Source organism: Microbacterium sp. HM-570 (genome assembly GCF_054165885.1).
In genome coordinates this window covers 2,340,300-2,453,386 of record NZ_CM135111.1, presented here as the reverse complement: position 1 = coordinate 2,453,386, position 113,087 = coordinate 2,340,300, and the positions used below count along the sequence as shown (strand labels likewise).

Genomic DNA, 113,087 nt, shown 5'->3' with positions numbered 1-113,087 from the left:
GCGTCGTCGTGGCGAGGACGTCGATCAGATCGTCGTGCAGCACCCAGTACTGCTCCGTGTTGAGCGTGAAATCCTCCAGCCCCGCCATGATGTCGTGCTCGCGACCGAGGTCGGTGAGCTCGATCGAGTGAGGCAGGAAGTTGTCGGTTTCATCCCCCACACACCGGTCGGGATGCTTCGACGGATGCGTGGCGAACTGTCCGCCGATCAGCTGCAGGTAGTCGGAGTTGTTCCGGTACGAGTCGGCGATGCCGCCGTGCCACCCGGCGAGTCCCGTGCCGCGTTCGACCGCGGCGCGGAGCCCGGCGAAAGCTTCGCGCGAGATCTCCGACATGGTGACCGACTGCACCACCAGGTCGACCTCGGCCATGACCGCCTCATCGGCGTAGACCTCGTTCGAGTCCTCGATGCGAACCGTGAAGCCGTGGCTCTCGAGGAAGGGGACGAACAGATCCGTCGCCTCCACCGGGCTGTGGCCCTCCCACCCCCCCGCGAACGATCAATGCCCTGCGCGCGCTCATGCGTTCTCTCCTTCGACAGGGACGTACATGCTCTGTTGGGCTGCGCTCCGCTCGACGGCGGCGAGAACGCGCTGCACGCGCGCCGCCTCGGCGAAGGTCGGCGCGACCTTTCCCTCGCCCGCGATGGCGCGTACGAGATCGACCACCTGGTGCGTGAAGAGATGCTCGTACCCGAGACCGTGACCCGCTGGCCACCAGGCGTCGGCGTACGGATGCTCCGGCTCATTGGCCTGGATCCGCCGGAAACCCTGCTCGCCCAGCGGGTCGCGGCCGTCGTAGAAGTCGAGCTCGTTCATCGAGCGGAAGTCGAAAGCGACCGACCCGCGGTCCCCGTTGATCTCGACGCGCTTCGAATTGCGGTGGCCGGTCGCCAGCCGGGTCGCCTCGAAAACGCCCAGCGCTCCCCCGGCGAACTCCGCGGTGAAGGCGGCCGCGTCATCGACCGTCACGGAACGGCGCTGTGCATCGGCGCGCGCCCGGCCGCCCAGTCCGACCTGCTCCTCCAGCACGGGACGTGTGGGAACGAAGGTGCGGAGCATGGCCGAAACACCGACGATGTCATCGCCCGTCAACCACTGCGCCGTGTCGATGCTGTGCGCCCCGATGTCGCCCAGCGTGCCAGAGCCCGCCCGGGACTTGTCGAGGCGCCAGGTGAAAGGCGCCTCGGAATCGCTCAGCCAGTCCTGCAGATACTGGGCCCGCACGTGTCGCACCTCGCCGATCCGCCCGTCCTCGACCAGTCGTCGGGCGAGCGCGAGCGCGGGGGTCCGTCGATAGCTGAACCCGCACATGCTGACCACACCGCGGGCGGTCGCGGCATCGGCGGCGGCCACCATGCGGTCGGCGTCGGCGACATCGTTCGCGAGGGGTTTCTCGCACATCACGTGTTTGCCCGCGGCGAGCGCGACGAGCGCGATCTCGGCGTGCGTGTCGCCCGGAGTGCAGATGTCGACGACGTCGATGTCATCGCGCTCGATCACACTCCGCCAGTCCGTCGCCGCTTCATCGAACCCCCAGCGCGACGCGGCCTGCGCGGTCCGGTCCGCATCCGTCCCCACGAGGACCCGCAAAGCAGGAGTCTGCGGCAGGTCGAAGAATCGATGGGCGCTCCGCCACGCATGGGCGTGCATCCGCCCCATGAAACCGGTGCCGATGACGGCGACGCGCAGGTGCTGGGTCACAGGTGTGGTCCTCTCGGTGGCGCATGCGGTCGCGCGCCGGGCTTGTCTGTCGCCATCCTTCCCGACGAGAGGGGGCGATCGTCGGCGCTCAGACGCGAGTCGGGTCGCCCACCGCCGCGGTCTGCACCCGGACGATCAGGCGGTCCTCCTTGCCGACGCGGTGATCTGGGCCGACGATGTCGACGACCGTCTCGGTCTCGCGCTCGGCGCACGATGCCCCGACCCAGACCTCGATCGTCCCTGCCTCGACGAGGCGATATCCCTCGCGACCGGTGAACGCGAGCCGCGAGGTCGGAACGGTGAAGGTGACGACGGCCGACTCCCCCGGCTCGAGCGCGATGCGCTGGAACGCGAGCAGTTGCGCGACCGGGCGGGTCACGCTGGCGTACACGTCGTGCGCGTAGAGCTGCACGACATCCGTCCCCGCGCGGGTACCGACGTTGGTCACACGGACGCTCGCCTCGAACTCCCCCTCGGCGGGCACAGCCGTCGGGGTGGTGAGCGCCGAACGCTCGAATCGTGTGTAGGTCAGGCCGTGCCCGAACGGCAGAACGGGAGCGTTGTCTGCGCTCGTGACGGGGCTCGGACCGCCGAGCATCGGATGCAGGTACGAGTACGGCTGCGCCCCCGCCGAACGCGGCAGCGATACGGGCAAGCGTCCCGAGGGCGCGACGCGGCCAGACAGGACACCGGCGAGCGCCGATCCGCCCTCTTCACCGGGGAAGAATGCCTGCACGACCGCGGCCGGCGCATCAGCATCTTCGACAGCCCACGCGAGGGCGTAGGGGCGACCCGTGAGAAGAGTCAGGATGACCGGGGTTCCTGTTGCGGCGACCGCCTCAACGAGCTCACGCTGCACGCCCGGCAGATCCAGCGACTCGACGTCGTTGCCCTCCCCCACCGTGCCACGCCCGAATAGCCCGGCGCGGTCGCCGACGACCACGATCGCAACGTCCGCCGACGCGGCCGCCTCGACCGCCGCCGCGAACCCCGAGCGGTCTTCTCCCTCGACCGCGCATCCGGGGGCGTGCACAATCGACGCATCCGCGAACTCCGTCCGCAGCCGATCGAGGACGCTCGGAATCTCGAACCCGAGAGGCACCCCGGGGTGATGCGCGAGCACGTGATTCGCGAACGAGTAGCACCCCATGAGGGCCTCGGGCGAGTCGGCGTTGGGACCGATGACCGCGATGCGCGACGGTGCCTGTAGGGGCAACGCACCGTCGTTGGTAAGCAGGACGATGGATTCTTCGGCCAGCTGCCGAGCGAGAGCCCGGTGGCGGGGCGAGTCGAGGTCGACGTTCGCGGGAGGCTCATCGAACGTCTCGTCGAGCAACCCGAGTTCGTCCTTTTGGGCCAGCACCCGCAAAACGGCACGGTCGACGAGTCCCTCGTCGGCAAGCCCCGCCCGGATGCGTTCGGCCAGCGGCGCCAGGAACGCGTGCCCGGTCGGGAGCTCGACGTCGATCCCGGCGGCGAGGGCGAGCTCCGCCGCCTGACCGAGATCGGCGGCGATCGCGTGCATCGTGTGCAGGAACGCGACCGAGAAGTAGTCCGAGACCACGACGCCGTCGAATCCCCACTCGTCGCGGAGGATCCCCGTCAGGTAGTCCGGCACTCCTCCGACGGGGAGGCCGTCGATCTCGGCGTACGAGTTCATCACCGATCGCACGCCGCCCTCGCGAACGGCCATTTCGAACGGCGGCAGCAGGACGTCCCGCACCTCGCGCGCCCCGGCGTGCACGGGTGCGTGGTTGCGTCCGGATCTCGACCCGGAATACCCGACGAAGTGCTTCAGCGTCGCGTGCACACCCGCGGACTGCAGGCCGCGCACGTAGGCGGTTCCGAGCAGTCCGACGACGTAGGGATCTTCGGCGATGCATTCATCGACCCGCCCCCACCGGGCGTCGCGGATGACGTCGAGCACGGGCGCGAGTCCCTGATGGATGCCGAGCTCGCGCATCGACCCACCGATCGCCCGACCGACTTCCTCCACGAGGTCCGGATCGAACGAGGCACCCCACGCCAACGGGGTCGGGTACGTGGCAGCCTTCCACGCCGCAAGTCCCGTCAGGCACTCCTCGTGCACGATCGCCGGGATGCCGAGGCGGGTGTTCTCACGCAGATACCGCTGCTGTTCCCACAGCCACTGTGCCCGCTCGACCGGGTCGACCGGGCGGGTGCCGTACACACGGGTGAGGTGGCCGATACCGTCCACGATCGCCTGCTCGTACTGCGCCGCGACCGACATCTCTCCGGCCATCGGCGCGACGGCCTCATCACCCTTGTCGACCCAGAACCCGACCAGTTGCGCGAGCTTCTCCTCGAGCGTCATGCGCGCGAGAAGCTCCCGTACCCGGGCGGAGGCTGCCGGCATATCAACCGTGCTCATCCCTTGACCGCTCCCGTCAGACCGCCGACGATGCGGCGCTCGAAAATGCTGAAGAACAGCAGGGCCGGCAGCATCGAGAGCGCCGTGAACGCCATGACCTTCGCCGTATCGACCGAGTACTGCGACGAGAAGCTCTGCACCCCGAGAGGCAGCGTGAACATCGCGTCGTTGTTCAAGATGAACAGGGGCAGCAGATAGGCGTTCCAACTGCCGATGAACGCCAGGATGCCGGTGGTGATCACGCCGGGCATCGACAGCCGAACGACCATCCGCCAGAAGAACCCCAGCCGGCTGCATCCGTCGATGAATGCGGCCTCCTGGATTTCGTCGGGGATCGCGCGCAGAAACGGCACGAGGATGATGATCGTCACCGGCAGGGCGAATGCGATCTGCGGCAGGATGATCCCCCCGAGCGAGTTCATCAGCCCGAGGCTTCTCACCATGATGTAGAGCGGGGTGATCGCGACGGTCAGCGGGAACATCAGTCCGGCAGCGAACAGGGCATAGAGCACCCCGCGGCCTCGGAATGTGTACCGCGCAAGCACGTAGCTGGCCATGAGCCCGAGCGTCACCGCGCCGACGCTGGTGGCGACCGCGACGATCGTCGAGTTGAGGACCTGCTGCCAGAACACCCCGCCCGCGAGCACATCGAGGTAGTTGTTGACGTTCCACACGGAGGGGAAGCCGGCCGGGTCGGTCGTGATCTCGGAGTTCGAGCGGAAACCGCCGATGATGATGTAGATCACGGGCCCGAGCATGAGTGCGATCACGACCAGCGCGACGAACCAGACGCCGGGGTTGCCGCGCGCTCGGTTGGCAGCGCCGCGGCCGCGTCCGGTTCGGGCGGTCGGACGGGAGACGGTCGGTGCAAGCGTGGCCATCATCGCTTCCCCTCGGTGATCGCACCGGCCGTGTCACGGCGCAGCACGAAGCGTTGATAGATCAGGGCGACGATCAGCGAGATCACGAACAGCACGACCGCCACGGCGTTGCCGTAGCCGAAGTTGCCGGCGTTGCGACCGGTCGCCACCATGTACGTCGCCATCGTCGAGGTGCCCGCGGTCGCAGCCACGTACTGGCCCCAGATGATGTAGACGAGGTCGAACAGCTGCAGAGCGCCGATGATCGACAGGAACGCCCAGATCCGGATGGTCGGGGCGAGCAAGGGAAGCGTGATCGTACGCTGCATCTGCCAGAAGCTGGCGCCGTCGAGCGCGGCCGCCTCGTACAACTCCTCGGGAATGCCCTGGAGCCCCGCGAGGAAGAGGATGACGGCGAACCCGATGTACTTCCAGGTGATGATCACCATCAGCGTCCAGATGGCGATGTCGGGATTCGACAGCCAGTCCTGCTGGAGCGCCCCGAGCCCGAGCTTCTCGAGCATGCCGTTCACGGCGCCGTTGGTCTGGAGCATGAGGCTCCAGCCGGTTCCGACGACGACCTCGGCGATCACATAGGGAACGAAGATCAGCACCCGGATGATCGACTGACCGCGCATCCGTCGGTTCAACAAGAGCGCCAGCAGGATCGCAACGGGTCCCTGCAGAATCAGGGAGAAGACGACGATGAAGCCGTTGTGACCGAGCGCCTCGATGAAGGCCGGGTCCGTCAGGATGTTGACGTAGTTGCGGAACCCGATGAAATCGGTCGCCGGTCCGTATCCGCCCCAGCTGAAGAAGCCGTAGTAGGCGGCCATCAGGACCGGGAAGATGACGAAAGCCAGGAAGACGATCAACGCCGGGCCGACGAGGATCAGGACTTCGAGTCGGCCCGCCCAGCCGAGTCCGCGCGGGCGGGCCCGGCGCGCCGGGGACGGCGGCGGCGTGTTACCGCCCCCGTCCCCGGCCGCGAGATCCGCCGTCGTGGTCTCCGCCTCGAGGGTGTTCTCGCGATGCGGCATGATGCTGAGCCTTAGGCCCGCGCTGCGGCGTCGTTGACGGCCTGAACGATGTCCTCGGGCGAACCGTTGCCCGCGAGCATGTCGACCACGGCGACGTTCAGCGCGTTGCCCACGTTCTGGCCGTAGCTCGTGTCGAGCCACTGCGGGGCGAACGGGGCGGCGTTGTACGCCTCGATGATCTGCTGCAGGTAGGGCTCCGTCACGGCTTCCTGTGCCACGGTGTTGACCGGCGGCGCGTTGAACGCCTTGTAGTAGTTGGTCTGCACCTCGGCGGTGCCCAGGTAGTTCAGGAAGTCAACGCAGGCATCGGGCGCGTCGACCGAGCAGGAGTAACCATCGACCCCGCCCATGATCGCACCGGGCTCACCAGCACCCCCGGGAACCTCGGGGAACGGGAACCAGGCGAGATCGGGCAGCGGCTGCTCGTCGGGCGTGAGGCCGGCGATGACTCCGGGGTTCCAAGCGCCCATGAGCTCCATGGCGGCCTGGCGGTTGGCGATGAGGCCCGCCGAGCTGCCCGCACCCTGCTGGGCCGAGGTGGTCAGGAAGCCCTGGTTGAAGGGCTCGAGCGCGGCGAGCTCCTGCAGGTCTTCGCCCGCCTTGATCCAGCAGTCGTCGCTGAAGTCGAGGTCGTCGGCGGCCGTCTGCAGCGTCTCGGTGCTGCACTCGCGCAGCGCGAACCAGTAGTACCAGTGCGCCGCGGGCCAGGCGTCCTTCGCCCCGAGTGCGATGGGTGCGATACCGGCATCCTGGAGCGCGCCGACCGCTTCGTACAGGTCCTCGATGGTCTCCGGGTTCTCGGTGATACCGGCCTCATCGAACAGGTCCTGGCTGTAGAACAGACCGCCCGGCAGAACCGCGACCGGGAGTGCGTAGATCTTGCCGTCGATCTTGCTCGCGTCGTAGGCGGTCTCGGGGATCTCGTCGACAGCGGCGCCCGAGAGGCCGTCCGTGAGATCCTTCAGCTGCCCGGCCTGCACCATCTCCGCCATCTTGCCGCCGCCACGCTGCAGGAAGATGTCGGGGGCGTCGCCCGAGTTGAGTGCCGTCTGGAGCTTGCCGTCGAGGTCCTCGTTCTGCACCGTCTGGATGTCGATCGTGACGCCGGGGTTGTCGGCCTCGAAATCGGCGGCCGTGGTCTCCCAGAACTCCTGCCCGGGGCCCGTCGTGCTGTTGTGCCAGAGCGTCATGGTGACGTCTCCGTCTTCACCGCCGGATCCGCCGCCGGCACAGCCGCTGAGTGCCAGCGCGCCGATGGCGAGTGCTGCTGATCCCACAAGGATCTTGGAACGCTTCATGTGATTCACCTGTTCTCTTCGTTGAGAGGCATCGACCACGCTGCGCGATGCCCGGATAACGGTTCACCGAGTGTCGCAAGGCGGAACCGAGTCGTCAAACGTTTTCGAAAACAGTTTCCATCTGCGCTACGGTGAGCCCGTGAGCAAGCGAACGACGATCCACGATGTCGCTCGGGCGGCCGGCGTTTCGGTCGCGACCGTGTCGAAGGCGGTCAACGGCCGCTACGGCGTGGCGAGCGCCACGGTCGAGCGCGTCAACGAGGTCGTGCGCGAACTCGGTTACGAATCGAGCCTGGTCGCGAGCAGTATGCGCGCACGCGCGACGGGGGTCGTCGGCGTGCTCGTCGCCGACTTCGAGCCCTTCAGCGCCGAGATCCTCAAGGGGGTGGGGCTCGCCCTGCGTGATTCCCGCTTCGACCTGCTCGCGTACAGCGGTTCCAAGCACGGACAGAGCGAGGGCTGGGAGCGCCGTTCGTTGTCGCGCCTGAGCGGCACGCTGATCGACGCGGCGATCATCGTCACGCCGACCGTCGTGGGCGCATCATCCGAGATCCCCCTCGTTGCTATCGATCCCCACACGGGTCGCGCCGACCTCCCTACGGTCGAGTCAGACAGCCTCGAGGGCGCGCGGATGGCGACGCGCTATCTCGTCGAACTCGGGCACACGCGCATCGGCTTTCTCGCCGGGCGCCCGGACCTGCGCTCCGCCGTGCTGCGCGAATCGGGTTACCGGCTCGCGCTCAGTGAGGCGGGCATCACGTACGACCCCGCCCTGACGCGTGTCGGCATGTACCACCCGCGCACCGCGCGCGACGCCGCGATGGCGCTGCTTCGCATCCCCCGCCCTCCGACGGCGATCTTCGCCGCAAACGACCTCTCGGCCATCGCCATCCTCGAGGTGGCGCATCAGATCGGGCTCGAGGTACCGCGCGATCTCTCGGTCATCGGTTTCGACGACATCCCCGAGGCATCGCAGTTCTCGTCCCCCCTCAGCACGATCCGACAGCCGATGCGCCGGCTGGGCGCCGAGGCCGCGAAGATGCTGGTGCTGCTCCTGAACGGGGATCCCTTGCCCGCCACTCACCTCGTGCTGCCAACCCGTCTCGTGCCGCGCGCGACGACCGCGCCACCCCGGACGGACTCGCCTCAGGCCGACTCGAGTCGCCGCCGGTAGTACGGCCGCAGGATCGGGCGCAGGATGACCCGCGACGGAATCCCGACCGCCCAGACGACCGCTCCCGCGACCGAGCGGTCTCGGGAACCGAGCGCCATGCGCCGCTCCCAGACATCCCGCAACCGTCCGCCGCGACGGAGGCGACCGGGCTTCTCGGGCAGCTCCCCCACACGACGAAGCTCGACCAGCTGAACGAGTTCCGTGACCCAGTCCTCGTCAGCGCAATCGTGGAAGTAGTTGCGGGCGAGCCATTCGTTGGGCGGCAGCCGAAAATCGCGCCGCACCACGTCGTCCTCGGACCCCAGCAGACCGCTCCCGACAAAAACAGTGTTGATCAGGGTGTCGTCGACGCCGAACGTGTCGAGCGCGATGACCGGGATGCCGCGGGCAACCGCCTCGATCGCGGCCGTGGAGCTGACGGTGACGAGACCTTCGGCTGCATCGAGTACCCGGGCCATCGACTCGGTCGAGACGACGAGGTTCGCCGGCAACGACCCCATCCGCCGCAGCAGATCGGGGTAGCTGTGCTTCTGGGCGTGCGTCTGATGCTCGCCCGCGGCGGCACGCTCCTTGACCACGACCCGCGTGTCGGGATTCGCGCGGGCGGTCTCGATCAGCAGCCGAGCAACACGCATCCGCTCGGTGCGCTCGCGCGGGACGATCGCCTGTGACGCGAAGACGAGGTCCGTGCCCCGGTTCACGGTCACTCGCCCGGCCCGCGCGAAGGGCAGCCCCGCCAGCGCGAAGCGTTGGGTCAGACCGCGCTGTCGCGCGAGGGCTGAGAACGCCGCTATTTCGCGCGTCGAATGCAGCACGAACAGATCGCACTGGGTGCGGTGCACCATGGCCGCGGTCGTGGCGGGAATCGAGATGCCGGGCAGGCCCGACACGATCACGGGACGGGGTTCGAGCGCGGCGACGAGGGCTGTGAGCACACGCACGACAGGCCCCCGCGCAGCGACCAGCACCGCATCCGGGGCGAGCTCACCGAGCGCGCTCGCGAGTTCGCCGTACACAATGCGTCGGACCCTCGACGGATCCAACCCACTCCCGTCGAGTGCCGCCGTCTGTTGCGCCGGGCTCACGACCAGCGCGGTCTCGACGATCAGCAGCCGGACATCCGTTCCGGCGGGCAGGGAGCCGAGCAGCGCCGCCGCCCACTTCACGTACGAATCGGTGTCAGCAAGCGCGACGACCCTCAGCGCGGCACCCGTCATGCGACGACGCTCACGTCAGGACGCGTCCCTCATGTCAGGACCCGCCGCAGCTTCGCCATGGGAGCCTCCTCGCCCGGGAAGACCCGCTTGACACCGTCGCCGAGCGCCTGCTCGATGATCCGGATGTCACGGACGAGATGCTGCAGCCCGGCCGGTTCGAGCGAGGCCGCGTGGTCGGATCCCCACATCGTGCGGTCCAGCGTGATGTGACGCTCGATCGCGACGGCGCCGAGCGCGACCGCGGCGACGGAGATCTGCAGCCCGCGTTCGTGGCCCGAATAACCGACCGGAACACCCGGGTAGCGATCGCGGAGGGTCGGGATGACGCGGAGGTTGGCTTCGTCCGGCTCCATCGGATACGTCGACGTGGCGTGCAGCAGCACGAGCCGGTCGGTGCCGAGCACCTCCAGTGCGGCATCGATCTGGGCGATCGTCGACATCCCGGTCGACAGGATGATCGGCTTGCCCGTGTCGCGCAGCGCCTGCAGGAGCGGGAGGTCGGTGAGGCACGCGGAGGCAACCTTGTGGGCGACGACGTTCAGGTCTTCGAGGAACGCGACGCTCGGCACATCCCACGGCGAAGCGAACCAGTCCAGCCCACGCAGCAATGCGTGGTCCGACACCTCGACGTATTGCTCGCGCGTGAACTCGACGCGGTAGCGGTAGTCGAGGTACGTCATCGTGCCCCAGGGCGTCTCGCGCAGCGTGTCGCGCATGTGCACCGGGGTGGAGATCTCGGGGGTGCGCTTCTGGAACTTCACCGCATCCACACCGGCGTCGGCCGCGACGTCGATGAGCTGCTTCGCGATCTCGACGTCGCCGTTGTGGTTCAGTCCGATTTCGGCGATGACGTAGGCGGGCCGTCCGCCGCCGATCACGCGCGATCCGATGCTTACCGTCATGTTCTCTGCCTTTCGGTGGGAATGAGTGATCGCAGAACGCGATCGGAGAGTTCGCGCACCGCGCCGTCTCCCCCCGCCCGCGTGAGCACGATTCGCGCCGCTGCGAGAACGAGCGGGTGCGCGTCGGGTACGGCCACGGGCCAGCCGACGAGGTCCAGGCAGGCCAGGTCGTTGATGTCGTTGCCGACGTAGGCGACCCTCGAGAGCGGCACACCGGTTTCGGCCGCCCACTGGGTCAGAGCCGCCGCCTTGTCGTCGACGCCCTGTCGCACGTCGACTCGGAGCTTCCGGGCACGCGCCGAGACGACCGGGTTCGTCTCGGTCGAGAGGATGAGCACCGGAATTCCGGCGCGTCGAAGCTCGGCGACACCCATGCCATCCGACCGGCTCACACGCACCGTTTCCCGGCCCTCGGCGTCGGTCGTGGCGGTGTCGTCGGTGTGCACACCGTCGAAGTCAGTCACCACGGCCAGAGCATCGATCGACTCGGGCTGACCGCCGATGTCGGGCCGGAGCGGAGCGATCGCGCTCGCCATTACCATCGCCAGGGCCAACTGCTCTTCCGTGTCGATCTCGATGGCAGAGCGCTCGGCGATCTCGACCACACCCACCCGCCCGAAGAACCGGTGGTGTGCCCCGCGGAATCCGAGCGAGCGCATGACGTAGAACGCACCGGTCTCGAGGTAGTGGGGCTCGCGGTCCTGGCGCCTGGGCCGCCGACTCGCGTCGTGGTTGATTCCGCGAGCGGTGCCGGATGCATCCGCCGACCACAAGAATCCGTAGGTCTCGATCGCCGAAAAAACGGAGTCGAAGGATCCGTCCCGCACGAGCCCGATGGCGCGCTCGAGATCCCGAGGATCGATGAAGGGCGACGTCGCCTGCAGGAAGACCAGGACGTCGGCCTCGACACCCGTTGCCGCGAGGGCGTCGAGGGTGTGCAGGAGGGCACTCTCGCTGCTGGCCGTGTCACCGGCGAGCTCGGCCGGGCGGGCGACGATCTGCGCGCCCCACTCCTCGGCCACGGCCGCGATCTCGGCATCGTCGGTCGAGACCACGACCCGATCGATGGATGCGGTCGCCCGGGCTGCGGCGACCGCTCGGCCGATGAGAGGCACTCCCCCGACACGACGCACGTTCTTGCGCGGCACACCCTTCGAGCCCCCGCGCGCCGGGATGATGGCGACGACCTCGCGCCTCGACCGGCTGACAAGCCCGCTCACGACGCCCCGCTCCGCAGCGCGAGAGTGCGGAGCGGGACACTGCGGACGGCGCAGTCCGGCCGCAGCACGAGGGGCAGGGTCGTTGTCGTCGAAGACGGCAACGTCACGATCTCGAGCCGCTCGATCGCGCCCGCCAGCACCATCTCGACGGGAAGCGACTGCCGGTCCAGATGCACCCCCGGAATGGCCGCGACGGCATCGAGCTGGCTTTCGGGTTCGCGTCGGTGCGGCAGGTAGGTGACGGGTGCTCGGGATGCCTCGACCCGAACCCACTCGAGATATTCCGCGAGCGGCATCCGTCCGTCCGTTGGGCGAGCGCTGCCGAGCAGGACGCGTCCGGCGGTCGTCGTGACGAAGGCACGCGCGGTGCGGCGCGTCCATTCGAAGGCGTGGCGAGCGACCCGGTAGCCGCGCTCCTCGAGTTCACGTGAGCGTGGCTCACCGAAGTCGAAGGCAGTGAAGAAGTCGACCTGCCCGGCTCGGGCGCGACCCGCGATCCGGTCGAGCGCGAACGGAGCGACCCGGGCGCCGAGGCCGCGTTCGGGAACACCGGGTCGAGCGAAGGGTCGTCGACCCACGAGCGTGTCGGCGAACGCGACGGCGTTGGCACCGTCATCGAGGAACGTGATGCGCTGCGGACGCAGCACGCTCGCGGCGAGGCGGAACTGACCCGAGAATCCGTCGCCGACGAGCCAGTGCTTGTGTCTCGCCAGCAGGTTCCAGGGGATGCCGAGGTAGGGCGAGCATTGCCCGAACAGGGCGCCCCGCGCGATCAGCTCATCAGCCGTCTCGGGCATCTGCCGCGTCAGGCGTCCCGCAATCGGCACACGGCGCCGATGTACCGCCGCCCATTCGGCTGCGCCGACCAGTTGCAGCGGGGATTCAACCCAGGCCACCACCGGCATCGGTTCCGGACTCATTCCCGCCTCCACTCCGTTGCGCGTTCGGACGGAGATTTCACGTTGCGGTGTCAACGTGAACGACGGGCACCACTCACATGAAGCGCATCGATCGCCGATGTGAACTCTCGGGACCGGCGGGTCACCGCACAGCAGATTCCGCTTTCGGATGTCGCGGGCCTCGTCGCGCGCGGGGAAGCGGTCGGCGGCGACGAGGCCGAACGCCTCGAGGCCGAGCGAATCGAAGCCGCGCGCCGCGCCTGAAGCGCGACCCGAGCCTCAGTTCGCCTTCGGCGGACGCCCAGCCCGCGGAGCCGGTGTTCTGCGGCTTGTTGCCGGCGCCGTCCACGGCGGAACTCACGCTGCTCATGCCACGTGGTTACGGACGCCGCCCGGCTCCCAATCCGTCACGATGACCGCGAAACCGTCGTATGAGCTATTCGCCCGAGGTGTCCTCGCGCTTCATGCGCTCGCGCGTGCCGCCCGCCACGGTCGTCCCGACGCTCGTCGGCTCGTGGATCGAGCCGGTCGTCGCGGGAACGGAATCGCCCTGGGCGGACTCGCTATCGATGATCTTCGCGGACACGCGCTTCGTCAGGTCGGGAGCCAGCCGATGCGAGACGCCCGCGCCGCGGGCTTTCCAGCCGACGGGCTGACGTTCGCGGGAATTCGCACAGGCCTGGACGATCGCGTCGACGACCTCTGCCGGGTCATCCATCGCGGCCATGCGAGCGGTGCGTCCGGTGTAGTTCGCGGCGTGGTCCCACCAGGGCGTGTCGATGGCCCACGGCATGACCGTACCGACCTCTATGGTGTCGGAGTGCCCCGCAAGGCGAAGCTCCTCGTTGAGCGAGCGGCTCAGGCTGAGCCCTGATCCACCGATGAAAGGGGTGTGGGGGCGGCGTGTTAATGCCGAAATGTCCTTCTGACGCGGGAAAATACTGGTGATTGAAGCCGTATTGACCCTGGCCGGAAGGACATCTCGTAGGTGAAAGCATCTCACAGGATCACGCCGGTGTTCGATGACCCGAATCTGGTGTCGCATGCCGGCTTGCTGCCGGTGCTCGCACTGGCCGAACGGGCCGGGCTGTCCGAGCTGCTGGCTGAGCACTGGACGGTGCCCTCGCCGAACCGGGTGATCAAGGCGCGGACCGTGATCGGCGGGATGCTGGCCGGGGCGGACAGCATCGACGATCTGAACGTGCTGCGCGCCGGGTCGATGGCCCGGCTGATCGGGCAGGTGCGGGCACCATCGACGATGGGCACCTTCCTGCGGAACTTCACCCACGGCCACGTCCTCCAGCTCGCCGCGGTGAACCGGCGGCTGCTGACCTCGCTGGCCGCCCTGGTCCCGGGGCTGGTCGGGTCGGGCGGGCCGGTGCTGGTGGACATGGACGACACCATCCGCGAGTTGCACGGGTATCAGCAGCAGGGCGCCGCGTTCGGGTACTCCAAGGTGAAGGGCCTGAACGCCCTCGCGGTCACGATCTCCACCGATTCCAGCGCACCGGTGGTCGGGGAGTTCTCACTGCGCCGCGGGAACGTCAAAAGCGGCGACAACGCCGCCTGGCACCTCGCCCGAGCGCTGGGCACCGTCGAATCTGTCGCACCGGGACGGGACGTGCTGGTCCGCGGCGATTCGGCGTTCTGCACGTTCGAGAACGTGCAGCAGACGATCCGCTCGGGAGCATGGTTCTCGTTCACGATCCCGCACTGGCCGACCGTGACCCGCGCGATCGCAAGCATCGCCGAGGACGCGTGGATACCGATCAGCTACCCGCACGCGATCCCGGACCCCGACACCGGAGAACTGATCAGCGACGCCGAAGTCGCCGAAGTCTCGTTCACCGCGTTCACCTCACGCCGCAAGGACGAGCAGGTCACCTGCCGGCTGATCGTCCGCCGCGTGAAACGGCTGAACCAGCACGCCCGGCATGGGCAGGACACCCTGTTCGACACCTGGCGGTATCACGCGTTCATCACCAACAGCACCCTGACCGCGGTCGACGCCGACGCCCGTCACCGCGGCCACGCGATCATCGAGCAGGTCATCGCCGAACTCAAAAACGGACCCCTCGCCCACCTGCCCTCCGGGAGCTTCCCCGCCAACGCGGCATGGCTCGGCTTCGCCGTCCTCGCGTTCAACATCTCCCGAGCCGCCGCCCACGCCGCCGGCACCAGCACCGCACGGATGAGCACCATCCTGCGAACCCTCACCGCGGTGCCCGGCAGGGTCGCATCCACCGGCAGGCGTCTGATCCTGCACCTCCCCAAGCGATGGCCCTGGCAGCAGGCATGGGCTCGGCTCTGGGAACTCGCGACGGGGACCTCCCCACCCGCGAACGCCTCCGCCTGACAACCCCAGCCCACCACGGGCGCGACCGGAACCCAAGTGGAACGAACGGGATCACGAGGCCCGCCACTCACACACGCCCCACGGCCACCAGCAGGCCAGGAATCCAGTCACACGCCGATACTCCACCCAATCGGTGGATCAGGGCTGAGAACGGCGGCCTTGGATGCCGCGTAGCTCGACTGGTACGCGAGCGGTACTTCGCTTTCCACCGACCCGATGTTGACGAGCACGCCGGCGCCGCGGTCGAGGAAGTGCCGGAGGGCCACATGCGCCCCGTTCATCAGGCCGGTGACGTTGACGTCGATGACGCGGGCGTGGTCCTCTATCGGGACGTCCCAGAAGAAGCCCAGCGCTCCGATACCGACGTTGTTGATCCACACGTCGAACCCGCCGAACCGCTCGATCGCGACGGCCGAGATGCGGCGGATGTCGTCGATCGAACTGACATCCGCTGCGACTGCGACCGCGGTGCCGCCGTTCGCCGTGATCTCGGTCACGAGTTCGTCGAGCACGTCGCCCCGTCGCGCGGCGACGACGACCCGAGCGCCGGATTCTGCCAGTCGCAGCGCCGTCCCCCTCCCGAGTCCGCTGGTGGCGCCGGTGACGACAATGGTCTTGCCGGCGATGTCTGCGTCACGCGAGCTCATGCAGCATTCCTTTCCCGGATTCCGCGCCGGACGATGACACATCGCGCCCAGCGCAGGGGTGGGAAGTCCTGCGGCATGTGACGGCCGACGGTGTACAGGCCACGCCAGATTCTGACGACGAACAGCCGGATGCTCCGGAAGGGTCGGATGGCGATAGTCATGTCGAGCCCGGGCTGATACCGGATACGGTGCTCCCGCCCCAGGTGGTACGCCAGATCAAAGTCGTCGTGCACACGCTGGTCGTGCCGATGGACCGAATCTCGCACTGCGCGCCATGCTTCCGCGCGCATCGCGAAGTTCGACCCGAAAAGGGCGGGATGCCCGAGCGCGGGCGCCGAGGCTGCCTGGTACGCGGCGAGGTACGACCAGGCCAAAGGACCTCGCAGCCAGGTCGGTCCATCCGCGAAGCGCGCTCCGCCGGTCACGGCATCGATATCCGGACGCCGGTGAAAGGTGTCGCGGATCTGCGCTGTCCACGACTCCGCGGGAATCCCATCGGCGTCGAGCCGCGCGATGATGTCCCCGCTGGCCGCGTCGTACCCGGCCGCACTCGCCGCGGGGATGCCCGGCTCGGCGCACCTCACAACCGTCGCGCCGTGTGCGGCCGCGATGACCGCGCTGTCGTCGTGCGAACCGTTGTCGACCACGATGATCTCGTCCGCGAGGTCGGTCTGCCGCGCGAGCGCGAACAGGCACGCATCGAGCTCGGCGGCATCGTCCTTGACGGGCACCACGACGCTCAGGGTCGGGCGCGGGAGAGCCTGGCGCGCGGGGGTTTGGCGCACAGGGATCGATCGCGCCTCGGAGTGCATGCTCCCGACGCTATGCGCCGGATGCGCCCCGCGCAGGGTCTTGACTACCAGGCGCCGGGCGCGTAGTCCTTCAAGAAAACACCGAACAGGTCCTCGCCCGCCTCGCCGCGGACGATCGGGTCGTACACGCGGGCCGCACCGTCGACCAGGTCGAGGGGTGCGTGGAACCCCTCTTCTGCGAGGCGCACCTTTGTCGGGTGCGGTCGCTCATCCGTGATCCATCCGGTGTCGACGCTCGTCATGAGGATCCCGTCCGTCTCGAACATCTCGCGGGCGCTGGTGCGCGTCAGCATGTTGACGGCGGCCTTGGCCATGTTGGTGTGCGGATGCCCGGGACCCTTGTACCCGCGGCCGAACACGCCCTCCATGGCGCTGACGTTCACGATGTAGGTGCGGGGCGACGGGCTCGCGGCGAGCGCGGGCCGCAGCCGCGAGACGAGCAGGAACGGGGCGGTCGTGTTGGCGAGCTGGACCTCGAGCATCTCGAGCGGGTCGACCTGGTCGACGCGCTGCGTCCACGAGTTGATGTGATCGAGGTCCGGCACGAGCCCGCCCGCATCGATCGCCGTGCCCGCCGCAAGACGGTCCAGCGAGCTGGACCCCGCGGCCATCGCCTGCTCGGTCAGCTCATCGGCACGCGAGGCCGCGGCGGCGAGGATCGGGTGCGCGGTCACCGAACGCTCGAGGGCTTGCGGGTGCGGGTCGTTCGTGTGCCCGAACGTGATCAGCTCGGGCAGCGGACCATCCGGCAGCGGCGCGAGCTCGGCGTCGACGAGCGGCTGGTACGCACCCGGCGAGCGCCGCACGGTTTGGGTGGCATTGTTGATCAGGATGTCGAGGGTGCCGGCCGCGGCCACGTCGTCCGCGAGCCCGATGACCTGGGCCGGATCACGCAGGTCGATGCCGACGATCTTCAGCCGATCGATCCACTCGGACGAGTCGGGCAGGCTGCTGAAGCGCCGCACGGCATCGCGGGGGAAGCGCGTCGTGATCGTCGTGTGGGCACCATCCCGCAGCAGGCGCAGGGCGATGTACATGCCGATCTTCGCGCGGCCGCCCGTGAGCAGGGCGCGCTTGCCGGTGAGGTCGGTGCGGGCGTCGCGCTTGGCGTGGCTCATGGCCGCGCAATCGGGGCAGAGCTGGTGGTAGAAGGCATCCACCAGCGTGTACGGCTGCTTGCAGATGTAGCAGCCGCGCGCCTTCAGCAGCGTGCCCGCCGTGGGTGCCATGGTCGCCGTGCTGATCGGGATGCCGCGGGTCTCGTCGTCGATCCGGTCGGGCGCGCCCGTCGCGGTGGCCGCGACGACCTCACGGTCGGCTTGAGCGATCGCATCGCGGATCTCGCGACGACGGACCTTCTTAACGGCCTTGAACATCGCCGCGGTCGCCTGGCGGACCGCCACGTAATCCGGATGTGTCTGATCGACGTCCGACATCCCGGCGAGAATCTTCAGCGTGATCGCGAGTTCTGCGGGGTCGATGCCGCTCGGCGTTTCGCCGACGCCGGGCAGCTCGGGCGTCGCAGGAGTCTCGTCGGGCACACGCGATTCTACGTCGCGGGGCCGGTATGGGACGATGCGACCGTGACCACCGAAGAGCCCGCAGCCCGCAGCATCCGGGTTTCGGCCGCTGTCATCGTCGACGCCGACGGACGGCTGCTCGTGGTCCGGAAGACGGGAACAACCGCGTACATGCAGCCCGGCGGCAAGCCCGAGCCGGACGAGAACGCCGCCGAGACGCTCTCCCGCGAATTGGCGGAAGAGGTCGGCATCCGCGTCGCACCGAGCGAACTGCGCCCGCTCGGCGAGTTCGCCGCCGCCGCCGCGAACGAGCCGGGGTTCACGGTCGTGGCGGATGTCTTCGCCGCCGATATCGGGGCGCAGATCCCGATCGCGGCGGCCGAGATCGCTGAACTGCGCTGGATCACCCGCGCCGACGCGGACACACTCGAGATCGCACCCCTCGCCCGCGAGTACTTCCTGCCCTCCTGATTCACTTGCCCGACGTGTAGCGTCAACCACACAGGGTCACCGCGGCTCTCGAAGGAGCACGCCCATGGGTGACAAGTCCGCGCGTAAAGAAACCGGCAAGACCGCAGCCTCCAAGACCCTCAAGGAGAAGCGCACCGCGAAGGCCGACAAGAAGGCCGCGAGCAGCCGGGTCGAGAACACCGACGCTGTGACGAGGGTCAAGAACCGCTAGCCGGAGACCGAGCTACGGCGCGAGCGGGTGATCGTGGACCGCTGAGCTCGCACTCGCGCCGTTCAGGTCGAGGTAGACCCGCCGTTCGGTGACCGACAGGGTCATCGTGTTGCGGCGGGCGAGCGCGGCGACGGCCGCGTCGATGAACCCCGAGTCGAAGCTGTGCAGCGTGATCGTGTCGGCGCGGTGGATCGGCTTACCGGCCAGCGCTGCAAGAACCTTCGCGGGATCACGGTGCGTGTAGACCGTGGTGCGGTCGGCGAGCTTGCTGCCATAGTGCAGACGGGCGGCATCCGGGGCACCGATCTCGATCCACGCGGTGATGTGTCCGGTCATGTCGCGCACGAGCACAGCGGGTTCATCCGTCGACGAGATTCCCTCGCTGAACACGATGCCCTCTTCGAACTCGAGCAGGTACGCCAACACGCGCGTCATCATGTAAGCGTCGGTCTCGGACGGATGCCTCGCTACCCGAAGCATCACCTCGTCGTACACACCGCGGTCGACGTCGGCAAGTTGCACCGCGAACGTGTGGATTACTGCGCCTGCGGCCATAGCGTCCGAGTCTACGTCCGAGATTTCACCCAACCTATGATCTCCCGTACGGACACCGAGATCAGCGCGTCGACGGCAGGTGCGTGACGTTCATCTCATCCGGATCCGGCAACGCCGCACTTAGGTCGACCGGGTTACGTGGCTCCCAGCCAGAGCGGCGACGACGTCTCCGTGACGGGTGAGCTCGAGGTAGCGCGCTACTGCATCGCGGCTCTTCGTCAGGCAGGCGAGTCGATCCTCGAGAACTTCGAGCTCGCCCGCGAGCTCCTCGGCGAGCGCAAGCGAGCACTCGGGAGGCGAGTCGAGTTCGCACTGGCGCTCGATATCGAGCACGACGCGCGCCATCCGTGTCGACAGGCCCGCCTGCACGAGCCCGCGCACACGGATTGCCCGTTGCACATCCGCATCGTCGTAGGCGCGATATCCGTTGTGCGAGCGCCCCGCTTCCAACAGCCCCTGCTGCTCGTAGTACCGCAGCATCCGTGACGGGATACCCGTCTGGGCAGACAGTTCGCCGATCTTCACAACGTCCTCCGCGACCCGAAGGTTGACATTGACATTGATGTCAGAGTTTAGCCTGAGGACATGAGCACCTCAACGGCCGCGGCCGCGGCCGCGACATCTGCGCCCGCCACCCGTTTCCCCCTCCGTGCACTTCTCCTGCTCAGTTTCGGCGTTCTCGTGACGGTCACCGCCGAGTCGTTGCCCGCGGGACTCATGCCGGAGCTCTCTGCCGATCTGAGGGTCTCGCCGGCTCAGATCGGATTACTGATCTCGGTCTGGGCGCTGACCGTCATCTTCACGAGCATCCCTCTCACCCGCGCGAGCGCCCGGTTCGACCGGCGTCTGGTGATCGCGGTGGCGTTGGCGGCTTTCGCACTCGCGAATCTCGCGACCGCCTTCGCGCCGGGATACGAGTTCGCCTTCGCGACGCGGATCCTCGCCGCCGTCGCGCACGGCGCCTTCTGGGCGGTCGTCATGGTCTACGCCACCGCCCTCCTGGCTCCCTCGCAGCTCGGTCGAGGCCTCGCGATCGTGACCGGCGGCGGGACCGCCGCGACCATCGTGGGGCTTCCTCTCGCGACCCTGGTCGCCCAGGGACTCGGATGGCGCGCGACGTTCATCGGACTCGGAGTCATCGCTCTTCTTCTCGGCGCCGTCGTGGTTCTGAAGATGCCCCCGCATCTTCCGAACGCTACGACCCACGGCGAGCGAGCGAGCGTGCTGCGCGACCCCTCCCTTCCCGCCTTGGCCGCATTCGGAGTCGTCGCCATTCTGATCGCGACGGCGCAGTTCGCGTCCTTCACCTACATCCGGCCGTACCTCGAGGTCTCGGCGTCCATCGAGGCGGGTTGGGCCGCCGGCCTGCTGTTCGTTTATGGCGCCGCGGGACTGTTCGGCGTGGTTGCGGCGGGTTTCGCAGCCGATCGGTTTCCGCGCGGATCGCTGATGGTTGTCCTGATTCTGCTCGTCGCGGCTTTCGTCACGCTGACGGTCGCCTCTCGCAGCCTGCCGACAGTCATCACCGCCCTCACGGTGTGGGGATTCGCTCTCGGCGCGATCTTCCCGCTCCTCCAGACGATCCTGATGCGCACCTCGACGCCGCTCACGCGAAACCTCGCGGGTGCCGGGATCGTTGTGTTGTTCAACCTCGGGATCGCCGCGGGGCCGGCCATCGGCGCGTTCGTCGGCGGCGAAGACTCGCCCACCTCGATCACGGCGGCATCGGCCGTCGCCATCGTGGTCGCCACGGGTTTTGCCCTCGCGGGTTTCGGCCTCTCTCGGCGACGCGACCGACGCACGCGCATTCAGTAGTCGACGCGGCACCCCGGACAGGCCAGGATGGGGCGAAAGCCACTCCCGGAAAGGGTGATATCCGTGGGCACGACCGTCTTCGAACGCCAGAAGCCCCCCGCATCCGTCATTCGGCACGCCCTCACCGGTACGCGGCAGAGTGCGTTCTGGCTGGATGACCTGCCCGCGAGACCCGCGTACCCGACCTTGGCGGGCGAGCACACCGCCGATCTGGTCGTCGTGGGTGGCGGGTACACCGGGCTCTGGACGGCGCTCCTCGCCCGCCGACGCAACCCCGGCGCGCGAATCGCCCTGCTGGAGGCACGGAAGATCGGATGGGCCGCCTCGGGCCGTAACGGCGGGTTCTGCGAGGCGAGCCTGACGCACGGCCGCGACAACGGACTCGCGCGCTGGCCCGACCAACTCGACGAACTCGAACGCCTGGGGCTCGCGAACCTCGATGCGATCGGATCCGACCTCGACGAATGGGGTGTCGATGCCGATTTCGAACGGGTCGGTTCGATGGGAGTCGCCGTCGAAGAGCACCAGCTCGACTGGCTGGACGACTGGGTCGTGGATGCGGCCTCGCGGGGCGAGGGTGAGCACGTCGTCCGCCTGAACGAGACACAGGTCCGCGCATCCGTGAACTCCCCCACGTACCTCGGTGGGGTGTGGGAGAAGCATTCGACGGCGCTGGTTCATCCGGGCAAGCTGGCGTCCGAACTCGCGCGCGTCGCGAGCGAACAGGGCGTGCAGATCTTCGATAACTCGCTGGTGAAGCGGATCGATGATGCGGATGCCGGCGGCAACGTCCGACTCGTCACCGCGTCCGGGGCGATCCGCGCACCCCGGATCGTGCTCGCGACGAACGTGTTTCCCGCGCTTCTGAAGCGCAATCGGCTGATGACGGTTCCGGTCTACGACTACGTGCTCATGACCGAGCCGCTTTCGACCGAGCAGCTCGCCGCGATCGGGTGGAACGACCGCCAAGGCCTCAGCGACCTCGCGAACCAGTTCCACTACTACCGGCTGAGCGCCGATAATCGCATCCTGTTCGGTGGCTACGACGCGGTGTACCACTACGGCCGCGCGGTTCGTCCCGCCTACGAGAACCGGCCGACCAGCTACGAGACGCTCGCGAGCCACTTCTTCACGACGTTCCCGCAGCTCGACGGCCTGAGGTTCAGCCACAAGTGGGCGGGCGCCATCGATACCTCGACGCAGTTCTGCGCGTTCTACGGAACGGCCCGCGAGGGACAGATCGCCTACGCGGCGGGGTTCACGGGGCTGGGGGTGGGGGCATCGCGCTTCGCCGGCGAAGTCATGCTGGACCTTCTCGAGGGCGCCGACACCGAACGGACGCGCCTCGACATGGTGCAGAAGCGCCCCCTGCCATTCCCGCCCGAGCCGGCAGCCGCGATCGGCATCAACATGACGCGCTGGTCGCTCGACCGCGCCGACCACAACGGCGGCCGGCGCAACGTGCTGCTGAAGACCCTCGACGCTCTCGGTCTGGGATTCGACTCGTGACGGCCATCCGGAGAAACGCATGACGAACATCACCGATCTCGAAGCCGATGCCCGGGTCCGCGCCGACGACCGCGGCCACGTCTTCCACTCCTGGAGCGCTCAGGCGCTCATCGACCCCGTTCCGGTGGCGGGCGGGTCGGGCGCCACGTTCTGGGACTACGCGGGCAACAGCTACCTGGACTTCTCGTCGCAGCTGGTCAACCTGAACCTGGGCCACCAGCATCCGGATCTCGTCACGGCGATCCAGCAGCAGGCCGGGCGCCTGGCCACCATCCAGCCCTCGATGGCGAACGACGTGCGCGGTGAGCTCGCGCGCCGGATCGCCGAGGTCGCACCCGACGGCATGAACAAGGTGTTCTTCACCAACGGCGGTGCCGATGCCAACGAGAATGCCGTGCGGATGGCGCGCCTGGTGACCGGCAAACGCAAGGTGCTCTCGATGTATCGCAGCTACCACGGCAACACCTCGACCGCGATCACGCTGACCGGCGACCCGCGCCGCTGGGCGAACGAACCCGCCGACGGTTCCGTGGCGCACTTCTTCGGCCCCTACGCCTACCGGTCTTCTTTCCACGCATCGTCGCTCGAGGAGGAGTCGCAGCGCGCCCTGGAGCATCTCGAGCAGGTCATCGTTCTCGAGGGCGCATCGACGATCGGGGCGATCATTCTCGAGACGGTCGTCGGCACCAACGGCGTGCTCATCCCACCCCCGGGGTACCTCGCGGGCGTGCGGGAACTCTGCGACCGGCACGGCATCGTCCTGATCGCCGACGAGGTGATGGTCGGCTTCGGCCGGATCGGCGAGTGGTTCGCCTTCCAGGCGTTCGATGTCGTGCCCGACCTGATCACGTTCGCCAAGGGGATCAACTCGGGGTACGTCCCGCTCGGCGGGGTGGTGATCTCGGACCGCATCGCGAAGCACTTCGACACCGTCGCGTTTCCCGGGGGCCTGACCTATTCGGGACATCCGCTCGCCTGCGCCGCGGGCGTCGCGACATTCGAGGTCTTCGAACGCGACGGCATCCTCGGGCGCGTGCGCGACCTCGGCGAACGCGTCGTCGGGCCGCGGCTCGGCGCGATCGCCGAGCGCCACCCGTCAGTGGGCGAGGTGCGCGGGCTCGGGTTGTTCTGGGCGATCGAGCTCGTGAAGGACCCTGCGACGCGCGAGCCCCTCGTGCCTTTCAACGCGAGCGGGCCGGATGCTGCACCGATGGGTGCCCTCGCCGCCGCGTGCAAGAGCGCGGGTCTCTGGCCGTTCACACACTTCAACCGCATGCACGTCGCGCCGCCCCTCGTGATCTCGGAGGAGGATCTGGTGCGCGGCCTCGACATCATCGACGAGGCGCTCGACGTGACCGACGAGTACGCGGCCTGACCGCGCGCGGGTCGCCGATCAGTCGCGCGCCTCGAACGGCGAGGGCCCGAGCTCTTCGAGGAGTTCGGCCATCTTGGCGTATGCCTTGTTGCGATAGGCGACCAGCTCGGCGATGCGCTCCGGCTCGATCTCGCGGAATCCGCCGCCGCTCTTGGTGCCGAGCTCGCCCCGCGCGACCCGGTCGCTGAGGATCTCGGGGGTCGCGAATCGTTCGGGGAATCCGGTCTGCAGGGATGCATAACAGAAGGCGTATACATCGAGCCCGGCCATGTCGGCGATCGCGAACGGACCGAAGAACGGCAGGCGGAAGCCGAACGTCGACCGCACCACGGCATCGATGTCTTCGACGCTCGCAACCCCTTCATCGACGAGTTGCGTCGCCTCGTGGAACAGCGCGTACTGAAGCCGGTTCAGAACGAAGCCGGTCGCATCGGTGATCCGTGCGGTGACCTTGCCCGAGCCTCCGACGATCTGCTCGGCGAACACGATCGTCTGCTCGTCGGTCGCCGCGTGCGGGATGATCTCGACACCCGGGATGAACGGCGCCGGGTTGGAGAAATGGATCCCGAGAAAGCGTCCGGGGTTCTCGACGGCTTCTGCGAGGGTGCCGATCGAGATGGTCGACGTGTTGCTGCCGATCACCGCTGTGGGGCTCGCGAGCGAGATCCGGCGGAGCGTGTCGTGCTTGATGTCGATCCGCTCGGGAACCGCCTCTTCGACGAACTCGGCCCCCGCAACCGCCTCTTCGATTGACGCCGCGGCCGAGATGTTCCGGTCGATCAGGTCGGTCGAACCGGGCCGGTACAGGCCCTGCTCTTCGAACTCCGCCGTCTCGCGCCGCACGCGCTCGAGATTCGCCGCGGCGATCTCGGCGGTCACGTCGGCCAGGACGACCTCGTGCCCGGCGAGGGCGAACACCTGGGCCATCCCGCCGCCCATGTAGCCGCTTCCGACGATCGCGATGCGTGTCATGAGAGGTCCTTTCGCGGGGCGTTGTCGTACGAATCGATCGCGGCGACCTTCTCGGCCGACGCCGAGGCGGGGTCGAAGCGATAGCCGAGCCACTCGGTCACGAGCCGCTTGGCGAGCTCGAGCCCGATAACGCGCTGACCCATCGTGAGCACCTGAGCGTCATTGCTCAGGACGCTCCGCTCGACCGAGTAGCTGTCGTGGGCCGTGACGGCGCGGATCCCGGGCACCTTGTTCGCCGAGATCGCGACGCCGAGCCCGGTGCCGCAGATCAGCAGGGCCCGGTCGGCGTCGCCCGCGGCGACCCGTCGCGCCGCCTCGACGGCGACGTGCGGGTACGCGGTGTGTTCGTCGCCGCCGACCCCGACGTCCTCGACCTGCTCGACCCGTTCATCCGCCTCGAGCAGCGCCTTCAGCGCGGACTTGTATTCGTATCCGGCGTCGTCGCTGCCGACGACGATCCGTAGGGGTCGGTTCATGAGGCGTCCTCTCGTTCGTGCTGGGCGCGTGAGCGCTCTGCCACGGTTTCGGCGATCAGGGCCAGCGAGGTGGCGCCGGCATCCGGATGTCCGATACTCCTCTCGGCGAGGGGGCGGGCCCGCCCGAGCGCGGGTCGCAGGGCTTTGGTCGCGACGGCAGCGTCGGTCGCGGCGCGTGCCGCTGTCTCGAGCGCCGCGGGGATCTCGGCGCCGGCAGAGATCTGCTCCTCGAGAACCCGAACGAAGGGCTCGAGGGCATCGACCATCGTCTTGTCCCCCACCGATGCGCCACCGCGCGCCGTGATCGTCTCGAGCGCGGCACGGGCACCCGCCGCCACCGCCTCTCGCGGTGTGGCGGACTCGTCGTCCATCCCCCGCCCCATCGCGCGCAGCGCCGCACCCCACAGCGCGCCCGAGGTGCCACCCGCCTTCTCGCTCCACGCGTCTCCCGCGTCGGCGAGCATCGTCGCAAGTCCGGCAGACGGGTCGGCGGCGGCGCACGCCGCCTCAATACCGGTGCGCATGCCGACCCCGTGGTCGCCGTCGCCGGCGATGGCGTCTATCCGTCCGAGTTCGCCCTCGTGCTCGACGAGGGTCAGGCGCACGGCCGACAGGTACGCGGCGGCACGGCGGGCAGCATCCTGAGACCATGCGGATGCCTCGGGCCGGGCTATGGCGGGTTCATCCTCGACCTCGTCCGCGACGTCCGCGACTCCGCCGGCTGCGGCAGCGGGAGCGAGGCCCACCGCACCCTTCCGATACGCGGCTGTATAGGCGGGCGCCGCCCACAGCGGCTCGAGCTCATCGTCCAGCCACAGCAGCGTGACCGAGACCCCCGCCATGTCGAGACTCGTGACGAGCTCGCCGACCTCGGGTTGCACGATCGTGACGCCCGCCTCGTCCAGGCGCGCGGCGACATCGCCGAACAGCACGAACAACTCCTCGTACTTGACCGTGCCGAGTCCGTTGACGATGACCGCGGCGCGATCGCCCCGAGCATCCGGAACGTCCGCGAGCAGCGCATCGACGAGCGTGCGCGCGAGCTCTGCGGACGAGGACACGGGCACGTCTTCTATGCCGGGCTCGCCGTGGATCCCGAGACCGATCGACATCATCCCGTCGGGAACCGTGAAGAGCGGCTCGGTCGCCCCGGGAAAGGTGCAGCCACCGAAGGCGACGCCGAGCGTTCGCGTGCGCTCGTTCGCGCGGCGCGCGAGTCGCTCCACGGAATCGAGGTCGTCGCCGCGTTCGGCGGCGGCGCCGGCGATCTTGAACACCGTGAAGTCGCCCGCGATTCCGCGCCGCTTCTCGAGCTGATCGACGGGTGCGCTGGCGATGTCGTCGGTGCACAGCACCGTGCGCGCATCGATGCCCTCGGCCCGTAGGCGCTCCTGCGCCTCGCCGAAGTGCAGCACGTCGCCCGCGTAGTTCCCGAAACTGAACAGCACGCCTCCGCCGCGGTGCGCGGCCTTGGCGACGCGGTACGCCTGCCCCGCCGACGGCGAGGTGAAGATGTTGCCGCAGACCGCCCCGCTGGCGAATCCCGGACCGACGACCCCGGCGAACGCCGGGTAGTGCCCCGAGCCTCCGCCCACGACGACGGCGACCGAGCCGGCTGGCCCAGGCGCGGCGCGCACCACCCCGCCGTCGACGGTGCGAATCAGATCCGGGTGCGCCGCGGCGAAGCCGGCGAGCGCCTCGGGCACGAACCGGGCGGGATCGTTCAGAATGCGCGTCACGGGCGGTCCTCCCATCCGGATGGCTGGCGCACAAGGCTCTTCGCCGGTTCGTACGGCCGCTTGGGCAAGACGTGCCGCCGCAGGTAGTCGCGGTTCTCGGCGCACACCGACAGGCCGTCCCCGCCGTAGTTCTCGACGCAGATCACGCCCTGGAAGCCGCTCTGCACCGCGACCCCGAACGCCCACCGGTAATCGATCAGTCCGTGCGCCATCGGCGCGGGCATGGCGCTGTAGTGGTCGCGCGAGACATCCTCGTCGCGTGCGTAGTTCTTGACGTGCCAGAAGTTGGCATAGGGCAGCGTCTTTTCGACGAGCTCGCGCCACGACTCGATAGGCCGGTGCAGGCGCACAAGGTTTCCGATGTCGGGATTGAGGCCGACGTTATCCATCCCGATGTCGGACACAAGCCGGACCGCCGAATCGGCGGTGCCGAGGAAAGTGTCCTCGTACATCTCGAGCGACACGATCAGGCCGATGTCCTGTGCGTGCCGGCCGAGTTCCCGCAGCCGTGCGACGGCCAGGTCCCAATCCGCCGGGTCATCGACGTGGCCGGTGACGGTCCAGAACCAGAGCTGCCGCTGCTGCTCAGGAGTCAGGGCTTGATGCAGCCCGAAAGAAACCGTCTCGATGCCGAGCCGCGCGGCCGCGTCGAGCGTGCGGTGGCTGTAGGCGAGGTTCTGCTCCCCGTTCGCGTGATCGATGACGCTGCGCCGGATGGCCGAGATCGAACTCGGCACGAGGCCCGCATCGTCCGCCGCGGCACTCAGCGCGTCGAGGCGCTCGGGCGACAGGTCGCCGACGCGCACCCACGAGTCCGTGATGTCGATGCGGTCGAATCCGGCGTCCGCGACCTCGACGAAGGTGTCGTGCCAGGCGGCAGGATCGGCGTCCGTCATCGACGTCCCGTCGGGCGCAACCCCCGGGAAAGGCAGTGCTGCGGCGGCGATCGGCCACGTCTGTGCGGACAGTCCGGTCATGGGGTCTCCCTGACGTCGATGGCGATTCCGGTCGTGAGCACGGGCTCGATCACTCGTCTGACGGGTCCCGTGATCGAGAAGGTGGCGGGGGCGGTCCGCTCGTCGACCGACAGCCCCGCCGCGAGCTCGATGACACCGGGCTCGACGATACGCCGGCGATCCAGCCCCGTGAAGGAGAACCGATCGGCGTGCAGGTCGAACGCGACGCGGGCCGTCGCTCCCGGCGCGAGGTCGAGCCGCGCGTAGCCGACGAGCTGACGAACTGGGCGGGTGACCTGCGCCACGGGGTCGGAGCTGTACAGCTGGACGACGGTCGCGCCCGAGCGCTCGCCCGTGTTCGTGACCTCGACGGATGCGATGAGGGTCCCGTCGTTCGGGATCTCGGAGCGGTCGAGCGAAACATCCGAGATCCGGAAGCGCGTGTACGACAGGCCATGCCCGAAGGGGAATGCTGCCGCGATCGACAGGTTGCTGATGCGGTCGCCGTCCTGGCCGAGGGGTGGCGCGAGGTAGGTGTGGGGCAGGGCAGCGCTCGTGCGCGGGATCTGCACGGGCAGGTGCCCGCTCGGGTTCACCTCGCCCGTGAGTACTCGGGCGATCGCACCGGCCCCCTCGATACCGGGCATGAAGGATTGCACGATGGCGGCGGCGCGCCCGACGTAGGCGCCGAGGGCGTAGGGACGCCCCGACACGACGAGCAGGATCGTCGGGGTTCCCGTCTCGATCAGGGCCTCGACCAACCGCCCCTGGTCGCCGGGCAGGTCGATCGATGGTGCGTCCGATCCCTCGCCCGATGTGCCCCGACCGAACATCCCGGCGCGGTCGCCGACGACAGCCACGACGATCTCGGCGTCGCGTGCGGCGCTCACGGCCCGCTCGATGTCCTCGGGCGCCGCCTGCTCGTCGAGGGGGCAGCCCCGCTCGATCGCGATCTGGGCACCCGGCAGAGCATTCACGATCGCGTCCGCAATGGAGACGACATCGACGCCCAATCCCCGCTCCGGATGCCGCGGCATCACGTGAATCGGGTACGAATACGCCCCCAGCAGCACCCGCGGGTCGTCAGCGCCCGGGCCGACGACGGCCACGCGTCGCACCCCGGACTCCAGAGGCAGGACCCCGCCTGTGTTCTCGAGGAGCACGATCGACTTCTCGGCGAGTTCGCGCGCGATGGCGCGGTTCGCGGCACCGTCGAGGTCGCGCTCGCTCGGTTCGCGCGGCGCCCACTCGGGGTCGAGCAGTCCGAGCTCGATCTTCTGTCGCAGCACGCGCCGCACCGCCGTGTCGATGTCCGCGCTCGTCCGCTCGGGATCAGGATCGTCCTGGTGCAGCAATCCGTAGCCCGCGGTGTCCGGCAGCTCGACGTCGAGGCCCGCGTGCAGGGCGAGCCTCCCGGCGTCGGCCATCGTCTCGGCGACCCCGTGCTTGGACTTCAAGAAGGCGATCGACCAATAGTCCGAGACGACGGTGCCCGCAAAGCCCCACTCCCCGCGCAGGACGTCCGTCAGCAGCCACCTGTCGGCGGCGGCCGGCACGCGATCGGTCTCGGTGTACGAATTCATGACGCTGCCCGCGCCGCCGCTGCGCACCGCCATCTCGAAGGGCGGCAGCACGAGATCGCGCAGGTCACGCTCGCCGATCGCCACGGGCGCATGATTCCGTCCGCCACGAGATGTGGCGTGCCCGGCGAAGTGCTTCAGCGTCGCGACGACGCCAGCGCGCTGCAACCCGCGCATGTAGGCGGTGCCGAGGGTGGCGACGACGTAAGGATCCTCGCCGAGCGTCTCTTCCACCCGCCCCCAGCGATAGTCGGTCACGACGTCCAGCACCGGGGAGAGTCCCTGGTGCACCCCCAGCGCGGACATGTCCGAGCCGATGGCGTGCGCCATCCGCTCGACTGCGTCCTCATCGAACGCCGCCGCCCAGGCCATCGCCGTGGGGTACACCGTCGCGCCGAACGTCGTGAAGCCGGTCAGGCACTCTTCGTGCACGATCGCCGGGATGCCGAGGCGCGTACGCTCCTCCAGGTGCCGCTGCGCCGTCCGCACCTTGTCCATGCCGACGGCCGGCGTCACCGGGGTCGTGCCGAAGACGCGCGTGAGATGGCCGATGCCATCCGTCACGACCTCATCGAAGGGCCGACGACCACGTGAGAGCACGTCCTGCATCGGCGCGATGATCTGCGTCGCATCCCGCTCATCGGCCCAGTAGCTGCCAAGCTGAGCCGCCTTCTCGGCGGGCGTCATCTCGGCCAGGAGCGCCTCGACCCGCGCGTCCGTGTCGAGCGAGGTGTCACGCCACGGCGACGACGTCATGCCGTCGGGCGCCCGCGCAGCGCGACGGCGGTCCACGAGACCGGCGGCAACGTGATGACGACCTTGCCGTCCTGGGCACGGATCGTGTCGTTCTCGCGCGGGGCGACACGTTCACGGTCGGCCAGGGTGTTCGCGGCGTGGACGTCGTCGTCGTGCAGCGACACCGCCGACACGATGTCGACACCTCCGAGCGCGCTCGTGTCGATCTCGAACGACGCCTCCTCGCTCATGCTCCGATTGACGACGAAGACCGCGACGTCGCCCGTTTCGGGGTCGCGCGTCGCCACGGCATCGATCAGGGCCGCCGTGCCGTACTCGTCGGTGTCATAGGTGGGCGAATCGAGTTTGAGTTCGAGCGCTACGCCGCGTGCCAGACGAGACGTGATCGAGAAGGGGAAGAACGTCGTCTGCCGCCACGCCGCCCCGCCGGGCTCGGTCATGATCGGGGCGATGACGTTGACCAGCTGTGCAAGGCTCGCGGCCGTCACCCGGTCGGCGTGGCGGATCAGCGAGATCAGCAGATTGCCGAACACGACGGCATCCATCACCGAGTACGAGTCCTCGAGCAACCGCGGCGCGACCGGCCAGCTCTGCACATCCGTGATCTTGTCGACCTCGTTGTAGCGCGACTGGTACCAGACGTTCCACTCGTCGAACGAGATGTACATCGTCTTGTCGCTGCGCTTGAGCGCCTTGACGTGGTCCGCCGTCGCCGCGACCTCTTCGATGAAGCGGTCCATATTGACGGCCGAGGCCAGAAAGCTGCCGAAGTCCTCGCCCTTGGGTTCGTAGTACGCGTGGCACGAGATGTAGTCGACGTCGTCGTACGTCGCCTCGAGCACGATGCGCTCCCATTCGCCGAACGTGGGCATCTGTGCGCCCGAGCTGCCGCAGACGACGAGCTCGAGGTCGGGATCGACCTGACGCAACGCGCTCGCGGTCTGCGCCGCGATCTGGCCGTACTCGTACGCCGGCCGGTGGCCGAGTTGCCACAGTCCGTCCATCTCGTTGCCCAGACACCACATGCGCACGTTGTGCGGCTCGGGGTGCCCGTTCGCGACGCGCCGGTCGGAGAGCTCCGTGCCCGAGCGGATGTTGGCGTATTCGAGCACGTCGAGCGCGTCGAGCACGCCGCGGGTGCCGAGGTTGACCGCATACATCAACTCGGCATCGACCTTGCCGAGCCAGGTGGCGAACTCGTCCAGTCCGATCTGATTGGTCTCGGTGGAGTGCCAGGCCAGGTCGAGGCGGCGCGGGCGTTGATCGCGCGGCCCGACCCCGTCTTCCCACCGGTATCCCGAGACGAAGTTGCCTCCCGGGTAGCGGACCGTCGACACTCCGAGTTCGCGCACGAGCTCGACCACGTCGCCCCGGAACCCGTCCTCGTCCGCGGTCGGGTGACCGGGCTCGTAGATCCCGTCGTAGACGCAGCGGCCCAGGTGCTCGACGAACGAGCCGAACAGGCGACGGTTGACGGACCCCACGGCGAAGTGGGGGTCGAGCGTGATGCGAGCGTCGATCATGATCCTCTTTCGATTTACAACGTTGTATATCTGTGTTGAAGAGGATACCGCGTGCCCGAACATCCGTGTCAACAGAAGCTGGATAGTGTTCTTCCACCGTGTGGGTGCGACGCCCGACGTCCCCGGCCAGGCCGACGACAGGAGCATCGATGGGTCCCACGATGCGCGATGTGGCGAGAGTGGCGGACGTCTCGATCAAGACCGTCTCGAACGTGATCAACGACTACCCCCACGTCCGAGCCGAAACGAAACAGCGCGTCCTCGACGCCATCGCCCTGCTCGGATATCGCCCCAACCTTTCTGCCCAGGGCTTGCGCTCCGGGCGCACCGGCGTCATCGGCCTCGCCGTTCCCGCGCTCCGCGAGAACTACTTCGCCGAACTGGCCGACGCCATCATCCGTGCCGCGGAGGAACGCGGTCTCGGCGTCATGGTCGAGCAGACCAACGGCGATCGGGATGCCGAGCTGCTCGCCGTGGCCGGAGGTCGTCGACGCTTCATGGACGGACTCCTGCTCAGCCCGGTCGGGCTCGGGCAGGACGACGCCGCGGCGCTCGATGTCGACCTGCCGCTGGTGCTGCTGGGAGAGCGGATCTTCGGCGGACCCACGGATCACGTGACGATGCACAACACCTCGTCGGCGCGCGCGGCCGTCGAGCATCTGCTGCAGATCGGCCGACGCCGCATCGCGGTGGTCGGCGCGGACGAGGGCTCCGCCGAGGGTGCGCGATCCGAGACGAGCTCGGCCACCCTTCGTTTGCAGGGCTATCGGCAGGCGCTCGAGGCGGCAGGCATCGAGCTCGCGCCCGAACTCATCCGTCCGACACCGCACTGGAGCCGTGCGACCGGCGCCGAAGCGACGCGGAGGCTGCTCGATGAGGGCATCGCGTTCGACGCCCTGTTCGCCCTGAACGACACCTTGGGTCTCGGCGCGCTGCGTGCACTGGGCGAGGCGGGCGTCGCTGTCCCCGCCGAGGTCGCGGTCATCGGCTTCGACAACATCGACGAGACACGGTTCTCCGTTCCCTCGCTGACGAGCGTCGATTCGGGGCGCGCCACCATCGCGACGCTGGCGGTCGACCTGCTGATCGAGCGCATCGCGGAGAAGGGGGAACGGATGCCGCCACGCACCCTCAAGCCCGACTTCCGGGTCATCGGGCGAGAATCGACGGGCTTCTCCGACGGCGGCGCCTGAGCTCAGCGCGAGGGCAGCCCGCGACGCTCCAAGGCGGAACGGATCTTTTCTCTGCCCCGCAGGGTCGTCGCCGAGCGGATGCGCCCGAGGATCGTGCCAATCCATCCGTGCGACATCCCCTGGCCCGCGTAGTACGTGCGCACGGCATCGTCATAGGCCACGATCGCGTCGTCGGGAGCGGGGCGATAGGTCTCGCGATGCCGGACGACGTCCTGCGGCAGGCGCGGCTTGACTCCGGCCCGATCCGTGGGGTCGGGATGTCCGAGAGCGAGCCCCATGACCGGGAACGCACCGGTCGGCAACTCCAGCAGACCCGCCAGCTCTTCGGGCCGATTGCGGACGGCGCCGACGTACACCGCGCCGAGGCCGAGCGACTCCGCGGCGATCGTGGCATTCTGCGCGGCGAGGGCGGCGTCGATGAAACCGACGAGCGTGCTCTCGATGTACTCGACACCCTCGGCCGTTTCTCCACGGTGCTCGGCGACGGCGCGGTGTCGTGCCCAGTCCGCGACGAAGATCAGGAAGACGGGCGCCGCTCGGATGAACGCCTGGTCGCCCGCGAGCCGAGAGACCGCGGCCTTGTGGTCGGGGTCCCGTACCTCGATCACCGACCAGGCCTGCATGTTCGAGCTCGTGGCGGCGGACTGGGCTGCGGACACGATGAGCGCGACGGTCTCGTCGTCGATGCCCTCGGCCGTGAAGCTGCGCACCGAACGGTGACGCTGCAGCAGCGCGATGACGTCGTTCGCGGGGGCGATGGATGCCGGTACGGCACCCCCGTACCGCTGGTGGAGCACGCTGTCCGTCATGCCGCTCAGCCCGCCGCCGCGAGTGCCTGCTCAAGGTCCGCGAGAAGATCGTCGCGGCTCTCGATACCGACCGAGAGCCGGACGATCTCTTCCGGGACGGCCAGTTCGGTGCCGCGAACGGATGCGTGGGTCATCGCGTCGGGGTAATTGAGCAGGGACTCGACTCCGCCGAGCGACTCGGCCAGCGTGAACAGGCGCGTGGATTCGGCGAAACGGCGGGCCGTGGCGGCATCCGGCAGCGCGAGGGAGACGATGCCGCCGAACGCGGACATCTGCCGCCCGGCGAGCTCGTGCCCGGGGTGGGATTCGAGCCCTGGGTAGTAGACGTGAGCGACGCCGGGGTGGGCATCGAGGAAGCGTGCGACGGCGTCACCGTTCTCGCTGTGCCGCTGCATCCGAACACCGAGGGTCTTGATTCCCCGGGTCGTGAGCCAGGCATCGAGCGGACCGGACACCGCACCGGCCGCGAACTGCAGGAAGCGCGCCTGCTCGGCGAGAGCGTCGTCGTTCATGACGAGCGCGCCACCCACGACATCCGAGTGGCCGCCGAGGTACTTCGTTGTGGAGTGCACGACCACGTCGGCACCGAGCGAGAGTGGCCGCTGCAGCGCGGGCGACGCGAACGTGTTGTCGACCACGACGACCGCGCCAGCGGCGTGTCCGAGGCGTGCGAGGCCGGCGATGTCGGTGATGCGCAGGAGTGGGTTGCTGGGGGTCTCTACCCACACCATCCGCGCGGGGCGTTCTTCGAGGGCGGCGGCGACCTGATCGAGGTCGCTCATGTCGACGACCCGCAGACCCACGCCCCACGGTGCGAGCACGCGGGCGATCAGGCGGTAGGTGCCGCCGTAGACGTCGTTGCCGAGAAGCACCTCGTCGCCGGGCTTCAGAACCGAGCGCAGCAGGGCGTCTTCTGCGGCGAGTCCGGACGCAAACGACAGACCGTGCCGTCCGCCCTCGATCGCGGCGAGCTGGGTCTCGAGCGCGGTGCGGGTGGGGTTGCCGCTGCGGCCGTACTCGTACCCGCCGCGGAGGCCGCCGATGCCGTCCTGTGCATAGGTGGTCGAGAAGTGCACGGGCGGGATGACGGCGCCCGTGGTGGGATCGAACTCTTGGCCGGCGTGGATGGCGAGGCTGTCGAAGCCCGCGAACTCGGACGTGCTCATCGGATGCCTCCTGCGGCATTGTCTGCGGTTTTCGTTTCGGATGTTGCGGATGCTTCGGGGCGATCGACAGGTGGCTCGACCGTGAAGCCGTTGTCGGTCATCCAGCCGTCGTCGAAGATCTTGCCGAGGTAGCCCCGGCCGTGATCGGGGAGCAGCACGACGACGACGTCGTCGGGTCCGAGTTCGCGGGCGGTGCGGAGTGCGCCGACGACCGCCATCCCGCTCGATCCGCCGACGAGCAGTCCTTCTTCCCGGGCAAGACGGCGGGTCATCGCGAACGATTCCGCGTCCGAGACGCGTTGCCATTCGTGCACGACGGAGGGGTCGAACGTTTCGGGCCAGAAATCTTCGCCCACGCCCTCGACCTTGTAACCGTGGACGTCGGAACTGGAGTAGATGGAGCCGATCGGGTCGACGCCGACGATCCGGGTCGTGCCGTCCGAGACCTCACGGAGGTAGCGGCCTGTGCCGGTGATCGTGCCGCCGGTGCCGACGCCCGCGACGAAGTGGGTGACGCGTCCGTCGGTGGCACTCCAGATCTCGGGTCCGGTCGTTTCGTAGTGTGCGCGGGGGCCGTTCTGGTTCGCGAACTGATTCGGTTTGAATGCGCCCGGGATCTCGCGGGCGAGGCGGTCGGAGACGCTGTAGTACGAGCGGGGGTCCTCCGGCGGAACACTCGTGTCGGTGACGACGACCTCGGCCCCGTAGGCCTCGAGGACGGCGACCTTGGGGCCTGCGAACTTGTCGGGAACGACGAAGATCATGCGGTAGCCGCGTTGCTGCGCGACGAGGGCCAGCCCGACGCCCGTATTGCCACTCGTGGGTTCGACGATCGTGCCGCCGGGGCCGATCAATCCGTCACGCTCGGCGGCATCGAGGATGTTGGCCGCGATGCGGTCTTTGGATGAGCCGCCGGGGTTGAAGTACTCGATCTTCGCCAGAACCGTGGCGGCGATGCCGTCGGTGACGTGATTCAGGCGAACGAGGGGTGTGTTTCCGATGAGGTCGGTGACGCTCTGCGCGTATCGCACGGGATGTGTCCAAGCTGCGGGGCCGCGATGTTGTCGCGGGGTGTTGTCAGGGGTCGTCGAGGCGAGTGCGAAGCACTCAGCGGCAACAACGACAGGACAGCACGCGGATAGTTTACATAGGCGAGCTGCGGGATGCCTAGGCGGGTCTGCACAGCGGGGCACTTCGACAAGCGCAGCGACCGTCGGCTCAGCGGCCCTGAGGTGCCGACGATCCCTGAGCCCGTCGAAGGGAGCAGCAGAGCCGCGCACGCCGGGCGGGCAGGGCGCAGCGGGTCACTTCGACAAGCTCAGTGGCCGGGGGCTCAGCGACCGCGGTGTCTCAGAACGGGGGTGGATCCGTGTTCGGGGTGAAGACGACCAACGCGGGCGGGGGTTTGTCGATGTAGACGTGGCCGCCCGGTGAGGTCCATTCCAGGATTCCGCCGCCGAGTTGTCGGACCGTCCACGCGGTCTCGCCCTTCAGGGTGTGGTGTCGTTTGCACAAGCAGGCCAGGTTGCAGCAGGCGGTTTCGCCGCCGAGCGCGTAGTCGAGGGTGTGGTCCCGGTCGCACCGGTGGGCGGGTTGTCGGCATCCGGGGAATCGGCAGTGCTGATCCCTCGCCCGCAGGAACCGTTTCATATCCGCGGACGGTGTGTAGCGGTCCACGGCGAGCACGCACCCGGTGATCGGGTCAGCCAGAACGCGATCCCATCCGGTCGCGTGTCCCGCGAGTTGCCGGGCCGTGGCCGGGTCGATCGGGCATCGGCCCACCAGTTCGGCGGGCTCGTCGGTCACGCCGGCCAGCGCCAGCGCGGGCACCGTGACGTTCACGATCCCGCGGATCGCCCCGAGACCCCCGAACCCGTCCGAGAACCCGGAACCCGTTTCAACGTTGGGGGTCGTTGTCAGCATCATGTCCGCGACGAGGTCCGCACGAATCTGATCGATCGTCCGCACATCCGTGGGGTCGGCGTTCTTGATCGCCTGGGCCTGCTGCGTGATCCGGTCGTGCATCGCATGCGCGAGCACAGCGGGCTGGATGGTGCTGAACTCCGCCATCCCATCCCCGATGTCCCGCACACACGCACCCCGCGACGCACGCGCCTCTTCGTGCCGTTCCGCGAGCGGTCGCGGCTGCAGCGACTCCGCAAGCCGCGCGAGGGATGACCCCAGCCGTCCCGGTGTGGTTTCTTCGGCACGCATCAGCGCTTCAGTCTCGAACAGGGCGCGTGCGTCCGAGTCGGTGATCGGGAGGCCGTGTTCCATGATCACCGCAACGTGCCCGGTACTCACCCGTCCCTCATCCCACGCCCGGAACGTTGCGGGAAACTTCTCGGTGAGGGTTGCGGCATCGCTCATCCGGCGCTGCACGGTCCGGTCAGACATTCTGGCCGCCGCACCCAACTCCGCCGCCAACGCACGCATCGGCAGTTCCGCCTCACGCGACGACGGTGAGTCGAGTTCGGCGACCCGCCGCATCCCGACCGCGGCTGCGCGTGCGAACACGCGAGCTTCTGCCGCCTGCGCTCGCGCGACCACTTCCCGTGCTTCATCGATGTCGAGCGCGAGTTCACGGAACTCGGCATCGAACCCACGAACTATCGAATGCATGTTCTAAACTCTACGGATCACCACCGACACCCACGCCCCGAAAAGCCCCCCAAATCACGCCGAATCCGAACCGAAAAGATGAGACTTCTCACATCTCCGCACGACCGCCGCCTACCCGAGCCGAACACGCCGCAAGAGCTCCCGACGGGAATGCCCGACGGCGCAGGCCGGTTGCCCACACCATGCGCGCCATCGTCTACTTCCAGACCGGAACGTCCGACGTCCTCCACGAGGTCGACACTCAGACCCCCGAGCCCGGCGAGGGCGAGGTTCGGGTTCGTGTGATCGTTTCGGGCGTCAATCCGACGGACTGGAAGAGCCGCGCGGGCGGGGCGCCGGTCCCGACGCGCTTCCCGGATCAGGTGCCCAACCAGGACGGCGCCGGCATCGTCGACGCCGTCGGCCCGGGTGTGGAGCAGCTCTCGCCCGGCGACCGGGTCTGGGTTTTTCTCGCAGCATTCGAGCGCCCCACCGGCACGGCTCAGGAGTACGCGGTCCTGCCCGCTCATCTCGTCGCGCCCCTTCCCGAAGGCGTCTCGTTCGACGTCGGCGCATCGCTGGGCGTGCCCGCCCTGACGGCGCATCGCGCGCTCACCGTGCACGACGGAGGGCCGTCGCGGCTCGCCCCCGGTGCACTCGCGGGCCGGACCGTGCTCGTCGCGGGCGGGGCGGGTGCCGTGGGGCACGCCGCCATTCAGCTCGCCCGCTGGGCCGGCGCTACCGTCATCACGACCGTCTCTTCCGACGCCAAGGCGGAGCTCGCCTTCGCGGCCGGGGCGCACACCGTCGTGAACTATCGCGAGCAGGACGCAGCCGCCGAGATCCGCGCCGCTGCCCCAGACGGAGTGGACATCGTCGTGGAGGTCTCCCCCGCGCGGAACGCAGAGCTGAACGCCGCGGTCCTGGCGAACCACGGCTCTGTCGCCGTCTACGCGACCGACGGTGGAGCCAAGATGAAGCTCGACATCCGCACGCACTTCGCGCTCAACATCCGGTACCAGTTTCTGCTGCTGTACACGATGGGGGCGGACGCGATCGCGGCGGCCGTCGAGGATGTCACGGCCGCGCTCCGCGACGGAGCACTCCCCGTCGGACACGAAGCCGGGTTGCCGATCACGCGGTTCGCTCTGGAGCAGACCGCCACAGCGCACGACGCGGTCGAGGCTGGACTCGTCGGCAAGGCGCTCATCGACGTAGCAACGAGCTGACCCGCCCGATCACCGTCCGGCGAGCGCGACCCCCAGCCATTCCGCAAGGTCGCGAATCTCGGCCTCGACCATCTCGCGCTCGTCGCCGTCGAAGGGCACGACTTCGTGCACGGCATGCACGACGAGCGTCTCCCTCTTCTTGTCGAGTTCGGCATCCAAGAGCCCCACGACCCGGTCGCCAACGAGAATCGGATGCGCGAAGTATCCGTACACCCGCTGCGCCTTCGGCTTGAACTGCTCGAGCACGTAGGTGAACTCGAAAAGCTCGGTCAGGCGCGGCCGGTCGAAGAGCATCCGGTCGTACGGGTTCAGGATCGCGGCGCGGCCACCGGGGTCGTCGTCGAGGGCGGCGATCGCCTCGGGGTCGACGCGCCACTTCCAGCTGCCGCCCTCGACTTCGGCGGGTTCGCCCACAGTTCCCACGGGTATCCAGGGCGAGTTCTGCTTCGCGATGCCGGCAGCCTGCAAACGCCGCCGCTGCAATATCACCTCCGCCTCGACCGGCTCGAACGTCGGCAGGTCGGCCGGGTAGACCCGCTCGGAAAGATCCCACAGGCGCTGCCGGCCAGCCCGCCCGGCGATCGCGACCTCGCCGACCCTCGCCAGGACCTCGAGCATCCGTGGCACTTCGTTCGGGCCGTACCAACCGCTCGAGCGGTCGCGTTGGACGACGCTCGTGTCGGTGAACTCGGATGCCGCGAGCGGGCCTCCGGCGCGCAACCGAGCAAGGATGCCTAGGCGAAAGGCGTCGTTCGCCTCGAGGTAGTCGACCTTCGCCTGTCGGCGCGGCCCGTGGCGCATGATCGACAGTGTCGGGGCGAGCAGGCTTCCTGCCCAGAAGCATCCGTCGTTCTCGAATAGCAGTCGGTCGGTCTCGACGGCTTTGCGGAGTTGGCCCGGTTCGTGGCCCCAGCCGATCCGGCTCCACGGTGCGGTCTGCTCGGCGGGGGCGATCGTGGCGGTGGGGTCGATCTTGATCGCGCCGATCTGCTCGGCGACCTCGACCACATCGCCCGGCCGACGGGCATCGAGCAACTGCGCGCGCACGGCGATACGGCGCGCCTCGTCGAGTGTCAGCCGATGCATGGGCCGAGGTTAGCGGGACGCCGGCCCCCTGTCAGAGCGATTGCGCTCCGATGACCGAGAGCAGGTTCAGCTTCTCGTAGCTCTCACTACCCGGCACAGCCGTGTAGACCATCAGCGAGTGCGCCTGCCCGGGATCGATCAGCCGCTGGCAATGCAGTTCGAGGGCGCCGACTTCCGCATGCACGAAGTGCTTCACCTCGTGCGGCCTCACCCCCACCTCGTGCTGTGCCCAGAGCCGACGAAACTCGTCGCTGCGTTCGAGCAGCATCTCGGCGAGCTCCGCGGCGCGGGAATCGGGCCCCCGGAGGGCGGTGATCTCGCGCAGACCCGATGCGTACATGCGGCTGAGGAACGTGTGCTCCTCGGGGGCGAAGAAGTCGCGCGACGCGAGGTCGGTGAACCACCGATATCCCAGACTCCGCTCCGGTCCCGTGAGACCGGACTTGTCGCCCATCAGCGCGACGCCCAGCCTGCTCTGCCGGAGCGTCTCGCCGAGTTCCGTGACGATCTCGGCGGGTGTGTCGTCCAGACGATCCAGGATGCGGAGCATTCCCGGGCTGATGTGGTCTCGGCTTGCGCCACGTGCGCGAGGGGTGTGCCCCGCGAGATGGAACAGGTGGTCGCGCTCCTCGAGCGAGAGATGCAGTCCCTGGGCGATGGCGGCCAACATCTGCTCGGATGGCTGCGGCCCGCGCTCGCGCTCGAGGCGCGAGTAGTAGTCGGTCGACATGTGACTGAGTGCCGCCACCTCCTCGCGCCGCAGACCGGCGGTCCTGCGCCGAGCACCTCGCGTCAGCCCCACGTCCTCGGGTTGAAGCGCCTGCCGGCGCGCCCGGAGAAACTCGGCCAGTCCCCTGCGGTCGATCACGGTCGTCCTTCGGTCCGATGGGTTGGGTTCATGTCTACCGCGCACACCCGACCGGAGCCACGGTCCGACGATCCCCCCTTCACATCGGGGGATCGTCGGGTCCTGGCTACGCGGGATGGCGCGGGCGAACGTGGAGGCACACGACATCGAACGACGACATCGGATTCCCTCGAGGAGCACAGCATGGCACGCACGAAGATCGACATCACCCTCCCGTCCCTCACCGACAAGCGAGCCCTGATCACGGGAGCCAGCGACGGCATGGGCCTGATCATGGCGCAGCGGCTGGCGGCGGCCGGCGCCGAGGTGATCATCCCGGTTCGCAATCGCCACAAAGGCGAGAATGCGCTTGCCACGATTCGCGCCACGGTGCCCACCGCACGGGTGTCGCTGCGCGATCTCGACCTGTCGTCGCTCGAGTCCGTGGCGGCCCTCGGTGAGACGCTTCGCGCCGAGGGCGAACCGATCCACCTGCTCATCAACAACGCCGGGGTCATGACCCCGCCGACCCGTCAGACGACGGTCGACGGTTTCGAGCTCCAGTTCGGAACCAACCATCTCGGCCACTTCGCGCTGGTCGGGCACCTGCTTCCGCTACTCCGGGCCGGTCGGGCGCGCGTGACCTCGCAGATCAGCATCGCGGCGCGTTCGAACGGCATCAACTGGGACGACCTCAACTGGACGCAGAATTACTCGGGCGGGAAGGCCTACAGCCAGTCCAAGATCGCGTTCGGCCTGTTCGGGCTCGAACTCGACCGCCGCAGCAAGGAACTGGGCTGGGGCATCACGAGCAATCTCGCGCACCCCGGCGTCGCACCGACGAGCCTGCTCGCGGCGCGTCCCGAGCTCGGCCGAGACGGAGACACGTCATCGATTCGCGTCATCCGCTGGCTTTCGGCGCGCGGCATCCTGGCCGGCACGGTCGAATCGGCGGGCTTGCCCGCTCTGCTCGCCGCCACCGGACCCGACTCGAAGGGCGGCCGGCTCTTCGGGCCGAACGGGGTGGGTCAGATCGGAGGACCGCCCGCCGAGCAGGGACTCTTCAGCCCGCTTCGAAGCGCCGACGACGCCCAGCGTGTCTGGGAATTCTCCGAAGAACTCACGAAAGTCTCCCTGCCGATTGCCTGAACGCGACCCGTCCGGGGAGGCTATCCCCGTGACCCCGAAAGAACTCCCCGGACGCCCGGCACGCGCCGTCATCGCTACGCTCGGCCTGCTCTATCTGTGCGCGGTGCTCTGGGTGACGCTCCGCCCCCTCCCCTGGGCGACCGAGGGCAACCAGGAGCCCTACGGCATCCTGAACCCGCGCGCCTGGATCGGGTCGTCGACCTGGCTGAGTGGCTCACCGCTCGAGGTCGCGGCCAATGTCGCGATGTTCCTGCCGCTCGGGCTCGTGGCGGGACTTCTGTTCCGGGGCGCCGCCCGTGTGATCATTCCTGTGGCCGTGACCGTCGCGATCGAGCTGGCGCAGATCCCGCTGGGCGACCGCATCTCGCACCCGCGCGACCTCGTCGCGAATGCGTCGGGCGCCGTGCTCGGCCTGATGATCGCCGTGCTGGTGGTCAGCCGAAGGTCAGCACGGGCTTGACGACCTCGCCCGACTCGCTGTCGGTGAACGCCTGGTCGATCTCGGCGAACGGGTACGACCGAACCAGCTTGTCGAAAGGGAACTCCCCCGCCAGATACAGCTCGATCATCTCGGGGATGAAGAGCTGAGGGATCACACCGCCCTCGACGACGGAGGTGATTCGGATGGCCCGGGCCACGGCCTGCGACAGGTTCACTTTCGACTCCGCTTCGGGGTTCGCCGCGGCGAGGAAGATGGCGTGCCCTCGGTGTCCGAGCGACTGCAGCATCCCTTCCACGACCGCCGCGTTCCCGGTCGTGTCGATCGCGTAGTCGACGCCGGACCCGCTGATCGAGGCGAGCTCTTCGACCGTGTCGGCCTCTCGCGCATTCACCGTGTGCGTTGCGCCCAGCTCGAGGGCGAGCTCGAGGCGCTCGGGAACGACATCGACCGCGACGATCGTCCGCACGCGCGCGACTCGAGCCGCCAGGATGGCCGACATGCCCACGGCACCGGTGCCAAAGACGACGAGGGTGCTGTCCATCCGCGGCTGGAGGACCTTCAGAACAGTGCCCGCACCGGTCTGGACCCCGCACCCGAGTGGCGCAAGCACCTCGAGAGGGACGTCCCCCCGAACCTTGACGACGCTGCGCGTCGGCACGTTCGCGTAGGTGGCGAATGCCGACTGACCGAAGAAGTGGGAGTTGACCTGCCCGCCCTCGTCATCGGCAAGCGAGGTCGATCCATCCGGTCGTCCGCCCGCGAAGTTCTGCTCGTACGAGTTCGCACAGAATGACGGGTTTCCGCTGAGGCAATCGACGCATGTGCCGCAGCTGGCGACCGTCAAGACGACATGGTCGCCGACCTCGAGGTGCGTCACGCCGTCGCCCACGCTCTCGATGACACCGGCTCCCTCGTGGCCGAGGACTATCGGGAACGTGGTCGGGATCCATCCGTCCCGAACGGCCATGTCGGTGTGGCACACGCCGGTGGCGACCATCCGAACCTGGACCTCGCCCGCGCGGGGCGCGTCGAGCGTCAACTGAGCCATCTCGAATTCGCCCTCGAGCGCGGGCATGACTGCTGCGGTGATCGTGGTGGAACTCATGGAGGATCCTCTCGTCAAGGCGACTCGTACGCCGCCGCGATCTGGTCGTCGATTGGGTTTCCAGTGTGTGCGGATGTGTCGCCGATGCCCGCCCCCTTCCGTTATCCGCTCACACGCTGTAAGGGGGTCGGCGCATCCAGCGTTCGCTCAGGAAGTCGGGGGTAGCGCCTCCTAGGCTGGACGCACCAAGGGGAGTACCCCGACACGGTCGGCTCGTCACTACGGATGCTTACAGCATCCCGGGTCGCCGGTCCTCGATCAGAGGATGGGGAAGACCTTGGCGTCGATTCGCTCACGCCACGGTTGGGAACCCCTTGAACATCACGCCGCTCATCTGGATCATCACGATCGCCGTCACGATCGCGTTCTTCGTCTACGAGTTCTTCGCGCACGTCCGCAAACCGCACGAGCCTTCCATCGGCGAATCCGCGCGGTGGTCGGCGTTCTACATCGGCCTCGCGCTGCTGTTCGGCGTCGGCATCGGAGTCGTGTCGGGCTGGACCTACGGCGGCGAGTACTTCGCCGGCTACCTGACCGAGAAGGCTTTGTCGATCGACAACCTTTTCGTGTTCCTGATCGTCATGACCGGCTTCGCCGTTCCGAAGATCTACCAGCAGAAGGTGCTGATGATCGGCATTGTGATCGCCCTGATCCTGCGTGGAATCTTCATCGCGGTCGGTGCGACGCTGATCGAGAACTTCTCGTGGATCTTCTACCTCTTCGGCGCCCTCTTGCTGTTCCTTGCCTACCGGCAGGCGTTCGCCCACGGCGACTCGAACCCGGCCGACGGCAAGTTCATGCGCTTCGTGCGCCGCCACCTCCCCGTGACGGACGAGTACCACGGCGACAAGCTGACCGTGCGGAAGGGCGGCCGACGCTGGGTCACGCCGATGTTCCTCACGATCATCGCGATCGGATTCGTCGACCTCATCTTCGCCGTCGACTCGATCCCTGCCATCTACGGGCTGACGAACGAGGCCTATATCGTCTTCACCGCCAACGCGTTCGCCCTGATGGGACTCCGCCAGCTGTTCTTCCTGATCGGCGGGCTGCTCGAGCGCCTGGTCTACCTGGCGCAGGGGCTAGCGGTGATCCTCGCCTTCATCGGTGTCAAGCTCGTGCTGCACGCCATGCACGTCAACGAGTTGCCCTTCATCAACGGCGGCGAGCCCATGCTGTGGGCACCCGAGATCCCGATCTGGTTCTCACTGCTCTTCATCGCGGCGACGATCGCCGTGGCGACGATCGCGAGCCTCATCAAGACGCGGAACGACGCCCGGCCCGTTGCCGAGCAGATGGAGGAGCAGCTGCCGGAGAAGGGTTCAGCTCTGTAGCTGACTCAGCAGCTCGACATGATCGGCGGTGCCCGTGAATTCGGTGATCCGTCCGTTCACGACGCGGTACATCCCGAACTCGGCGACATTCACGTGGCGCCGAGTCGGGGTGATCCCGCGAAACTCAGCGACATGGGTGCCACCCGCTCGCAGGTGCGCGGCAAGACGATCGTCTTCGACGACGAGTTGGATGCGTCGCCACCGCCAGTCGGGAAACGCCCGGAACAGATCCGCCAGGTCTTCGACCCAGGCATCCGCTCCGCTCGGCAGGTGCGCCCGGCGAACCGAAGGGTCAAGAAACGAGCGGATAGTGGCGAGGTCGTGCCGGTTGTAGGCGTCGAGGAAGTCGGCGTACCACTCGCGCATCTGCCACGGTTCCATCTGTCCATTCTCGCGTTCCCGCGACGAGGTCCGTGCTTGACCCGAAGCCGCAGCCTGGCTAGCGTTGCAAGGCTGTGCCGACGGCACGGCACTCAAAGGCAGGCCGAGGGGACGACGCGATGAACCCGCTGCGGGAGCTTCGCAATACGACGGTGCTGGTTCTGAAGAACCAGTTCCGCTACGAGTCGTGCCCTCCGGCGCCGGCCGTGTAGAAGCATCCGCTTTTCTCACGCCCCGCACCGCACAGGTTCGGGGCGTTTTCCTTTTCCGCGAGGCGGGGACGGATCGTCCGAATCACCTGGGCGGCCCGCCACCCCAACAAGAAGGAAAGGAATCATGGAAAGGCTCACGAACCGCCTGCTGTCGTGGGCGAGCCTGATCGACGAGAAGACCATCGACCAGGCCCGCACATCGTCGCGCATGCCGTTCATCTACCCACATCTGGCCCTCATGCCCGATGCACACCTCGGGCTCGGCGCGACGGTGGGATCGGTGATCCCGACACTCGGGGCCATCATGCCCGCGGCGGTCGGCGTCGATATCGGCTGCGGCATGATCGCGGTCAAGACCGCGTTCACCCGCTCGGATCTGTCCGGACGCGACCTCGTAGAGCTCCGCGAGCAGATCGAGCGCGCCATCCCGCTGTCTGCCGGCCGCGACAACCGCAAGATCGTCGCGACAGCAGAACCACGGGTTGCCGAGTTGGAAGACCTCGCCACGCAGGCCGGGTTCGATCCCGCCGCGTACGCGGGGCACTGGCGCAACCAGCTCGGGTCGCTCGGCAGCGGCAACCACTTCATCGAGATCTCGGTCGACGAGACCGACGCGGTGTGGATGTTCCTGCACTCCGGGTCACGGGGCGTCGGCAACAAGATCGCCCAGCACCACATCAAGGTCGCGCAGCGGCTCGCGAAGCAGTGGTGGATCGAGCTGCCGCACCCCGACCTGGCCTACCTGGTCGAGGGCACGCCGGAGTTCACGCGGTACATCAGCGAACTGCGGTGGGCTCAGCAATTCGCACTGCTGAACCGCGAAGAGATGATGGACCGCGTCGCGAACCAGCTCGGCCGCTTCCTCGGCACGGGCGTTGACGGCTCGGGTGTCGAGGAGCTCGAGCGGATCAACTGCCACCACAACTTCACCGAGTCCGAGATGCACTTCGGCAAGCGGGTGTGGGTCTCGCGAAAAGGAGCCATCATGGCGGATGCCGGTCGCCCCGGGCTGACTCCCGGGTCGATGGGCACGGCGTCGTACGTCGTGGAGGGCAAGGGCAACCCGCTCTCGCTCAACTCGTCTCCGCACGGTGCCGGGCGGGAGCACTCGCGCACGTCGGCCCGCAAGACGTTCACGCACGAGCAGCTGCGTGAGGCGATGGTGGGCATCGAATACCGGGACACCGATGCCTTTCTCGACGAGATTCCGCAGGCCTACAAGCCGATCGATCAGGTGATGGCGGATGCCGCCGATCTGGTCACGGTGCGGCACACCCTGCGGCAGATCGTCAACGTGAAGGGCGACTGAGCCGCGGCGAATGTCAGAGCAGGGGGTCGGGTGGCATCCGATCCCCTGCCCTCAGCGGAGTTCGAGAACCCTCCACATCCCGCTCGACGAGTCTCCGATGCCTAGGAGAACGACCCTGACGTCATTACGGTGGGGACATGAAGGTCATCGCCGTGTACAGCACCAAGGGCGGCGTGGGCAAGACGACCGCTGCCGTCAACCTCGCCTGGGAAGCCGCGAAAGAGTTTCGCGTGCTGCTCTGGGATCTCGATCCACAGGGGGCTGCGACCTTCTTGCTGCAGGTCAAACCCAAGGTCAAGGGCGGCGTCGCCGCGCTCGTCGCGGGCGACAGCAAGGTCAGCGGAGCCATCCGGTCCACCGCGTATGACAACCTCGATGTTCTCCCCGGCAACGCGAGCTATCGGGACCTCGATCTCGTCTTCGACAACGCGAAGAAGTCCGAGCAGAGGGTCGCGAAGATCCTCGAGCAGGTCGAGCGCGATTACGACGTCGTCATTCTCGACTGCCCGCCCGGCGCGTCGCTCGTGGCCGAGAACGCGGTGTTCTCGGCGGATGCTGTCGTCGTCCCGCTCGTGCCCTCGCCACTGTCGATGCGATCCCTCGAGCAGGTGGTCGAGTTCGTCGGAGCATCCGTATCGAAGGCCCGCGTCGTCGGATTCCTCTCGATGGTCGATCGGCGCAAGACCCTGCACCGGACGACCGTCGAGCAGCTCCCGCAGGCGCAGAAGGCGGTGACGGATGTGGTCGTCCCCGCGACGGTCCATGTCGAGCGCATGGGCACGGAGCGCGCGCCGATCGGAAGCTACGCACCCCACGCCGAGGCCGCGCAGGCCTACGGCGATCTGTGGAAGCAGATCCGCGCAGTCGTCAAGCCGAAGGCACGGGGCAAGAAAAGCTGAGGGAGCGCCCACAGCACGCGTGATGCGCCGCGGTCACGCCCTGCCGGCGAGCAGCGCCTTGGCTTCTTTCTCGATCAGCACAGGCACGAAGTCACGGACCTTCGCGCCGGAGAACGTCGCACGTGCATACTCGACGGCGTCCGTGACCGACTCGGGCGAAGCCGCCGGAAACTGCTCCCGCAATCGCTGCACGATCTCAGAGATCGCCTTGCTTTCGTCGACAACTTTGCCGTCTGACATCGTGCACTCCTCAGCAGCTTGGTGCGAATCGCCACCCTTTCGCTGACTTTACTCAATTCGCGTGAACCAGCGCCACGACGATCACTGAGCGCGCCATGGAGCGACTACTCGTCGGTGCTCTCACCCCTCCGGCTCTCATGTGCGGGGCTCACATCGGCCGGCAGGCTGTGCCAGATGTCGAGGTTCACCGACTCGGCCCCCTGCACGTCGCCCTCGGCAAGGCGCCCAATGAGCTGCTCGTGCCGCTCGACCGAGGCGCGCCCGTCGCCCGTGAATTGGAGCAACTCAGCGCGGCGGACGAGGGGACCGAATTGTTGGAGGACCGCCTCGAGAGCGCGATTTCTGAGAGCGGCGACGGGGATCATGTGAAGCTCGTCGTCCGCATCCAGGGCCGCCGACAGGTCATCGGCGTCGAGCGCCTGCGCGAAGCGGTGATTTGCGTCACGCATCCGGTCGATGTCGTCGGCGCTCAGCTTTCCCGCGGCCTCGCGCACGGCCAACCCGTGCATCGCGGCAATGACATCCCGGGCGTCACGGACCGCCTGCGGATCGATCGTGCTGACCGTCGTCGAGCGGCCGGGCACCGCAACCACTAGGCCGCTCGCTCCGAGACGCAGCAGAGCCTCGCGCACCGGGGTTCTGCTGACTCCGAGCCACTCCGCGAGATCTCCGTCGCGCAGCTGCTCCCCCGGCTCGAACGTGCCGTCCACGATGGCGTCGCGAAGACGGCGATACACGTCGTCACGAAGGAGGGAACGGTCTACGCCTGAGCGGCCAGCGGGAATCGGCATGCAATACATTGCGCACACGGCGGGGAGTGATGCAAATCTCAGGGCAGTTGCGCAGTCTTGATCAACTGTCCGTTTCGGCTCCGCGGCGCAGAACCCCTCGGCCCTAGGCCGAGACGGTCCGCCGGCGAGCTTGCCGGACCCGGAACCACAGGCTCAGCTCGCGCGTTGCGCGCAGCACGGCATCCGCGTCATTCACTTTCTCGAGGTCATCGAAGGTGCTACGGAATCCTGCCGGGAGCGGCGTGCGCGCCTCATCGACCGGCTCGTACCCCATCGTCCATTCGGTGAACTGTCGGGCTGGAGGTTTGGTGTCGACCAGTACCCGCGCATCCGTGTGACGGGTATCGACCCAGATGCGGGTGAGCAGAGCGCGCACCGCCTTTTCGGGTCCCTCGAGGTACTGGATGAACCGTCCGTTGCGATAGAGCAGCATCCCAGTGATGTCGGCTTGCTCGTTCGCCGCCCGGCTGTGCGCCAGCAAGGCTTCGAGCTCGGATTCGTCGAGGAGCGTCACCGCGAAGCTCGTGTAGACGAGCGAATACAGCTCGCCACCCGCGTCACCCGAGCTCTCTACGGTGTTCACGAGCCGCCCTCGTACGCGCTGGCCACGGCCTCCCGGGCATCAGCCAGGTGCGCGAAAGTACCGATCGGTTGCGTGTGCGTATCGAGGGCGAGAAAGCGTCCGTCGTCTTGCCGGTCGATGCACCCGAGAAAATGTCCGGGACGACTTGCGACATAGAAGCCGTCGTCCACGCGAGCCCACACGACATCGCGGCGTTCTGTTTCGGTCTGCACTGCTTTTCGATCCATCTCTGGCGCAGGAAAGACCCGAGCCTCATTGCTTGTGGATCCCACGCTAGCTGCGCTGGGCATATGGGCGACGGGTATTGCAGACTTACGCCGGAGTCGATAGTGCGAGCCTTGACGCTTTCTCATGGAAGAACGTCGACCCCCGTTTCGATACGTCGCGGGCGTCGAGACCGTGTGAGCGAGTGCGGCGCCTGCTGCTCGGACGCCTACTCCTCCGACGCGTGACCGTAGGGCTTGGGTACATGCACGGGTACGGGCACCTGCAGCGTGGCCGGCAGCGAGATCGCGGCGGGGTCGATGTCGTGCTCCGGTCCGGTCACGGTGCTCCCTGTCGTCGGCAAATGGCGGTGTCGTCTCGCGAGGCCAACCCACTGCCCTAAACATAGTGCTCGCTATCTTATTTGTCGACGGATTCCGCCGAACGGGCGCCCTATGCTCGGTGGACGGAGAGGAAGCCCACCGTGAAGCAGCAAAGAGCGATCGCGACACGCGAGGCGCTCGTCCTGTCCGCCTCGCGCGTCTTCGCCGCCGGTGGTTATCGTGCGGCCACCCTGAGCCAGATCTCCGCCGACGCCCAGGTGACACAGGGTGCGCTGTACTTCCACTTCCGTTCGAAGAAGGATCTTGCGGCAGAGGTCATCCGGCAACAGCATGAACTCTCGATCGCCGTCGGCCAATCCTGCCTCGAGAACTGCACCTCGGGCGTCGAGGGGATGGTTCTGCTCTCCGGAGCGCTCGCCGCACAGATACAGTCCAACCCGATTGTCCAGGCGGGGCTGCGGTTGAGCACGGAGTCGGCGTCGGATCTCGCGGATGCCTCGGTCGCACCCTACGTCGAATGGATCTCGACCTCGCGCCTGTTCTTCGAGAAGGCCGAGCTGCAGAACGAGTTGGTGCGCGATCTAGACGTCGGCATGGCCGCCGAGGTCGTGATCTCGTCCTTCTCCGGGACGCAGTTCGTATCGGTAGCGCTCGCCGGCGGAGTGGATCTGTTCGACCGACTCGCGCGGATGTGGACCGTACTCCTACCCGCCCTGGTCGGCGGCGATCGCGACGTGATCAGCCGGGTGCCGGAATTGCTCCGGTCGGGTTCGCAACTGATGGTCGAGTGAACAGTAACCGACGAGGACGGATGGGGATTGTGGCCGCGGATTCACAGCACGACGTGATCGTCGTCGGTGCAGGACTCGCCGGGTTGCGCGCGGCGATCAAACTCGGGCACGCGGGCCTCGGCGTGACGCTCGTCGAGGCGTCCGACTCGGTCGGCGGACGTCAACGCACGGACGCCGTCGACGGGTTCCTGCTCGACCGCGGGTTTCAGGTGCTCAACCCGGCGTACCCGGCCATCGGCAAATGGGTCGACGCGCAGGCGCTGCGCCTGCAGAACTTTCCGGCTGGCGTCCACGTGCGCCGCGAGCGCGGTCTGGTCTCCATCGCCGACCCCCTGCGGCACCCGTCGACCCTCGCGGCGTCCCTGCGCAGTGGCCTGATCACTCCGCGCGGAATCGTCGGACTCGCACGCTGGATCACGCCCGCGCTGGTCGCACCGCGCCGTGCCGTGCGGGGCCCCGCACGCGCGGGCCGGGCGGGCTGGGACGGGGCGGTCCGAGACGGATGGGACCGCGCTGGCCTCACCGGACCGCTCCGCGACGAGGTACTCGAGCCTTTCCTTGCGGGCGTCATAGCCGATGGCCGTTTCGACACATCCGACGCATTCGTGCGGATGCTCGTTCGCCTGTTCGCCGTCGGCTCACCGGGTCTGCCCGAGCGGGGCATCCAGGCGGTGCCCGCACAGCTCGCGGCCCTCGCTCGGACGCTGTCGGTCGACATCCGGCTGGGGCACGCCGCACGACGGGTGTCGGGTTCTGCGAGCGCCGTCGCGGTCGATGTCGCCGGTGCCGACACTCTCCGGGCGCGCGCGGTGGTGGTGGCGGTCGGGCCTGAGGCGACCGCCGGTCTGACGGGAATCGCGGAGCCCGCGACGCGCGGCTTGCAGACGTGGTGGTTTCAGACGGATACGCCGCCCACCGCATCCGGGATGCTGGCCGTCGACGGGCGCCGCCGTGTGCCCGTTGTGAACACGGCCGTCATCTCACACACCGTGCCCACCTACGCACCGGCGGGCCAACACCTCATCGAAGCGACATGCCTGCTCCCCGGAGGGGACGCCGCGGCACCCGACGAGCGCGACGTGCGGGCTCACCTGAGCGGGATCTGGGGCACGGATGTCGGTGCCTGGCAGTTGCTGCGTCGCGACGATATCCGTCACGCGTTGCCCACACAGAATCCGCCACTGCAGGCTCGGTCACCGCGGGTACGCGCCGGGGTGTACGTCGCGGGCGATCACTGCGACAGCGCCTCGATCGAGGGCGCTCTCGTGTCGGGCGACCGTGCGGCGAGAGCCGTGATCGCGGACCTGTGTGACTCGCGACGACGCTGAACATCCGGCGCCAGCACGGGGAACGCTCACGGCGCCCTCACCTTAGCTCAGCACGGCGTCCAACGCGTCCACAAAGAAGTCGGCAGCGGCCTCGTCGAAGCTGAGCGGCGGCTTGATCTTGAGCACGTTCATCGAGTTGCCCGTGGGCTGCGCGATGATTCCGCGCTGGGGCAGTCGTTCGCAGATCTCGGATGTCTCGGCCGCGGCCGGCTCGAGAGTGACGCGGTCGCGCGCCATCTCCACACCCAGATACAGGCCCTCGCCATGCACCGTCCCGATTAGCTCGTGCAGTTGCGCGAGCGCCTCGGGACGATCCTTCGGATACCGGTCCACGCGCTCGGCGTTCCCCGGAAGGTCCTCTTCGAGGATGACGTCCAGAACAGTGGTCCCGACCACGCACGCGACGGGGCTGCCACCCGTTGACGAGAAGAAGTACCCCTCGGCCGCATAGCTCGCCGCGATCTCCCTCGTCGTGACACCGGCACCCAGCGGATGCCCGTCACCGAAAGACTTGGCGAGCGAGACGATGTCGGGCACCACGCCCTGCTGCTCGAAGCCCCAGAAGCAGCTGTCCAGCCGGCCCAGCCCGACCTGCACCTCGTCCGCAATCGTCAGGCCACCAGCGCGACGCACCTCGGCATACACGGCCTGCAGGTACCCCTCCGGCAGTGTCACACCGCCGGCGCTGCCATAGACCGGCTCGCAGATGAACGCGGCCGGCGGCCGGCCCGAAGCGGCGAGCTCTCGGATCACCGCGGTCGCGTCCTCGGCGTACCAATGCGCCTCGCCACCCCGGTAGCCGCCGCTGAAGGCGTTCGGGACATCGACCGTATGCACCCAGTCGGGTCGGGACTCCAAGGCACGCAGATTGTCCGAGCTCGAGGTTGACACCGTATCCGCCAGGTACGTCCATCCGTGATAGCTCTCGCGCACCGAGACCAGATCTTCGCGCGCCGTGTGCACGCGCGCCAGGCGCAGAGCCAGTTCGACGGCCTCCGAGCCGGAGTTCACGAGGAATACCGTGTCGAGGCTCTCCGGAAGCAGCGCCGTGAGCTTCTCAGCGAGCGCGACGATCGACTCGTAGCGGAACCGAGAGTTCGAGTTGAAGGTGCGCCACTGCTCGGCGATCGCACGAGCGACCCGCGGATGGCTGTGGCCGAGCACCGTGACGTTGTTGACCATGTCGACGAACACGCGGCCATCGTCGGCGATCATGTGGTGCCTCCACCCGCGCTCGATGCGCGGAGGCTGCGCGTAGTAGTGCTCCAGCACATCGGCAAGCAACGCCTCGCGGCGCGCGAGCAGATCGTCGCTGCTCTCGGCGGATCGCGACGAAGTCTCGGACGGAGACTCATCCCCGAGCCTGAGCAGCGCCGAGGAGTTGCCGAGATACGGCACCCACCGGGCGGCGAAGTCCGGCAGAACGAAGGCGGGAACGTCCGCATCGAACGCGTTCGAGATCACGGTGAGGCGATACCGCCCACCCGCAGATAGCGTGCCGATCGACGCGCGACGACGGGACGCCCCATCCCGGCTGCTCAATCAGTCCGGCGACCCAGGGGGCGCCCATCCGGTTGGTCCGGTTGAACAGCGCGGGAAGGATCGAGTCGCGTGACAGCGCGAAGCTGTTGCGGTTGATCGCGTTGTGGAAGGCGAGCTGGCCGGCAAAGATGCTCGAGACGATCAGCACGAACATCACCGATACGCCCCAGTCACCCACGTACGTGCCCATCGCGATGAAGAAGAACGCGGCCGGGTCCTCGGCGATGACGCCCTGCACGGCCGCATCTCCGAATGCATGGATGACGAGCCACAGCGTCCCCGTGTAGAAGATGGCCAGGAATGCCACGGCGATGTACGTCGCCCGTGGGATCGAGCGCTCGGGGTCGCGGGTCTCGCTCCGGTACAGCACCGTCGACTCGAAGCCCATGAAGGCGGCGAAACCGAAACCGAGGATCGCGAACATGCTCGGGGTGAAGATGTTCTCCGGCGCGAATGTGCCGAACTCCAGTTGGCCGGCCCGCTGGCTCAGGATGGACACGGCGAGGATGACCAGCAGGACGATCTCGAGAACGAGAAGCACCCCCAGCACCTTGGCGCCTAGTCGACGCCGAGTGCTGCGAGGCCGAAGACGAGAACCGCACCGCTCACCGAGAGAATCCACCACTGCACGTCGAGGCCGAAAACCACGGAGAACATTCCCTGTGCCATGACACCGAAGAGACCCCAGAGCCCGATCTGCAGAAGGTTGTAAGAGATCCACGCGAGAAAGCCGGCCGCCAGACCGATGACCCGACCGAGCCCAACCGAGATGTAGGTGTAGAACCCACCCATCGGCTTGAGGTTTCGCGCCATGAAGAGGAAGCCGATGGCGAAGATGGCCAGCACCACACCGGCGACGCCATAGACGATCGGCGCAGAGACGCCTCCGATGAGTACGGCGAGAGGTCCGATACCGGCGAGCACGCTCAGCGGGGCTGCGGCCGATATGATCAGGAAGACGACTCCCCAGGTACCGAGGGCGGCCTTCTTGAGCTTTCCGGTTGGTTCATCTGTGAGGAACGACGAGTCGAGTGTCATGGCAGATCTTTCTGTCAGGTGATGAAGCTACGGGTGACGCTGCGGTTCATTGGGGGACAGTGTGCCGTACATATGACCCGGTGCACAATCGATTGTGCAATATTGATGTCTCACAGCGACCCTAGGATCGACCCGAGGAGGCTGACGATGTCATCCAGGCGAGTTTCGACTCTGCAAGACGTCGCCGACCTCGCAGGCGTTTCGCGTGGCACCGCGTCTCGGGCGCTCACCGGCGAGGGTCGCGTCTCGGAAGAGACGAGATCACGCGTACGCCAGGCTGCGGCAAGTCTCAGCTACGCCATCAACCGAGGTGCCCGCAACCTTCGACAGGCTCGAGCCGGTTCGATCGGACTGTGGATGCCTGGCGGCATGAACTTCATGGACTACTACATGAACTTCGCCGCCGGTGTCGTAGACAGCACCACAGACAAAGAACTGACCGTTTCTCTCGTTCCCGCAGACTTTCCGGCAGGCAAGGCACGGAGCCTCCACGTCGACGGATTCGTGATGGCAGACGTTGTGGATGGCGATGAATTGGCCCGAGCGATCCTCGAAACCGGGCGTCCCGTCGTTGTATCAGAGCTCGTTCCGCCGGGTATGCCGGAGCCCACCGCGATCGTGGCCGGCAACCATCAGTCAGCGATGAACACTCTCCTTGACCGCCTACGGCTCGGGGGGGCAACGTCGATCGCCCTGGTCAGACCGCCCGTCAGCCAGACGTGGGTGCGCATACCCGCCGAGGCAGCCACCGCCTGGGCGACCACGCACGGCCTCCCCCTGACATTCGTCGATCTCACCGGGGTGCCGTCCGCGGAGGATCTGCATCACATAGTTCAACAGCTTCGGTCGATCCGTCCAAAGGTCGACGCAATCGTCTGCCTCCCGCAAGGCCTCAGCGTCGGCATCCTCTCGACATTGCGCGAGTTCGGATTCTCCGTGCCCGACGATATCCAGCTCGTCTCCTACTCTGATAGCCCGACCCTTCAGATCGTGCAACCGCCGATCTCCGCTCTGGACCTGAGGGCGAAGGATGCGGGCCGGCGGGCCGGCGATCTTCTCATCGAGATCATCGAGGCCGGCGGGACCGCCGAGCAAACGGTCGAGACCTTCGATCTGATCTACCGCGAGCGGGCATCCACGTGTGCAGTGAGGATGTAGGACCGATTCCAGACCTCCCCCGACCCCCGCTCTCGAACGCGCTTCCGCCCGCCCGGACGTATCGGTCGAAATCGGCGGCCGATACAGCGCCCGAGCGGACGACGGCGAGCTGCTCTACATCCGCGCCTGAGGGGCGAGGAGCTACACGGCTCCTGCGAGCGCAGCGGCCTGCAGCCGTCGGGCGTTCTGAATGAGGTCCACTCCGTCCGGTCCCCACAGCAGACGCGCCAGACGGGCTTCGTTCTCGGGGCTTTGTAGCTCGCGGATGCCCTCCGCGTGCTGGGCGAGGATCTCGTCGGACGCATCAATCTGCGCCCGGCTCATTCCAGACGCCACCTGGAGCTTTTCCGGGAGGATCGCGTGCGTGACGTCGCTCCAATCCCCGCACACCTCGGCCAGGGCATCGGTGGCCAGCTTGTGCGAGGGATCCCAGTTCTGCTTCCCGACGGTCTCGTACTGGGCGATCATGTTCATCCCAGTCTCGAGATCAGCGAACACGCTCTCTCTGAGTCCGAAGTAGGGCAAGTACTTTTCGTATAGAGCGCCCAGTTCTGCCATGTTCGTGGGGATCTCGGACTCGTCAGTGCCGACGAGACGCAGGTAGGCACCGATTTCCAGCACGTACTGATCGCGCTCTTCCGGCGTCAGGGGCTGGGGCGGCTGGTCGCCGTTCCAGGCCAGATTTTCGTAGACGCACAGGATCGCGTGCATCTCGGTGAGCGCTGCCCACATCGCATCGCGCGGCTGGTCAGCCGCATAGCCGCCGAGCGAAGGATCTTCGGGATCGATGACCGGCCCCACCACGTGACCGTGGATGCGGTGCAGGTGAGCGGCCATGTTCTCTGCCGTTGCGGTGTCACCGAGCCACATCGGGGCGTGTATCCCGGCGTTGCGCTGGAAGCGCTCGAAGAAGTCGAACATCGTGAACGTCCCCTTGCGCGCTTTCCGCGAGATCGGGTCCAGGTCAGGGATGCCCGCGGTGACGGGCTTGTAGAGGAACTGCAGCGACGCCTGGGCTGCCGTCTCGAAGACGATCGTCGCGGGATGAAGGAGCACTCGCCAGGCGACCGAGCGAGGGCCGAACAGCCGTAGTCGGGCACGCCGTCACTGTCGAGCGACCCTCCCGCGGGAACGACCTCCCCGAACCTGCGCCAACGCGCGGTATCTCCGAGCATGAGCTCTTCGGTAACAATCGGGATGCCCGGCTTTCGGGCTTCGGCAGGTGCATCCATGAAAAGACCCCCTTGTCAATACGTACGCAATTCGTACGTAACAGGTCTATATCTACTCGCCTGTTACTGCAAGGACTTTCCGGCCCGCCGAAGGGGAGCCCGATAATGGAGGAACCCGACGATTGAGTGGTGGTAGCGGCAGTGGCAGATCAGAAACAGAAACAGAAACCGGCGGGACGACCCAGAGACCCGGAGATCCGGAAGCGGGTTCTCTTGGCCGCTCAACGCGTGTACGTGCGCGCCGGATCCAGCGGCTTCAGCTTCGAAGCCGTGGCCAGAGAGGCGGCCGTCGGGAAACCCGCGATCTATCGGCGCTGGGCCTCCTCCCAGGAGCTCATGCACGACGTGCTGTCCTCCCACGCACTGGTGCCGGACAGGTCATCGCAGGGCAATATCGGCACGGTGCTGCGAGCGGTCGCCATGTCTTCGCTGCGCCTCGTCCACTCCGAGGAGGGCGCGTTCATTCTGCGAATGAGCTCCGAACGCGGCCTGCACCCGGAGTTGTTCAATCAGTACTTCGAGCGCGTTGGCAACGTCATCCATTCTCAGAACCGGGCGCTCATCGTAGAGGCGATCAGTCGGAGTGAGCTCGCGGAGGACTGCAACCCAGACATCCTCATTCAAACGATCACGGGCTCGGCCCTCGTGAGCTCACTGATGGGCTTCTCCGTGCCGCCCGAACAGGATGAGGAAGCCGCTGTGCGGTATTGCGACGATCTCGTCTCGCAGCTCCTGCGGGGCGTGTCGAGCGACCCGTCGTCTGCGGCACGCACGGCGTAGCGTGACGCCGCCTGGCATCGGGTCAGCAGCGGTTCGGATCCCGAGCATCGCGATGCTCACGAGACGGGCGAAACCGCGTCGATCAGAGCGAGAAGAGCGTTCGGTCGCTGCTGGCATCTCCCGTACGTACCCCGCCACATCCCTCACGGGCGCGAAGTGCGCCGTGCGACGACAACATTGACTCCTTTGTCGCGGAGGCGGTCGATGTGGACGGGATCAGTACCCGTGTCTACGATCACGGCATCGAACTGGGCGAGGGGCAGCATCGCGTGCAGCGCACGGCGCTCGAACTTGGTGTGATCCGCCAGAAGGATGCGGCGGTGGGAGGACTCGAACATCGCGCGTTTGACGTCGACGGTTTCCTGCGTTTGATGAAACGCGACGTCGTCCGAAATGGCCGACGTCGACATGACGAGGAGGTCTGCCCGGAGGCTCCCAATCGTCGTCGTCGTGATGCGTCCCATGTACGCGCTGCACCAGTTGTAGTACTGACCTCCGAGCCCGAGCATCGTGATGCCGTTGGCCGAGCGCAGCTCCTCCATGATCGTCAACGTGTTGGTGATCACGGTGAGCGGCTTCTTGGGCGCGAGGTGCGGGAGCAGGTGCAGAGTCGTCGTCGAGTCATCGAGCATGATCGCCTGTCCCGTCTCGATGAAATCGAGTGCGGCATGGGCGATGGCCTCCTTCTCCGCGAGCTGCCTGCTGGCTCGGTAGACATCGCTCGACTCGACGAGAGCGGATGACAGCGCCGTCGCGACGCCCCTACTCTTCCGGAGCAGGCCGCGTCCTTCGAGTTCGTCGAGATCGCGATGCACGGTCATGACGCTGATATCGAACCGCGTCGCCAAGTCTTCGATGCGCACCGCGCCGGCCGCCATGACGGCCTCGGTGATCTCCCGCTGCCTCTGGGCCTGACGACCCTGCCGGGCGTCGCCGGCGACGGCCCGCTCCTCACGCATCGTCGTCATCTCAGACCTTCCGTTTTCACGTCCTCAGCCGCGCGGCTTCATCGACGGTGCGCGCGAAGTCCTCGGGGTCGTGGGCGAAGCGCCCCATGAAGAGGCCGTCCACGCTGCTACCGAGATTGCTCAGAGACCCCGATCGCGCACTCCCTCCGTAGATTACCCACGAGTCGGTGATGCGGGGGTCCCCATCAAGGATCTCGCGTAGAGCCGCGACCACGTCTCTGACGTGGCCGGCAGGTGCCGGTTGCGGTCGACCGATCGCCCATACCGGCTCATAAGCCACGATGACTTCGCCGCGAACGGCATCATCGAGTCCGGCGAGCGCGGCCGCAAGCTGGGCCGTGCTCGCCGCCACGGCATCCTCGACTGGCCTCTCGGTTTCCTCACCGATGCAGAGGATCGGCGTCAGACCGCTCCTCGTAGCTGCGGCCAGTTTTCGCGCGACCACTTCGTCTGTCTCGCCGAAAAGTCTCCTTCGCTCCGCGTGACCCACCTCGACGAACGTGCAGCCCGCATCGAGGAGATCGGCTCCGCTCACCGCTCCCGTGTAAGCCCCGCGCTCCGCCCAGTGAAGATCCTGAGCACCGACCGCGATGGGCGTCCCCTCGAACGCATCACGCACCGCGTGGAGAGCGGGCAACGACGGCAGCGCGAAGAGTCTCACTCTGCCATCGACGACGGCCGGATGCCCCCCGACTGCGGCCGCGACACCGTGCGCCCATGCCTGGCTGGCGGCATTGTCGAGGTAGAGCTTCAGGCTGACGCCGAGGAGCAGAGGCTTGGTGGCCGGGACGACACTCGGGGGCACTGCGTCACCCACAGCTACCCGTCTGCTCGTACGAGGTCATCTCGGCAACCTTCTCTGCCGACGCCGATGTCTCGTCGAACTCGTAGTCGAGCCATTCGCGGGCGAGACGGCGGGCCAGTTCGAGGCCGACGACACGCTGCCCGAAGGTCAGTACCTGCGCGTTGTTGCTCAACACGCTCCGCTCGACGCTGAAGCTGTCGTGCGCGGTGACCGCACGAATACCCGCGACCTTGTTCGCCGCAATCGCGACCCCGAGTCCTGTGCCACACACGAGCAGAGCCCGGTCCGACAGCCCGTCGCGCACGCGCTCGGCAGCAGCGACCGCGATGCGCGGGTAAGGCGTGTGCCCCGAATCGTCCACGCCCACATCGATGACCTCGGCGACGCGGTGGTCGCTGAGCAGATCGGCCTTGAGCGCCTCCTTGTACTCGAATCCTGCGTCATCCGATCCGACGACGATTCTCCACTGGCGCGTCATGACCGCTCCTCTCTTCTGGCCGCGAGCACGACGCCCACGGCAGTCATCGCGAGGGCGAACGAGGCGGCCCCCGGGTCGGGTGTGCCGAGACTCTTCGCCACGTGCGGACGTGCGCGCCCGAGCCTGGGCACAAGGTCACTCGTCGCTTCTGCTGCGGACGTCGCATCCGACGCCGCCGCCGTCCAGGCCTCGACAGTCGGCGTACCGCTGTCGGTGTAGCGGCGCAGACTCTCGACGAACGGCACGAGAGCGTCGACGAGCGTCTTGTCGCCCACTTCCGCCTTGCCGTAGCCCTGCACCATCGCCCGGGCGGCATCCACCGCAGCAGCAAGAGCGGGGCCGTCGGGGGCCGAGGTGTCGCCGATACTCTCACCCGCGGCCCGCAGTCCCGCACCCCAGAGGGCGCCGGAGGTTCCCCCGGCTCGAAGTGCCCACGCGTCTCCGGCGAGAGCCAGAACGGTGCCTGCACCCGCGCCCGCGGTATGCGCGCTGACAGCCGCGTCCGCGGCCGCACGCGCGCCGCGCTGCATGCCGATACCGTGGTCACCGTCGCCGGCGATCGCGTCGAGACGGCCGAGTTCGTCGGCGTTTCGGTCGATGACGTCTCGGATCGCCTCGACGATGGCGACGACGCTCGCCGCGGCGGCGGCGGACTCCTCGGATGCCTCCGGCAGGGCCGCGCTGGCATCTTCGGCGATCAGGTCACCCAGAAGGTCGCTGCCCGCAACGACGGCGCCCTTGCGGTAGGCCGGTGTGTAGGCGGGCGAGGCCCAGGCGGCCTCGAGCTCGTCGTCGAGCCAGTGCAGCGTCAACGAAACACCCGCCATCTCGAAGCTCGTGGCGTACTCGCCGACCTCGGGCTCGACGACGACGACACCCGCTCTTTCGAGCTCGCGCGCGACGGTCAGATAGATGACGAAGAGTTCTTCGGCTTTAACGGCGCCGAGGCCGTTGAGAATGACAGCGACGCGGGCCCCGGCTGTCGAGGCGATGCCGTCCGGTCTCTCGCTCAGCTGTGCCTCCACGAAGAGGCGACCCAACTCGTCGGCCGTCGCGAGCGGACGTACATCGATACCCGGTTCGCCGTGGATGCCCATCCCGACACCCATCTGTCCCGCAGGGATCGTGAAAAGGGGCTCGGATGCGCCGGGGAGCGTGCAGCCCGTGAACGCCACGCCGAACGATCGGGTGCGGTCGTTCGCACGCTCAGCGATCGTGGCGACGGCATCGAGGTCGAGGCCCTGTTCGGCTGCCCACGCCGCGGCGCGGAATACTGCCAGATCGCCCGCGACGCCGCGGCGCTTGGCGCGCTCATCGGGTCCGGCGCTGTAGATGTCGTCCGTGACGCGCACCGTCCGGCACGGAATGCCCTCGGCGTTGAGCCGCGCCTCCGCCTGATCGAAGTTGAGCACGTCGCCGGCGTAGTTGCCGTAGCTGAGGAGCACTCCCGCCTCCGTTGCGACGGACTTGGCAACCGCGTACACCTGCTGCGCACTGGGCGAGGCGAAGACGTTGCCCATCGCTGCACCGTGAGCGAGTCCCGCGCCAACCAGTCCGGCGAACGCCGGGTAGTGACCGGATCCGCCGCCGATCACGACCGCCACCTGGCCGGCGGGGGTCGCCGTCGAGCGGGCGACGCCGCCCGGCACGCGACGCACGAGGGACCGGTGCACGGCAACGAAGCCGTCGGCCGACTCGTCTGCGAAGTCCGCCGGATCGTTGAGGACGTAGCTCATGGGAGTTCTTTCCGAAGTCTGGGGTGGGACAGGGGCGGATGCCACGAGGCATCCGCCCCTGTCGTGGCGTCGCAGAACGACGCCGGTACTCGTTCAGTGGTCAGCCGGAGTAGGTAAACGGGCCGGTCATGTTGGCGACGTTCTCCTGGGTGATCAGGATGCAGTCGAAGGACTGCTTCTCCGTCTCGGGGGCGTTGCCCGTACGAATGAATTCGTCGGCGAGCACAACGGCCTCTTTCGCGAACACGGCGACAGGCTGCAGCACCGTGTACGCCATCTCTCCGGAAGTAACCGCGGCGACCGCATCAGGGTTGCCGTCGAAACCGCCCACAACGACGCCCTCGAGTTTGCCCGCTTCCTTCAGCGCCGCGATCGCGCCGAGCGCCATCTCGTCGTTGCCGGAGATCACACCGTTGATGTCGGGGTTCGCCTGCATGAGTGCCTGCGTCTTGTTGCGGCCCTCGGTGCGATCCCAGTTCGCAACTTCTTCGCCGACCTCCACCAGATCGGGGTACTGACTGATGACGGTTGAGAAGCCGTTTGAGCGGGTCTGGGCGTTGTTGTCGGAGGGCGCACCGAACAGCTCGATGTAGTTGCCCGCCTCGGCCATCCGCGTGACCCATTCCTGAGCGCCGATGGCCGCACCCTGCGCGTTGTTGGACACGAGCTGCGCCTTCGCGATTCCCGACTCGTTGATCTCGGCGTTGACCAAGAACACCGGGATACCGGCGGCGTCAGCCTTTTGCACGGCGGCGATCGAGCCGTCGGCGTTTGCGGGGTCGAGGATGATCGCCACGGAGTTGTTCGAGATGGCGGTGTCAATCAGGGTGTTCTCGGTGTTCGTGTCGCCCTTGTGGGCACCGACGACCGCTTCGTAGCCGAGTTCGATCGCGGCAGCCTCGGCGACGTCGCCCTCGGTCTTCCAGTAGGGGTTGGCCGGGTCGTTGACGATGATCGTGATGAGGCCGCCGGCCTCGCCACCGCCGCCTTCACTGCTCGCCGATTCGGATCCGCTCCCGGCGCCGCCGGCGCATGCGGTGAGAGCGAGTGCTAGTGCGCCGGTGGCCGCGAGGGCGGCCAGAGCCTTCTTTCGCATCATGTGATGTGTCCTTTTCTTGAGTGGTCGGCAGCGTTCTTTGATGCCGACTGTTCGCGGTCAGGCGGTGGCGGCCGGAGCCGCCGTATCCTGTCCCGACGTCTGGGTGGGCGCTCCGGCCTTCGGCGTAGGAGCGGAGGTAGTGGGCGCCTTTCGGCGGCGACCGTACTGCAGCGTGTTCAGCAGGACCGCCAAGATGATGACCGAGCCGATCAGCACCATCTGCCAGTACGACGACACCCCGACGATCACGAGGCCGTCACCGAGGAAGCCGATGACGAAGGCCCCGAGGAGAGTGCCACGCACGTTCCCGCGGCCACCGGTGAGTGCTGCGCCACCGATGACGACAGCGGCGATGGCGGTGAGTTCGTAGGTGTTGCCGGCCGTGGGGCTCGCACTGGTCAGGGTCGATGCCAGGATGAGCCCGGCAATGGAGGCACAGATGCCCGAGATGACATACACCCAGATCTTGACCTTGCGCACCGGCACCCCCGACAGTTCGGCGGCGCGCTCGTTGCCGCCCGAGGCGTAGAGCCAGCGACCGAACTTCGTCCGTCCGAGGACGAAGCCGAGGATCAGAGCGACGATTCCCATAATGATGACGCCGATGGGGATGCCGAGGATGCGGTTGAACCCGAGCCAGTCGAAGCCGGTGTTGCCGAGCTCCGGGTCTCCGGCGAGGTCGTTGACCGTGAGACCGTTGGTCATCAACAACGCAAGGCCGCGCACGACGTAGAGCATGCCGAGAGTTGCCACGAACGGCGCGACTTTGAACTTCGCGATCAGGATGCCGTTGACGAAGCCGACCGCAGCTCCGACGCCGCACGAGAGCAACACCACGACGGGAACGCTGGGGAACAGGATGATTCCGAAGAAGTTGATCGGTACACCCTGTAGGAGGAATCCCGCGATGACGGCTGAGAAGCCGAGTGTGGAGCCGACCGACAGGTCAATTCCGCCGTTGAGGATCACCATGAGCATGCCCAGGCCCAGCAGCGCGTAGATCGCGACGTGCGAGGCCATGATGAGCAGGTTCTCAACGGTCAGATAGTTGGGCGTCAGCAGTGAGAACACCACGATGATGAGGATGAGCGCAACGAACGCACGGCCTTCGAGAAGGAGCTTCGCGACGGAGAACTTCTTCTTGTTCTCGATGATGGTGTTGGTGGTCGTGGTCGTCATTGTCCGGTCCAATCTGGGTTCAGGCGGCCGCGGCCTCGCCCGAGGCGGCCATGATCATGTCTTTGGTGACGTCGGGTGTGAACTCGGCCGAGATCTGTCCGCGACGCATCACGATGATCCGGTGGGCGATGCTCAGGCATTCGCCGACCTCAGAGGTCGAGTAGACGACCGCAAGACCCTGGCGGGCTCGCTCGGCGAGAAGGCGGAAGACCTCGCCTTTGGCGCCGACGTCGATGCCTCGGCTGGGTTCATCCAGGAGCATGACGCGGGGGTTTGTCGCGATGATCTTCCCGATGACGACCTTCTGCTGGTTGCCACCGGACAGTGCGCCGATCGGGAGCTCAGGCCCGGGGGTCTTGACGGTGACCGCAGAGATGAGTTCCTTCGAACGGGACTTCTCGAGACGCCTCGAGATGACTCCGCGCACGAGGCTGTCGTCGAGACTCGCGAGCGTGAGGTTCGTGCCGACGTCGAACGTCTGAACCAGTCCGTCACGCTGTCGGTCCTCGGGCACAAGGCCGATTCCCGACGCGATCCGCTCGGCGATCGAATCGCCCAGAATCGATCGCCCCTCCAGGACGATGTCTCCTGATGCGATCCCCCCTTTTCCCGCGATCGACTCGAGGAGCTCGGTGCGCCCCGCACCCATCAACCCGTAGATACAGACGATCTCGCCGGCACGCACATCGAGGTTCAACCCGCTGACGATCGCACGTTCGGGGTTTTCCGGGTCGAGAACCGTCAGGCCTTGCACGCTGAGGGCGACCTCGCCGAACTCGTATCCCTCGGGAGGTGAACCGAGGTCGAAGTTGTCGCCCACCATGTTGCGGACGATCCATTCGAGGTCGATACCGCTGCGCTCCCCGCGCGCGGTCATCGTGCCATCTCGAAGGACAACCGCGTGGTCAGTGACTTCGAGTGCCTCTTCGAGGTGGTGGGAGATGTAGACGATCGCCACCCCGCGGGCGAGCAGGTCACGGATGACCCCGAACAGCACCTCGACCTCGGCGGCGGCCAAAGCAGAAGTCGGTTCGTCCATGATCAGGATCCGCGAGTTCGCCGACAACGCCCGGGCGATCTCGATAATCTGCTGCTGGCCGACCCGCAGGTCGGCAACCAGGGTGTCGGGATCGATGGGCATCTGCAGCTCAGCGAGCAGGGACCGCGCCTGCCGAGCCTCTTCCGCGAAATCGACACCGAAGGGACCTGTGAGCTCACGCCCCATGAAGATGTTGTCTCGCACGGAGAGGTTGGGCGCGAGGCTCAGTTCCTGATGGATGATCGAGATTCCGCGATCACGCGCGTCGTTCGTCGACCCGAAGACCACCGACTCGCTGTCTAGCACGATCTCGCCGGATGTCGGCTGCTCGACGCCGGAGAGAATCTTCATGAGCGTCGACTTACCCGCGCCGTTCTCGCCGAACAGGGTCGTGACGGTACCCTTGCGGATCTCGAAGTTCACGCCCTTGAGCGCCCGGGTTCCCCCGTAGTTCTTCACGATGTTTCGGGCCTCGAGCACCACCTCGTCGAAGCTCTCTCCGCCGCTCATCGGACCGACAGCTCCACGGGAGTCACGAGCCAGCCGGCGGGATTCACGAGCGTGAACGCTCCGGTGACCTCGATCGTCTGGCCTGCGAGGGCGGTGGTGTCGACGTCTGCGAGAACGAGCGTCTTGAGCTCGTCGTTGAGCGCCGCAGCGGCGTTCTGGTAGTCGATCTGATTCTTGAACTGGCCGAACTGGATCTCGCCGGTGGCATCGCGCAGCTCAGTACCGTTGATGGCAGGGCCGGTCTGCACACGAATGAGAAGGTCTTCGGGGATGCCTTCGACCTGCACGGGGTAGATGCCCGACTGGCCTTCGCCGACGACACCGCTGAAGGTGACACTGTAGACGGGACCGCCCGAGCTGGCGATGGCGTACTCGGCTGCCGCGGCATCGGTGTCTGCCGCGATTGCATCCGCGAGTGTCGCGGCGTCAACCGCGCGGTCGATGATCCCCTCCTGGACGGTGGGGAAGTTCTCGGCTCCGAAGGTAGCGGGGTCGAATTCGACGTTGCCCTGTGCGAGCGGGTCGTCGCTGGGGACGACCTTGGTACCAAGCACGATACCGAGAACGACGAGCGCGATCACGCCGATCCAGATGCCGCGCTTCGCGCCTTGCCCGAGCTTTTTGCGTCTGGAGTTCGTGTCTGTCGCCACGGTCACAGCAGCACCTTCGACTCGGCGTCGTTCGGGCGAATCTGGAGCTTCCGGCCTTCGCCGCGACGGAACATCTCCAGCGCCAGCTCGTAGTCATCGAGCGTGAAGGAGTGGCTGATCATGGCCTTCGCGTTGATCGCACCGGCTTCGAACAGTTCCACGGCACGACCGAACGAGTTGAGAACGGCCATCGTGCCCACGATGGAGATCTCGTCGCGGTAGACGCGGAAGGGCGAGAACTGTGCGGTGCGGTCGGCGGGAGCGACGCCGAAATCCTGGAAGAATCCGGCCGGCTTCACTCGAGTGAGACCGTCTTCGATGGCGCGGATGTTGCCGGTGCAGTCGATCACGACGTCCCACTTCTCGCGGGTGGCATCGTCGGCCGAGGTGTAGCGCAACGCGATGCCGCACTCTTCAGCTGTTTTGAGACGCTCAGCGTTGAGGTCGACGATCGTGACCGTCGACGCGCCCGCCTTCGAGGCGAGCTGCGCCATGAGCAGCCCCATCGTGCCGGCACCGTAGACGAGAACGTGGTCACCGAGGCGACGGGGTAGCACGTCCCATCCGCGGATGGCGCACGCGAGCGGCTCGATCAGCGCGGCCTCGTAGAGGTCGGTCTCGGGCTTGAGTTTGTAGACGTTGGCGGCCGGCGCCGTGAAGTACTGCTGTGACGCGCCGTCGGAGGCAACGACCCCGAGGCCGTTCCAGAAGCGGCAGAGGTTCGAGTGCCCGTTCAGGCAGAACTCGCACTCACCACATGTCGTGCTGGGGTTGACGGCGACATGGTCGCCGATGGCGAAGTCGAAGACCCCGCTGTTCACGCCCTCGCCGAGGGCGATGATCGTCCCGGTCGCCTCGTGGCCGGGAACGAGCGGGAAGATCGTTCCCTCGAACTCTCCGTCGAAAACGTGAGTGTCGGTGCCGCAGATACCCACGGCCGCAGTCTCGATCAGGATTTCCTTGTACCCCGGGACGGGGGTGGGCCGCTCTTCCAGGGCCAACTCACCCTCGGAGGTGAATACTACTGCGCGCATCATTGCATCCCTTCGCCGCCCTCGTCGGCGGCTACCCTCATGTTATCTTTATGTGATCTTGAACGATGATCACGTTAGAATCACCATAGGTACATGATGCGGCGATGTCAACAGGCACCCGTAGAGCTTCGAAGGAGAGGTGGACCCGGTGTCGGATTTGCGTTGGGACGAAATCGATCGGCGCGCGGTGGATACCGCCCGGATTCTTGCGGCGGATGCCGTGGAGAAGGTCGGCAATGGTCACCCGGGTACGGCGATGAGCCTCGCCCCGGTGGCCTACCTGCTCTATCAGCGAGTGCTGCAGCACGACCCGGCGGATGCGGATTGGCTGGGTCGCGACCGGTTCGTCCTGTCGGTCGGTCACTCATCACTCACGCAGTATGTGCAGCTGTACCTGGGCGGATTCGGGCTCGAGCTCGATGACCTGAAGGCGCTGCGCACGTGGGGGTCGCTCACTCCCGGTCATCCGGAGTTCGGGCACACGAAGGGCGTGGAGATCACGACCGGTCCCCTGGGCCAGGGTCTGGCTTCTGCCGTCGGATTCGCGTACGCGTCGCGCTACGAGCGAGGGCTTTTCGATCCGGATGCCGCGGCAGGCACGTCTCCATTCGATCACTTCGTGTACGCGATCGCAGGTGACGGCGATCTCCAAGAGGGAGTGACAGCGGAGGCATCGTCTCTTGCCGGTCACCAGGAGCTCGGCAACCTGATCGCGATCTACGACTCCAATCAGATCTCGATCGAGGACGACACGAACGTCGCGTTCACCGAGGACGTCGCCCAGCGCTACAGGTCCTACGGCTGGGACGTGCGGGTCGTGGACTGGAAGAAGACCGATGTGTACGTCGAGGACGTCGCCGACTTGAACGACGCGCTCGAGGCGGCGCGAGCGGAGACCTCGAAGCCGTCGCTGATCATCCTTCGCACCATCATCGGATGGCCCTCGCCGGGCAAGCAGAACACGGGCAAGATCCATGGCGCGGCGCTGGGTGGCGACGAACTGGCCGCGACGAAGAGAGTGCTCGGGTTCGACCCCGAGCGGTCGTTCTTCGTCGCCGACGACGTCATCGCCCACACGCGCGGGCTCGCGGCGCGCGCCGCCGACGCTCGCGAAGAATGGCAAGCGGGCTTCGACACGTGGGCATCTGCGAACCCGGAACGCAAGGCACTTCTGGATCGCCTCGAGGCTCAGTCACTCCCCCACGGGATCGACGAGGCGCTGCCATCTTTTGAGCCAGGAAAGGACCTGTCCACGCGAGCAGCATCCGGTGTCGTCATCAATGCGCTTGCCGAGGAAATGCCCGAACTGTGGGGAGGATCTGCCGACCTTGCCGAATCGAATCTCACCACGATCAAGAGCGCGAAGTCGTTCATCCCGACGCAGTGGTCCACTCACGAGTGGTCGGGGGACCCGTACGGACGGGTGCTCCATTTCGGCATCCGCGAGCACGCCATGGGCGCGATCATCAATGGCATAGTGCTGCACGGCCCGACGCGCGCTTTCGGCGGGACGTTCCTCATCTTCAGCGACTATATGCGCCCCGCCGTGCGGCTCGCAGCGCTCATGAACATTCCCTCGATCTTCGTCTGGACGCACGATTCCCTGGCCCTCGGCGAGGACGGACCGACGCATCAGCCGATCGAGCAGCTGGCGACCCTCCGCGCCATCCCGAACTTCACGGTACTGCGCCCGGCGGATGCGAATGAAACCGCGGCCGCCTGGCTCGAGATACTCCGCCGCCATGACGGACCGACCGGTATCGCGTTGACACGACAGAACGTTCCGGTCTTCCCCCGAGGCGATGCCGGGTTCGCGACCGTCGACGGTGTCGCGAAAGGTGCCTACACGCTCATCGACGCACCGAACGGTGCGCCCGATGTCATTCTCGTCGCGACGGGCTCCGAAGTGCAGCTCGCCGTCGCCGCTCGGGCGACCCTGGCCGACGAAGGAATCGGTGCGCGCGTCGTATCGGCACCGTCGCTCGAATGGTTCGCAGAACAGGATGCCGCCTACCGCGAGTCGGTGCTTCCTGCGGCCGTCAAGGCTCGTGTGTCGGTCGAGGCCGGCATCGCACTCCCCTGGCGGGACATCGTCGGCGATGCCGGACGGTCCGTGTCGGTCGAGCACTTCGGCGCTTCGGCCGACCACAAAACCCTGTTCCAGCGGTACGGCATCACAGTCGAAGCGGTCGTCGACGCCGCGCGCGAAACCCTCAGTGCGTCAACGGAGGATGTCGCGTGATCCCCCGGAAGATGAGAGCGAGTGTGCTCATGGCACCCGGCCGCATCGAGCTCGACGAGCGCCCGGTGCCGACTCCAGCACCCGATGGGGTGCTCGTGCAGGTGACGGCTGTCGGGGTATGCGGGTCGGACGTGCACTTCTACCGCGACGGTCACCTCGGCGACTGGATCGTCGACGAGCCCCTTGTGCTCGGCCACGAGTCGGGGGGCACGATCGTCGCAGTCGGGACAGCGGTCGATCGGAGTCGGCTCGGCGAGCGGGTTTCGATCGAGCCGCAGCATCCATCACCGGGCTCGCGTGAAACGTTGCGCGGGGACTACAACCTCGATCCGCACATGTCGTTCTATGCAGTGCCCGGCACCGACGGTGCGTTTCAAGAGTTCGTCACGATTCAAAGCCACTTCGCGCATGCGGTGCCCGATCGAGTGAGCGACCACGCCGCAGCCCTGATGGAGCCGTTGTCCGTCGCGATCGCCACGGCACGCAAAGCGGGGTTCGCCCCCGGCCAGCGCGTGCTCATCACGGGGGCGGGCCCAGTCGGGATCGCCATCGCGCAGGTCGCCCGGGCGTACGGCGTTGCCGAGATCATCGTGTCCGACGTCGCCGCAGCGCGACGGGACGCAGCCCTGACTTTCGGTGCGACCGCGGTGTTCGATCCGATCGCGGAAGGCGACCACGACATCACCGATGTCGATGCCTTCGTCGACGCCTCCGGCGCGGCCGCCGCCGTACGCACCGGTATCGGCGCGCTCCGCCCTGGCGGCCGGGCAGTGCTCGTGGGCATGGGTCTTCCTGAGATCCCCCTGCCGGTCACGACCATTCAGAACCGAGAGCTCGTCGTGACCGGAGTCTTCCGCTACGCGAACACGTGGCCGACCGCGATCACGCTTGTCACGAAGGGGCTTGTCGACCTTGATCGCATGGTGACAGGCACATTCGGGCTCGCCGACGTGCAGGCTGCCCTCGAATCGACGAGCGCCGCCACGACGCTAAAGTCGGTCGTCGAACCCGGACGCTGACCCGATCGGGAGCGCGCCGTCGTCGGCGATGCACTCCCGCACGATCTGAGACAGGTGGATGGCGCGATCGTCAACGCCGCCGGGCGTTGTCATCGGGGCGGGGATGTATCCGAAGGCGAGGTCATACATCGGATCGGCGAACGCCAACGCACCGCCGGCTCCGTCATGACCGAACGCCTGGTAGCTGCCGAACAGCATTCTGGGCTGAGGCTTCATGCAGACCACGCCGAAACTCATCTCGTCATCTACCACAACATCGTGGCCGCTCATCCGCAACTGGGCCATCCGCGCGAGAACTTCTCGGCTAACGAACGGTTCGCCGAGGTGACCGAGCGCCGCGGCGTACAGACGAGCGAGCCCGCGGGCCGAGCCGGTGCCGCCTGCCGCGGCCGGTCCCCCACGCCGAACGGCACGCGATCTCGGATCGGCCGCCGCTGGAAGTTGTTGCCCTCGGTCAGCTCGACCGGACCGGCGAGCGGCGCCGGAAATCGACCCGCAAGACGTCGGGCGTGTGCGCGCAGGTCGCGCTCATCGATGCAACAGATGGCTAGCCGCCGTCACCGATTTCGATGACGTGATCGCGGTTGGCCATTCGCGATAGGGCAGCCAGCGGCTCGCCCTTCGACCCGGTGCAGATCATCACGACCTGGTCGTCGGGGAGCTTCTCCAGCTTCTTCAAGTCCACGAGGATCCCGTCGGGGACCCGCAAGTAGCCGAGTTCGTTCGCGATGCCCATGTTGCGGACCATCGAGCGACCGACAAAAGCGACCTTACGCCCGTGCAACTCGGCCGCATCGAGGATTTGCTGGATCCGATGCACGTGGCTCGCGAAGCTGGAGACGATGATGCGACGCGGCGCCGTGCGAAAAACTTCGTCGATCGCGGGCATCAGGTCCCGCTCACCGGTCGTGAATCCGGGGACCTCGGCGTTGGTCGAGTCGACCATGAACAGGTCGACTCCTTCCCTGCCGAGCTGCGCGAAACCGGCCAGGTCGGTGATGCGACGGTCCAGGGGGAACTGGTCCATCTTGAAGTCGCCCGTGTGCAGCACCAGACCGGCGGTCGTGCGAATGGCGATCGCCAAGCCATCCGGAATGGAGTGGTTCACCGCGAAGAACTCGAGATCGAAGGGACCCGTCGGGTGGCGATCACCCTCGGCGACCTCGATCATCGGGGGCGAGAGACGGTGCTCCTTGAGTTTCGCGGCGACGAACGTGAGCGTCAGACGCGAGCCGATGATCGGGATGTCTCCGCGTTCGCGTAGAAGATACGGGAGTGCTCCGATGTGATCCTCGTGCCCGTGCGTCAGCACAATTGCCGTGATGTCGTGCAAGCGGTTTCGAATGGCGGTGAAGTCGGGAAGGATGACGTCGATATCCGGGTGCATGTCTTCGGGAAAAGCACACCGCAGTCGACGATGAGCAGGCGCCCGTTGTGGTCGAAGACGGTCATGTTGCGACCCACTTCTCAGAGGCCGTCGAGGGCAAAGATCCTGAGCCCGCCGTCGGCAAGCGGCGGCGGCGCGGGCAGGTCGAGTTGGTGCATGAGTTTTCCGTTCGTGTGGCGCGTGGTGCCCGATTGTTCGGAGCGACGGTGCGGGTCAGTGTCCGCCGCCGAGGCCACCGCTCAGGCGTCCGTGCATGAGCGATGTGGCTTCGTTCATGCCCTCGAGAATGACGCGCTTGCCCTGGTGCTCGTACTTCGTCACGATCGCGTCGAGTGCGGCGACGGTCGATGCGTCCCAGATGTGCGAGTTGGACATGTCGATGATGACACGCTCGGGGTCGTGCGTGTATTCGAACTGAGTCGTGAGGTCGTTGCTCGAGGCGAAGAAAAGTTCTCCGTCGACCGTGTAGCGCACCGTGGGGACGGATGCTTCCTTGTCGGTCTTGCGGGTCACCGAGACGAAGTGCGCAACCCGGCGGGCGAAAAGCACCATTGCCGCGAGAACACCCGCGCCGACGCCGACCGCGAGGTTGTGAGTCCAGACAGTGATGACGACGGTGAGGAGCATGATTGCTGTCTCGCTCTTCGGCATCCGCTTCAACGTCGAAAGGCGGATGCTGTGCCAATCGAACGTAGCGACCGAAACGACGATCATCACGGCGACGAGGGCTGCCATCGGGATGGCACCGACAACCGGTCCGAGAGCGAGGATCAGCACGAGCACAAAGACTCCCGCCATGAAGGTAGAGATGCGGGTGCGTGCGCCGGATGCCTTCACGTTGATCAATGTCTGGCCGATCATCGCGCAACCGCCCATTCCGCCGAACGCGCCAGAGAGGATGTTCGCTGCGCCCTGACCGAAGGCCTCGCGGGTCTTGCGCGAGTGCGTATCGGTGAAGTCGTCGACGACCTTCGCGGTCATGAGTGACTCCAGGATCCCGACGACAGCCATCGCCGCGGCGTAGGGAGCAATGATCCCCAGGGTTTCGAGATTGAGTGGCACCACCGGGAAGAACAACTCCGGCAGGCTCTGGGGCAGGTCTCCCTGGTCGCCGACGGTCGGGACGTTCAGCGCGAAGACAACGGCCGCGGCGGTGAGCAGGACGATGGCGACGAGCGGTGCCGGGATGACCTTGGTCCAGAGCGGCATCAGGTACATGATCAGCAGGCCGATGACGACGAGCGGGTAGACGAGCCAGGGCACGTCGATCAGTTGGGGGAATTGTGACGTGAAGATCAGGATGGCGAGCGCGTTGACGAATCCCACCATGACCGAACGCGGGATGAATCGCATCAGCTTCGCCACACCGAGGGCGGCGAACATGATCTGGATGACCCCGCCGAGGAGGACCGTGGCGATGAAGTAGTCCATGCCGTACTCACGCGCGACCGGGGCGATGACGAGGGCGATCGCACCAGTGGCCGCGGTGATCATCGCGGGGCGGCCGCCGAGAAAGGCGATCGACACACACATCACGAAGGAGGAGAACAAGCCCACACGCGGGTCGACACCGGCGATCAGTGAGAACGCGATCGCCTCGGGGATCAGCGCGATCGAAACGACGAGGCCAGCAAGAACCTCGCGGGTCAGGATGCGGGGGCTGCGAAGAGCCTGCATCACGGTGGGTTCGATGCGGTAACGGGATCTGGGGTCTTGCACAGGGATGACGTCAGTCACAAGCGCTCCTGAGGATTCGGGATGGTAGGTGGGAGCGCAGCGTTGCGCGGTCGCCGACACGGTCGACGGGAGAAGGTGGGAGATTCTGGTTCGCGAAACAGGAATCTTCCACAACCCTACCGTAACGTTAGGTTTAGTCGCCTCGTCATCTCCAGGAGTGACGGGGGTAGACCCCTCGTCATCTCGCGGGAGCGAGCTGGACGTGATCCGCGCGGCCGCTCAAGAACGCAAGCAACACCTGCTCGACCACATGCAGGTCGCCGACGAGTTCTTGGATCAGCTCGACGACTTGTGAGCGGTCGCGCCCGGAACGGCACCACGCGTCGGGGTACGCACGATCACCGCGAGAACCGCGACGACGATCGGGATGCTTGCCGACCACGCGGCTGGCACGGAAAGATTGCCGCTCAAATCTTCCCCGAGCGCCAGCGCGTACGGGCCGAGTGAGGACGCTACCAGGCTGACGGATATCGCGAGTCCGCGGATCGAACCGATATGGGTGACACCGAAGTATCGAACAAACGAGGCTGCCTCCATCCCGCGGAGCGCGCCGCCCGCCAACCCCAGCACGAGGCCGTAGACGAGCGCCAAGACGCCGGGCTGGACAACCCCGACGAGTAACAGGGAAGCGGCCATCGCGACCATCGGAGCAACGATGAAGATCCGCGGGTTGAAGCGATCGATGAGTGCGCCCACCGCGAGCGTCGCCAGGAGAGCCGTGACGGTTTGCGGAAGGAAGTTCGCGGCGGCTTCGAGTGGAGTCAACCCGCGCTCCCCAAGCAGCGCGATCTGGTGGAATGCCAGCGCCGTGCCAAGCATCGAGGTGGAGGAGATCGCGGCGGTGAGCACCCAGAACATTCCGGTCCGCCGCGCCTGACCGCTAGTGAAGCCGCCGACGATGAGCGTTCCCGTGTCCGTCCGGGTGGGGTCCGGCTCGATCGAGGCCGGTCGCGGCAGCACGAGAGCCAAGGGCACGGCGATGATCAGTACAGCGAGAGCCTCGATCCGCCAGGCCCACCCAATGCCGACTGCCGCCACGAGCCGCTCCAGGAGCACCGGCGCAAGCGAGATGCCGGCCGAACCGATCGCGCCACTGATTCCGAGCGCCAGCCCGCGTCGCCGCCGCACGATCTGGGCGACGGCTGTGCTGGACGCCAGGCCCAATGCCCCCTGGCCGAACATCCGGACACCGACGTAGCCGACCGTGAGACCGACGATGTCCTGAACGAAGCTGAGGCCCACCAAGGTGAGCGCGAACACCACGGCGATCGCGATGATCACGCGTCGAACGTCCCACCGGTCCATGAGGCGACCCAGAATAGGCTGTACCGTCGCCCCCACGAGCGTCCCGATCAGATAACTCAACGACAACAACGTGCGGTCGATGCCGAGTTGGTCAAGAAGGGGATCGGTGAAGACGGCCAGTCCGGCCGTCTGGCCGGGAAAGGTCATCGCCGAGAGCCCGCCGCCAGCGAGAACCGGGACGATCCAGCTGCGCCGCGACGGCGTCACGGGAGCTCCGGAAGAGCGTGCAGTGGGCGTGACGTCCTCCTGATCGATGATGCCGCCGACATCTCCGACGTGATCCGGAGCGTTAGCGCAGAAATCTACCGTAACGTGAGATTTGACCACGCGGGCGGCGACCACCACCCCGACGAAGGATCCGAGAAGATCGGAGATCACGCATGGCGACCGACCACCCGCTTCTCGGCGAGGACTACTCCCTTATCCAGGACTACCTGCTCACCAAGATCGTCCTCGCGCTGAACACCGATCTGGACACCTCCGGCTGGGATCACGAGATCGACGCATTCGAGCGTGAGTCCACATCATTCTGGGTTCGCCGAAACGCTCTGCTGTTCGACTACACCCTCGCGCGGCTCCTCGCGGCCTGCCCGAACCCGACCCCGGCACCGGATCCGAAGGGCGCCGGGCCCCAGGTGACGTTCGTCAGCGACTTCGTCGGAGCTGTTACCCAGCAGGACGCGAGCACCGCCGAGTACGTGTGGGCCGAGGTCAATGCCGGACACGGCATCGGACGCAGCGCGCGGCTTCCCTCGACCGTCATCCTGCTCGCACACCTGCGCACATCTTGGGGCGAGGCGCACGCTCGCACCGTGCTCGACAACGTCCCCGACGAGATGTTCCCGCCTCAGAGCGTCTCCTGACGCCGCCTTGCCGGGTGCAGTTCGAAGAGGATATGCGGGCAGTCATCACAGGGGCCAGAGCGAAATCTGTGGATGACTCTATGTGCAGCCCGCACTGATCTTCGAGGAACCCTACGTGTCAGGGTGAGTTGAGGCGGCCAGTAGCTCGGAGCAAGTCCGCCACCGCGCAGGGCGACCGCGTTCATCGATGCGGCCCCATATGAGCGCAGCAGCGCACGTATCGCTCAACGCAATGGCACCCGGCCCCGGCCGTTGCTCACCACGGCCGGTGAGCTCGATCTGCGGATCCCGAAGCTGCAGGCCGGAAGCTGCTTCCCGTCGCTGCCGGAACGCCGCCGCCGGGTCGATCAGACCTTGTTCGCGGTCGTGATGGAGGCGTATGTCCACTACGCCCTGACAGCTCGAGGTCATGAGCTGGTCAGTGCGCTCACCCCCTGGTCAGCTACAGCCAGCGCTGGGAGCGACCGTCGCGGCAGCACGACCGAATCCGCGCTTCTGAAGTTGAGGGGGTATCCGCGCCTCTAAAAACGCAGAACACGAGGGGACTCTCACTCCGGCGGGGGCAATATGGCGGCGTTCCCACGAACGGGAGCTATTCGGAATGCGCTGACAGCGGGCGTTCGTCGGACTCGTCCGCGACGCCCCCGTCCGGACGGACCCGGCGAGAGATGTAGTCTGCTCGTGCGCATCGGTGCTCTGTGCGACTGGGCTCTGCGTGACTGGGCCGCCGGAATTACGACGAGTCCAGCTGATCCCGAATCCGGCAACGACGACAGCGACGATACCCGCTGCGGCGAGGAGGGTGATGAAGTCGGGCTGCACTATCGACTGGCCGCGGAGCGCCTGCCAGGTGAGCAGAGCGAGCATCAAGACGTAGCCGACAGCCACCGTCCACACGAACCCCGCACGAACTCGCGGGCTCCGAAGACCGACCACCCGGCGAGACGCGATCTCGAGCAGGAGGGAGGAATAGCGGCAGCACCTGGAGGGCGTGCATTCCGACGAAGTGCGGTATGCGCAGGTCGCCACCGGTCACGCTCCACCCGAGGAGAAAGAGCCCAGGGCCGCCGTCCGCAGCGCGGACGGTGTGCGCGCCAGCTATGCCCTCGAAGTCTGCACGCTGCGAGGCCGTGGGGATGGTCATGAGGAATCTCAGGGCCAGGCCGATGAGCGCGATGAGGGGGACGCGAACCTGACGACCAGACCTCTGGCGGGGTCTCTGCTCTGCGAAGACCACAGCATGATCGAGACGATCAGCGTGGCGATCCACATTGTGCTGATCATCACGGCCATCGTCGACCAGATGACGGTGTCGTACACCGTCGAGACGTTGAAGTGACTGCGATGCCCAATGATGGTGTCGATGACGATGAGGGCCAGTTCGAGCGCGAGCGCGAACGCGATCACGGTCCCTGCCCTCGAAGCCGCTCTCCTGTGCCGCGTGAGCTGGCCGATCAACCACGCCCCGGTGACGCTGTAGATCACAGAGGAGATCGAGAACTTCAGCGGCTTCGCCCAGATCGGGGCGCCCACCAGCTCTCGCTGGTCAACGAGCAGCCCGATGAGGGACGCCAGCGTCTCTACCGCGCCGATGACCGCGACCGCGAGCAGCGGCTTATGCCACTGCGTTCCGATGGTCTGCCGCACATTTTCGGTACTTGACGCCGTGTCTGAAGAGTTCATGCTCAGAAAGTGACGCCGACCGACCCCCGCCGAACAGCGACCGAAGGACTGATTCTCGGCATCAACCGACCGGTGGATGCCAGCTCGTTCCGCCGTTGATTACGCGGCCCGCTCAGCTCCCTCGATCCACAGTATCCAGTCGCGCACGGCCTCGATGCTCTGCACCGACTCCACAGACTTGGTCATGAGCCAGCGCGGCCCCTCTCCGGCCCGTCATGGCCAAACCACGTAATCGTTCAAGCGCTCCCGGAGTGTCGGGTGCTGCATGCCGAGCGTCGCGGATGCCGCACGCACGCTCTCCAACTCGACGAGCGTGCGCAGGACGTCGTGCGAGCGGGCTTCGCGAAGGCGATCGCGTCCGGCGAAGGTTCCTCGGGATCGTAACCGCGCGGGAACAGCAGCAGCGCTCCCAGCTCGGACGCGTTGACGACAGGATGCCGGGGGTCCGTGAGCCGGAGCGCAGTGGCCGCGGCATCCCCTGACTCCGAAAGACGATCCGCACGCACCCAGGTCCCGATTCCGGCGCGGGCGATCCCCCGCCCGCGTCCTCGGAACCGCTCTGGATCCCCGCGCACCGTCGTCCAGAGCCGCCCTCGCCATCGCCGCACCCTCGGCGAACGGGATCGAGCGGGCTCCTGGGCATCCAGCGGGAACGCGATCGCCCTCACCCGCGCCGCCAGCCGCACACGAAGCCGTGCCAGCGCGGCCTGCCGGTCGTGCTGGCACGATCACGACGCCCGCCCCTGCCGACCGGTGAATCCGGCGGACGAGCGCGTGAGCAAACCCAGCCGCCCCGAGCGAGGACTTCCCCTCGAGCCGCGCCGTGACATCATCGGGGAGCGGGAGCCACAAGAGTGAACTCACGCTGGACGATGAGAAGGTCAGCACCCCAGACCTCTTCGATCGCGCGGCGTAATCAAGGCGTGGAGTAGTCCCACCCCTCTTTCGGGGTACCGGGCTGTAGTTGCCTCCGAGCACCGTCGCCAACACGACCGGCTTGTCCTTCAGCGCACCGCCAGCGATGCGGGGGTCGGCGTAGGTCAGGTCGTACCAAGCCTTGAAATGGGCCGCGACGCCCCCGTTGTACCTTGAGGATCCCGATTCCGCCCCACCGAGGGAACCGGTAGCAGGTCACGTCGCCCTCGACGTAAGTCGCGTGCACCAACGGAAAGCCGACCACCAGAGCACCCTCGCCCTGGCCATAGGCCACCGCCCCGGCGCACCCCTCCCGCAGCCATCCGTATGCAGCTACCGGGCGACGACACGGCGAACGAAGTCACCAGGCCTCATTACGAGCCGACCATTCCAGTTCGGACCGAGGCCAAGCAGATCATTGTCGCTCGTGACGATGATGAGCGCATCGACGCCAGGATCCTTCGCCAAAGACGCAATCAGATTGTCCTCGTAATCGCTGACACCGTGATCGCGAGCCTCCGGCTCGATAACCGCTCCACCGGAAAACTCACACATCTCCACGACCGCAGCCACGAACGCTTCGACGAGAGGGTCGCTCTGCCCCACCGCCCGCATCACGCGAGCGACATTGCGGAGGATGTTCGGCGAAGCAAACAGCCGGAACCGCTCAGCAAACGCAAGAGAAACCGCATCCGCGGCGGGATTGTCCGTCGTCGGCGGGACATCCGGCAACAACGGCCAGCTGCCGTCATCCCCCGAAATGTAATCGAGATAGACGTTGACGTCGAGAACAACCGGAGTAGCAGGGTCGATCACGCGGCGGCGGTCCCCCGAATAAGCCCAAGCACCTCATCCGCCGAATAGCGGCGGCCGCCACGCTCAACCCTGGCCTGCTCACGAAGAGCATGCATCCGCTCCAGCCGCAGCCGGCCGTGAAAGTCCCGCACCGCCAACCTCAGAAACTCGCTGCGATTCCCATGCCCAAAATGCTCCACAACCGCATCCAGAGCCGGACGCAAATCATCCGCAACAGCAATACCCACAGTCTTCGCACCCATCATTCCCCCTCGTTGCCTACGCGTAATCAACATCAGCAATGCTATCAGGCCACACCCGCCAGACGGCAGGCGCACCAGACGCCTCCCCCTGCGTACTGCCGTGACGGTTGTCCGATAGTCACCAACTTCTACTGCAAATTGCAAGCACCTTTCAGCACGAGCCATCCAACCGAGCAAGCGCCGCCTGCGCGCGCTCGATATCAGCCTCGCTGTAGAAAACCACCCGCCGTGTCCTGCGAGGCCCGACCCTCCACCTGAACCCGGGAATCCTGCGCGACACCGCCCTCTTCCGTATGACGACGTCCGACTGGGACTCAGTGATAGACGTGCATCTGCGCAGGGCTTTCCTCATGTCGCGCGCGGCGCAGTCGTCGATGACCACAGCGGGTCGGGGCCGCATCATCAACATGTCCGGCGTGTCGGCGCTCGGCAATCGAGGCCAGGCGAATTAGTCCGCCGCGAAGCCCGGGGTCCAGGGCTTCGCGGCGACGCTGATGATCGAGCTCGCACTCTTCCGCGGACGACGTACTGCGTCGCACTCGGCTCTGCATCGAGACCGACATGTTGTGCGAGAGCGCGGCGCGGGTGGGCCTGAAGCTAGACGAGATGCGGGAGCAGATGCTGCCGCGTCCGATAGACGCATCGGAGCGGTGGAGGACATTGCCGCGGCTATCGTTTTCGCGCCGGCGGATTGGGCGCGGGGGGCGCCGCCCTAGGAGACTGCTGAACAAGGGGGTTTGGCGCGGACGGAGCGCGGCCGAGTAGCCGTCTCGCGGCGTGTGTAGGTCAGCACTCGGGGTGCGTCAACGGGGTCGCTCCGCCCGCTGGTGCCTATTCTGCGACGGGGTCGCGGGCGTGTCCAGGGGGTGTGCGCGTCCGTGGGGCGGGGTCCCGCGCTCGGGTCAGGTCAGCGCCCAGCCTTGGTTGTTCCGGGTGAGGCCGAGGGCAAGCAAGCGGCGCAGATTCAGTGCGGCGACACGGTGATGCAACCATGCGTTGTTCTTGACGACACCCCGGAACGGGACGCGCCGGTTCCCTCGGGTGACCCACGCGATCGTGCGTTCGACCATCGGCCGGAGCGTCCGGTAAGTGGCCTGGAAATCGGGATCGGTCGCGCGTTCGCGATGTGCGCGTTGCAGCAGGTCGTGCTCGTGCAACACGACGGTGCGTCCCTCGGCCGATGTTGTGCACTGGGTCTTCAGCGGGCAGGAGCGGCACGCGGCTTTGAACGTCGCGCGGCCATACGCGGTGACCTTCCGCACGTTCCCGGCGGGGCAGGTCACGGTTCCGGCGACCGGATCGTGGGCGAAGTCAGCGATCGTGAACCCGCCGGGAACTGCTGGCCGCAGCGGCCACGGCTTGATCACCGGCACGTGCCCCGCCTCGTCGAGGGCAGCGAGCATCGCCCCGGTCCCATACGCGGAATCACCGAGCACCTGAACGCTCTCACCCGCAGCGATCGTCGCATCGGCGGTCACCAGTTCTGCTCCGACCGCGGCGTCGGAGTTATCCGGCCCGGCGGCCTTGGTGAGGGCAACAGCGGTCGCCAGCCCAGTCTCCGGCTCGATCACGACGTGTGCTTTGAACCCGTCCTGACGGCGTTCCACGGTCTTGTGCGCGTGTCGCGCCTCGGGATCGACGGTAGAGATCACCCGGTCCGGTGCGACCTTCCGTGCGATCTTCCACCGCCCGTCAGTGCCATCTGACCCGGCGGCGGGTTCAACGTCTTGCCCAGCGACCAGGGCGAGCAGCGCGACCGCGTCTGCCGACTTCCCACCCGCCTGCTCGATGCTTTCGAGGTCCAGGGCGTCCAGCAGTGCGAGCGCGTCGCCGACCAGGGCAGAGACGAGTTCGTCGCGGGCGTCCTGGTCGTCCCACGCGATTCGCGGCTTCCCGGTCTGCTCGTAACCGTGCCCGGTGAGCGCGGCCAGCCGGGTGCAGACCACGGTGATCTGCTCGGCCGCGCCGGGCACGTCCCGACCGACCCGGCGGATCTGCGCGATCAGCTGGGTGACGGTGTCCTGCCGGGCGACCGCGTCATCGAGGATCGTGGAATCCACCGCCCGCCGCGTCTTGCCCGCGACCGCACCCGACTCGGCGATCACCTCACGGACAGCGTCGAAGACCCGATGCGGCCGAGCGGACGCGGCCAGCCGACGCCGCCAGTACGTCAACGTCGACGGGTGAAACCCCACGGCATCGATCGCGAACCCGCACGCGGCCTTCCACCGCAAATCGAACGTGACCCCGTCGGCCGTCTCCCGATCCGACAGGCCATGCAACGCCTGCAGCACCAACACGGACGCGGCGACATCCCCCGGCAGCGACGGGCGGCCACGCCCCGAGGGGAACAAGTCCTCGAACATGTCATCGGGGAACAGTCGGTGCCGGTGCTCGGCGAGGAACGCGAACACACCCCCCACCGGCAACAGATGCCCCGCGAACGAGGACACATCCAGAAGATCACGCGCACCGTCATCACGACCCTGCATGAACCAAGTCTTAACGACCAAACTCGACCACCACGCAGGCGCGCCTTAACCCGCCAGATTGTTCAGCAGTCTCCTAGCTGTACTTCCTCGGCAGGTTGTGAACATCTGAGGTAGGCGAAGACCTCCGGGCAGGATGTGGGTTACCACACTCACCATCCTGACCACGGAGGTCTTCGTGACTCACGCTAACGCGCCCTTGACTCCAGAGGGGCGTCGCCGTCTTGCTGTTCTCATCGTTGACAAGCGGTGGCCGTTGCGGCGGGCCGCGGAGCGGTTCCAGTGTTCGCCCGCGACGGCTAAGCGATGGGCGGACCGTTACCGGTCCGGGCTGCCGTTGATCGACCGCAGCTCGAGACCGCAGAGATCACCGAACCGGCTTCCGCAGAGGACGGAACGGCGGATCGTCGCGTTGCGGTTCACCCGCCAGTGGGGTCCGCACCGGATCGCGTATCACCTGCGGCTGCACCGCTCCACGGTCGGACGAGTCCTCGACCGCTACGGGATGCCGAAGCTGGCGTACATCGACCAGTCCACCGGGCTCCCCGTCCGCAAGCCCACACCGAAACGCTACGAGGTCGCCGCGCCCGGCCAGCTCGTCCACGTGGATATCAAGAAGCAGGGCCGGATTCCCGACGGTGGCGGGTGGCGTGTCCACGGCCGCGGATCCACCCAGGATCGGAAAGCCGGTGTCGCCCGCGACAAAGCCGCCCGCGCAGGAGCGGCAGGCTCACGCGGCTACCGCTACCTGCACCACGCCGTCGACGACTACTCCCGGGTCGCGTACTCGGAGATCCTCGACGACGAACGCAAAGAGACCGCCGCCGGTTTCTGGGAACGCGCCAACGCATTCTTCACCGGCCTCGGCGTGACCGTTACCGCCGTGATGACCGACAACGGCTCCTGCTACCGCTCCCATGCCTTCGCCGCCGCGCTCGGCGACGGCATCAAACACAAGTGGACCAAGCCCTACCGCCCACAGACCAACGGCAAAGTGGAACGCTTCAACCGCACCCTCGCCACCGAATGGGCCTACGCGAAGCCCTACGCCAACGAAGCCGAGCGCGCCGCCGCCTACGACACCTGGATCCATCACTACAATCACCACAGACCCCACACCGGCATCAGCGGCCAAACCCCCTCAGCCCGCGTTCACAACCTCACGGGGAAGTACACCTAGCGGACGAGCTGATCGACGCCGACGCCCTGCTGCTTGCGGTCCCGCTCTACAACTGGGGAGTCGCGGCCCACGTCAAGGCTTGGTACGACGTGACCTATGCCGACCCACGAATTGCAGGCGGTGCGCTCAAAGGCAGACCGGTAGTGCTCGCGACGGTACTCGGAGGCAACTACAACCGCGGGACCCCGAAGGAAGGGTGGGACCACTCCACCCCGTGGCTACGCCGAGTGATCGAAGACGTGTGGGGCGCTGACCTACTCGTCGTACAGCGTGAGTTCACCCTGGTGGGCGTCAACCCGGCGCTGGAACAGTTCACAGAGATGGCCGCAGAAATCCGCACAGCAGCCGAAGAACTCGCCGCCCACCATGGACGAAGCCTCGCAAGAGACGGGCGCCGCGCACGACTCCGTGACGCGGGATCGTGATTCGCGCCTCCGTACAGCCCAGTCCGTGTCCGGAATACGCGAGCCGTGACGCCGCGCGTTCACGTTCTTTCCCGATTCTTTCCCATGATACTCGCCCACAGAATAAAAGCCCTGATAAATAGGACTTAAGTGGCGGTGCCCCGGTGGGATTTGAACCCATACAGGAAGACCTTCAACGGGGCGCAACGGGCCTACTTCGCTGCCATTCCGCGGGACTTGACCTTTCAGTGGTGCACTCCACTGCGCCTGATCTGTCGTCGGTCTTTCTCACGGCGTTCCCACGGGCCCGGGCCTCACACGTGCCCGGAAGCGCGCCTTATGGTCCGGCCGTGCGGGGTTCTCCTTGATCGCGTGCTGCTGCGTCGATGATGGCGGGGGTGTCGTCATCGGCTTGCTGCAAGAACTCGTGCTGCAGCAGGGTGGCGACGTCGGAGACGGCGACGGTGAGCACCTCTCCGGCGGCCACGACGGTCGGGGTGCGGCTCTTCTCGGCCGTTTTCGCGATGTTCCAGGCCGCGGTCATCGCTTGGGGCAGTGCGAGGGACCGATCCTTCTCGGCGAAGTAGTAGGTTTCGGCGCTCTGCGTGAGATCGACGCGGATATGCGCGAGGGCGGAGGCGATTTCGTTCATCACCAGCGCATCGGTCTCGTACGCCTGGTCGCGTTCGAGGCGAGACGCGAATCCGCCTTCAACGAGGCTCCGGATCCGCAAGCAGCTGGTGCGGCGTCGGTTCAGCGCGGGGTAGAGCTGCATGATCCACGATACGGCGGCGGTGAAGAGGATGAAGCCGGTGAGTGCTTGGAGCGGGGCAAGTATTCGCAGCACGGGGGTGGTCGCGACGACGTCTCCGTAGCCGAGGGTTCCAAGCGTGACGAGGGAGAGGTAGATCGATGAGAAGAGATCGGGATAGCGGTCCGGGTTGATACCCGGGGCAAAGCTGAAGCCCTCCGGCATCTGAGGCAGATAGATCAGTGCCCACCCACAAACCTGCAGCGCTGCCCAGACGACGGTGACCAGGACGATTCCCACCGGCCCGGCAAGCGGTGACGGGCTCCCCCTCAGCCTCCGGGATACCCGCCAGGTTTCGCGCATCACCCACGTGCTCACCCCTCCGCGGCCGGCGGGGTGAAACAGCGTGTGGAACAGGTCACGAAGGCCAACGAGAATCAGTGCGACACCGACTACGACGGACAGCACGTTCACAATCTCCGGCGGCATCGCGTCGCTCCTCAACTTTCATTTTCTCCTCCGGCTAGGCAAGCACCACCGCTTCCGCCTCAGGTGGCGTAGTAGACCAACATGCCCGTCGTGCTACTTCGCCAGTTACTCGACGGGGCACTGCCGCGTGGCGGCGCGATCGAACTCGGGTGCCTCGCGGGCCTCGGCCTCGGCGACGGTGGCGGCGATGCCGTTCTCGTTGATGTCTTTGATCAGCCAGTCCATCTGGAGGATCTCGTTCCGCTGAGCTTCGCTGATCGAGACCGCGAGTTCGCAGACGCGCACATCCTGAATCTGTGCCCGCTCGGAACGGGTGATGGCGAGCGAGTGATGCGGGATCATTGCGCTCATCCAGTCCGTGTCATCCACCGTGATCTGGCTGCGGTCGAGAGCGATGCCGCCGCCGATCAGCAAAACCCCGACCGCGACGATCGCGATGTTCGCTTTCGTGTTCTTGTACATGTTCAGCATCCAGGCGAGCATGACCAACACCATGGCGCCGCCCATCGTGACCGCCATGAACACACGGCTCTCGCTGAAGCGGACGTGGCCCCATTCCCACGAGCCGGCGAACATCACCCAGTACATGACGACCATCGCGGTGAGGATCATCGCCGCAAACCGCAGATACATCGTCATCCGCATCCGCGACTTCTGCTCCGCCTGGTGCTCGTCGTGGTCCCGCTGTTGGTCGTTGTTCTGATTCGTAGACAAACCGATCATCTCCTCATTCACTCATTCGTCCCGTGGATTGCCGCTCGTCCGACGAGGCGCGATAGGTCGCGCCTCAGGCGGCGAGCAACTCGGCGCAGGCCCGCTCGCAGCGACGGCACGCCTCTGCGCAGATCTTGCAGTGCTCGTGCATCCCGGCATGCTGCTCGCACTCCTCCGCACACGCCGCACACGCGGCCCGGCACGCCTCGAGGACAGCGCGAACGGTGTCGGGGTTGCTGCCGGTCTGGCGGGTCAGCACCGAGGCGGTCGCGGCGCAGATGTCTGCGCAGTCCAGGTTCTTGCGGATGCATTCGGTGAGCTCCGCCCCCATGTCCTCACCCAGGCACGCATCGGCGCACGAGGTACACGACTGTGCGCACTCCACGCACGCCTCGATACAGGCCAGCAGCGCATTGCTCGGGGCACCCTCGGGGTGGGTGCGCAACATGTCTCCCGTTACGGTCATCGTCCTTGCTCCTCTCCCGCGGGCGGGCGCCCGTCCGAAACGACGCTACGACCGGAGTACGTCTCCAGGCAGGGGGGTTGCGTACCGCACGGGGGTTCGGTAAGAACAGATCTATCTGTTCACGTCGGATACCACCATCCCGATTTTGTGGATGATACTAAGGGGTCTCGTGGATTCTGTGAATGGATACGTGGGCAATAAGGACGACCTGCTGAAGAGGCTGCGCCGCACCGAGGGACAGGTGCGTCAACAAAAACGTGGCTCACTTTTCAACGAGCAGAACTGGCCCACTTTTCGAAGAGCGTCGACACACCAACCCCCGGGAAGTCACTCCCACGTACCGCCAACGGGCTCCGTGATCTCGGGATGCAGCGGTGGAAGCAGCCTCGTGCCCGAGGCTTCCGTCCCGCTGCTGCCGTGTCCCACTATCGATAGATACCGGATTCCCGCTGCCTGACCGCCGCGATCAACACCGTCTTCCGAGGCTCCAGCTGGCAACGATGCCGGGTCCGCTTCATGTGGAACAGGCTCACCGCGGTCCCGAAGTCCGCGGGTCCGATGGCAGCGGCGATCATCCGCACGAACTTCGCGCAGCCCGACACTGCGCACGTCTTCGCCCAGTTCCACGAGGCGGAGCGGATGCTGAGCCGTTCCCACCCGAAGGTCGCCGGCATACTCGAGGACGCGAAAGACGACATCCTTACACAGGCGGGGAAGGCCGAGGCAGCAGACGTCAGATCGCCAGCTCGCCAGTGAACGCCCCCCAGGCGAGGCCTGCGCCCAGCCCGAGAAGCAGGCTGCCAGTAGCCGCAGCGACTGCGACGGCCCCTGCCCACGGGCGACGAACGAACTCCCGGGGTGAGGCTTCCAGGACTGGCCGAAAGGGGACGATCAGCCAGCGAAGGTAGTAGAAGAGGCTGATCACCGTCGTGATGAGGAGGACGAGGGCGAGCCACAGGGCTTCGCCTTCAAGCGCCGCAGCGGTCACGCTCACCTTGCCGAGGAACACCGCGAGCGGGGGTGTGCCGACGAGTCCCAGTAGCGCCACCACGAGCGCGGCGACGAGCCAGGGTCGGGTGCGGGCCAGGCCACGGTACTCCGCCAGCTCCCGCCGTTCGGGCTCGGCTGCGCTGACAGCGAAGGCCGCGATGTTCGTGAGCACGTACGCCGCGAGGTAGAGGAGTAAGGCGGAGAGTGGGAGCCCTTCCGGGGTGGCGACCGCGGGTGGAATCAGGAGGAACCCGACCTGGCCGACCGTCGACCACCCCAGTAGTCGGCGTGGGTCGTTCTGGAAGTATGCGGCGAGGTTCCCCACCACCATTCCGGCCGCTGCGAGGAGTGCCACGAGCAGTCCCCAGGCAGCGGTCTCGGGGAGTGCCACGGCGAGGCGGTAGATGGCGACCACCGCTCCCACCTTCGGGACGGTGGTGACGAAGGCAGCGACGGCTGCGCCTGACGCCTGTGCTGCGTCTGGGACCCAGTAGTGGGCGGGCACCCCTCCTGCTTTGAACAGGATCCCGCTCATGACGAGAAGAACGCCCAGGATGACCGGCGTGATTGGTGCATCGGCGAGTCCGTGCTTCAGCTCCGCGTAGAGGGAGCTGCCACTGAGGCTGGTGAGGAGCGCTATGCCGACCAGCATCAGGATGCCGAAGATGCTTCCGAGTAGATAGGTCTTCATGGCGGCCTCGGCGGCCTTAGCGGTTCCGCCCAGGCCGATCAGGGCGTAAAGCGGGATGCTCGTGAGCAGGAAGGCCACCGCTAGGACGAGGAGATCGTTGGCTCCGGCGAGCAGCACTGTTCCGGTCGTGGCGAACAGCAGGAGCGCGTACGTCTCGCTCTCCCGCCGGTCGCCGCGGATCTCCTCTGCCGCGAGGGCGACGACGAGGAGTGTGCCGAGTGGAGTCAGGAAGCGCACGGCGCGTGTGGCGGCATCCACCGCCTCCGTTCCCGCATAGGCGGTGAGCGCCGGGTCACCGAATGTGAAGGCAGTTGCGGCCATCACAAGCACGAGCACGGTTGCGGTGAGTACCGCGGCGATCCACTGCCGGCGCCGAGGAAGGAAGGACCCGAGGAGGAGCACACTGAGGCCCCCGAGGAAGAGCAACAGCTCCGGAAGCAGCAGGAGCGGGTCCATGTTCATCTCTGCCGCCATGTCAGCGCCCGACGAGTTCGAGGAGGACGGCCGAGGCCGGCTCGACCACGTCGAGGAGCACCCGCGGCACCACACCGATCAGAACAGCCAATGTCAGCAGCGGGGCCACGCTCCAGAACTCACTTCCGCGGACGTCCGCGAAGCCGGTCGCCGCGCCCCTGGGTTCACCGAGGAACAACCGCTGAAGCGCGCGGAGGAACAGGGCAGCGGTGACCAGGATCCCGAGAAGGGCGATCGCGGTGACGGGGGCGGCAGCGATGCTTCCGACGAAGATCTGGAACTCCGCGATGAACCCCGAGAAGCCGGGAAGCCCGAGCGACGCGAACGCGCTGATCGCGAAGAGGGCCGTGTAGCGGGGAGCGGCGGCGGCAAGCCCCCCGGCGGCCCCCATATCGTAGGTGCCCGTTCTCCTGAGGAGAACACCGGCGAGCAGGAACAGTGCCCCCGTGATCAGTCCGTGGCTCACCATCTGCGTCACCGCGCCCGTGACAGCGATGGTGCGAGCCTCCTCCGTGTCGCCCCCGACGAGCCCCGCGACTCCCACCGCGAGCACGACATAGCCCATATGGTTCACCGACGTGTAGGCGATCATCCGCTTCAGGTTCGTCTGCGCGAGCGCCACGAGAGCACCGTAGATGACCGATACGATGCCGACCGCGATGATGGCGGGAGCCCACGCCCGCCACGCATCGGGGAGTATCGGCATGGCGATGCGGACGAAGCCGTAGGTGCCCATCTTGAGGAGCACCGCGGCGAGCACGGCGGAGCCGACCGCCGGGGCGTCGGTGTGTGCCGGGGGCAGCCAGGTGTGGAACGGCACGGTGGGTGTCTTCACGGCCAGACCCAACAGGATGGCGGCGAGCACGAGACCCCCGATCGGGTTGCCCTGCAACGGCATGGCTGCGACGAGTTCTGGGATGTCGAATGTGTGCGGCTCGGCTGCGAGGTAGAGGCCGATGAAGCCGAGCAGCAGTGCCAGCGAGCCGAGGAACGTGTAGAGAAAGAACTTGAGCGCGGACCGGCGCGCGTCGCCATGACCCCAACCCGTGATCACGAAGTACATGCCGACAATCGACAGGTCGAAGAACACGAAGAACAGCAGCAGGTCCTGCGCGACGAACAGGCCAACGCTCACGCTTTGCAGAAACAGGAAAAGGGCGGCCTGCGCCCGGGGGTGCCGCTCCTCCCGCAGTGAATAGATCGCACAGGCCAAGAAGATGACCGCCGTCAGTGCGACGAGCGGCAGAGAGAGGCCGTCCACGCCGACGTGGTAGCTGCTCCCGACTCCCGGGATCCACGGCACTTGTTCCTCCCAGGCGAGGCCGCCCGGGCCCGGGTCGCGGTAGAGCGCCCACATGACACCGACGAGGAGCAGGTCGGCGCCGGCGATCGCTACCCACGCCCAGCGCGCCGCGCGGTCGGGCAGCTTCGGCAACGCGACGAGCCCGAGGGCTCCGACGAGGGGGAGGAAGACAAGGATGCTGAGCATGTTCACCCGATCGAGAGGAGGAGGAGAACGACACCGACACCGGTGAGAACGGCGACGGCCTGGAGATAGTACTGGTGCAGCAACCCCGACTGCGGACGTCGGGCGGCTCGTCCGGCACGACGGACCGCTGCGGCCACGACCTCGACCGCCCCGTCGACGCCACGATCGTCCACCCGGGCGGCGGCCACCCCGGCGAGGAGCGTGCCCGTGCCTGCCGCGTCGACGCCCCGGTCGAGCACGGCGTCATCGACGCGTCCCATTGCCCGCGCGGCTCGGGCGGTGCCGATCGCGGCGGCTTCCACCCCCCGGTCCAATACCCGGTCGTCGAAGCGGGCCAGCGTGGTGGCCAGTGCCAGCGTGGGACGGACGACTGCCGCACGAACGCCACGTTCCATGCCGAGCCACGTCTGGGCCCACTTCGGCTCCGGCAGGCGGACACGCCGCACGCTCAACAGCACGACGATCGCGAGCACTGCCGAGACGAGCAGCTCCAGCAGCGACGGAGGCACGGCTGTCGCGTCTCCGAGGAAGCCTGCCACGACCGGTGCGAGCGGAGGAAGCGCCAGGATGCCCAGCACAGCGGCGGCCACGGCCAGCACCACCACCGGCAGGTACTGGGCCGAGGTCACCGCCCTTGTGCCTCGCTCCTCCTCGTCCCAGTGCCGCTCGTGCTCGGCGTCGGCCGGTGGCCTCGCCCACACCACCCAGATCGCCTTCGCTGCGTAGGCGGCCGAAAGAGCACTGGCGAGAAGGCCGACGGCGTAGAGCCACCCCGACTCCTCCAGTGCGGCGGCGAGGATGGCGTCCTTCGTGGCCCATAGCGAAAGAGGAGGAACTCCCGCGAGGGCAAGTGCCGCCACCGTGAACGCCGCCCCTGTGATGGTCCATCTCCGCGCCACTCCGGAAAGCGCAGAAAGTCGCTTCGTCCCCAGCGCCGTGAGCCAAGCTCCCGCGGCGAGGAACAGGGCGGCCTTCGTGGCCGCATGCGCCACAAGGTGCGCGGTGCCCGCGGCCACTGCGCTGAGCCCTGCGGCAAGCACAACGAAGCCGAGCTGCGCCGCGGTCGACGCGGCCAGCAGCTGCTTCAGGTCCCGCTGAGCGATCGCGACGATGCCCAGTGCGACCGCGGTCACGGCCCCGACCCAGGCCACCAGCGGTCCGGCCCAGCCCGTCGCCTCGAGCAGCGGAGAAACGCGGAGGAGCAGGTAGCTACCCAGCGCCACCATGGCCGCGGAATGGAGCAGAGCGCTCACGGGGCTTGGTCCCTGCATCGCCCCGGAGAGCCAGAACGAGAACGGAAGCTGGGCGGCCTTACCCAGGGCGGCGAGCACGATCCCCGCCGCGATGGTGTCCCGCCAGCCGGGGGTAGCCTCGGCGAGACCGCCGAGGTCGAGTCCCGCTCCGCCGGCGAACGCTGCCCCGGCTGCCACATAGAGACCGAGGTCGGCGGCGCGAGTCGTGAGGAAGGCCGTGAGCCCTGCGGACACTCGTCGCTCCTCGCGCCAGCCGAAGCCGATGAGCGCATACGAGGTGGCACCCATCACCTCCCAGCCGAGAAGCAAGGTCGGCACTGTGCCCGCCGCGGCGGTCAGCAGCGCCGCCGAAGCGAAGAGGAGCATCAGCCCATGGAAGCGGCGGGTATCGTGCCGGACGTCCGCCACGGAGAAGGCGAGGACGAGCGCCGCAACGATCGCGACCATCGGCACGACGAATGCGCTGAGGGGATCGACGCGGAGCACGAAGTCCATGCCCGGCAGGAAGGGTGCGGCGACTGTGGGACCGGTGAGCCCGACCGTCAGGGCGAGCAGCACTGTCAGGCCGGCTGTTGCGACGGAGATCACGGGAGCGGCACGGTTGCCACCTCCGCCAAGCAACAGCACCACGCCGACGACCGCGGGGAGGAGAGGAACAAGCCAGAGCGCGACCTCCGCCCCGGTCATCCGGCCAGCTCCGTCGCGCTGTCCGTCATATCTGAGCGCCGCTGACGGTGGACAAGTGTGGCGATCGCGAAGCCCATCGCCATCTCGAGGGTCATCGCGGCGACGATGACGAGGAGCAGCATCTGGCCCGTGGGTTCGGGGAACAGGAACCACCACAACCCCGCCGCAGCCAGGATGAGGGCGTTGATCATCAACTCGAGCCCCATCATCACCATGACGATAACCTGCTGGGAGATGGCTCCGTAGAGACCGACCGCGAACAGGGCCGCGGCGATGAGGAGGACGGCCTGCAGTGTCACCGCGGCCCTCCCTGCTTGGGTTCGCTGGCGGCGCCGCGGAGGTCGTCGTTGAAACGGTCATAGCGGCTGCGAGGGTGCGTGAGTACGACTCCGGCGACGATGGTGGTGAGCATGGCGGGACTGATCGCCAGCATCACGAGCATTTTGGACTCCATCGCCGCCTCGCCAATGGCCTCCGTCACACCGGCGACGTCTTCCAAGGGCCTCGTGGGCCATGGCACGAAGAGCGCCCCCGCACCGAGCACGAGGAACGCAGCCACCGACACGATCAACGCGGCCCGCTTGCTGTGTACCATGCTCATCGGCATGAGGGCTGGGTTCATGCCCATGTACATGACCATGAACACCGCCATGATCGCCATCTCCATGATCATCATCAAGATCACGACGACACCCAGATAGCTCTGTTCGAGCAGCACGACCTGCACACCGACGGCGATGAAGGAGACGGCGAGGGCGTACGTCGCCCGTGCCATCGAGTCGGTCCGGAAAACCGCAACTCCCGCCGCCACCGCGAGGACGCCGAGGACCCAGAACACCACGTCATTCATTCATCGACATCCCTCCGGAGGCCATCACGGCGCCGATCCCCACGACCAGGTCCTGCACAAGTGCGAGCGGGAGCAGGACAACCCAGCCAATCTCGAGGAACCGATCCGGGCGCGCAAGGGGAAGTGCCCGGCGCAGCGCTACGAGTGCACCGAGAAGCACGAGTGCCTTGATCAGTACCCAAGCCCAGCTTGGAAGCAGCGGACCCGCCCCCCCGCCGAGGAAGAGCGGAACAGCGAAAGCCGATCCAGCAGCGAGCAGCGCGTAGCGTCCACCGGCGACGAGCAGCCGGTCGACGCCCGAGAGCTCCGCATCCACCCCACCCGCGATATCGGAGGAGAAGGGAGCAGCGAAGGGGCCAACCACAGAAAATGCGAGCACCGAGAGGCAGTAGATGAGGAACGCGACCGGCATGAGCACCAGGTACCAGAGCTCACTCTGCGCAGCGGCGATCTCTTGCACGTCGAGACTTCCGGCGGCTACAGCAGGGGCGACCAGCGTGAACATGAGGGGTAACTCGTAGGCGATGGCGAGCGCTAGGAAGCGATATCCGCCAAGCAGCGGGTTAACGGCGTTCGCTCCCCAGCCGGCCAGCCACACCGCTGCCCAGACGGCCGCGTCCAACGCGTTGAACCAGACCAGACCGACCGACGAGGGAAACACCACCGCGTCACCCAGCGGGACGAGGGAAATCTTAAGCAGCGCCAGGATGAGGAACGACGCCGCTCCCACCCGCCAGAGCAGCGAGTCAGCCGCCGGCGTCGTTCGCCGGCGCTGCCGGAGCAGCCGGGCTACCTCGCGGACGGGGAGGGCGGCGCCAGCAGAAACCCCGCGACCCTCTCCATGCGCGAGAAGGGCCCCGTCGACGGATGCAGCAAAGAGAGTGAACGCGCCGAGTAACGCGGCCGCCGCAAGCGCCCAGGCGAGGAGGGTCAGTGGGTCGTGGGCGGGGCTTCCTACTAGGTCATCCATGGACGTGGCCCCTCATCGGCAGCACCTCCAGGGCGAGCCCGGCCACGGTGAGCCGCATCTGCCCTACTTCGAGACCAGCCAGCAACGCCGGTAGAGCCGGCAGCGGCACCGCATCGACGCTGACCGCCTCTTCCCCGGAGGCGATGCTCGCCGCACGGTCCAGTAGCGTCAACAGGCGATCGAACACGTCTCCCCTGCAGTCCTCGGGCAAGCCCAAGATTCGAAGATCCGCATCTGACAGCGGTGTAACACCCCTGAGCGACCAGCGCAGCAGGACGGAACGCGCAACGCCCGAGCGGAGCCGCGCCGCGGCGGCGTGGTCGACTGGCTTCCTCTCGGCCAGCGCGTCCCGCAAATCGCGGGCTCGAGCAGCCAGCCGACCCGCACCCGCCAGGCAGAGGAGATCTGCGGCCCTTCCGTAAAGGCGGGCCGCAGACACGGACGGCGACTCCACCGGCGATACAGGATGGGCATCGACATCGAGATCGAGATCGACATCGACATCGACAGCATTCACGCGAACATCCATGATGACGTCTCCGTGCAGCGTCGCGTTCAGCACGAGCCCGGCCGGCCATGCCGGGAGGATCGGCCCGAATGTCACGTGCAGAACGTCCATCTCCAGTCCGTCGCGGTCCTCCTCTGCTCCCTCGGCGAGAGGAATGCCGAAGGGGGACATGTCCATCGAGCCGTGGTCCATCGAGCCGTGGTCCATCGAGCCGTGGTCCATCGAGCCGTGGTCCATCGAGCCGTGGTCCATCGAGCCGTGGTCCATCGAGCCGTGGTCCATCGAGCCGTGCTCCATCGAGCCGTGCTCCATCGAGCCGTGCTCCATCGAGCCGTGCTCCATCGAGCCGTGCTCCATCGAGCCGTGCTCCATCGAGCCGTGCTCCATCGAGCCGTGCTCCATCGAGCCGTGCTCCATCGAGCCGTGCTCCATCGAGCCGTGCTCCATCGAGCCGTGCTCCATCGAGCCGTGCTCCATAGCCGAGTGAATCATATCGGAGTGCTCCGTACCGGTGTTGTCCGCTGGTCCCGGTGTGAAGTCCGACCGCTGCTCCGCGTCATGTCTTTGCTCAGCGGTGTCGCAGAGCTGCGCCCTAGCTCTGTCCAGCTCTGACGCGACGTCGGCATCTTCGGTCAGCATGCTGCGCACTCGGGGGCCCGGCATGGCCTCCCAAGCCTGTTCGATGAGCCGGGAAAGCGCGGGCCCCGGTGTTCCGCACACCAGCAAGACGTCTGCATCGGCCGGCGAATTCGACAGACGCCACCCACGCTCGCGCAGAGCCCGCTCCGCACGGAGACGGAGGAGCCACGACCCCGGCACCTCGACGACAAGCACATGGGCAACTGCGGCGGCGGACCGCGCAAGAAGCTCCCTCACACCCACCGGAAAACGCCCTCCCGCCAGGCCCAGAGAACACCAACAAGCAGCGCGCCCAGGAAGAGAAACATTTCCGCCACTGCCCCCGCACCCATCCGACCCACGACGACGGCCCACGGATACATGAACAGCATCTCGACATCGAAAGCAAGGAACACGATTGTCGCCGGGTACCAGCGCACGTGGAATCGGGACAAAGCGTGTTGCTCGGGCAGCCAGCCCGACTGGAAAGGTACAGACCGGACCGGTCTGGCCGCCACGGCCGTCCATCGATGGACCAGCTGCAACACGACCACGCCGACCAGGGAGATCAAAAACATCGATGCCATTCCGGTGTGCATTCCATTCCCCCCATCTCCAGTTCGGCCACAATAGCGGCTCCCTCCCTGAGGTCGAAGTACTTGACATCACGATGATTTACGACATGAAGTACCGCATCGACATTCTCACTCAGATCAGTGCCCTCACCAGCGCACTGCAGGTCGTCGCCGTCGGCCTGCTCAACGAACACCTCAAGCACTGCGTGGTCGATATCAAGATCAAGGAGGCCACCGGGACGCGATCGCCCGGCTCGTCCGGCCTGAGTCGTGCCACTTTTTCGTGATTTGGGGTTTTGGGGTCGGAGTTCGTTGATTTTCCGGGGGTGCTGGTGTCCGGGCGGGGCACTAATGGACGGCTTTTAGACTGCTCGGATGGGCTTGTTCGTGCGGAAGGTGCCAACTTCCTCGGGCGCGACGGCGGTGCAGATCGTGCGGAAGCACCGCGGCGTCCGCACGATCGTGGAACACATCGGCTCCGCGCATGACGACGCTCAGCTCGCCGTGCTGGTGCAGATCGCGAAGGACCGGATTCAGGCCGGGCAGCTCGCGTTCGATCTGGACGCGCTGGGCCCGGCGTCGCCGGTGACGGCGGCGCCGATCGTGACAGGCAGTTCCTCGCGTGTGCTTTGGGAGGTGCTCGAGGGTGCGTATGTTCGGCTCGGGTTCGACGTCGTGGGCGACGACACGTTCCGGAAACTCGTGCTCGCTCGGGCGGTGGAGCCGACGTCGAAAGCAGACACGATCCGTGTCCTCGGTGAGCTCGGCGTTCCGGCGGCATCGTTGCGGACGATCTGGCGGACCCTGGCCCGTTGTGTTGAGCAGGACTGGCGTGACCAGGTCTCCCGCGCCGCTTACGCTCACGCCACGAAGGCGGGGGAACTGTCCCTGGTGCTCTACGACGTCACGACCCTGTATTTCGAAGCCGAAGACGAGGACGATCTCCGCAAGGTCGGGATGAGCAAAGAACGCCGCGTGGACCCGCAGATCGTCGTCGGGCTGCTGGTCACCCCCGGCGGGTTCCCGTTGGAGGTCCACGCGTTCACCGGCAACACCGGCGAAACGACCACCCTCCTCCCGGTGTTGCGGTCCTTCCAAGACCGCCACGGTGTCAAAGACATCGTCGTGGTTGCCGATGCGGGGATGCTCTCCGCCTCGAATCTGAACGCGCTCGAAGATGCCGGGTTCTCGTTCATCGTCGGGTCCCGGATCAGTAAAGCCCCCGACGACCTCATCGAACACTTCACCATCGGGACCGCTCTCCACGACGGGGAAACCCTCGAATCGAAACGGATCATGGGGGTCGGGCCGAACGCGCGTGAGCGGCGGATCGTCTACCACTACTCAGCGAAACGCGACCGGCGGGATAACCACACGTTGGACAAGCAGGTCGAACGCGCGCAGAAGGTCGTTGACGGAACCAGGCCGGTGAAGAAGGACCGGTTCGTGAAACTCACCGGCAGCAGCCGAGACATCGACCAGACCCTGGTGGATCGGGCCCGGCAAGTCGCTGGCTTGAAGGGCTACGTCAGCAACATCCCCGCGATCCGGCTCGACGGGCGCGAGGTCGTGGCCGCGTACACGAGCTGTTCCAGGTCGAACGATCGTTCCGGATGGCGAAAACTGACCTCCAAGCCAGGCCGATGTTCCACCATCAGCACGACTCGATCCAAGCCCACCTCACGATCGTGTTCACCGCCCTCGCCATCTCACGCCACCTGCAAGACACCACAGGGGTCAGCATCCGTCGACTCGTCCGCACCCTCCGGCCCCTCCGAGACGTCACCATCCGCATCGCCGGGAACGACATCACCGCAACAACACCGCCCGGACCCGACGCCGCGGCGATCCTCGACACGATCGCCGCCGACACAGGGCACTAAAGTGGCACGAGTCAGGTCCGGTGCTGATTTCCCGACCATGAGGAAGAAGGGAGGCGGGCAGCGTCATGCGCCCGCGCACCAACATCGCCCCACCCATCTTTCTCTGGCCTTGACCCCGGAGAGTGGACACGGGTTAAGCGGCGAGTTGGATCTGTGCGGCCTGTGATGAGTATTGCATTTCGAACTCCACTGGGGTGACCTGCCCTATCGCGGAGTGCCGGCGGCGGCGGTTGTAGCGGTCCTCGATCCACTCTGCGACGCCTTGGATCGCGCGGGCTCGGGTGGGCCAGACACGGCGGTAGTAGAACTCGGTTTTCAGGGTCGCGAAGAAGCTCTCGGCCATGGCGTTGTCCCAGCAGATGCCGGTGTATCCCATCGACCGGGTGATGCCGTTCTTCGCCGCGAACAGGGTGATCTGTTCGGACGCGTATTGGGTGCCGCGATCCGAGTGGAAGATCACCGTCGCTGGGCGGTCCCCGCGCAGTGCCAAGGCCATCCTGAGGGCGTCTTCGATCAGGTCTGTGCGCATGTGGTCAGCGATGGCCCAGCCGATCACGCGGCGGCTGTGAGCGTCGATGACGGTCGCTAAATACACCCACCCCTCCCAGGTCCTCAGGTAGGTGATATCGCCCACCCAGACCTGGTTCAGAGCCCCGGTATCCCACTTCCGTTTCACCGCGTCGACGGGGTAGGCGTCAGCGCGGTCGATGATCGTGGTTGTCTTCCACTTCTTCGGACAGATACCCACCAATCCCAGGCGCCGCATGGTCGCAGCAACGGTTTTGCGGGAGATGATCTCCCCGTCCGCGCGCAGGTCGGCAAGGATCCTGGGGGTCCCATAGGTTTCGTCGGAATCGCCGTAGAAGAACGTGACTTTCTGCTCAATGTGCACCCGCCGAAGCGACGCACGCGACGGGACCCGTCCGGCCCAGGCGTAGTAACCGGACCGGGACACCTCGAGGAGACGGACCATACGGGTGATAGTGAAGTTGGTCTTCTCCGCCAGCATCAGTTCGAACGCTTGCCGTTCGTATCCGACGCTTCCTGGGCGAAGAAGATGGACGCTTTTTTTAGAAACGCCCGATCCAGTTTCAGATCCGCGTTCTCCTTGCGCAGCCGCATCAACTCAGCCCGCTCAGACTCCGTCACCTCGGCCTGCCCGGTCTCGCTACGCGCCTTGAACGCGCCCACCCACCGGCCCAGCGTGGCCTCGTTGATCCCGAGCTCGCGAGCCACGGTCGCGACCGCTCTACCAGTCGTTAAAACCAGCTTCACAGCCTCGTCTTTGTACTCAGGAGTGAACTCCCGACGTGATCTTGCCATAGCGAACATTCTCTCTTGTGAGGTGTCCACTCCCCGGGGTCAAGGCCACTCGCCCTCCGTCATCACGAGGCAGGCGATGCTCTGCGGGTCGAGGGACCCGGCCGCGGTGACGCATTTCTCGTCGTCGTGGACCTCGGCGTACGCGAGAAGGGAATGATCGTCGATCGCGTGTGGACGTAGTCGTGGAGCAGGGGCGGTCAGCCGCCGGCCGTGTCCCTCGGCCGTGAAGTCTCCGCCCGCCGCCGGGGGACGCGGGCAATGTTGTCGGTGTCGATATGGATCAGCCGGGGCTCGTTGTGCTCCAATCGACGCGACGAACGGCTTTTCGCTCGGGTGAGCCTTCCGACGACTGAGCCGACCACGGATGCGTCCAACGCACTCCAACATCGTGCGGAAATACAGCGAGGCGAGATCGGCGGAAGGCCCCCGTAGTCATGAAGCGGACCCTCTCAAGTGCAAAGAGAATGAGCCGGCGCCCGAGCCGTCAGGACGCCCTGCGGCTGGCCACCACCGCCCCGAGAATCACGAGCAGCGCGGCGGCGGGATACCCTGCGGCGAGGTCGACCCAGCCTTCCGGTTGAGCCGGCCCGAAAGCTTCCAAATGCGCGAGCCAGTGAGTGATGCCGACCGCTGCTCCCACAATCATGATGATTTGGCCTGTGCGAAGGTATATCCGGCGGCGGCGGTAACGCTTCTGGAGTTCTTCTTGGGTGGGCTCTCTACGCGGCGTGTCCATAAGTGATCCTTGCTTGTGTGGGCGTGTGCAGCACGAACGTGCTGCGACGACAAGTGCTGCACGTCGGCGATCAATGTCCCGACACGAACAGCGGGTGGTCGAAGACGCAGCGAGGCGATGATGCCAGACGTGCAGTCGGAACGCGGTGACAGCGCGTCATGACCTCCGCAACGCACGGGTCGTGCGCGGGATTCATGTCCGCTGAATGCCTAGCGAGATCAAGTCAGGCCGCGCCGCTGGCGGTTCATGCCAGACTGCACGTTCAGGCGCATTCACCGGCCGTCGACGCATTCCGATCGGGAAAGCACTACGGAATCGGCGCCAGATCGGTTTGAGCAGAATCATCCCGCACGCGAGTATCGCCATCCACAGGTTTCCGGAAGACGACATCATCGCTTCGCTACACACACCAGAACATGCCGCGGCATCGACCCCGCCTGCTGGCCCTGGGTGCTCCGCCGAAACGACCAGCGGACTCGATGCGTCGACGGAACCCTCTGAGGCAAGCGCGTGTATTGCGACGAGACCGACGATCAGGGACACCGCCAGCAGAATCAGGAAAGGAGCGGAGGCTGGGCGCCTGCCCCGACGCCCGGCCTCGCCACTGCGTATGTGCGTCAAGTCCACGGCACCTTCCAATCGCCGCAGGCATCGTGCTAGCGAGTCACGAATCATCCGTGCCTCAGCGGAATCGTGCTCAGGCGGGATGATTTGGACGAGAATCCAGCCACCGCACCCGCCGCGCATAGGACAACGAGGACGCCCACGCCGATCCGGTCGAACCATGGTGCTACCGCCATCGCTGGGGTGACCGAGTCGGATAGCGGCGCCTCGGCGACCATGGCGGAACTTGTGAATGGTGCCATCGTGGCGATCTCGGCGCCGTCGGGCCCGATGATCGCGGATGATCCCACGGTGGACGCGTTCACCACGGATCGAGCCGTCTCCATGGCGCGGACGCGTGCGATGGCGAGCTGCTGCGCACCCTGAGCCGAATCACCGAAGTCAGCATTGTTGGACGGGACGATCAGAATCTCGGCCCCCTCCGCGATGGTTTCCCGGACGAGCTGATCGGAGACAATGTCGAAGCAGAGTGCCAGACCGATCGGGACGCCGTTCACCCGGACGGTGGCGCCTGTCGTGCCGGGGGTCATATCGACAGGAATCAGCGACGGAACAAACGGCAGGAGACTTGACCAAACTGCGCGGTCCGGAAGGTATTCGGCGAAGGGGACCGGGTACCTCTTGTCATATTGTTCGACTACTCCCTCGCCCGCGCGCCAGACCAGTGCGCTGTTGAACACCTGACCGTCGTCCACCGTCAGCGTGCCGAAAAGGATAGGCGCGCTCACCCGATCGGCGATGCCGTCGAGTGAGGCTTGAACCTCGGCGGTTCGCGCGACGTCAACATCAACCGAATTCTCAGGCCAAATCAGAAGATCGAGATCTTCGCCGTAGAGCGGTTGCGTCGCACGCATATGATCGACAAAAATCCTTCCCGGCGCGCTGGCGTTGAAGATGCCGGCATCCGAGTTGCCCTGCGCTGCACCGAGCCGCATACTTCCCGTCTCATTGAAGGAGAAAGAGGGAACGGCTAAAAGAACGACGAGAAGTACGAGTGGAGCGGACGCGGACCCCAATCTGCGCGAACGCGCGACCTGCACGGCCATCGTGCTCATTATGACAACGGCGAAAGTGGTTCCGGCAACCCCGACCCACGGCAGTAGGTCGCGCAATGGGCCGTCCACCTGGCTGTAGGCGATTCGACCCCAGGCGAAGCCACCATACGGCCAGTTCCCGGTAACGAAATCGCGTCCGACCCATGCCGCTCCCACCAGCACGGGAACCACCACCATCCGGGTGACGTCTCCCGGAATCCACTCCTCAATCGTCCTCCACCCGGAGATCATGATTGCGGCGGCGCCCACCGACATGAGCACCTGCAACGCGACGAGTGCTGCCCAGGGTGCGGGACCGAGATAGGTCGTCAACCAGACAATATGAATGCCCCAGAAACATGCCGCTCCCGCCGCGGCTCCCGCCAGCGCATGGGTCATCCGAGGTGCTGTCAGAACACAGACCTGCAGCGCCACACCCACGAGCGCGAAGGGCCAAGACCCGACGGGAGGGAACGCGAGCGTCGTGAGAGAACCCCCCAGTGCGCCGAGAGCCAGAGTCCTCAGGAAGGCATATCGGGGCGCCCGTCGCCGCGCCAACTTCGCGTGGCGGGGGCGAACCGCCTCGAGCGGGACCGGGATGGTCACGGTCCTGGGGGGTTATCGCCCGCCACGCGGGGGTCGGAGGCGGACGCTACGAAGGTTGAGCGGTGGGATTGCCTCTCACTCTCGAGAGTGTGGCCGCTCTCCTGGTCGCTTGAAGCGGTTTTCGGGGAGCGGCCCTGTCGGTAAACGCTTGGTTCGGGCTCCGGGTGCCGGGCCGCTTGGACAACGACGAGAACCACGCCGGCAATCGCGACGACGAGCGCTGTGAGCACGTTTATCTTGACGCCCCAGATTTCGAGTTCGGTGGGGTCGATACGAATGGATTCCAACCATGCCCTGCCCGTGCCGTAGATGAGCAGGTAGACGCCGAGCGCCCTGCCCCACCTCAGGTCATAGCGACGCTCCAGAAGAAGGATTGTCGCGGCGCCTGCGAGATTCCACAACATCTCGTACAGAAAGAGCGGGTGAAAGAGCGTGCCCGGCGGCAAACCCTCCGGGAAAGCGGCGCTCTGCGGGTCGATTTGAAGCCCCCACGGAAGAGTGGTTGGAAGGCCGTAGAGCTCTTGATTGAAGTAGTTCCCCAGCCGACCCACTGCTTGCGCGATGAGCATGGCCGGCGCGAGTGCGTCGGCGAAGGACAGGAACCGGATTCCCGCGATGCGGCATCCGATCATCGCGGCAGCGCCCCCGACGAGGACGGCACCGAAGATGGCGAGTCCCCCCTCCCAGACATAGAGCACGCGCCACAGATCAGCGCCCGGGTAAAAATAGTCGTTGGGATGGGTGATCACATGATAGGCGCGTCCACCGGCGATTCCGAAAGGAACTGCCCACAGCGCGATGTCGACGACAACGCCGCGGGCGCCACCTCGCCGTTCGAGGCGCCGAGAAGCCAGCCACGTGGCGATAGCAATCCCCAGAATGATGAAGAGCGCATAGAAGCGAAGTTCGAAGACGCCGAGATCGATAGAACTGATGGAGGGGCTGGGAATGCCCGCCGTGAACATCAGCCCGCCGGCGTTCACGGCTTCACCTTTGCCGAAAGCCACGCGTAGGGGTCGATGTAGGTACCGTCGGCACGCATTATACCGAGGTGGAGGTGGGGGCCTCCGCTCAGGCCGGTATCGCCGACTTTGCCGACGAGGTCACCGACACTGACCGAATCACCGGGCCGGAGAGCCAGCGTCCCGACTGCCATGTGTGCGTACAGGCTACTGATTTTCTCACCGTCGACGACGTGGTCGATGATCGCGTACACCCCCCACTGGCTGCTGTCGCTGGACGACGCTTCCCGTACGACGCCATCGGCGACCGCTTGGATCGCCGAACCGGCGCCCGGGTTCATATCGATCCCGTTGTGATCTTGCGGGCAACCGGGGCACGGTGATGCGCGCCATCCGAACCCGCTGCTGATAGGAACTCCGGTCAGAAACGGCCACTGGATCGCGCCGCTGTAGTTGACGAATGTGGATGCTGTCTGCGCATACACGCCGGTCGTGATCGCGCTCGCGCTGACGTACGTTCCTCGGTCGAGGGGCGCGCCTGTCACCTGGATGTCGAGGTCGAGCGATTGGGCCTCACCGGCGGAGCCACGTGCTTCCGCCGTGTCGCTCGACACCGATGCCGGGAATGAGGCGCCGCTGGCGGGAAGAGCGAAACTTAACGCTAGAGCCATCGCGGACGACATCGCGGTCGCCGACACAATCTGTCGCCGGAACGACGAACGACGCATCACGGCGAGCGCAGAGTTGGGTGGCGCCGATGGCGGCAATCTCCGCCGCTCCTTTTCGCTCTCCCTGATGCTTCGGCGGGTCGGTGAGGTAGCGGGCATGGACGGGTCTGAGGATGAGAGCATTGAGCATTCCGGAAGGTGACTATGTCGCGCGCACCGGCGCGGAAGAAGAGCGAGAAAATCCATGTGGCGGATCACTCGTGACGCGGTCGCGGATCATGAGGCAGACCGGTCTTGGCTCACGCCGTCCCAGCGCCGAAAGAAACGCGGTGTGGGCGCAACGAGCACCGTGGTGAAACGGGTGTGCTCAGGTCCGACTGATCGAGAGGACGTGAAGATCGGGTCCGCTGGGAAGGATCACCCCTGCACGGTAACCCGCCCCTGAAGGGGGAACCAGACGTGTCGACAGCCAGAATCGGCGCGAGGCCCGAGCGAGCCCGAGACCTAATGCAGCAACAAATGCGCAGACCGCAACAACCATGCACGCGAGCAGGTCACCCATGTTGGATGAGCAATTCGAATCGCAGGGTTCAGCAACGGAAGACGAACTGCCCGATGCGGAGGGCAATATCGGGTTGTCCACAATGCTCTGCGAAAGGGAAACCTCCGACGATCCTGCGATGCGGTGCTCACTCTCGCCCCCTGCATGCATCGCCAGAAGGGGGAGCACGAAGAGCGACACGAGAGTGACAAGCCAGAGCGTCGCGCCTTGCGTGCGTGTGCCGTCGCGAAGAATGTTCACTCGCGCCTTCCTGCCGCCGGGCTCGTTACATGATCGTGATGACCTTCGGCCAGCGTACAAGATCTCCGTCCGAGACTTTCCTGTGAACCACACCCCGTTAGGTGCCGACTGCACCTATTCGGCGTGTCCGAACACGTGCGCTCGACGATCGGTGTAAGGGTAGCGAACGTTTCCCGTGTCCCATCGCCCCGCCCTAGGAGAAGTCGAATGTCCCGCTCCCTCCCGCCGGTGGCGCTTCCCACCGTGGACTGCGGGTGTGCGCCATCCGCGGAAGAACTCCGTCATCTCGACGATGCGCGCGTCAGGCACACGTTGGGACGGCGCGGCTTCGTACGCATTGGAGCGCTCGGGCTGCTCGCCGCGGCATCGCTTGGGGTGGCCGCTCCGGCCTTCGCTGCGGCGTACCCCACCTGGGACGATGTGCAGCGCGCCCGTGCCAACGAAGCCGCGAAAGCCACCGAAATTTCGCGCATTCAAGGGTTCATCGCAACACTAAACGCCAACGTCACACGGACGCAGGCAGCAGCAGAGGAAGCGTCTCAAGAATTCTTCCTCGCGGAGGAGGAGTACTTTGCTGCGGTCGCGCGGGCGGATGATTTCCAGTCCCAGGCCGATGCCCAGGCCGCTGTCGCAGCGACTGCTTCGGAAAGGGCGGGCCGCGTTGCAGCGGAAATGTATCGATCGGGTGGCGACGACACGTCGTTGCGATTGTTCTTTTCCGATGCCGGTGACGCCGACCAGCTACTGAGCAGGTTGGGCAGGGCTGACAAGCTTCTGCAGCGAAACCGCGATGCGTTCGCCGATGCCAGCCTCGCGCGCGGGGCGGCACAGTCGCTCAGCGATCAAGCCGCGGTCGCGCGAGACGAACGCGATCGACTCAAGCAGCTCGCTTCGCAGCGAATGGAAGAGTCGCAGGCCGCAGCCAACGCCGCTCAGCAGGCTTTGGACGAACAGTCCACCAACTTGGTCGTCCTGGAGGCTCAGCTCGCGGCACTTCAGGATTCCACTGCACGAACCGTGGCGGACTACCAAGCCGGCGTGGAAGCTCGACGCCGCGCGGAGGAGGAAGCGAGACGCCGCGCGGAGGAAGAGGCACGGCGCGCAGCCGCGGCAGCGGCTGCGGCTGCGGCTGGCGGAGGCGGAGGCGGGGGCGGGGGCGGGGGCGGGGGCGGACAGATCGGGCAGTCGGGTTGGGCGCGACCGTCCGGCGGGCGACCGACGTCACGTTACGGAGCGCGCGCGACAATTTGCGAGAACGGTTATTGCACCGGATATCACTACGGCACTGACATGGCGACGGGCTGCGGGGCTGGCGTTTTTGCGGCGAGTGCGGGTCGTGTTGCATACGCCGGAACATACGGAGCGTTCGGCCAGCACGTCCGCATCGATCATGGCGGTGGCATCTTGACGGCCTACTCGCACCTTCAGCAGGGCGGGATTCTGGTGGGCTACGGGCAACAGGTCGCGGCGGGCCAGCTGGTTGCGCGGGAAGGGAAATCCGGACTGTCGCGGGGTTGCCACCTGCACTTCGAAGTGTGGCGGAACGGGCAACGAATAAACCCCGAACCGTTCATGAGCGAGCGCGGCATCTCTATCTGACTTGGCAGCCAGGCGCCGACACCCGCCAACTCATCAGAAATCGAATGTACGATACCCCGTGGCGGTATTACCGCCGATAATCGGATCCGGGGAAAGGTTTCGCACATGAGCGTGATGCGTCTGCGCGTCGCCCTCACTCGCCGTGTCGGGTATGTCCGAGCCCTTCTTCTCGCGATCATAGGCGTCGCCCTCATGATCGTCGGACTGCTGTCCATGCATGGGATGGGCGAAATCGCCGACCACTCGATGCCCGCTACCCAGGCACACGCTGCTGCCTCGGAATCTCTGCCGCACGACAATCCCGCGCCAACAGATCACGAAGAAACCGCAGAAGACTGCGCGCCAGCGTGCCCGTCAGGCGACATGATGACGATGCTCATGTGCGTGGTGGCCCTGATGGTCGGTGCTCTTCTCGTCGGCGTTCGCCCCAAGGCCATGAGCGTGCTCCCGCGGCACCTCGTCGCTCCCGAGATCAAGCACCGGGTTGAAGACATTGCGCCGCCCGCGCCTCCTGACCTGAACGTCCTCTCCATCAGTCGAACGTGAACGGGTAGCTGCCACAACGCAGTCCCGCGCTGAGCGCGGCTTCACCCACACCAAAACTGAACTTGAGGATAAGAAATGCGCACTCGATCCACCCTGCTCGCCGCAGGAACACTTGCCACAGCACTCTTTCTCGCCGGCTGCACCGGCACGAGTATGGAGGGCATGGAGGGCATGAATGGCAACGACCCATCGACAGGCATGTCCGCGGAGGCTACGGATGTCGATTTCAACGACGCCGACGCTACCTTTGCGATGGAGATGATCATGCACCACCAGCAGGCGATCGAAATGTCCGACGTTCTCCTCGCGAAAAGCGACGTCGCGCCTGAGGTCGTCTCCCTCGCCGAACGCATCAAGGCCGCGCAACAGCCCGAGATCGACACCATGAACGACTGGCTTGCGTCTTGGGGCCGGGAGACGATGGGTTCTATGGGCTCCATGGACAGCATGGGCGGGATGATGTCGGAAGAGGATATGACCGCTCTCGAAGGTGCGTCGGGACCGGAGGCATCTTCGCTGTTCCTCGAGCAGATGATCGTGCACCACAAGGGAGCAATCGAGATGGCGCAAGCGGAGTTGACGGACGGGCAGAACCCGGACGCCGTGGAACTGGCCCAGAAGATCATCGACGACCAAACAGCGGAGATTGCGGAGATGGAGCAGCTGCTCACGCAGCTCTAGGCGCTTCGCGCCCGTAACCATCTGCCATCTGCGAGGGGTCGCCGTGAAACGGGCGACCCCTCGCCCACCTCTCTTCGCCAGAAAGCGCTCATGACTCGCACGCCTAAACATCGCTCTCAGCGAGGCCGCACTCAACATCTTCGCCACGCTGTCACAGTCGTCGTCGCCACGCTGACGCTCGTCGGCTGCAGCAACTCACCCGACGCAACAACACCGGAAGACCTCACGGCGCTCCAACACGTCCATGGCATAGTCGGCAATCCCGGCGGCGACGGCATCTTGATCGCCACCCACGCCGGCATTTATGGTCTCGCCTCCGTAGATGGAAATAGTGAGTTGACAAAGCTTGTCGGAGGGTGGGAATTCGATGCAATGGGCATCACCTCGACAGCCGACACTCTCTACGCCTCCGGGCACCCTGGGCCCACGACACCGGAGGGATTCGGCAGTCCGAACGTGGGTTTAGTTCAATCGGACGACGGCGCCCTCACCTGGCGGAGCGTGTCCCTTGCAGGGGTAGCGGATTTTCACGATCTGAGTGCCGTGTCGGAGGAATCCAAAACCATATACGGACTGCAGGGGGAGGCGCTGCGCCGCAGCGACGACGGCGGCCAGACGTGGGTCGACCTTCCCACCGTGCAGGCCCGCGACATTGTCGTGTCCCCCGGCAGCGGAGGCACGCTATACGCGACAACGGAAGCGGGGCTAGCGGTGAGTTCTGACCGCGGCGAGAGCTTCGCCACCGATCCCCGGGCGCCCGTGATGTATGTCATCGCTGCCCGGAACGAAGGGGGCCTCGTCGGAGTCGACCTCGCCGGCACGGTTCGCTACCAGGACGGACCTTCTGCGGAATGGGTTTCCGGAGGCACTCTCTCGGGTACGGCGCAGGCGTTCAGCTATCTGGACGAGTTCGGAGTGCTTCTCGTGGCCGATGACCGAGGAGTGCTCGCGTCGGAGGATTTCGGCGTGTCATGGGTGACCCTGATCGCGTCGTGAATACGCATCTAAGCCGGGGCACCGTCGGCACACCAATAAACGTTGATAACGTAAGGGTGACATGATCGCTCCGGTGCCCTCCCGACCGTCGAGAATGTTGTCCGAGCGCATGTTGATAACAAAGATCATTACGAGTGCGACGCTCGCATTTTTTCTTATTCTCGGTGCGTGGGCGTCGACTCGCTCCGAGCCGGAAGCTGGTGCGCCGGTTCCTCTCAGCGTCGAGCTGATCGATTCACACGTCGAAGCGCCCGCCCCGGCCGTCCAGACCATCGGCAGCACATACTTGGGCACCGACTCACTGTTGGGAATAGCGGTGTGCGCATTTGTGGTGCTGTGCGGGCTTCTTCTCGTGCTGATGGTGACCAACTGGTTCCATTCGCGGGGGCGGCCAACTTACGCCAGCGCAGCGCTCGCGATGACACGCGTGCTCCTCCCTGCACCGCCCCTGCCGCGCAAAGTTGCTCTTTCACTTACACAATTGAGCATTTCTCGAACCTGATACTCGCTGCGCCGTCTTTCTGAGGGCGCCTCGCTCCGGCCGTCCGCCGGAGGCATCCGCTTCTATGCCGTGCGTGTGTTGAGTGTGTGGAGTTTGCTTCGTGAAAACCCCCGTGAAGGCGACATTGATCGCCATCGCTGTCGCTGTCGTTCTGGTGCTTGCCGGAATCATTTATGCCCTCGTGAACCAGAACGAGCCCTCGTCCCCTACGGGCGACGCCGGGCTTGGCTCGGTGGTGCAACCCGACTCGCATGTCGTAGACGACGGAGGTGAGGGCGCGGTCGTTGTCGTGGAGTTCCTGGACTTCGAGTGTGAAGCGTGTGGCGCGTTCTACCCGATCGTGGAAGACCTGCGGGAACAGTTCGACGGCGAGATCACCGACGTCATCCGCTACTTCCCGCTGCCCGGGCACACCAACTCCACGAACGCCGCGCTCGCGGCGGAAGCGGCCGCGCAACAGGGCAAGTTCGAGGAGATGTACAAACGGCTGTTCGAAACTCAAACCGAGTGGGGGGAAGCGCAGGAGTCTCGCGCCGACGTGTTCCGGGGCTTTGCGGAGGAACTGGGGCTCGACCTCGCTGCTTACGACGCCACAGTCGCAGACCCCGCGACGCTGGCTCGGGTGCAGTCGGACTTCGAGGAGGGCCGCGCGCTCGGCGTCAGCAGCACCCCGACGTTCTTCGTGGACGGGGAACTTCTGGAACTTCAGCAGTGGAACGACCTCGAAGACGCGATCGCGCAAGCGGTAACCGGAGCCTCATGACCATCCGCCGCTGCTGAAGGGAGCGAACCGTGGGCGCAGGACACAGCCACGACACCGGGGAGACAACCCCGCGCAAGAGGTTGCTCATCGCATTCTCGATCACCCTGTCGGTGTTCGTGATCGAAGTAATCGGATCGATCATCACCGGCAGCCTCGCGCTGTTGGTCGACGCCGGGCACATGCTCACCGACGTGATCGGCCTCGCAATGGCGGTTACCGCCGCCAGCCTCATGAACCGCCCCCCGTCCGATCGGCACACCTGGGGGCTGCGGCGCGCCGAAGTGCTCAGCGCGCTCGCCCAAGCCGCACTGCTCCTGGGTGTGGGGATCTTTGCTCTCGTCGAGGGCATCCGCCGATTGTTCGAGCCGCCCGAGATCGCGTCGGGCAGCCTGCTGTTCTTCGGCATCGTCGGGCTCGCCGCCAACGTCGCGTCGCTGCTGGTGCTGATGAGCGGCCGCAAACAGAACCTGAACATGCGCGCCGCGTTCCTCGAGGTCGTCAACGACGCCCTCGGCTCGGTCGCCGTTATCGCCAGCGCCATCCTGATAGCCACTCTCGGCTGGTACCGGTCTGACGCGATCGCGGGCATCCTGATCGCCCTGCTGATCATCCCCCGCACGGTCATCCTGCTGCGCGCCTCCGGCAGCGTGCTGCTGGAATCCACTCCGCCCGACCTCGATCTCGGCGAGGTGCGTCGACACATCCTCGGGCTTCCGCATGTCGTTTCCGTGCACGACCTCCATGCCTCCCAGGTCTCGACCGACCTTCCCACCCTGACCGCGCACGTCGTCGTCGACGACACCCTGACCCCGGAGCAGTCCGCACGGATGCTGCAGGACCTGCAGGAGTGCGTCGCCGAGCACTTCCCGGTCAGCATCGAGCACTCCACCTTCCAGATCGAACCGCAATCACACCCCGGAGAGCACACCGCCCATGCGTAAAACCCGCCGCTACCTCTTTTCTGTCATCGCGACAGTCCTTCTCGGGACTGGCATCACACTCACAGTCGCGAGCCCAGCACAGGCCCACGACGATCTGCTGGGCTCGTTCCCGGAGTCAGACTCAACCGTCGCCGTCTCGCCGGATGAGATCACCTTGTCTTTCAGCGGCGAGCTCATCTCTGACATGCAGTCAGCGGTCATCGAGGTGACCTCCGCCGGCGGCGAGAACATCGCTACCGACGCCCCGATTGTCAGTGGCACCGCGATCACGCAACACCTGGCACCCAACCCACCGGATGGCGCCTTTACCGTTCTGTGGCGGGTCGTTTCCGGCGACGGGCACCCGATCAGCGGCGAGTACACCTACACGGTCGAACCCAACCAAGCCGACACGAGCAACCCCGGCGCGAGCGCGACAGACCAGACGCCCGAACCGTCCATAACCATGGCCGTGACAAGCAGTACCACCGGCAGCAACGCACCGTTCGGGGGTGCAGCACTCCTGCCGATCCTCGCCGTACTCACCGGGGTCATCATCCTTGGAGTAGGATTGATCGTGGTATTCAAGGTCACCCGCGAACGTCGACTCCGCAGCGAGGAAGCGGTCGACCGGCGGGCTCAGCAGGGTGCCGAGTCCACGAGTGAGGACGCGTCCCATGAGAAGTGACCGGGTGCGACTGTTCGCGATGGCATTCGTCGTCGCCGCAGTAGTCGTGTTGGTGGATCAGGTAACGAAAGCGGCCGTCATCGCCGGGCTGAGCGAAACGGAGCGGATACCCATCCTGGGTGACCTGCTCGGGTTGCAACTGGCGTTTAACCCCGGGGCGATCCTCTCCCTCGGATCCTCAGCAACCTGGTTGCTCACGCTGCTTGGCGTGATCGCCACGGTGTTCCTCGTCGTCACCGCAACGCATGCTCGCAGCGCCGGGTGGGCGGTGGGCATCGGGCTGATTCTCGGGGGCGCGCTCGGAAATTTGATCGACCGACTGTTCTCACCCCCCGGTTTCGCGCGCGGTCAGGTGACTGACTTTCTCGCGTACGGGAACCTCTTCATCGGCAATCTCGCCGATATTGCCCTCGGCGCCGGTGCAATCGTGCTCGCCCTCGCCCTATTGAGTCGCTCTCAGCGAACCCGCGAAGTCCCTGCCGCGGATCGAGCTGCTAACGAGCCCGAGGCGACGGTGACCGCATGAGTGAGAAGACGCGTGTCGCAGCCCGTTTCCAGCGGAACGCGTTCGCCCCCGGGCTGGTCGCTGCGGCTGTTCTCTTCGTCGCTCCCGTCCTCATGGGGAACGACTGGTTCACCCTGGTGTTGTTCGTGACCGCCATCATGGCTGCCATCGTGGGATGGTTCTCGATCCAGGCGCGCCAGTGGTGGTGGACACCCACATTCCTCGCTATCGCCGTGATCTGGAATCCTGTGTTCCCGTTGCCATTCACGGGCCCCGTTTGGGCGAGCGCCCAACTCGTCGCGGCGGTTGTGTTCCTCGTCGCAGGCGTGCTCATCAAGGTGCCGCGCGCATGAGTCCGCACAAGCGAATCGGATGGACCGCCGCGCTGCTCGCCTTCGGCATCGTGCTCTCGGGATGCGCCGCAAATGATGCTCTCGCAGAGCAGTACCGGAACGGGAGCGAGAAAGGATACATCTCCGGCGACTTTCAGGTCGTAGAGATCCCGGAGCCCGACCGCGGCGATCCGGTGGTGTTCGACGGGGTCACCGAGACGGGCGAGACGGTGTCTAGCGACGACTACCGGGGTGGTGTGCTGGTGGTGAACTTCTGGTATGCCGCGTGCGGGCCGTGCATCGTCGAGGCGCCGTTTCTCGAGGAGGTTTCGCAGGACTATCAGGAACGGGGCGTCGCTTTTCTCGGAGTGAACACCTACGATCAGCCCGCTACGGCGCTGTCCTTCGCGCAAGACAACAACGTCACGTACCCGAGCGTGATCGATGTCAATGACGGGCGGGTCAAGCTCGCGTTCGCGCAGCTCACTCCCATTCAGGCCACCCCGACGACGCTCGTCTTGGATCGTGACGGACGCGTGGCCGCCCGGATCATCGGGCAGCTGGCGAGCGCGTCCATCCTGTCCACCCTCGTTGACGGCGCTCTGGCAGAGGACTCGTCGTGAATCCTGGTCAGGTGGTCTTCGATGGTGCCCTGTGGGTGGCGATACCCATCGCCGTTCTCGCCGGTCTTGTCTCGTTCGTCTCGCCATGCGTGCTGCCGCTCGTGCCGGGCTACCTGGGATACCTCGGTGGCACCTCGGCAGAGAGCGGTGCATCCGCTGACGCGAATGCGCGGACGGCCACCGCGGAGCGTGCCCGCCTGCTGGTGGGCGTGGGGTTGTTCATCGCGGGGTTCACGGTGGTGTTCGTGAGTGTGACGATTCTGGGCGGTACGTTCGGTTACCTGCTGCTGCAGTACACGAACGTCCTGACCCGCATCTTCGGCGTGGTGGTGATCGCGCTCGGGCTGGTGTTCATTGGCTTCTTCGGCATCGCACAACGCACCCTGAGGCCCCGCATCCAAGGCCGGGCCAGCTTGATCGGTGCTCCTCTCCTCGGATTCGCACTGGGTGTCGGGTGGACGCCCTGTATCGGCCCCACACTGGCAGCGATCCTGTCGATGTCGTGGAACCTTGGCGATCCTGCCCGCGCGGGGCTCCTCGGACTTGCCTACTCACTGGGGCTCGGCATCCCCTTCCTGCTGCTCGCGCTCGGCTGGGGATGGGCCTCACGCTCCGTGTCGATCCTCCGCCGCCACATCCGCGTCCTCAACATCGTCGGTGGGGCCCTGCTGGTCGTGCTGGGGCTGCTGATGGTGACCGGGCTCTGGACCGTGCTGATGTCGGCGCTGCAACAGGTGGTGATCAATGTCCCCGTCCCGCTCTAACACCGCGGTCGATCCGCTGCGCCCAGCCGATCACGCCGACACCGACCGCGACGAGATCGCCAGTCCCGCTCTCGGGATCGTCGGGTGGCTGCGATGGGCGTGGCGACAGCTGACCAGCATGCGGACCGCCCTCGTGCTGCTGCTGTTCCTCGCAATCGCCGCCGTCCCGGGTTCGCTGTTTCCGCAGCGTAGCGCCGACCCGAATGGCGTCATCCAGTGGGAGCGCAACAACCCCGACGTCTTCCCCCTCGCCGACGCAATCAGCCTGTTCGATGTGTACTCGTCGCCGTGGTTCTCCGCGATCTATCTTCTGCTATTCGCCTCCCTCATCGGCTGCGTGATCCCGCGCGCGAAGCACCACTACACCGCGCTGCGTTCCCAGCCGCCCCGCACCCCTGCGCGACTGTCTCGACTCCCCGCCTACCAGGAAGCGATCCTGCCTATCGTCGAGCGAA

Annotated in this window: 110 protein-coding genes and 7 pseudogenes (2 of these 117 cut by a window edge); 46 read left to right on the top strand and 71 right to left on the bottom strand. The window is 66.5% G+C overall.

The genetic code is table 11. The annotated features are described in order from the left end of the window. From ACT9TC_RS11735 to ACT9TC_RS11710, 6 genes and pseudogenes are all read right to left on the bottom strand, one after another. Nucleotides 1-521, bottom strand: a pseudogene (locus ACT9TC_RS11735) (ThuA domain-containing protein) (it extends 188 nt beyond the left edge of the window). After that, on the bottom strand, nt 518-1,702 hold the full coding sequence (locus ACT9TC_RS11730) for a Gfo/Idh/MocA family protein (protein WP_458040672.1): 1,185 nt from the start codon (nt 1,700-1,702) through the stop codon (nt 518-520). The pseudogene ACT9TC_RS11735 and the gene ACT9TC_RS11730 overlap by 4 nt, the downstream one beginning before the upstream one ends. 88 nt (nt 1,703-1,790) lie before the next feature. Next, nucleotides 1,791-4,094, bottom strand: coding sequence for a beta-xylosidase/alpha-l-arabinosidase (locus tag ACT9TC_RS11725; RefSeq protein ID WP_458040671.1), 2,304 nt, complete (start codon nt 4,092-4,094; stop codon nt 1,791-1,793). Further along, the gene (locus tag ACT9TC_RS11720; RefSeq protein ID WP_458040670.1) at nt 4,091-4,978 is read right to left on the bottom strand and encodes a carbohydrate ABC transporter permease; all 888 of its coding nucleotides are present in this window, start codon (nt 4,976-4,978) and stop codon (nt 4,091-4,093) included. The genes ACT9TC_RS11725 and ACT9TC_RS11720 overlap by 4 nt, the downstream gene beginning before the upstream one ends. After that, nucleotides 4,975-5,994 (bottom strand): carbohydrate ABC transporter permease, encoded by a 1,020-nt coding sequence (locus tag ACT9TC_RS11715; RefSeq protein ID WP_458040669.1) that lies wholly within the window; start codon nt 5,992-5,994, stop codon nt 4,975-4,977. The genes ACT9TC_RS11720 and ACT9TC_RS11715 overlap by 4 nt, the downstream gene beginning before the upstream one ends. A gap of 11 nt (nt 5,995-6,005) precedes the next feature. Beyond that, nucleotides 6,006-7,292, bottom strand: coding sequence for an ABC transporter substrate-binding protein (locus ACT9TC_RS11710; RefSeq protein ID WP_458040668.1), 1,287 nt, complete (start codon nt 7,290-7,292; stop codon nt 6,006-6,008). Nucleotides 7,293-7,431: 139 nt separating this feature from the next. Between ACT9TC_RS11710 and ACT9TC_RS11705 the strand changes: the two genes are divergently transcribed. Then, nucleotides 7,432-8,466 carry a LacI family DNA-binding transcriptional regulator gene (locus ACT9TC_RS11705; RefSeq protein ID WP_458040667.1) on the top strand — a complete coding sequence of 345 codons (1,035 nt, stop codon included), beginning with the start codon at nt 7,432-7,434 and terminating at the stop codon, nt 8,464-8,466. Here the strand turns inward: ACT9TC_RS11705 and ACT9TC_RS11700 are convergent. Genes ACT9TC_RS11700 through ACT9TC_RS11685 form a run of 4 tightly spaced genes read right to left on the bottom strand, consistent with a single transcriptional unit; the run spans nt 8,439 to nt 12,725 of the window. Next, nucleotides 8,439-9,683, bottom strand: a complete 1,245-nt coding sequence (locus ACT9TC_RS11700) for a DUF6716 putative glycosyltransferase (RefSeq protein ID WP_458040666.1) — start codon at nt 9,681-9,683, stop codon at nt 8,439-8,441. The genes ACT9TC_RS11705 and ACT9TC_RS11700 overlap by 28 nt on opposite strands. Nucleotides 9,684-9,712: 29 nt before the next feature. Next, nucleotides 9,713-10,585 carry an N-acetylneuraminate synthase family protein gene (locus tag ACT9TC_RS11695; RefSeq protein WP_458040665.1) on the bottom strand — a complete coding sequence of 291 codons (873 nt, stop codon included), beginning with the start codon at nt 10,583-10,585 and terminating at the stop codon, nt 9,713-9,715. Beyond that, nucleotides 10,582-11,805 (bottom strand): cytidylyltransferase domain-containing protein, encoded by a 1,224-nt coding sequence (locus ACT9TC_RS11690; RefSeq protein WP_458040664.1) that lies wholly within the window; start codon nt 11,803-11,805, stop codon nt 10,582-10,584. The genes ACT9TC_RS11695 and ACT9TC_RS11690 overlap by 4 nt, the downstream gene beginning before the upstream one ends. Then, entirely contained in the window at nt 11,802-12,725 is a 924-nt protein-coding gene (locus ACT9TC_RS11685; RefSeq protein ID WP_458040663.1) for a hypothetical protein, read from the bottom strand. Before ACT9TC_RS11685 ends, ACT9TC_RS11690 begins: the two co-directional genes overlap by 4 nt. A gap of 99 nt (nt 12,726-12,824) precedes the next feature. On the opposite strand from ACT9TC_RS11685, the gene ACT9TC_RS11680 reads away from it, so the two are divergent. Next, the gene (locus tag ACT9TC_RS11680) at nt 12,825-12,968 is read left to right on the top strand and encodes a hypothetical protein (RefSeq protein WP_458040662.1); all 144 of its coding nucleotides are present in this window, start codon (nt 12,825-12,827) and stop codon (nt 12,966-12,968) included. 172 nt (nt 12,969-13,140) lie between these two features. On the opposite strand, the gene ACT9TC_RS11675 is transcribed toward ACT9TC_RS11680, so the two are convergent. Next, the gene (locus tag ACT9TC_RS11675; protein ID WP_458040661.1) at nt 13,141-13,497 is read right to left on the bottom strand and encodes a hypothetical protein; all 357 of its coding nucleotides are present in this window, start codon (nt 13,495-13,497) and stop codon (nt 13,141-13,143) included. Nucleotides 13,498-13,692: 195 nt separating this feature from the next. On the opposite strand from ACT9TC_RS11675, the gene ACT9TC_RS11670 reads away from it, so the two are divergent. Next, nucleotides 13,693-15,060, top strand: coding sequence for an IS1380 family transposase (locus ACT9TC_RS11670; RefSeq protein ID WP_458040660.1), 1,368 nt, complete (start codon nt 13,693-13,695; stop codon nt 15,058-15,060). 107 nt (nt 15,061-15,167) lie between these two features. Here ACT9TC_RS11670 and ACT9TC_RS11665 read toward each other — a convergent pair whose 3' ends face one another. From ACT9TC_RS11665 to ACT9TC_RS11655, 3 genes are read right to left on the bottom strand one after another with little or no spacing between them, the layout of a single operon-like run. After that, nucleotides 15,168-15,707, bottom strand: coding sequence for an SDR family NAD(P)-dependent oxidoreductase (locus tag ACT9TC_RS11665; protein ID WP_458040659.1), 540 nt, complete (start codon nt 15,705-15,707; stop codon nt 15,168-15,170). After that, on the bottom strand, nt 15,704-16,519 hold the full coding sequence (locus ACT9TC_RS11660) for a glycosyltransferase family A protein (RefSeq protein WP_458040658.1): 816 nt from the start codon (nt 16,517-16,519) through the stop codon (nt 15,704-15,706). Before ACT9TC_RS11660 ends, ACT9TC_RS11665 begins: the two co-directional genes overlap by 4 nt. Before the next feature lie 44 nt (nt 16,520-16,563). Continuing rightward, the gene (locus ACT9TC_RS11655; RefSeq protein ID WP_458040657.1) at nt 16,564-18,060 is read right to left on the bottom strand and encodes an SDR family NAD(P)-dependent oxidoreductase; all 1,497 of its coding nucleotides are present in this window, start codon (nt 18,058-18,060) and stop codon (nt 16,564-16,566) included. Between the two features lie 42 nt (nt 18,061-18,102). On the opposite strand from ACT9TC_RS11655, the gene ACT9TC_RS11650 reads away from it, so the two are divergent. Both ACT9TC_RS11650 and ACT9TC_RS11645 read left to right on the top strand, forming a co-directional pair. After that, nucleotides 18,103-18,510: an NUDIX hydrolase gene (locus ACT9TC_RS11650; protein ID WP_458040656.1), complete on the top strand. Its 408-nt coding sequence runs from the start codon at nt 18,103-18,105 to the stop codon at nt 18,508-18,510. 64 nt (nt 18,511-18,574) lie between these two features. Next, nucleotides 18,575-18,721, top strand: a complete 147-nt coding sequence (locus ACT9TC_RS11645; RefSeq protein ID WP_458040655.1) for a hypothetical protein — start codon at nt 18,575-18,577, stop codon at nt 18,719-18,721. A 12-nt stretch (nt 18,722-18,733) separates the two neighbouring features. Here the strand turns inward: ACT9TC_RS11645 and ACT9TC_RS11640 are convergent, their stop codons facing one another. Further along, entirely contained in the window at nt 18,734-19,276 is a 543-nt protein-coding gene (locus ACT9TC_RS11640; RefSeq protein WP_458040654.1) for a YaeQ family protein, read from the bottom strand. A gap of 120 nt (nt 19,277-19,396) precedes the next feature. Then, the gene (locus ACT9TC_RS11635) at nt 19,397-19,801 is read right to left on the bottom strand and encodes a MerR family transcriptional regulator (protein WP_458040653.1); all 405 of its coding nucleotides are present in this window, start codon (nt 19,799-19,801) and stop codon (nt 19,397-19,399) included. A gap of 60 nt (nt 19,802-19,861) precedes the next feature. Here ACT9TC_RS11635 and ACT9TC_RS11630 point away from each other — a divergent pair, with 60 nt between their 5' ends. From ACT9TC_RS11630 to ACT9TC_RS11620, 3 genes are all read left to right on the top strand, one after another. Continuing rightward, on the top strand, nt 19,862-21,091 hold the full coding sequence (locus tag ACT9TC_RS11630; RefSeq protein ID WP_458040652.1) for an MFS transporter: 1,230 nt from the start codon (nt 19,862-19,864) through the stop codon (nt 21,089-21,091). Nucleotides 21,092-21,154: 63 nt separating this feature from the next. Then, entirely contained in the window at nt 21,155-22,600 is a 1,446-nt protein-coding gene (locus ACT9TC_RS11625; protein WP_458040651.1) for an NAD(P)/FAD-dependent oxidoreductase, read from the top strand. A 19-nt stretch (nt 22,601-22,619) separates the two neighbouring features. Further along, complete coding sequence (locus tag ACT9TC_RS11620) at nt 22,620-23,975, top strand: aminotransferase class III-fold pyridoxal phosphate-dependent enzyme (RefSeq protein WP_458040650.1); 1,356 nt, start codon at nt 22,620-22,622, stop codon at nt 23,973-23,975. 18 nt (nt 23,976-23,993) lie between these two features. Here the strand turns inward: ACT9TC_RS11620 and ACT9TC_RS11615 are convergent, their stop codons facing one another. From ACT9TC_RS11615 to arfA, 6 genes are read right to left on the bottom strand one after another with little or no spacing between them, the layout of a single operon-like run. Continuing rightward, nucleotides 23,994-24,947, bottom strand: coding sequence for a 3-hydroxyacyl-CoA dehydrogenase family protein (locus tag ACT9TC_RS11615; protein ID WP_458040649.1), 954 nt, complete (start codon nt 24,945-24,947; stop codon nt 23,994-23,996). Then, nucleotides 24,944-25,423, bottom strand: coding sequence for a ribose-5-phosphate isomerase (locus ACT9TC_RS11610; protein ID WP_458040648.1), 480 nt, complete (start codon nt 25,421-25,423; stop codon nt 24,944-24,946). Before ACT9TC_RS11610 ends, ACT9TC_RS11615 begins: the two co-directional genes overlap by 4 nt. Beyond that, on the bottom strand, nt 25,420-27,162 hold the full coding sequence (locus ACT9TC_RS11605; RefSeq protein ID WP_458040647.1) for a dihydroxyacetone kinase family protein: 1,743 nt from the start codon (nt 27,160-27,162) through the stop codon (nt 25,420-25,422). Before ACT9TC_RS11605 ends, ACT9TC_RS11610 begins: the two co-directional genes overlap by 4 nt. Then, nucleotides 27,159-28,139 (bottom strand): sugar phosphate isomerase/epimerase family protein, encoded by a 981-nt coding sequence (locus ACT9TC_RS11600; RefSeq protein ID WP_458040646.1) that lies wholly within the window; start codon nt 28,137-28,139, stop codon nt 27,159-27,161. The genes ACT9TC_RS11605 and ACT9TC_RS11600 overlap by 4 nt, the downstream gene beginning before the upstream one ends. Continuing rightward, nucleotides 28,136-30,490, bottom strand: coding sequence for a glycoside hydrolase family 3 N-terminal domain-containing protein (locus tag ACT9TC_RS11595; RefSeq protein ID WP_458040645.1), 2,355 nt, complete (start codon nt 30,488-30,490; stop codon nt 28,136-28,138). Before ACT9TC_RS11595 ends, ACT9TC_RS11600 begins: the two co-directional genes overlap by 4 nt. Next, nucleotides 30,451-31,977 (bottom strand): arabinosylfuranosidase ArfA, encoded by a 1,527-nt coding sequence (arfA, locus tag ACT9TC_RS11590; protein WP_458040644.1) that lies wholly within the window; start codon nt 31,975-31,977, stop codon nt 30,451-30,453. Before arfA ends, ACT9TC_RS11595 begins: the two co-directional genes overlap by 40 nt. A 149-nt stretch (nt 31,978-32,126) precedes the next feature. Between arfA and ACT9TC_RS11585 the strand changes: the two genes are divergently transcribed. After that, complete coding sequence (locus ACT9TC_RS11585) at nt 32,127-33,170, top strand: LacI family DNA-binding transcriptional regulator (protein ID WP_458040643.1); 1,044 nt, start codon at nt 32,127-32,129, stop codon at nt 33,168-33,170. A gap of 2 nt (nt 33,171-33,172) precedes the next feature. Here the strand turns inward: ACT9TC_RS11585 and ACT9TC_RS11580 are convergent, their stop codons facing one another. From ACT9TC_RS11580 to ACT9TC_RS11565, 4 genes are all read right to left on the bottom strand, one after another. After that, nucleotides 33,173-33,979, bottom strand: coding sequence for an NADPH-dependent oxidoreductase (locus tag ACT9TC_RS11580; protein ID WP_458040642.1), 807 nt, complete (start codon nt 33,977-33,979; stop codon nt 33,173-33,175). Nucleotides 33,980-33,984: 5 nt separating this feature from the next. Then, complete coding sequence (locus tag ACT9TC_RS11575; RefSeq protein WP_458040641.1) at nt 33,985-35,145, bottom strand: cystathionine gamma-synthase; 1,161 nt, start codon at nt 35,143-35,145, stop codon at nt 33,985-33,987. After that, on the bottom strand, nt 35,142-36,176 hold the full coding sequence (locus ACT9TC_RS11570; RefSeq protein ID WP_458040640.1) for a pyridoxal-phosphate dependent enzyme: 1,035 nt from the start codon (nt 36,174-36,176) through the stop codon (nt 35,142-35,144). Before ACT9TC_RS11570 ends, ACT9TC_RS11575 begins: the two co-directional genes overlap by 4 nt. A 319-nt stretch (nt 36,177-36,495) precedes the next feature. Beyond that, a complete protein-coding gene (locus tag ACT9TC_RS11565) occupies nt 36,496-37,767 on the bottom strand; it encodes a DUF222 domain-containing protein (RefSeq protein ID WP_458040639.1) in 1,272 nt (423 codons plus the stop codon). 182 nt (nt 37,768-37,949) lie between these two features. Here ACT9TC_RS11565 and ACT9TC_RS11560 point away from each other — a divergent pair, with 182 nt between their 5' ends. Beyond that, the gene (locus tag ACT9TC_RS11560; protein WP_458040638.1) at nt 37,950-38,975 is read left to right on the top strand and encodes an NADPH:quinone reductase; all 1,026 of its coding nucleotides are present in this window, start codon (nt 37,950-37,952) and stop codon (nt 38,973-38,975) included. A gap of 9 nt (nt 38,976-38,984) precedes the next feature. On the opposite strand, the gene ACT9TC_RS11555 is transcribed toward ACT9TC_RS11560, so the two are convergent. Continuing rightward, entirely contained in the window at nt 38,985-40,061 is a 1,077-nt protein-coding gene (locus tag ACT9TC_RS11555; protein WP_458040637.1) for a DNA glycosylase AlkZ-like family protein, read from the bottom strand. A gap of 31 nt (nt 40,062-40,092) precedes the next feature. Then, on the bottom strand, nt 40,093-40,929 hold the full coding sequence (locus ACT9TC_RS11550; RefSeq protein WP_458040636.1) for a helix-turn-helix transcriptional regulator: 837 nt from the start codon (nt 40,927-40,929) through the stop codon (nt 40,093-40,095). A 183-nt stretch (nt 40,930-41,112) separates the two neighbouring features. On the opposite strand from ACT9TC_RS11550, the gene ACT9TC_RS11545 reads away from it, so the two are divergent. Further along, the gene (locus tag ACT9TC_RS11545; protein ID WP_458040635.1) at nt 41,113-42,057 is read left to right on the top strand and encodes an SDR family oxidoreductase; all 945 of its coding nucleotides are present in this window, start codon (nt 41,113-41,115) and stop codon (nt 42,055-42,057) included. 28 nt (nt 42,058-42,085) lie between these two features. Beyond that, on the top strand, nt 42,086-42,517 hold the full coding sequence (locus tag ACT9TC_RS11540; RefSeq protein ID WP_458040634.1) for a VanZ family protein: 432 nt from the start codon (nt 42,086-42,088) through the stop codon (nt 42,515-42,517). Here the strand turns inward: ACT9TC_RS11540 and ACT9TC_RS11535 are convergent. Continuing rightward, nucleotides 42,492-43,604 carry an NAD(P)-dependent alcohol dehydrogenase gene (locus tag ACT9TC_RS11535; RefSeq protein WP_458040633.1) on the bottom strand — a complete coding sequence of 371 codons (1,113 nt, stop codon included), beginning with the start codon at nt 43,602-43,604 and terminating at the stop codon, nt 42,492-42,494. The two genes, ACT9TC_RS11540 and ACT9TC_RS11535, sit on opposite strands and share 26 nt — an antisense overlap. 314 nt (nt 43,605-43,918) lie before the next feature. Here ACT9TC_RS11535 and ACT9TC_RS11530 point away from each other — a divergent pair, with 314 nt between their 5' ends. Then, a complete protein-coding gene (locus ACT9TC_RS11530; protein WP_458040632.1) occupies nt 43,919-44,938 on the top strand; it encodes a TerC family protein in 1,020 nt (339 codons plus the stop codon). Here ACT9TC_RS11530 and ACT9TC_RS11525 read toward each other — a convergent pair. Further along, on the bottom strand, nt 44,927-45,319 hold the full coding sequence (locus ACT9TC_RS11525; RefSeq protein ID WP_458040631.1) for an ester cyclase: 393 nt from the start codon (nt 45,317-45,319) through the stop codon (nt 44,927-44,929). The two genes, ACT9TC_RS11530 and ACT9TC_RS11525, sit on opposite strands and share 12 nt — an antisense overlap. A 336-nt stretch (nt 45,320-45,655) precedes the next feature. Here ACT9TC_RS11525 and ACT9TC_RS11520 point away from each other — a divergent pair, with 336 nt between their 5' ends. Further along, nucleotides 45,656-46,840: an RtcB family protein gene (locus ACT9TC_RS11520; protein ID WP_458040630.1), complete on the top strand. Its 1,185-nt coding sequence runs from the start codon at nt 45,656-45,658 to the stop codon at nt 46,838-46,840. Between the two features lie 137 nt (nt 46,841-46,977). Then, nucleotides 46,978-47,739, top strand: coding sequence for a ParA family protein (locus tag ACT9TC_RS11515; protein WP_458040629.1), 762 nt, complete (start codon nt 46,978-46,980; stop codon nt 47,737-47,739). Between the two features lie 33 nt (nt 47,740-47,772). Here the strand turns inward: ACT9TC_RS11515 and ACT9TC_RS11510 are convergent, their stop codons facing one another. The 4 genes from ACT9TC_RS11510 to ACT9TC_RS11495 form a co-directional block, all read right to left on the bottom strand. Continuing rightward, entirely contained in the window at nt 47,773-47,979 is a 207-nt protein-coding gene (locus ACT9TC_RS11510) for a three-helix bundle dimerization domain-containing protein (RefSeq protein WP_458040628.1), read from the bottom strand. Nucleotides 47,980-48,083: 104 nt separating this feature from the next. Continuing rightward, nucleotides 48,084-48,770 carry a GntR family transcriptional regulator gene (locus tag ACT9TC_RS11505; protein WP_458040627.1) on the bottom strand — a complete coding sequence of 229 codons (687 nt, stop codon included), beginning with the start codon at nt 48,768-48,770 and terminating at the stop codon, nt 48,084-48,086. A 103-nt stretch (nt 48,771-48,873) separates the two neighbouring features. After that, nucleotides 48,874-49,353 (bottom strand): BLUF domain-containing protein, encoded by a 480-nt coding sequence (locus ACT9TC_RS11500; RefSeq protein ID WP_458040626.1) that lies wholly within the window; start codon nt 49,351-49,353, stop codon nt 48,874-48,876. Continuing rightward, entirely contained in the window at nt 49,350-49,580 is a 231-nt protein-coding gene (locus ACT9TC_RS11495) for a hypothetical protein (protein ID WP_458040625.1), read from the bottom strand. Before ACT9TC_RS11495 ends, ACT9TC_RS11500 begins: the two co-directional genes overlap by 4 nt. 461 nt (nt 49,581-50,041) lie before the next feature. Between ACT9TC_RS11495 and ACT9TC_RS11490 the strand changes: the two genes are divergently transcribed. Both ACT9TC_RS11490 and ACT9TC_RS11485 read left to right on the top strand, forming a co-directional pair. Further along, nucleotides 50,042-50,692 carry a ScbR family autoregulator-binding transcription factor gene (locus ACT9TC_RS11490; RefSeq protein ID WP_458040624.1) on the top strand — a complete coding sequence of 217 codons (651 nt, stop codon included), beginning with the start codon at nt 50,042-50,044 and terminating at the stop codon, nt 50,690-50,692. Between the two features lie 29 nt (nt 50,693-50,721). Continuing rightward, nucleotides 50,722-52,020 (top strand): FAD-dependent oxidoreductase, encoded by a 1,299-nt coding sequence (locus ACT9TC_RS11485; RefSeq protein ID WP_458040623.1) that lies wholly within the window; start codon nt 50,722-50,724, stop codon nt 52,018-52,020. A gap of 42 nt (nt 52,021-52,062) precedes the next feature. Here the strand turns inward: ACT9TC_RS11485 and ACT9TC_RS11480 are convergent, their stop codons facing one another. From ACT9TC_RS11480 to ACT9TC_RS11470, 3 genes are read right to left on the bottom strand one after another with little or no spacing between them, the layout of a single operon-like run. Then, nucleotides 52,063-53,484, bottom strand: a complete 1,422-nt coding sequence (locus tag ACT9TC_RS11480) for an aminotransferase class III-fold pyridoxal phosphate-dependent enzyme (protein WP_458040622.1) — start codon at nt 53,482-53,484, stop codon at nt 52,063-52,065. After that, nucleotides 53,372-54,103 (bottom strand): APC family permease, encoded by a 732-nt coding sequence (locus ACT9TC_RS11475; protein WP_458040621.1) that lies wholly within the window; start codon nt 54,101-54,103, stop codon nt 53,372-53,374. The genes ACT9TC_RS11480 and ACT9TC_RS11475 overlap by 113 nt, the downstream gene beginning before the upstream one ends. A 17-nt stretch (nt 54,104-54,120) precedes the next feature. Further along, entirely contained in the window at nt 54,121-54,600 is a 480-nt protein-coding gene (locus ACT9TC_RS11470) for a hypothetical protein (RefSeq protein WP_458040620.1), read from the bottom strand. A gap of 147 nt (nt 54,601-54,747) precedes the next feature. Between ACT9TC_RS11470 and ACT9TC_RS11465 the strand changes: the two genes are divergently transcribed. After that, on the top strand, nt 54,748-55,758 hold the full coding sequence (locus tag ACT9TC_RS11465) for a LacI family DNA-binding transcriptional regulator (protein ID WP_458040619.1): 1,011 nt from the start codon (nt 54,748-54,750) through the stop codon (nt 55,756-55,758). Nucleotides 55,759-55,899: 141 nt separating this feature from the next. Here ACT9TC_RS11465 and ACT9TC_RS11460 read toward each other — a convergent pair whose 3' ends face one another. Beyond that, nucleotides 55,900-56,814: an oxygenase MpaB family protein gene (locus tag ACT9TC_RS11460; protein WP_458040618.1), complete on the bottom strand. Its 915-nt coding sequence runs from the start codon at nt 56,812-56,814 to the stop codon at nt 55,900-55,902. 389 nt (nt 56,815-57,203) lie between these two features. On the opposite strand from ACT9TC_RS11460, the gene ACT9TC_RS11455 reads away from it, so the two are divergent. Further along, nucleotides 57,204-57,770, top strand: a complete 567-nt coding sequence (locus tag ACT9TC_RS11455; protein ID WP_458040617.1) for a TetR/AcrR family transcriptional regulator — start codon at nt 57,204-57,206, stop codon at nt 57,768-57,770. A 143-nt stretch (nt 57,771-57,913) separates the two neighbouring features. On the opposite strand, the gene ACT9TC_RS11450 is transcribed toward ACT9TC_RS11455, so the two are convergent. From ACT9TC_RS11450 to ACT9TC_RS11410, 9 genes are all read right to left on the bottom strand, one after another. Then, complete coding sequence (locus ACT9TC_RS11450; protein ID WP_458040616.1) at nt 57,914-58,738, bottom strand: DeoR/GlpR family DNA-binding transcription regulator; 825 nt, start codon at nt 58,736-58,738, stop codon at nt 57,914-57,916. Between the two features lie 16 nt (nt 58,739-58,754). Continuing rightward, nucleotides 58,755-59,555 (bottom strand): triose-phosphate isomerase family protein, encoded by an 801-nt coding sequence (locus ACT9TC_RS11445; RefSeq protein WP_458040615.1) that lies wholly within the window; start codon nt 59,553-59,555, stop codon nt 58,755-58,757. Next, nucleotides 59,548-60,021 (bottom strand): ribose-5-phosphate isomerase, encoded by a 474-nt coding sequence (locus ACT9TC_RS11440; protein ID WP_458040614.1) that lies wholly within the window; start codon nt 60,019-60,021, stop codon nt 59,548-59,550. Before ACT9TC_RS11440 ends, ACT9TC_RS11445 begins: the two co-directional genes overlap by 8 nt. Next, entirely contained in the window at nt 60,018-61,757 is a 1,740-nt protein-coding gene (locus ACT9TC_RS11435) for a dihydroxyacetone kinase family protein (RefSeq protein WP_458040613.1), read from the bottom strand. Before ACT9TC_RS11435 ends, ACT9TC_RS11440 begins: the two co-directional genes overlap by 4 nt. Nucleotides 61,758-61,857: 100 nt before the next feature. Next, nucleotides 61,858-62,856, bottom strand: coding sequence for a substrate-binding domain-containing protein (locus tag ACT9TC_RS11430; protein WP_458040612.1), 999 nt, complete (start codon nt 62,854-62,856; stop codon nt 61,858-61,860). A gap of 57 nt (nt 62,857-62,913) precedes the next feature. Next, nucleotides 62,914-64,035: an ABC transporter permease gene (locus ACT9TC_RS11425; RefSeq protein ID WP_458040611.1), complete on the bottom strand. Its 1,122-nt coding sequence runs from the start codon at nt 64,033-64,035 to the stop codon at nt 62,914-62,916. A 19-nt stretch (nt 64,036-64,054) separates the two neighbouring features. After that, nucleotides 64,055-65,584 (bottom strand): sugar ABC transporter ATP-binding protein, encoded by a 1,530-nt coding sequence (locus tag ACT9TC_RS11420; RefSeq protein WP_458040610.1) that lies wholly within the window; start codon nt 65,582-65,584, stop codon nt 64,055-64,057. Beyond that, the gene (locus tag ACT9TC_RS11415) at nt 65,581-66,240 is read right to left on the bottom strand and encodes a DUF2291 family protein (protein ID WP_458040609.1); all 660 of its coding nucleotides are present in this window, start codon (nt 66,238-66,240) and stop codon (nt 65,581-65,583) included. The genes ACT9TC_RS11420 and ACT9TC_RS11415 overlap by 4 nt, the downstream gene beginning before the upstream one ends. After that, the gene (locus ACT9TC_RS11410; RefSeq protein ID WP_458040608.1) at nt 66,237-67,268 is read right to left on the bottom strand and encodes a zinc-dependent alcohol dehydrogenase family protein; all 1,032 of its coding nucleotides are present in this window, start codon (nt 67,266-67,268) and stop codon (nt 66,237-66,239) included. Before ACT9TC_RS11410 ends, ACT9TC_RS11415 begins: the two co-directional genes overlap by 4 nt. A gap of 148 nt (nt 67,269-67,416) precedes the next feature. Here ACT9TC_RS11410 and tkt point away from each other — a divergent pair, with 148 nt between their 5' ends. Further along, nucleotides 67,417-69,510 (top strand): transketolase, encoded by a 2,094-nt coding sequence (tkt, locus tag ACT9TC_RS11405; RefSeq protein ID WP_458040607.1) that lies wholly within the window; start codon nt 67,417-67,419, stop codon nt 69,508-69,510. Between the two features lie 11 nt (nt 69,511-69,521). Then, nucleotides 69,522-70,529 carry an NAD(P)-dependent alcohol dehydrogenase gene (locus tag ACT9TC_RS11400; protein ID WP_458042924.1) on the top strand — a complete coding sequence of 336 codons (1,008 nt, stop codon included), beginning with the start codon at nt 69,522-69,524 and terminating at the stop codon, nt 70,527-70,529. Here ACT9TC_RS11400 and ACT9TC_RS11395 read toward each other — a convergent pair. From ACT9TC_RS11395 to ACT9TC_RS11385, 3 genes and pseudogenes are all read right to left on the bottom strand, one after another. Further along, nucleotides 70,500-71,018, bottom strand: coding sequence for a serine hydrolase (locus ACT9TC_RS11395; RefSeq protein ID WP_458042923.1), 519 nt, complete (start codon nt 71,016-71,018; stop codon nt 70,500-70,502). The two genes, ACT9TC_RS11400 and ACT9TC_RS11395, sit on opposite strands and share 30 nt — an antisense overlap. Nucleotides 71,019-71,082: 64 nt before the next feature. Beyond that, nucleotides 71,083-71,981, bottom strand: a pseudogene (locus ACT9TC_RS11390) (ribonuclease J); the annotation flags it as partial. A 148-nt stretch (nt 71,982-72,129) separates the two neighbouring features. Beyond that, the gene (locus ACT9TC_RS11385) at nt 72,130-73,593 is read right to left on the bottom strand and encodes a SulP family inorganic anion transporter (RefSeq protein ID WP_458042922.1); all 1,464 of its coding nucleotides are present in this window, start codon (nt 73,591-73,593) and stop codon (nt 72,130-72,132) included. 217 nt (nt 73,594-73,810) lie between these two features. Here ACT9TC_RS11385 and ACT9TC_RS11380 point away from each other — a divergent pair, with 217 nt between their 5' ends. Further along, on the top strand, nt 73,811-73,948 hold the full coding sequence (locus tag ACT9TC_RS11380; RefSeq protein ID WP_458040606.1) for a hypothetical protein: 138 nt from the start codon (nt 73,811-73,813) through the stop codon (nt 73,946-73,948). Here ACT9TC_RS11380 and ACT9TC_RS11375 read toward each other — a convergent pair. Then, entirely contained in the window at nt 73,930-75,336 is a 1,407-nt protein-coding gene (locus ACT9TC_RS11375; RefSeq protein ID WP_458040605.1) for an MFS transporter, read from the bottom strand. The two genes, ACT9TC_RS11380 and ACT9TC_RS11375, sit on opposite strands and share 19 nt — an antisense overlap. Before the next feature lie 2 nt (nt 75,337-75,338). On the opposite strand from ACT9TC_RS11375, the gene ACT9TC_RS11370 reads away from it, so the two are divergent. Both ACT9TC_RS11370 and ACT9TC_RS11365 read left to right on the top strand, forming a co-directional pair. Further along, a complete protein-coding gene (locus ACT9TC_RS11370) occupies nt 75,339-75,821 on the top strand; it encodes a hypothetical protein (RefSeq protein WP_458040604.1) in 483 nt (160 codons plus the stop codon). Nucleotides 75,822-75,992: 171 nt separating this feature from the next. Next, nucleotides 75,993-76,250, top strand: a pseudogene (locus tag ACT9TC_RS11365) (transposase); the annotation flags it as partial. Between the two features lie 723 nt (nt 76,251-76,973). On the opposite strand, the gene ACT9TC_RS11360 reads toward ACT9TC_RS11365, so the two are convergent. Beyond that, nucleotides 76,974-77,504, bottom strand: coding sequence for a hypothetical protein (locus ACT9TC_RS11360; protein ID WP_458040603.1), 531 nt, complete (start codon nt 77,502-77,504; stop codon nt 76,974-76,976). A gap of 258 nt (nt 77,505-77,762) precedes the next feature. Between ACT9TC_RS11360 and ACT9TC_RS11355 the strand changes: the two genes are divergently transcribed. Then, nucleotides 77,763-77,888 (top strand): hypothetical protein, encoded by a 126-nt coding sequence (locus ACT9TC_RS11355; RefSeq protein WP_458040602.1) that lies wholly within the window; start codon nt 77,763-77,765, stop codon nt 77,886-77,888. A gap of 864 nt (nt 77,889-78,752) precedes the next feature. Here ACT9TC_RS11355 and ACT9TC_RS11350 read toward each other — a convergent pair. Continuing rightward, on the bottom strand, nt 78,753-79,235 hold the full coding sequence (locus ACT9TC_RS11350; RefSeq protein ID WP_458040601.1) for a PIN domain-containing protein: 483 nt from the start codon (nt 79,233-79,235) through the stop codon (nt 78,753-78,755). Beyond that, complete coding sequence (locus ACT9TC_RS11345) at nt 79,232-79,480, bottom strand: hypothetical protein (RefSeq protein WP_458040600.1); 249 nt, start codon at nt 79,478-79,480, stop codon at nt 79,232-79,234. The genes ACT9TC_RS11350 and ACT9TC_RS11345 overlap by 4 nt, the downstream gene beginning before the upstream one ends. Before the next feature lie 230 nt (nt 79,481-79,710). On the opposite strand from ACT9TC_RS11345, the gene ACT9TC_RS11340 reads away from it, so the two are divergent. Beyond that, complete coding sequence (locus ACT9TC_RS11340) at nt 79,711-79,929, top strand: SDR family NAD(P)-dependent oxidoreductase (protein ID WP_458042921.1); 219 nt, start codon at nt 79,711-79,713, stop codon at nt 79,927-79,929. 450 nt (nt 79,930-80,379) lie between these two features. On the opposite strand, the gene ACT9TC_RS11335 is transcribed toward ACT9TC_RS11340, so the two are convergent. Beyond that, complete coding sequence (locus ACT9TC_RS11335; protein WP_458040599.1) at nt 80,380-81,969, bottom strand: IS1182 family transposase; 1,590 nt, start codon at nt 81,967-81,969, stop codon at nt 80,380-80,382. A gap of 175 nt (nt 81,970-82,144) precedes the next feature. Between ACT9TC_RS11335 and ACT9TC_RS11330 the strand changes: the two genes are divergently transcribed. Both ACT9TC_RS11330 and ACT9TC_RS11325 read left to right on the top strand, forming a co-directional pair. Next, complete coding sequence (locus ACT9TC_RS11330; RefSeq protein ID WP_458040598.1) at nt 82,145-83,146, top strand: IS481 family transposase; 1,002 nt, start codon at nt 82,145-82,147, stop codon at nt 83,144-83,146. After that, nucleotides 83,050-83,571, top strand: a complete 522-nt coding sequence (locus tag ACT9TC_RS11325) for an NAD(P)H-dependent oxidoreductase (protein WP_458042920.1) — start codon at nt 83,050-83,052, stop codon at nt 83,569-83,571. Before ACT9TC_RS11330 ends, ACT9TC_RS11325 begins: the two co-directional genes overlap by 97 nt. 316 nt (nt 83,572-83,887) lie before the next feature. On the opposite strand, the gene ACT9TC_RS11320 is transcribed toward ACT9TC_RS11325, so the two are convergent. The 3 genes from ACT9TC_RS11320 to ACT9TC_RS11310 form a co-directional block, all read right to left on the bottom strand. Beyond that, nucleotides 83,888-84,790 (bottom strand): potassium channel family protein, encoded by a 903-nt coding sequence (locus ACT9TC_RS11320; protein WP_458040597.1) that lies wholly within the window; start codon nt 84,788-84,790, stop codon nt 83,888-83,890. Between the two features lie 105 nt (nt 84,791-84,895). Continuing rightward, nucleotides 84,896-85,504, bottom strand: a complete 609-nt coding sequence (locus tag ACT9TC_RS11315) for a DUF305 domain-containing protein (protein WP_458040596.1) — start codon at nt 85,502-85,504, stop codon at nt 84,896-84,898. 73 nt (nt 85,505-85,577) lie between these two features. Next, nucleotides 85,578-85,970, bottom strand: a complete 393-nt coding sequence (locus ACT9TC_RS11310) for a four-helix bundle copper-binding protein (RefSeq protein WP_458040595.1) — start codon at nt 85,968-85,970, stop codon at nt 85,578-85,580. Nucleotides 85,971-86,405: 435 nt separating this feature from the next. On the opposite strand from ACT9TC_RS11310, the gene ACT9TC_RS11305 reads away from it, so the two are divergent. Further along, complete coding sequence (locus ACT9TC_RS11305; RefSeq protein WP_458042919.1) at nt 86,406-86,726, top strand: transposase; 321 nt, start codon at nt 86,406-86,408, stop codon at nt 86,724-86,726. Here the strand turns inward: ACT9TC_RS11305 and ACT9TC_RS11300 are convergent. From ACT9TC_RS11300 to ACT9TC_RS11270, 7 genes and pseudogenes are all read right to left on the bottom strand, one after another. Then, nucleotides 86,704-88,125: an NADH-quinone oxidoreductase subunit N gene (locus ACT9TC_RS11300; protein WP_458040594.1), complete on the bottom strand. Its 1,422-nt coding sequence runs from the start codon at nt 88,123-88,125 to the stop codon at nt 86,704-86,706. The genes ACT9TC_RS11305 and ACT9TC_RS11300 overlap by 23 nt on opposite strands. Nucleotide 88,126: 1 nt before the next feature. Further along, nucleotides 88,127-89,614 carry a complex I subunit 4 family protein gene (locus ACT9TC_RS11295; protein ID WP_458040593.1) on the bottom strand — a complete coding sequence of 496 codons (1,488 nt, stop codon included), beginning with the start codon at nt 89,612-89,614 and terminating at the stop codon, nt 88,127-88,129. Between the two features lie 2 nt (nt 89,615-89,616). Then, on the bottom strand, nt 89,617-91,554 hold the full coding sequence (locus ACT9TC_RS11290) for an NADH-quinone oxidoreductase subunit 5 family protein (protein WP_458040592.1): 1,938 nt from the start codon (nt 91,552-91,554) through the stop codon (nt 89,617-89,619). Continuing rightward, nucleotides 91,551-91,853, bottom strand: coding sequence for an NADH-quinone oxidoreductase subunit NuoK (locus tag ACT9TC_RS11285; RefSeq protein ID WP_319034914.1), 303 nt, complete (start codon nt 91,851-91,853; stop codon nt 91,551-91,553). Before ACT9TC_RS11285 ends, ACT9TC_RS11290 begins: the two co-directional genes overlap by 4 nt. Then, entirely contained in the window at nt 91,850-92,404 is a 555-nt protein-coding gene (locus ACT9TC_RS11280) for an NADH-quinone oxidoreductase subunit J (RefSeq protein WP_458040591.1), read from the bottom strand. Before ACT9TC_RS11280 ends, ACT9TC_RS11285 begins: the two co-directional genes overlap by 4 nt. Then, entirely contained in the window at nt 92,397-93,374 is a 978-nt protein-coding gene (locus tag ACT9TC_RS11275; protein WP_458040590.1) for a complex I subunit 1 family protein, read from the bottom strand. Before ACT9TC_RS11275 ends, ACT9TC_RS11280 begins: the two co-directional genes overlap by 8 nt. Continuing rightward, nucleotides 93,362-94,309 (bottom strand): annotated as a pseudogene (locus ACT9TC_RS11270) (pentapeptide repeat-containing protein); the annotation flags it as partial. The pseudogene ACT9TC_RS11270 and the gene ACT9TC_RS11275, both read right to left, overlap by 13 nt. Here ACT9TC_RS11270 and ACT9TC_RS11265 point away from each other — a divergent pair. Next, entirely contained in the window at nt 94,201-94,494 is a 294-nt protein-coding gene (locus tag ACT9TC_RS11265; protein WP_458040589.1) for a pentapeptide repeat-containing protein, read from the top strand. The pseudogene ACT9TC_RS11270 and the gene ACT9TC_RS11265 overlap by 109 nt on opposite strands. 260 nt (nt 94,495-94,754) lie before the next feature. Here the strand turns inward: ACT9TC_RS11265 and ACT9TC_RS11260 are convergent, their stop codons facing one another. Beyond that, a complete protein-coding gene (locus tag ACT9TC_RS11260; RefSeq protein ID WP_458040588.1) occupies nt 94,755-95,099 on the bottom strand; it encodes an NADH-quinone oxidoreductase subunit A in 345 nt (114 codons plus the stop codon). 71 nt (nt 95,100-95,170) lie between these two features. Between ACT9TC_RS11260 and ACT9TC_RS11255 the strand changes: the two are divergent. Both ACT9TC_RS11255 and ACT9TC_RS11250 read left to right on the top strand, forming a co-directional pair. Beyond that, nucleotides 95,171-95,391, top strand: a pseudogene (locus ACT9TC_RS11255) (metal-sensing transcriptional repressor); the annotation flags it as partial. Nucleotides 95,392-95,450: 59 nt separating this feature from the next. Then, a pseudogene (locus ACT9TC_RS11250) lies at nt 95,451-96,958 on the top strand (IS1634 family transposase). Between the two features lie 133 nt (nt 96,959-97,091). Here ACT9TC_RS11250 and ACT9TC_RS11245 read toward each other — a convergent pair. From ACT9TC_RS11245 to ACT9TC_RS11225, 5 genes and pseudogenes are all read right to left on the bottom strand, one after another. Next, nucleotides 97,092-98,290, bottom strand: a pseudogene (locus ACT9TC_RS11245) (IS3 family transposase). 475 nt (nt 98,291-98,765) lie between these two features. Further along, nucleotides 98,766-99,017, bottom strand: a complete 252-nt coding sequence (locus ACT9TC_RS11240; RefSeq protein ID WP_458040587.1) for a hypothetical protein — start codon at nt 99,015-99,017, stop codon at nt 98,766-98,768. Nucleotides 99,018-99,688: 671 nt separating this feature from the next. After that, the gene (gene lnt, locus ACT9TC_RS11235; RefSeq protein ID WP_458040586.1) at nt 99,689-101,281 is read right to left on the bottom strand and encodes an apolipoprotein N-acyltransferase; all 1,593 of its coding nucleotides are present in this window, start codon (nt 101,279-101,281) and stop codon (nt 99,689-99,691) included. Continuing rightward, a complete protein-coding gene (gene lgt / locus ACT9TC_RS11230; RefSeq protein ID WP_458040585.1) occupies nt 101,278-102,264 on the bottom strand; it encodes a prolipoprotein diacylglyceryl transferase in 987 nt (328 codons plus the stop codon). Before lgt ends, lnt begins: the two co-directional genes overlap by 4 nt. Beyond that, nucleotides 102,261-102,857, bottom strand: coding sequence for a M23 family metallopeptidase (locus tag ACT9TC_RS11225; RefSeq protein ID WP_458040584.1), 597 nt, complete (start codon nt 102,855-102,857; stop codon nt 102,261-102,263). Before ACT9TC_RS11225 ends, lgt begins: the two co-directional genes overlap by 4 nt. Here ACT9TC_RS11225 and ACT9TC_RS11220 point away from each other — a divergent pair. From ACT9TC_RS11220 to resB, 14 genes are all read left to right on the top strand, one after another. Continuing rightward, nucleotides 102,844-103,113, top strand: a complete 270-nt coding sequence (locus ACT9TC_RS11220; RefSeq protein ID WP_458040583.1) for a hypothetical protein — start codon at nt 102,844-102,846, stop codon at nt 103,111-103,113. The two genes, ACT9TC_RS11225 and ACT9TC_RS11220, sit on opposite strands and share 14 nt — an antisense overlap. Nucleotides 103,114-103,920: 807 nt before the next feature. Continuing rightward, entirely contained in the window at nt 103,921-105,312 is a 1,392-nt protein-coding gene (locus ACT9TC_RS11215) for a M23 family metallopeptidase (protein WP_458040582.1), read from the top strand. A 105-nt stretch (nt 105,313-105,417) separates the two neighbouring features. Then, nucleotides 105,418-105,858, top strand: coding sequence for a DUF6153 family protein (locus tag ACT9TC_RS11210; protein ID WP_458040581.1), 441 nt, complete (start codon nt 105,418-105,420; stop codon nt 105,856-105,858). Nucleotides 105,859-105,933: 75 nt separating this feature from the next. Then, on the top strand, nt 105,934-106,539 hold the full coding sequence (locus tag ACT9TC_RS11205; protein ID WP_458040580.1) for a DUF305 domain-containing protein: 606 nt from the start codon (nt 105,934-105,936) through the stop codon (nt 106,537-106,539). 90 nt (nt 106,540-106,629) lie between these two features. Beyond that, entirely contained in the window at nt 106,630-107,535 is a 906-nt protein-coding gene (locus ACT9TC_RS11200) for a WD40/YVTN/BNR-like repeat-containing protein (RefSeq protein ID WP_458040579.1), read from the top strand. A 61-nt stretch (nt 107,536-107,596) separates the two neighbouring features. Further along, nucleotides 107,597-108,037 carry a hypothetical protein gene (locus ACT9TC_RS11195; protein ID WP_458040578.1) on the top strand — a complete coding sequence of 147 codons (441 nt, stop codon included), beginning with the start codon at nt 107,597-107,599 and terminating at the stop codon, nt 108,035-108,037. Nucleotides 108,038-108,137: 100 nt separating this feature from the next. Then, complete coding sequence (locus tag ACT9TC_RS11190) at nt 108,138-108,800, top strand: DsbA family protein (RefSeq protein ID WP_458040577.1); 663 nt, start codon at nt 108,138-108,140, stop codon at nt 108,798-108,800. 29 nt (nt 108,801-108,829) lie between these two features. Next, complete coding sequence (locus ACT9TC_RS11185; protein ID WP_458040576.1) at nt 108,830-109,741, top strand: cation diffusion facilitator family transporter; 912 nt, start codon at nt 108,830-108,832, stop codon at nt 109,739-109,741. Then, nucleotides 109,734-110,408, top strand: coding sequence for a copper resistance protein CopC (locus tag ACT9TC_RS11180; RefSeq protein WP_458040575.1), 675 nt, complete (start codon nt 109,734-109,736; stop codon nt 110,406-110,408). Before ACT9TC_RS11185 ends, ACT9TC_RS11180 begins: the two co-directional genes overlap by 8 nt. Further along, the gene (locus ACT9TC_RS11175; RefSeq protein ID WP_458040574.1) at nt 110,398-110,934 is read left to right on the top strand and encodes a signal peptidase II; all 537 of its coding nucleotides are present in this window, start codon (nt 110,398-110,400) and stop codon (nt 110,932-110,934) included. Before ACT9TC_RS11180 ends, ACT9TC_RS11175 begins: the two co-directional genes overlap by 11 nt. Beyond that, a complete protein-coding gene (locus tag ACT9TC_RS11170; protein ID WP_458040573.1) occupies nt 110,931-111,266 on the top strand; it encodes a DUF6804 family protein in 336 nt (111 codons plus the stop codon). Before ACT9TC_RS11175 ends, ACT9TC_RS11170 begins: the two co-directional genes overlap by 4 nt. Next, nucleotides 111,263-111,868, top strand: coding sequence for a TlpA family protein disulfide reductase (locus tag ACT9TC_RS11165; RefSeq protein WP_458040572.1), 606 nt, complete (start codon nt 111,263-111,265; stop codon nt 111,866-111,868). Before ACT9TC_RS11170 ends, ACT9TC_RS11165 begins: the two co-directional genes overlap by 4 nt. Then, nucleotides 111,865-112,632, top strand: a complete 768-nt coding sequence (locus ACT9TC_RS11160) for a cytochrome c biogenesis CcdA family protein (protein ID WP_458040571.1) — start codon at nt 111,865-111,867, stop codon at nt 112,630-112,632. Before ACT9TC_RS11165 ends, ACT9TC_RS11160 begins: the two co-directional genes overlap by 4 nt. Then, nucleotides 112,613-113,087, top strand: partial view of a cytochrome c biogenesis protein ResB gene (gene resB, locus ACT9TC_RS11155; protein WP_458040570.1) — the 5' end (the start) only. 1,205 nt of this gene lie beyond the right edge of the window; only the first 475 of its 1,680 coding nucleotides appear in the window; its start codon is at nt 112,613-112,615; its stop codon lies beyond the right edge, outside the window. Before ACT9TC_RS11160 ends, resB begins: the two co-directional genes overlap by 20 nt.

What these genes read in the sequence shown, in the direction of transcription:
- ACT9TC_RS11725 (WP_458040671.1), bottom strand. Translation starts at nt 4,094, where the DNA reads ATGAGCACGGTTGATATGCCGGCAGCCTCCGCCCGGGTACGGGAGCTT.
- ACT9TC_RS11720 (WP_458040670.1), bottom strand. Translation starts at nt 4,978, where the DNA reads ATGATGGCCACGCTTGCACCGACCGTCTCCCGTCCGACCGCCCGAACC.
- ACT9TC_RS11715 (WP_458040669.1), bottom strand. Translation starts at nt 5,994, where the DNA reads ATGCCGCATCGCGAGAACACCCTCGAGGCGGAGACCACGACGGCGGAT.
- ACT9TC_RS11710 (WP_458040668.1), bottom strand. Translation starts at nt 7,292, where the DNA reads ATGAAGCGTTCCAAGATCCTTGTGGGATCAGCAGCACTCGCCATCGGC.
- ACT9TC_RS11700 (WP_458040666.1), bottom strand. Translation starts at nt 9,683, where the DNA reads ATGACGGGTGCCGCGCTGAGGGTCGTCGCGCTTGCTGACACCGATTCG.
- ACT9TC_RS11695 (WP_458040665.1), bottom strand. Translation starts at nt 10,585, where the DNA reads ATGACGGTAAGCATCGGATCGCGCGTGATCGGCGGCGGACGGCCCGCC.
- ACT9TC_RS11685 (WP_458040663.1), bottom strand. Translation starts at nt 12,725, where the DNA reads ATGAGTCCGGAACCGATGCCGGTGGTGGCCTGGGTTGAATCCCCGCTG.
- ACT9TC_RS11675 (WP_458040661.1), bottom strand. Translation starts at nt 13,497, where the DNA reads ATGCCGTGGGCCATCGACACGCCCTGGTGGGACCACGCCGCGAACTAC.
- ACT9TC_RS11665 (WP_458040659.1), bottom strand. Translation starts at nt 15,707, where the DNA reads ATGAGCTCGCGTGACGCAGACATCGCCGGCAAGACCATTGTCGTCACC.
- ACT9TC_RS11660 (WP_458040658.1), bottom strand. Translation starts at nt 16,519, where the DNA reads ATGCACTCCGAGGCGCGATCGATCCCTGTGCGCCAAACCCCCGCGCGC.
- ACT9TC_RS11645 (WP_458040655.1), top strand. Translation starts at nt 18,575, where the DNA reads ATGGGTGACAAGTCCGCGCGTAAAGAAACCGGCAAGACCGCAGCCTCC.
- ACT9TC_RS11640 (WP_458040654.1), bottom strand. Translation starts at nt 19,276, where the DNA reads ATGGCCGCAGGCGCAGTAATCCACACGTTCGCGGTGCAACTTGCCGAC.
- ACT9TC_RS11630 (WP_458040652.1), top strand. Translation starts at nt 19,862, where the DNA reads ATGAGCACCTCAACGGCCGCGGCCGCGGCCGCGACATCTGCGCCCGCC.
- ACT9TC_RS11620 (WP_458040650.1), top strand. Translation starts at nt 22,620, where the DNA reads ATGACGAACATCACCGATCTCGAAGCCGATGCCCGGGTCCGCGCCGAC.
- ACT9TC_RS11615 (WP_458040649.1), bottom strand. Translation starts at nt 24,947, where the DNA reads ATGACACGCATCGCGATCGTCGGAAGCGGCTACATGGGCGGCGGGATG.
- ACT9TC_RS11610 (WP_458040648.1), bottom strand. Translation starts at nt 25,423, where the DNA reads ATGAACCGACCCCTACGGATCGTCGTCGGCAGCGACGACGCCGGATAC.
- ACT9TC_RS11600 (WP_458040646.1), bottom strand. Translation starts at nt 28,139, where the DNA reads ATGACCGGACTGTCCGCACAGACGTGGCCGATCGCCGCCGCAGCACTG.
- arfA (WP_458040644.1), bottom strand. Translation starts at nt 31,977, where the DNA reads ATGATCGACGCTCGCATCACGCTCGACCCCCACTTCGCCGTGGGGTCC.
- ACT9TC_RS11585 (WP_458040643.1), top strand. Translation starts at nt 32,127, where the DNA reads ATGGGTCCCACGATGCGCGATGTGGCGAGAGTGGCGGACGTCTCGATC.
- ACT9TC_RS11580 (WP_458040642.1), bottom strand. Translation starts at nt 33,979, where the DNA reads ATGACGGACAGCGTGCTCCACCAGCGGTACGGGGGTGCCGTACCGGCA.
- ACT9TC_RS11575 (WP_458040641.1), bottom strand. Translation starts at nt 35,145, where the DNA reads ATGAGCACGTCCGAGTTCGCGGGCTTCGACAGCCTCGCCATCCACGCC.
- ACT9TC_RS11565 (WP_458040639.1), bottom strand. Translation starts at nt 37,767, where the DNA reads ATGCATTCGATAGTTCGTGGGTTCGATGCCGAGTTCCGTGAACTCGCG.
- ACT9TC_RS11560 (WP_458040638.1), top strand. Translation starts at nt 37,950, where the DNA reads ATGCGCGCCATCGTCTACTTCCAGACCGGAACGTCCGACGTCCTCCAC.
- ACT9TC_RS11555 (WP_458040637.1), bottom strand. Translation starts at nt 40,061, where the DNA reads ATGCATCGGCTGACACTCGACGAGGCGCGCCGTATCGCCGTGCGCGCG.
- ACT9TC_RS11545 (WP_458040635.1), top strand. Translation starts at nt 41,113, where the DNA reads ATGGCACGCACGAAGATCGACATCACCCTCCCGTCCCTCACCGACAAG.
- ACT9TC_RS11535 (WP_458040633.1), bottom strand. Translation starts at nt 43,604, where the DNA reads ATGAGTTCCACCACGATCACCGCAGCAGTCATGCCCGCGCTCGAGGGC.
- ACT9TC_RS11525 (WP_458040631.1), bottom strand. Translation starts at nt 45,319, where the DNA reads ATGGAACCGTGGCAGATGCGCGAGTGGTACGCCGACTTCCTCGACGCC.
- ACT9TC_RS11520 (WP_458040630.1), top strand. Translation starts at nt 45,656, where the DNA reads ATGGAAAGGCTCACGAACCGCCTGCTGTCGTGGGCGAGCCTGATCGAC.
- ACT9TC_RS11515 (WP_458040629.1), top strand. Translation starts at nt 46,978, where the DNA reads ATGAAGGTCATCGCCGTGTACAGCACCAAGGGCGGCGTGGGCAAGACG.
- ACT9TC_RS11510 (WP_458040628.1), bottom strand. Translation starts at nt 47,979, where the DNA reads ATGTCAGACGGCAAAGTTGTCGACGAAAGCAAGGCGATCTCTGAGATC.
- ACT9TC_RS11505 (WP_458040627.1), bottom strand. Translation starts at nt 48,770, where the DNA reads ATGCCGATTCCCGCTGGCCGCTCAGGCGTAGACCGTTCCCTCCTTCGT.
- ACT9TC_RS11495 (WP_458040625.1), bottom strand. Translation starts at nt 49,580, where the DNA reads ATGGATCGAAAAGCAGTGCAGACCGAAACAGAACGCCGCGATGTCGTG.
- ACT9TC_RS11470 (WP_458040620.1), bottom strand. Translation starts at nt 54,600, where the DNA reads ATGACACTCGACTCGTCGTTCCTCACAGATGAACCAACCGGAAAGCTC.
- ACT9TC_RS11465 (WP_458040619.1), top strand. Translation starts at nt 54,748, where the DNA reads ATGTCATCCAGGCGAGTTTCGACTCTGCAAGACGTCGCCGACCTCGCA.
- ACT9TC_RS11450 (WP_458040616.1), bottom strand. Translation starts at nt 58,738, where the DNA reads ATGACGACGATGCGTGAGGAGCGGGCCGTCGCCGGCGACGCCCGGCAG.
- ACT9TC_RS11440 (WP_458040614.1), bottom strand. Translation starts at nt 60,021, where the DNA reads ATGACGCGCCAGTGGAGAATCGTCGTCGGATCGGATGACGCAGGATTC.
- ACT9TC_RS11435 (WP_458040613.1), bottom strand. Translation starts at nt 61,757, where the DNA reads ATGAGCTACGTCCTCAACGATCCGGCGGACTTCGCAGACGAGTCGGCC.
- ACT9TC_RS11430 (WP_458040612.1), bottom strand. Translation starts at nt 62,856, where the DNA reads ATGATGCGAAAGAAGGCTCTGGCCGCCCTCGCGGCCACCGGCGCACTA.
- ACT9TC_RS11425 (WP_458040611.1), bottom strand. Translation starts at nt 64,035, where the DNA reads ATGACGACCACGACCACCAACACCATCATCGAGAACAAGAAGAAGTTC.
- ACT9TC_RS11420 (WP_458040610.1), bottom strand. Translation starts at nt 65,584, where the DNA reads ATGAGCGGCGGAGAGAGCTTCGACGAGGTGGTGCTCGAGGCCCGAAAC.
- ACT9TC_RS11410 (WP_458040608.1), bottom strand. Translation starts at nt 67,268, where the DNA reads ATGCGCGCAGTAGTATTCACCTCCGAGGGTGAGTTGGCCCTGGAAGAG.
- ACT9TC_RS11400 (WP_458042924.1), top strand. Translation starts at nt 69,522, where the DNA reads ATGAGAGCGAGTGTGCTCATGGCACCCGGCCGCATCGAGCTCGACGAG.
- ACT9TC_RS11385 (WP_458042922.1), bottom strand. Translation starts at nt 73,593, where the DNA reads ATGCAGGCTCTTCGCAGCCCCCGCATCCTGACCCGCGAGGTTCTTGCT.
- ACT9TC_RS11370 (WP_458040604.1), top strand. Translation starts at nt 75,339, where the DNA reads ATGGCGACCGACCACCCGCTTCTCGGCGAGGACTACTCCCTTATCCAG.
- ACT9TC_RS11360 (WP_458040603.1), bottom strand. Translation starts at nt 77,504, where the DNA reads ATGAACTCTTCAGACACGGCGTCAAGTACCGAAAATGTGCGGCAGACC.
- ACT9TC_RS11345 (WP_458040600.1), bottom strand. Translation starts at nt 79,480, where the DNA reads ATGATGGGTGCGAAGACTGTGGGTATTGCTGTTGCGGATGATTTGCGT.
- ACT9TC_RS11335 (WP_458040599.1), bottom strand. Translation starts at nt 81,969, where the DNA reads ATGCAGGGTCGTGATGACGGTGCGCGTGATCTTCTGGATGTGTCCTCG.
- ACT9TC_RS11320 (WP_458040597.1), bottom strand. Translation starts at nt 84,790, where the DNA reads ATGCCGCCGGAGATTGTGAACGTGCTGTCCGTCGTAGTCGGTGTCGCA.
- ACT9TC_RS11310 (WP_458040595.1), bottom strand. Translation starts at nt 85,970, where the DNA reads ATGACCGTAACGGGAGACATGTTGCGCACCCACCCCGAGGGTGCCCCG.
- ACT9TC_RS11300 (WP_458040594.1), bottom strand. Translation starts at nt 88,125, where the DNA reads ATGGCGGCAGAGATGAACATGGACCCGCTCCTGCTGCTTCCGGAGCTG.
- ACT9TC_RS11295 (WP_458040593.1), bottom strand. Translation starts at nt 89,614, where the DNA reads ATGCTCAGCATCCTTGTCTTCCTCCCCCTCGTCGGAGCCCTCGGGCTC.
- ACT9TC_RS11290 (WP_458040592.1), bottom strand. Translation starts at nt 91,554, where the DNA reads ATGACCGGGGCGGAGGTCGCGCTCTGGCTTGTTCCTCTCCTCCCCGCG.
- ACT9TC_RS11280 (WP_458040591.1), bottom strand. Translation starts at nt 92,404, where the DNA reads ATGAATGACGTGGTGTTCTGGGTCCTCGGCGTCCTCGCGGTGGCGGCG.
- ACT9TC_RS11275 (WP_458040590.1), bottom strand. Translation starts at nt 93,374, where the DNA reads ATGGATGACCTAGTAGGAAGCCCCGCCCACGACCCACTGACCCTCCTC.
- ACT9TC_RS11260 (WP_458040588.1), bottom strand. Translation starts at nt 95,099, where the DNA reads ATGCACACCGGAATGGCATCGATGTTTTTGATCTCCCTGGTCGGCGTG.
- ACT9TC_RS11240 (WP_458040587.1), bottom strand. Translation starts at nt 99,017, where the DNA reads ATGGACACGCCGCGTAGAGAGCCCACCCAAGAAGAACTCCAGAAGCGT.
- ACT9TC_RS11215 (WP_458040582.1), top strand. Translation starts at nt 103,921, where the DNA reads ATGTCCCGCTCCCTCCCGCCGGTGGCGCTTCCCACCGTGGACTGCGGG.
- ACT9TC_RS11210 (WP_458040581.1), top strand. Translation starts at nt 105,418, where the DNA reads ATGAGCGTGATGCGTCTGCGCGTCGCCCTCACTCGCCGTGTCGGGTAT.
- ACT9TC_RS11205 (WP_458040580.1), top strand. Translation starts at nt 105,934, where the DNA reads ATGCGCACTCGATCCACCCTGCTCGCCGCAGGAACACTTGCCACAGCA.
- ACT9TC_RS11200 (WP_458040579.1), top strand. Translation starts at nt 106,630, where the DNA reads ATGACTCGCACGCCTAAACATCGCTCTCAGCGAGGCCGCACTCAACAT.
- ACT9TC_RS11195 (WP_458040578.1), top strand. Translation starts at nt 107,597, where the DNA reads ATGATCGCTCCGGTGCCCTCCCGACCGTCGAGAATGTTGTCCGAGCGC.
- ACT9TC_RS11180 (WP_458040575.1), top strand. Translation starts at nt 109,734, where the DNA reads ATGCGTAAAACCCGCCGCTACCTCTTTTCTGTCATCGCGACAGTCCTT.
- ACT9TC_RS11175 (WP_458040574.1), top strand. Translation starts at nt 110,398, where the DNA reads ATGAGAAGTGACCGGGTGCGACTGTTCGCGATGGCATTCGTCGTCGCC.
- ACT9TC_RS11170 (WP_458040573.1), top strand. Translation starts at nt 110,931, where the DNA reads ATGAGTGAGAAGACGCGTGTCGCAGCCCGTTTCCAGCGGAACGCGTTC.
- ACT9TC_RS11165 (WP_458040572.1), top strand. Translation starts at nt 111,263, where the DNA reads ATGAGTCCGCACAAGCGAATCGGATGGACCGCCGCGCTGCTCGCCTTC.